This is a genomic window from Oceanobacillus polygoni, assembly GCF_008304605.1.
In the GTDB taxonomy this organism is placed as follows: domain Bacteria; phylum Bacillota; class Bacilli; order Bacillales; family Amphibacillaceae; genus Oceanobacillus; species Oceanobacillus polygoni.
Map to the genome: position 1 here is coordinate 1 of NZ_PIJY01000007.1, position 87,090 is coordinate 87,090.

At 37.8% G+C, this 87,090-nt stretch carries 75 protein-coding genes, 1 tRNA gene, 1 other RNA gene, 2 pseudogenes and 2 riboswitches; of the genes and pseudogenes, 19 read left to right on the top strand and 60 right to left on the bottom strand.

All coding sequences use genetic code 11. From position 1 onward, the window contains the following. Positions 1-424: 424 nt before the first annotated feature. Positions 425-1,039, top strand: a complete 615-nt coding sequence (locus F1560_RS02900) for a YesL family protein (protein WP_245347729.1) — start codon at positions 425-427, stop codon at positions 1,037-1,039. 111 nt (positions 1,040-1,150) lie between these two features. On the opposite strand, the gene F1560_RS02905 is transcribed toward F1560_RS02900, so the two are convergent. The 3 genes from F1560_RS02905 to F1560_RS02915 all read right to left on the bottom strand — a co-directional run bounded on the left by F1560_RS02905 (position 1,151) and on the right by F1560_RS02915 (position 4,267). Further along, complete coding sequence (locus F1560_RS02905) at positions 1,151-1,972, bottom strand: carbohydrate ABC transporter permease (protein WP_149473143.1); 822 nt, start codon at positions 1,970-1,972, stop codon at positions 1,151-1,153. Positions 1,973-1,987: 15 nt separating this feature from the next. Further along, complete coding sequence (locus F1560_RS02910) at positions 1,988-2,866, bottom strand: carbohydrate ABC transporter permease (RefSeq protein WP_149473144.1); 879 nt, start codon at positions 2,864-2,866, stop codon at positions 1,988-1,990. Between the two features lie 90 nt (positions 2,867-2,956). Next, positions 2,957-4,267: an extracellular solute-binding protein gene (locus F1560_RS02915; RefSeq protein WP_149473145.1), complete on the bottom strand. Its 1,311-nt coding sequence runs from the start codon at positions 4,265-4,267 to the stop codon at positions 2,957-2,959. A gap of 155 nt (positions 4,268-4,422) precedes the next feature. Here F1560_RS02915 and F1560_RS02920 point away from each other — a divergent pair, with 155 nt between their 5' ends. From F1560_RS02920 to F1560_RS02930, 3 genes are all read left to right on the top strand, one after another. After that, complete coding sequence (locus tag F1560_RS02920; protein WP_149473146.1) at positions 4,423-5,628, top strand: ROK family transcriptional regulator; 1,206 nt, start codon at positions 4,423-4,425, stop codon at positions 5,626-5,628. Between the two features lie 137 nt (positions 5,629-5,765). After that, on the top strand, positions 5,766-7,379 hold the full coding sequence (locus tag F1560_RS02925; protein ID WP_149473147.1) for a glycoside hydrolase family 43 protein: 1,614 nt from the start codon (positions 5,766-5,768) through the stop codon (positions 7,377-7,379). Between the two features lie 388 nt (positions 7,380-7,767). Next, positions 7,768-9,939, top strand: coding sequence for a YhgE/Pip domain-containing protein (locus F1560_RS02930; protein ID WP_149473148.1), 2,172 nt, complete (start codon positions 7,768-7,770; stop codon positions 9,937-9,939). A 181-nt stretch (positions 9,940-10,120) separates the two neighbouring features. Here the strand turns inward: F1560_RS02930 and F1560_RS02935 are convergent, their stop codons facing one another. From F1560_RS02935 to F1560_RS02950, 4 genes are all read right to left on the bottom strand, one after another. Beyond that, positions 10,121-10,573, bottom strand: a complete 453-nt coding sequence (locus F1560_RS02935; protein WP_149473149.1) for a GNAT family N-acetyltransferase — start codon at positions 10,571-10,573, stop codon at positions 10,121-10,123. Positions 10,574-10,599: 26 nt separating this feature from the next. Beyond that, positions 10,600-11,157 (bottom strand): GNAT family N-acetyltransferase, encoded by a 558-nt coding sequence (locus F1560_RS02940; RefSeq protein WP_149473150.1) that lies wholly within the window; start codon positions 11,155-11,157, stop codon positions 10,600-10,602. A gap of 77 nt (positions 11,158-11,234) precedes the next feature. After that, the gene (locus tag F1560_RS02945; protein ID WP_149473151.1) at positions 11,235-11,795 is read right to left on the bottom strand and encodes a GNAT family N-acetyltransferase; all 561 of its coding nucleotides are present in this window, start codon (positions 11,793-11,795) and stop codon (positions 11,235-11,237) included. A 184-nt stretch (positions 11,796-11,979) separates the two neighbouring features. Further along, positions 11,980-13,500 carry a BCCT family transporter gene (locus F1560_RS02950; RefSeq protein ID WP_149473152.1) on the bottom strand — a complete coding sequence of 507 codons (1,521 nt, stop codon included), beginning with the start codon at positions 13,498-13,500 and terminating at the stop codon, positions 11,980-11,982. 488 nt (positions 13,501-13,988) lie between these two features. Between F1560_RS02950 and F1560_RS02955 the strand changes: the two genes are divergently transcribed. Continuing rightward, complete coding sequence (locus tag F1560_RS02955; protein WP_149473153.1) at positions 13,989-15,032, top strand: enoyl-CoA hydratase/isomerase family protein; 1,044 nt, start codon at positions 13,989-13,991, stop codon at positions 15,030-15,032. Between the two features lie 73 nt (positions 15,033-15,105). Here the strand turns inward: F1560_RS02955 and F1560_RS02960 are convergent, their stop codons facing one another. The 3 genes from F1560_RS02960 to F1560_RS02970 are packed head-to-tail and all read right to left on the bottom strand — an operon-like array spanning position 15,106 to position 19,141. Beyond that, a complete protein-coding gene (locus tag F1560_RS02960) occupies positions 15,106-16,566 on the bottom strand; it encodes a CoA-acylating methylmalonate-semialdehyde dehydrogenase (protein ID WP_149473154.1) in 1,461 nt (486 codons plus the stop codon). After that, positions 16,563-17,459 carry an NAD(P)-dependent oxidoreductase gene (locus F1560_RS02965; RefSeq protein ID WP_149473155.1) on the bottom strand — a complete coding sequence of 299 codons (897 nt, stop codon included), beginning with the start codon at positions 17,457-17,459 and terminating at the stop codon, positions 16,563-16,565. The genes F1560_RS02960 and F1560_RS02965 overlap by 4 nt, the downstream gene beginning before the upstream one ends. A gap of 8 nt (positions 17,460-17,467) precedes the next feature. After that, a complete protein-coding gene (locus F1560_RS02970; protein ID WP_149473206.1) occupies positions 17,468-19,141 on the bottom strand; it encodes an acyl-CoA dehydrogenase family protein in 1,674 nt (557 codons plus the stop codon). Positions 19,142-19,358: 217 nt separating this feature from the next. Continuing rightward, positions 19,359-19,551: riboswitch (cobalamin riboswitch) on the bottom strand. A 129-nt stretch (positions 19,552-19,680) separates the two neighbouring features. Here F1560_RS02970 and F1560_RS02975 point away from each other — a divergent pair. Continuing rightward, positions 19,681-20,166, top strand: a complete 486-nt coding sequence (locus F1560_RS02975; RefSeq protein WP_149473156.1) for a hypothetical protein — start codon at positions 19,681-19,683, stop codon at positions 20,164-20,166. 50 nt (positions 20,167-20,216) lie between these two features. Here F1560_RS02975 and F1560_RS02980 read toward each other — a convergent pair whose 3' ends face one another. The 6 genes from F1560_RS02980 to namA form a co-directional block, all read right to left on the bottom strand. Next, positions 20,217-21,155, bottom strand: a complete 939-nt coding sequence (locus tag F1560_RS02980; RefSeq protein ID WP_149473157.1) for a hypothetical protein — start codon at positions 21,153-21,155, stop codon at positions 20,217-20,219. A gap of 128 nt (positions 21,156-21,283) precedes the next feature. Further along, the gene (locus F1560_RS22570) at positions 21,284-22,555 is read right to left on the bottom strand and encodes a 3D domain-containing protein (protein WP_149473158.1); all 1,272 of its coding nucleotides are present in this window, start codon (positions 22,553-22,555) and stop codon (positions 21,284-21,286) included. Between the two features lie 445 nt (positions 22,556-23,000). After that, on the bottom strand, positions 23,001-24,227 hold the full coding sequence (locus tag F1560_RS02990) for a dicarboxylate/amino acid:cation symporter (protein WP_149473159.1): 1,227 nt from the start codon (positions 24,225-24,227) through the stop codon (positions 23,001-23,003). A 487-nt stretch (positions 24,228-24,714) separates the two neighbouring features. Next, the gene (cypC, locus tag F1560_RS02995) at positions 24,715-25,977 is read right to left on the bottom strand and encodes a CYP152 family fatty-acid peroxygenase CypC (RefSeq protein WP_149473207.1); all 1,263 of its coding nucleotides are present in this window, start codon (positions 25,975-25,977) and stop codon (positions 24,715-24,717) included. Between the two features lie 153 nt (positions 25,978-26,130). Further along, entirely contained in the window at positions 26,131-26,760 is a 630-nt protein-coding gene (locus tag F1560_RS03000) for a DUF998 domain-containing protein (RefSeq protein WP_149473160.1), read from the bottom strand. Between the two features lie 290 nt (positions 26,761-27,050). Next, a complete protein-coding gene (namA, locus tag F1560_RS03005) occupies positions 27,051-28,067 on the bottom strand; it encodes an NADPH dehydrogenase NamA (protein WP_187773612.1) in 1,017 nt (338 codons plus the stop codon). 544 nt (positions 28,068-28,611) lie between these two features. Between namA and F1560_RS03010 the strand changes: the two genes are divergently transcribed. Beyond that, on the top strand, positions 28,612-29,523 hold the full coding sequence (locus tag F1560_RS03010; RefSeq protein ID WP_149473209.1) for a patatin-like phospholipase family protein: 912 nt from the start codon (positions 28,612-28,614) through the stop codon (positions 29,521-29,523). Positions 29,524-29,671: 148 nt separating this feature from the next. Here F1560_RS03010 and copZ read toward each other — a convergent pair whose 3' ends face one another. Genes copZ through F1560_RS03025 form a run of 3 tightly spaced genes read right to left on the bottom strand, consistent with a single transcriptional unit; the run spans position 29,672 to position 32,606 of the window. Then, positions 29,672-29,878 (bottom strand): copper chaperone CopZ, encoded by a 207-nt coding sequence (gene copZ, locus F1560_RS03015; protein ID WP_149473161.1) that lies wholly within the window; start codon positions 29,876-29,878, stop codon positions 29,672-29,674. A gap of 29 nt (positions 29,879-29,907) precedes the next feature. Next, positions 29,908-32,292 (bottom strand): heavy metal translocating P-type ATPase, encoded by a 2,385-nt coding sequence (locus F1560_RS03020; protein ID WP_149473162.1) that lies wholly within the window; start codon positions 32,290-32,292, stop codon positions 29,908-29,910. Between the two features lie 11 nt (positions 32,293-32,303). Further along, on the bottom strand, positions 32,304-32,606 hold the full coding sequence (locus F1560_RS03025; RefSeq protein WP_149473163.1) for a metal-sensing transcriptional repressor: 303 nt from the start codon (positions 32,604-32,606) through the stop codon (positions 32,304-32,306). A gap of 196 nt (positions 32,607-32,802) precedes the next feature. Here F1560_RS03025 and F1560_RS03030 point away from each other — a divergent pair, with 196 nt between their 5' ends. Both F1560_RS03030 and F1560_RS03035 read left to right on the top strand, forming a co-directional pair. After that, positions 32,803-33,129, top strand: coding sequence for a four-helix bundle copper-binding protein (locus tag F1560_RS03030; RefSeq protein ID WP_149473164.1), 327 nt, complete (start codon positions 32,803-32,805; stop codon positions 33,127-33,129). Positions 33,130-33,539: 410 nt separating this feature from the next. Further along, positions 33,540-33,641: riboswitch (purine riboswitch) on the top strand. 133 nt (positions 33,642-33,774) lie between these two features. Then, entirely contained in the window at positions 33,775-34,968 is a 1,194-nt protein-coding gene (locus tag F1560_RS03035) for a NupC/NupG family nucleoside CNT transporter (RefSeq protein WP_149473165.1), read from the top strand. 180 nt (positions 34,969-35,148) lie between these two features. Here F1560_RS03035 and F1560_RS22720 read toward each other — a convergent pair. Continuing rightward, positions 35,149-35,308, bottom strand: a pseudogene (locus F1560_RS22720) (SAM-dependent methyltransferase); the annotation flags it as partial. Between the two features lie 355 nt (positions 35,309-35,663). Here F1560_RS22720 and sda point away from each other — a divergent pair. Next, positions 35,664-35,846, top strand: a complete 183-nt coding sequence (sda, locus tag F1560_RS03045; protein ID WP_149473166.1) for a sporulation histidine kinase inhibitor Sda — start codon at positions 35,664-35,666, stop codon at positions 35,844-35,846. A gap of 362 nt (positions 35,847-36,208) precedes the next feature. Next, positions 36,209-36,820, top strand: coding sequence for a YdhK family protein (locus F1560_RS03050; RefSeq protein ID WP_149473167.1), 612 nt, complete (start codon positions 36,209-36,211; stop codon positions 36,818-36,820). 73 nt (positions 36,821-36,893) lie between these two features. Here F1560_RS03050 and F1560_RS03055 read toward each other — a convergent pair whose 3' ends face one another. The 11 genes from F1560_RS03055 to secG form a co-directional block, all read right to left on the bottom strand. Next, on the bottom strand, positions 36,894-39,062 hold the full coding sequence (locus tag F1560_RS03055; RefSeq protein ID WP_149473168.1) for a heavy metal translocating P-type ATPase: 2,169 nt from the start codon (positions 39,060-39,062) through the stop codon (positions 36,894-36,896). After that, the gene (locus F1560_RS03060) at positions 39,055-39,420 is read right to left on the bottom strand and encodes an ArsR/SmtB family transcription factor (RefSeq protein ID WP_149473169.1); all 366 of its coding nucleotides are present in this window, start codon (positions 39,418-39,420) and stop codon (positions 39,055-39,057) included. Before F1560_RS03060 ends, F1560_RS03055 begins: the two co-directional genes overlap by 8 nt. A 529-nt stretch (positions 39,421-39,949) precedes the next feature. Further along, the gene (locus tag F1560_RS22270; protein ID WP_245347731.1) at positions 39,950-40,141 is read right to left on the bottom strand and encodes an aldo/keto reductase; all 192 of its coding nucleotides are present in this window, start codon (positions 40,139-40,141) and stop codon (positions 39,950-39,952) included. 49 nt (positions 40,142-40,190) lie between these two features. Beyond that, positions 40,191-40,403, bottom strand: a complete 213-nt coding sequence (locus F1560_RS22725; protein ID WP_210095921.1) for an aldo/keto reductase — start codon at positions 40,401-40,403, stop codon at positions 40,191-40,193. A gap of 109 nt (positions 40,404-40,512) precedes the next feature. Next, entirely contained in the window at positions 40,513-40,890 is a 378-nt protein-coding gene (locus F1560_RS03070) for an iron chaperone (protein ID WP_149473170.1), read from the bottom strand. 1,150 nt (positions 40,891-42,040) lie between these two features. Then, positions 42,041-42,381: a transfer-messenger RNA gene (ssrA, locus tag F1560_RS03075) on the bottom strand. 121 nt (positions 42,382-42,502) lie between these two features. Next, positions 42,503-42,967 carry an SsrA-binding protein SmpB gene (gene smpB, locus F1560_RS03080; RefSeq protein ID WP_149473171.1) on the bottom strand — a complete coding sequence of 155 codons (465 nt, stop codon included), beginning with the start codon at positions 42,965-42,967 and terminating at the stop codon, positions 42,503-42,505. Between the two features lie 96 nt (positions 42,968-43,063). Continuing rightward, complete coding sequence (gene zupT, locus F1560_RS03085; RefSeq protein WP_149473172.1) at positions 43,064-43,870, bottom strand: zinc transporter ZupT; 807 nt, start codon at positions 43,868-43,870, stop codon at positions 43,064-43,066. 258 nt (positions 43,871-44,128) lie between these two features. Then, positions 44,129-46,336, bottom strand: a complete 2,208-nt coding sequence (gene rnr, locus F1560_RS03090; protein ID WP_149473173.1) for a ribonuclease R — start codon at positions 46,334-46,336, stop codon at positions 44,129-44,131. A 48-nt stretch (positions 46,337-46,384) separates the two neighbouring features. Next, entirely contained in the window at positions 46,385-47,131 is a 747-nt protein-coding gene (locus F1560_RS03095; protein WP_149473174.1) for an alpha/beta hydrolase, read from the bottom strand. A 114-nt stretch (positions 47,132-47,245) separates the two neighbouring features. After that, complete coding sequence (secG, locus tag F1560_RS03100; RefSeq protein ID WP_149473175.1) at positions 47,246-47,479, bottom strand: preprotein translocase subunit SecG; 234 nt, start codon at positions 47,477-47,479, stop codon at positions 47,246-47,248. A gap of 163 nt (positions 47,480-47,642) precedes the next feature. Here secG and F1560_RS03105 point away from each other — a divergent pair, with 163 nt between their 5' ends. Both F1560_RS03105 and ptsP read left to right on the top strand, forming a co-directional pair. Next, a complete protein-coding gene (locus F1560_RS03105) occupies positions 47,643-48,554 on the top strand; it encodes an alpha/beta hydrolase (protein ID WP_149473176.1) in 912 nt (303 codons plus the stop codon). Positions 48,555-48,736: 182 nt separating this feature from the next. Next, a complete protein-coding gene (gene ptsP, locus F1560_RS03110) occupies positions 48,737-50,449 on the top strand; it encodes a phosphoenolpyruvate--protein phosphotransferase (protein ID WP_149473210.1) in 1,713 nt (570 codons plus the stop codon). A 37-nt stretch (positions 50,450-50,486) separates the two neighbouring features. Here ptsP and F1560_RS03115 read toward each other — a convergent pair whose 3' ends face one another. The 10 genes from F1560_RS03115 to rpoN all read right to left on the bottom strand — a co-directional run bounded on the left by F1560_RS03115 (position 50,487) and on the right by rpoN (position 61,257). Further along, the gene (locus F1560_RS03115) at positions 50,487-51,074 is read right to left on the bottom strand and encodes a nitroreductase family protein (protein ID WP_246811902.1); all 588 of its coding nucleotides are present in this window, start codon (positions 51,072-51,074) and stop codon (positions 50,487-50,489) included. Positions 51,075-51,148: 74 nt separating this feature from the next. Further along, positions 51,149-52,120 carry a nucleoside hydrolase gene (locus tag F1560_RS03120; RefSeq protein ID WP_149473177.1) on the bottom strand — a complete coding sequence of 324 codons (972 nt, stop codon included), beginning with the start codon at positions 52,118-52,120 and terminating at the stop codon, positions 51,149-51,151. A gap of 166 nt (positions 52,121-52,286) precedes the next feature. Then, complete coding sequence (eno, locus tag F1560_RS03125; protein WP_149473178.1) at positions 52,287-53,573, bottom strand: phosphopyruvate hydratase; 1,287 nt, start codon at positions 53,571-53,573, stop codon at positions 52,287-52,289. Positions 53,574-53,625: 52 nt separating this feature from the next. Beyond that, complete coding sequence (gene gpmI, locus F1560_RS03130) at positions 53,626-55,164, bottom strand: 2,3-bisphosphoglycerate-independent phosphoglycerate mutase (RefSeq protein ID WP_149473179.1); 1,539 nt, start codon at positions 55,162-55,164, stop codon at positions 53,626-53,628. After that, positions 55,161-55,919, bottom strand: coding sequence for a triose-phosphate isomerase (tpiA, locus tag F1560_RS03135; RefSeq protein ID WP_149473180.1), 759 nt, complete (start codon positions 55,917-55,919; stop codon positions 55,161-55,163). Before tpiA ends, gpmI begins: the two co-directional genes overlap by 4 nt. Positions 55,920-55,960: 41 nt before the next feature. Further along, on the bottom strand, positions 55,961-57,142 hold the full coding sequence (locus F1560_RS03140; RefSeq protein ID WP_149473181.1) for a phosphoglycerate kinase: 1,182 nt from the start codon (positions 57,140-57,142) through the stop codon (positions 55,961-55,963). A gap of 245 nt (positions 57,143-57,387) precedes the next feature. After that, positions 57,388-58,395 carry a type I glyceraldehyde-3-phosphate dehydrogenase gene (gene gap, locus F1560_RS03145; protein ID WP_149473182.1) on the bottom strand — a complete coding sequence of 336 codons (1,008 nt, stop codon included), beginning with the start codon at positions 58,393-58,395 and terminating at the stop codon, positions 57,388-57,390. 38 nt (positions 58,396-58,433) lie between these two features. Then, on the bottom strand, positions 58,434-59,462 hold the full coding sequence (locus F1560_RS03150) for a sugar-binding transcriptional regulator (RefSeq protein WP_149473183.1): 1,029 nt from the start codon (positions 59,460-59,462) through the stop codon (positions 58,434-58,436). 261 nt (positions 59,463-59,723) lie between these two features. Further along, entirely contained in the window at positions 59,724-59,963 is a 240-nt protein-coding gene (locus F1560_RS03155) for a glutaredoxin family protein (RefSeq protein WP_149473184.1), read from the bottom strand. A 1-nt stretch (position 59,964) separates the two neighbouring features. Next, on the bottom strand, positions 59,965-61,257 hold the full coding sequence (gene rpoN / locus F1560_RS03160) for an RNA polymerase factor sigma-54 (RefSeq protein WP_149473185.1): 1,293 nt from the start codon (positions 61,255-61,257) through the stop codon (positions 59,965-59,967). A gap of 177 nt (positions 61,258-61,434) precedes the next feature. Here rpoN and F1560_RS03165 point away from each other — a divergent pair, with 177 nt between their 5' ends. Beyond that, complete coding sequence (locus F1560_RS03165) at positions 61,435-62,301, top strand: YitT family protein (RefSeq protein WP_149473186.1); 867 nt, start codon at positions 61,435-61,437, stop codon at positions 62,299-62,301. A gap of 194 nt (positions 62,302-62,495) precedes the next feature. Further along, positions 62,496-63,305 carry an alpha/beta fold hydrolase gene (locus F1560_RS03170; RefSeq protein WP_149473187.1) on the top strand — a complete coding sequence of 270 codons (810 nt, stop codon included), beginning with the start codon at positions 62,496-62,498 and terminating at the stop codon, positions 63,303-63,305. 82 nt (positions 63,306-63,387) lie between these two features. On the opposite strand, the gene F1560_RS03175 is transcribed toward F1560_RS03170, so the two are convergent. The 8 genes from F1560_RS03175 to F1560_RS03210 form a co-directional block, all read right to left on the bottom strand. Next, positions 63,388-64,257, bottom strand: coding sequence for a chemotaxis protein (locus F1560_RS03175; RefSeq protein WP_149473188.1), 870 nt, complete (start codon positions 64,255-64,257; stop codon positions 63,388-63,390). 220 nt (positions 64,258-64,477) lie between these two features. Beyond that, complete coding sequence (locus F1560_RS03180) at positions 64,478-65,410, bottom strand: fumarylacetoacetate hydrolase family protein (protein ID WP_149473189.1); 933 nt, start codon at positions 65,408-65,410, stop codon at positions 64,478-64,480. Between the two features lie 148 nt (positions 65,411-65,558). Beyond that, positions 65,559-67,433, bottom strand: a complete 1,875-nt coding sequence (locus F1560_RS03185; protein ID WP_149473190.1) for a DUF2207 domain-containing protein — start codon at positions 67,431-67,433, stop codon at positions 65,559-65,561. An 84-nt stretch (positions 67,434-67,517) separates the two neighbouring features. Beyond that, the gene (nikC, locus tag F1560_RS03190; protein ID WP_420874445.1) at positions 67,518-68,450 is read right to left on the bottom strand and encodes a nickel transporter permease; all 933 of its coding nucleotides are present in this window, start codon (positions 68,448-68,450) and stop codon (positions 67,518-67,520) included. 15 nt (positions 68,451-68,465) lie between these two features. Beyond that, positions 68,466-69,467 carry an ABC transporter permease gene (locus F1560_RS03195; RefSeq protein WP_149473191.1) on the bottom strand — a complete coding sequence of 334 codons (1,002 nt, stop codon included), beginning with the start codon at positions 69,465-69,467 and terminating at the stop codon, positions 68,466-68,468. Between the two features lie 79 nt (positions 69,468-69,546). Further along, positions 69,547-71,235 carry an ABC transporter substrate-binding protein gene (locus F1560_RS03200; RefSeq protein ID WP_149473192.1) on the bottom strand — a complete coding sequence of 563 codons (1,689 nt, stop codon included), beginning with the start codon at positions 71,233-71,235 and terminating at the stop codon, positions 69,547-69,549. Then, a complete protein-coding gene (locus F1560_RS03205; protein ID WP_149473193.1) occupies positions 71,232-72,260 on the bottom strand; it encodes an ABC transporter ATP-binding protein in 1,029 nt (342 codons plus the stop codon). The genes F1560_RS03200 and F1560_RS03205 overlap by 4 nt, the downstream gene beginning before the upstream one ends. Further along, positions 72,229-73,251: an ABC transporter ATP-binding protein gene (locus tag F1560_RS03210; RefSeq protein ID WP_149473194.1), complete on the bottom strand. Its 1,023-nt coding sequence runs from the start codon at positions 73,249-73,251 to the stop codon at positions 72,229-72,231. Before F1560_RS03210 ends, F1560_RS03205 begins: the two co-directional genes overlap by 32 nt. A gap of 203 nt (positions 73,252-73,454) precedes the next feature. On the opposite strand from F1560_RS03210, the gene F1560_RS03215 reads away from it, so the two are divergent. Continuing rightward, positions 73,455-73,853, top strand: coding sequence for a reverse transcriptase-like protein (locus F1560_RS03215; protein ID WP_149473195.1), 399 nt, complete (start codon positions 73,455-73,457; stop codon positions 73,851-73,853). Between the two features lie 120 nt (positions 73,854-73,973). Beyond that, positions 73,974-74,522 carry a shikimate kinase gene (locus F1560_RS03220; protein WP_149473196.1) on the top strand — a complete coding sequence of 183 codons (549 nt, stop codon included), beginning with the start codon at positions 73,974-73,976 and terminating at the stop codon, positions 74,520-74,522. Between the two features lie 314 nt (positions 74,523-74,836). Here the strand turns inward: F1560_RS03220 and F1560_RS03225 are convergent, their stop codons facing one another. From F1560_RS03225 to F1560_RS03255, 7 genes and pseudogenes are all read right to left on the bottom strand, one after another. Further along, positions 74,837-76,150, bottom strand: a complete 1,314-nt coding sequence (locus tag F1560_RS03225; RefSeq protein WP_149473213.1) for a GntP family permease — start codon at positions 76,148-76,150, stop codon at positions 74,837-74,839. Positions 76,151-76,408: 258 nt separating this feature from the next. Next, positions 76,409-76,637, bottom strand: a pseudogene (locus tag F1560_RS03230) (GntP family permease); the annotation flags it as partial. Between the two features lie 45 nt (positions 76,638-76,682). Further along, on the bottom strand, positions 76,683-77,861 hold the full coding sequence (locus tag F1560_RS03235) for a thiolase family protein (protein WP_149473197.1): 1,179 nt from the start codon (positions 77,859-77,861) through the stop codon (positions 76,683-76,685). Positions 77,862-77,885: 24 nt separating this feature from the next. Further along, the gene (locus F1560_RS03240; protein WP_149473198.1) at positions 77,886-78,662 is read right to left on the bottom strand and encodes a 3-hydroxybutyrate dehydrogenase; all 777 of its coding nucleotides are present in this window, start codon (positions 78,660-78,662) and stop codon (positions 77,886-77,888) included. A gap of 14 nt (positions 78,663-78,676) precedes the next feature. Continuing rightward, on the bottom strand, positions 78,677-79,351 hold the full coding sequence (locus F1560_RS03245) for a 3-oxoacid CoA-transferase subunit B (RefSeq protein WP_149473199.1): 675 nt from the start codon (positions 79,349-79,351) through the stop codon (positions 78,677-78,679). 24 nt (positions 79,352-79,375) lie between these two features. Next, the gene (locus F1560_RS03250; RefSeq protein ID WP_149473214.1) at positions 79,376-80,071 is read right to left on the bottom strand and encodes a CoA transferase subunit A; all 696 of its coding nucleotides are present in this window, start codon (positions 80,069-80,071) and stop codon (positions 79,376-79,378) included. A 192-nt stretch (positions 80,072-80,263) separates the two neighbouring features. Beyond that, a complete protein-coding gene (locus tag F1560_RS03255) occupies positions 80,264-81,658 on the bottom strand; it encodes a sigma-54 interaction domain-containing protein (protein ID WP_149473200.1) in 1,395 nt (464 codons plus the stop codon). Positions 81,659-81,940: 282 nt separating this feature from the next. Between F1560_RS03255 and F1560_RS03260 the strand changes: the two genes are divergently transcribed. Next, complete coding sequence (locus F1560_RS03260) at positions 81,941-82,198, top strand: hypothetical protein (protein WP_149473201.1); 258 nt, start codon at positions 81,941-81,943, stop codon at positions 82,196-82,198. A 746-nt stretch (positions 82,199-82,944) separates the two neighbouring features. On the opposite strand, the gene F1560_RS03265 is transcribed toward F1560_RS03260, so the two are convergent. The 4 genes from F1560_RS03265 to F1560_RS03280 all read right to left on the bottom strand — a co-directional run bounded on the left by F1560_RS03265 (position 82,945) and on the right by F1560_RS03280 (position 86,151). Continuing rightward, positions 82,945-83,020: transfer RNA gene (locus F1560_RS03265), tRNA-Arg, on the bottom strand. A 126-nt stretch (positions 83,021-83,146) separates the two neighbouring features. Further along, positions 83,147-84,034 (bottom strand): glycine betaine ABC transporter substrate-binding protein, encoded by an 888-nt coding sequence (locus F1560_RS03270; protein ID WP_149473202.1) that lies wholly within the window; start codon positions 84,032-84,034, stop codon positions 83,147-83,149. Positions 84,035-84,104: 70 nt separating this feature from the next. Further along, positions 84,105-84,962 carry an ABC transporter permease gene (locus F1560_RS03275; RefSeq protein ID WP_149473203.1) on the bottom strand — a complete coding sequence of 286 codons (858 nt, stop codon included), beginning with the start codon at positions 84,960-84,962 and terminating at the stop codon, positions 84,105-84,107. Beyond that, positions 84,952-86,151 carry a quaternary amine ABC transporter ATP-binding protein gene (locus tag F1560_RS03280; protein WP_149473204.1) on the bottom strand — a complete coding sequence of 400 codons (1,200 nt, stop codon included), beginning with the start codon at positions 86,149-86,151 and terminating at the stop codon, positions 84,952-84,954. Before F1560_RS03280 ends, F1560_RS03275 begins: the two co-directional genes overlap by 11 nt. Positions 86,152-86,586: 435 nt before the next feature. Between F1560_RS03280 and F1560_RS03285 the strand changes: the two genes are divergently transcribed. After that, positions 86,587-87,024 carry a GbsR/MarR family transcriptional regulator gene (locus tag F1560_RS03285; protein ID WP_149473205.1) on the top strand — a complete coding sequence of 146 codons (438 nt, stop codon included), beginning with the start codon at positions 86,587-86,589 and terminating at the stop codon, positions 87,022-87,024. The last annotated feature ends 66 nt before the right edge of the window (positions 87,025-87,090 follow it).

The window sequence follows — 87,090 nt, forward strand, 5'->3', positions numbered from 1 at the left end:
TTCTTCCATTGTTTTGCCACCGATTTTTTCTTCGGCATTATAAAATTTAAATGCTAGTGGGTTCGTAGATTGTGGACCTTCATATTGGATTTTATGAATATGGTTGAAAAAAGTCATTGTTTATAGCCTCCTAAGTTTATGTTAGAAATTATAAAAAGATACAACTGTAACTGCTTTCATGATATAATTATATCACCGCTTCATTAGTTCGTCCATCGAATAAACAAAGTTAAATTATCAAATCCTTTAAATCATAATTTTACTCACGATTGGGTTACAATTTAGTGGAGTTATTCTACATTACTAAACCATTGATTCTACGTTGGACAACTTATACGGTTTCTCGTTATGGTAATAATATACTTAATCTAAATAGGTTTATATGGGACTATTAGATTCATTTCCCCCTAAGGAGGTCTTTCATTTGAACAGTACAACGAGCACTATTTATAATATTTTAGAATGGATTACAAAATTCGCCTACGTCAACCTTTTATGGATTATTTTTACATTAGCTGGCGGTGTTATTTTTGGTTTTTACCCAGCTACCATTGCCATGTTCGCTATGGTTCGTGATTGGTTACGAGGCAAATCAGACCTCCCTGTTTTGAAAACATATTGGGTCTATTACAAACGTGATTTTCTAAAAAGCAACTTGATGGGATTGTTCCTTAATATTCTTTTCGCCTTCATTATAATTGATATCTATTACATACAAGTCAATATGAATGCCGCTTTAACTTGGACATATATTCCATTATTTGCATTTATGCTCTTTGTTGCTTTGTTTTTGTTTTACGTTTTTCCTAGCTTTGTACATTATGATTTAAAAATAGTTCCACTTTTGAAAAACACACTATTAATTATGATAATCAGCCCAATACATAGCTTTTTGATGATGATATGTATCGTCTCTGTTTTTTTCATAATGCGCGCAATCCCTGCTTTATTCTTTATTTTCGGAAGTGTTACCTATGCTTTCATTACTACTTGGCTAAGCTTACATGCTTTCGATAGGATACAAGATAAAAAAGGATAAGATGTATAAAGACCACCTCCCACTTCATACTATTGAAAAAATAGCAAGGTGGTCTTTCCTCTTAATCATTCTTATAGAATTAACCATTCAGTCCCTCCGGTCACATAACTACTATCCTTTAACAGCACTTGCTGTAATTCCCTCCATAATCTTGTTACTAAAGAATAAAAATGCAACAATAATAGGAAGAACACTGATAACCAATGTAGCTCCAATTGCTCCCCAGTCCGTCATGTACTGGCCAATAAAGTTCTGAATTCCAACTGTGAGTGTCTTATATTTTTCAGAGCTGATAAAAGTATTGACAAATACGAACTCATTCCAGTTGTAAATCATATTGATAATAACGGTCGTGGACATTATTGGTGCTGATATCGGCAGGATGATTCGGAAAAATAATCGATGAATCGAACTTCCATCAATGATTGCAGCTTCTTCAATTTCACGAGGTATTGTTGTATAGAAGCCAAGTAATATCATCACTGTAATTGGTAAGTTATACGTTACATATGTAATGACGATGGACAATGGATTATCGATTAAATTAACATTTAAAAACATGTTATATAAAGGAATTAATGCAGAATGAATCGGAATCATCAGACCAACCATAATTAATCCTAGTACGAGACTGCTTAACTTCCATTTCATTCTTGTAATCGCGAACGTTGCCATACTTGCAACTAGTATAGTAAGAACTGTTGCTAGCGCTGTAATCCATATGCTATTCCAAAAATAGGTTCCAATGCCACCATCAAATACTTTTAAATAATTTTCCCATCTTGGTTCTAAAGGAAGAGCAAAAGGATTACCGGCAAAAATCTCCTGATTCGACTTTAAAGAGAACATAAACAACCATAAAATCGGGAAGATTTGGAATACAGCAACAAGACCTAAGCATACATAGAGTAGTGTGTAACCAATTCGACGCATACGCTGAACCCCCTGTTAATATTGAATTTCATCTTTGCTGACGGTTAATTTACGAATAATTACCGTAACAATTAAGGTTATGATCAATAATAAGAATCCTATTGCACTACCATAACCAAAGTTATAACTAGAGAAGGCTAATTTATACATATAGGATGCCATTACTTCACTTGCACCGTTTGGTCCCCCACCTGTCATAACATAAATTAAATCAAAGTATTTTAGCGATCCAACAATAGATAAAACAATAGTCACTTTAAATACATTCATGATTAATGGTATTTTAATTTTTAATGCGATTTGCAGTGGTGTTGCCCCATCAATTTTAGCTGCTTCAATTAACGATTCAGGAATGTTCTTTAAGGCAGCATAATAAATTAAAATATAAAACCCAGCATATTGCCAAATAATCGGAACAAAAATTGCGTATAGTACAATATTTGGATCGGCTAACCATGCAGGTGGATTATCAATACCTAAACCTAGTAAAATACTATTTAACATCCCATTTGAAGGGTTATAGACTTTAATCCATAGTTGCGCAATAGCAACAGAAGAAAGAAGCATTGGTATTAAATAGATTTTTCTCAAAAGGCTAGCACCTTTGATTTTGGAAGCTAATATTAGAGCAACAGCTAAATATCCAATTAAACTACATGCAGAAAACAATGCTAGTAAAAAGGAATGTAAGGTACTATCCCAAAACTTCGTATCCTGTAATGCAGCTATATAATTATCCAAACCAATAAATTCCATTGCCCCGATACCATCCCAATCCATTAACCCAAAATACCCAGAAAGAATTAATGGAATAACAATAAGAACAGCAATTAACAGGAGTGCAGGAAACGTATATAAGATAATAATCCATTTATTGGACATGACTTTATTCATACCATTCAACTCCATAGTCTTATTAAGAGTGGAAAAGGACTATCCTAATGTTGATGGATACGCCCTTTTCTATTAAGTTATTGCTAGAATCTATTCCTCTGCTGATAGCGTATCTTCATGTGTTTTTGCAAATCCCTCTGGTGTTACATCACCACCGAATAACGCTTGAATCATATCCAAATGTACTTGTGCAGCACTTGCACTCATTTGAACATCTGCATACAACGTGATATTAGTAGCTTCGTTTAAGTCATTTAATACATCTACATACATTTGTGGAAGGTCTAAAGAATCGGCATCCACTTTAGTTGCTGGAATTATCCCAACCTCTGTCACAGCTTTTTCTCCCCATTGTTGTACAAAATAGGAAGCAAATGCTTTTGCCTCTTCTTTTACATCAGAGTTTTCCGATACGAATAAACCAACTCCTGGACCACCTACATAGCTGTTACTATCCCCACTACCATCAACTGTTGGGAATTTAAAATAACCTACCGAATCTCTAAATTCTTGTGGTACATCCTCATTGGTTGTAAAGTTCGGTAGATCCCAAGTTGCAATCAAGTACATTGCCGCTTGCTCTCCCATAAACATACTTTTTGCTTCTTCATCTGCAAGACCATTAAACCCTTGTACAAATGAACCCGATTCTACTAGTTTTTGAATCTCCTGTGCAGCTTGTACTAGAGCAGGATCTTCAAAAGAGACTTCACGATTAATGGCTTGTGTTAAAACATCCTCTTCCCCAGCAAATCGATCAGCTAAATACATATACCACATCGATCCTGTCCATGCATCCCTATTACCAAGTGCAATTGGATTAACACCATTTTCATTCAGTGTATCAACAATTTCATGTAGTTCTTCTATTGTTTGTGGCTCTTCTAAACTATACTCATCAAAAATTGCTTTGTTATAAAAGATAGTAGAAATATTTAACTCCAGCGGTAGACCATATGCAGTATCATCAATTGAAAATGCTTCTGCAGTACCAGGTACAAAACTATCCGATAAATCGCTTTCAATAATATCATCAACTGCTGCAAACATATTCCCATTCACATATGGTTCCATGTATCCTGCCGCCCAAGTCATACCAACATCAGGCAGTTCATTTGATGTAGATAACACTTTAATCTTATCTTTATATTGTTCATTGCTTAACACTTCAAGATCGATTGTAATTCCGTCATTTTCAGCTTCAAAATCTGTAATAATTTCATTTACAACTTTATGATGCTGTGCAGAGCTCCCTTCTGGCCATAAGTGCATAAACTTTATTGATTTTGTATTGCCAGAGCTTGTACCATTACCTCCTGAATCCTCGCCACCACAAGCAGCTAATAAAAAAATAGATGCAAAAAGTACTGTTAAAAATGTAACCGCTTTCTTCATTTTCATGAATACCCCCTCCAATATTATTTTTTGCTTATGAGCTATAAGCTAATCTTATAATACCAAAAACAACATCGTTCGTCTAGTCGATGAACAAAGTTTGTGTTAGTATTAAATTATGCTATACTATTGTAAAAAATGGGAGAAAGAGCTGAAATCAGATGAAAACGAATAAAACATGGAACCAACACGTAGTTAAAAAAGAAAACAAATTCTTAGTTTTAGAAACAATTATTCACAACTCCCCTATTTCAAGAGCAGATATTGCAACTTCTACTGGATTAAATAAAGGTACTGTTTCTTCACTAGTTAATGAGTTATTGGATGAAAAGTTAATCAATGAATCAGGACCAGGCAAGTCTAGTGGTGGCAGAAGACCCGTTATGCTACTTTTCAATCAGCTTGCTGGTTATTCCATTGGGATTGACCTGGGGGTAAATTATATTTTAGGGGTGTTAACAGATTTAAAGGGAAATATATGTGCTGAGAAACAAGTGAACTTCTCTAGTCTAACCTATGAAGAAATACTGGACAACGTATATATGATTACGGATTCCCTTATTGCTGCTGCACCAAGCAGTCCATTCGATATTATCGGTATTGGTGTTGGCGTACCAGGTGTCGTTAATAAAGATAAAAAGATTCTACTTGCTCCTAACCTGAACTGGAGAAACGTCGACCTTAAATCAACACTCGAACAAAGATACCGTGTTCCTGTTACCATCGAAAACGAAGCCAACGCTGGAGCATATGGCGAAAAAAACTTTGGAATTGGAAAAACGTTTAATAACATTATTTACGTTAGTGTTGGCATCGGTATTGGAGTTGGACTGATCCTAAACGGTCAGCTATATAGAGGAAATAATGGCTTCTCTGGAGAATTCGGACATATGACCATTGAGGTCAATGGATCAAAATGTAGTTGTGGAAGTGAAGGCTGCTGGGAATTATACGCATCAGAAAAATCGTTGTTACTAAATGCAGAACGTTTGGGATTAAAGCATGATGATTATAAAGACCTTTCGTTAGGAGCAGTTATTGATCTTGCCCATAATGGTCAAACAGATGCTATTCAATTATTTGAAGAGATTGGAAAGTATTTAGGAGTAGGAATTAATAACATTATTAACATCTTTAATCCAGAACAGGTGATTATAGGAAATAGAATGGCTGAAGCAGAGGAATTCTTAAAGAAACCGATGACAAACTGGATTCATAATCAATCATTATGGTTTAGTCAAAAGGATTTAAACATTAATTTTTCCAATTTACGTACCCACTCAACTGCTTTAGGTGTTGCTGCATTTTCTGCTGAGGAATTTTTATATCGTACCATTTATGAGGATAAGGTAATTTCAGCGCTTTAGTTCGAATGATTAATCAAAAAATAGTATAGCAAGTATTAAAATTGTATTCACGGATGCCGTCCATTTCAAGGTATCCTAGCACGAAAAAAGAAAGCGCATACTGTCAGATGAATTTAATAACTTTTGAGGTGAATAAGATGACAACTATACAAAATCCAATTTTAACAGGCTTTAATCCCGATCCTAGCATTTGTCGTTCCGGTGAAGATTACTACATTGCCGTTTCAACATTTGAATGGTTCCCAGGTGTTGGTATTTATCATTCTAAGGATTTGAAAAATTGGCGTCTAGTTTCTAGACCTTTAAATCGTTTAAGTCAATTAAACATGATGGGAAATCCAAATTCAGGTGGTATCTGGGCTCCTGCACTTTCCTATAGTGATGGTAAGTTCTGGCTGATTTATACAGATGTTAAAGTAACGGAGGGGCAATGGAAGGATAGCCATAACTACCTCGTTACTTGTGATACAGTTGATGGAGAATGGTCTGAACCAATTCATATAAATAGCTCTGGCTTTGACCCTTCCCTGTTCCACGATGATGGTGGCAAAAAATATTTCTTAAATATGCTTTGGGATCACCGTGTCGGCAACCATAACTTTTATGGCATTGTCCTTCAAGAATATGATGCAGAGCAACAAAAACTGATTGGTAAAAAAGAAGTGATCTTTAAAGGCACCGACGTTATGTTAACGGAAGCACCACATCTGTACAAATTAAATGGTTACTACTATTTGTTAACGGCAGAAGGTGGTACAAAATATGATCACCAAGCTACTATTGCACGTTCTAAAAACCTTTTGGGGCCATATGAAGTTCACCCGGATAATCCATTAATTACTTCTATGCCAAACCCTAGAAATCCACTGCAAAAAGCAGGACATGCATCGATTGTACAAACTCATACAGACGAGTGGTTCTTGGTGCATTTAACTGGTCGCCCATTGCCAAAAGAAGGACAGCCTTTATTAGACCCGCGAGGCTTCTGTCCGCTCGGCCGTGAGACGGCAATACAGCGTCTTGAATGGAAGAACGAGTGGCCATATGTGGTTGGTGGAAATGAACCTTCCCTTGAGATACAAGGTCCAGCAATTGAAGAAGTAAAATGGGAAAAAGAAAATGAAAAAGATGATTTTGACTCACAAACATTGGACTTAAACTTTCAAACATTACGTATCCCTTTAGGTAATGAAATCGTCTCATTACATGAGAACCCAGGGCATTTACGTATTTACGGAAGAGAATCCTTAACATCTAAATTTACACAGGGATTTGTTGCAAGACGTTGGCAACACTTTACTTTTACTGCAGAAACAAAACTAGCATTTAATCCAAATTCTTTCCAGCAAGCTGCAGGATTAGTAAACTACTACAATACTGAAAACTGGACTGCTTTACAAATTACTTGGGATGAAGAAAAAGGTAGAGTACTAGCTTTGACAACCTGTGATAACTTTACTTTTGATCAACCATTAAAGGATAAGCTAATTGAAATCCCTGCTCATGTAAAGGATGTTTATTTGCGGGTAGATGTTGACACGAACATTTATCACTATTCCTATTCATTTAACGGAGAGAACTGGGAGAGAATTCCTGTACCATTCTATTCCTACAAGTTATCAGATGACTACATTCGAGGCGGTGGATTCTTTACCGGAGCCTTTGTAGGTATGCAATGCCAGGATACATCTGGTGAAAGTATACCGGCTGACTTTGATTACTTTATTTATAAACCGAACACGAATAGATAGAAAGAAACAGACCAGTGCCGCTGGTCTGTTTTAATATGTTTAAAACCGGTACAATATAAGATCGATAGGCTAATATAAAACTATAAATTCATCGATGATCGATGATATGAAACTTCATTCAGTGGGCTTTCTTTCCCTTTCCACTTCTATAAGTCGCTTCCCCTGCTCTATCTTCTTTTACTTTTATCTTTCCTGCTTTTCAAACCATTAGAATTAAAGAATCCTTTAATGCTTTAAACAAGGTCTCTTCCCCTATTATTGCATGCTTTACAAATAGCTAACAAATTTCTAAATAATTCATTAACGCTACCAATATGGCATTAATTTTAACGCATTGTTATAATTTGTACTATTATCGAAACAAAATTTAAAGTAAGGAAGCGAAACAATGAAGAATAGTTGGAAGATATTTTCAACCGATATGAAAAAAACAGGAACAAACTGGATTGCATTAGTAATTATTGGAGGGCTTGTGTTACTCCCCTCTCTATATGCTTGGTTTAATATAATAGCCTCTTGGGATCCTTACGGTCAGCTCGACCGGATGCCAGTTGGTATTGTGAATGAAGATCAAGGTGCAACAGTTCACGACGAAGATATTCTTGTTGGGGACGAGTTAATTAATACATTGAAAGAAGACGACTCGATGGATTGGCACTTTACTGACCGTCAAACTGCAATGGAGCGTGTCGAATATGGCGATTACTTTGCCGTAATCATTATTCCAGAGGATTTTTCAGAAAAGCTCGCCACTGTAATAAGCGACCAGCCAGAGAAAGCAAACGTCGAGTATTATGTGAATGAAAAAATAAATGCTATCAGTCCAAAAATGACAGATAAAGGTGCAAGTGTCATTGTAGAAAATGTAAGCAGCCAATTCATTTCAACTGTTAATGGTGTTATTTTTGACTTATTTAATACGATTGGAATTGAATTAGAAAATGAATTACCGGATATGGAACGTTTTAAAAATTACATTTTTGAAATGGAAGAAAGACTGCCGGAAATTCATGATGTTTTAACAGGGTCGTTAGCAGATGCGAATCATGCTACGGATATCATTCATAATGCACAAGAATTAATACCGGATGCAAAGCGTATAACAGAAAATGGACTTCAAACGATTGATGATACAGTGGCATTTCTAAATGAGGCTGAAAACCGTCTCAATGAATTGGCTCCTGAAATCCAGAAGAACTTAGAGCATGCACAGGAAGTTACTGCGAACATCAATACATTCATTCAGGATATCCATACAGCTGACGTTGATTTTACAAACAGCGAACAATTGTCTGAACAAATCGATGCGCAAGCTGCCGAAGCTATCCAGCAAATCGAATCTATTGAGGCGATTTTACAGCAACTAGAGGAGCAATCAAGTCCTGAGGATGAAAATAGTCCAAACCAAGAGGAAATAGATGCTGCACTGGAACAGCTTGCAGCACTGAAAACTGAGCTAGAGAATATTCAAAGAGGAAGTTCCGATCTCCTTACATTTATGTATGAATCAAATGAAGAAATGACCCATTTACTTGATGGTCTGAAAGAACGTGCAGCAACTACGAACGAATCTGTTGATACGTTCGTAAAGGAATATAAAGAAACGATTGAGCCTACTGTATTAGAGAGTGTGAACAACGCTCAAACAACATTGAACGAAGCTCGAGGAATTTTGCTGGAAATACAAGAAACCATTCCAGAGATTGAAAATATGTTAGCTCGAACAAATACCAATCTCGGTGAGGGGAAGGAATTATTAGAAAGCATACTTAGTGAGTATCCATATGTGAACAGTAAAATCACAGAATTAGCGGATCGAATTCGACAGATTCAAGGAGAAACAGACATCGAAGAAATCATTAAGCTGCTGCAAAATGACCCAGAAGCCGAGAAAAGCTTTTTCTCAGAGCCAATTGTATTGGATGCGAATAAGATTTTTCCGATTGCCAACTATGGTACTGGAATGACACCATTTTATACGGTATTAGCCATTTGGGTTGGTGGGTTACTACTTATTTCACTATTATCAACCGAAGTTCACAAACCCGAAGGCTTTACAATACGAGAACAGTATTTCGGTAAACTATTCACATTTATGACAATCGGTATCTTACAGACATTGATTATCACTTCAGGTGATCTCTTGCTATTACAGGTTGGAGCGGCCCACCCTATCTGGTTAATTGTGTTTGGCCTGTTTATCAGTTTGGTATTCATGGTTATCATCTATACACTTGTTTCCGTGTTTGGTGATATAGGAAAAGCAACGGTTATCGTTCTATTAGTTTTGCAAATCGCAGGATCTGGTGGAACCTATCCAGTTGTATTACTACCAGATTTCTTCCAAATGATTAATCCATTCCTCCCATTCACATATGCAATTGACCTGATGCGTGAAGCGGTTGGTGGAATTGTCTGGAGCCGTGCTTTACGGGATATGACTTTCTTACTCCTATTTGGCCTTGCAGCCTTCATACTTGGTGTCTTTTTGAAACAACCGATTAATAAACATACACGTAAATTAATCAAAAAATCAAGGGAATCAGGAATGTTCCATTAATGGAGGCTATCTTTAATTACGTATAAATAATAAATCCGCCTAAAAGTATACATGGTCGTACGTTTAGGCGGACTTTTATAAGATTAAATAAAGCGATTTATCATCAAATGCTTTTAGCCTTCCAGGAATAACCATAAAATTTGCCCCTTACACGATTTACTTCAAAAGTTTAACAGAGACGCTACAAATCTTGCGACAGACGTATCATATCTCGACACCATATCCCATTTTCAAAAATATCCGCTTCGTAATGCCGAATAAAAAAGTCTGTATCGATATGCGTTATTCGAAATCCACATTTTTGATAAAAAGCCAATTGCCCAATACTGGAATTTCCAGTTCCTACCTCAATTGTTTGATAACCAATCAATTTAGTACGCTCAATCGCATCCATGACTAGTACTTTTCCTATCCCTTTTCCTTGTACATTCTCTGCCACAGCAATATTTACCAATTCTATTGTTTCTGGCCTTGTCGGCAAAAGAACATAAACACCGATTATTTGGTTATCATCCTCCATGACAAAACATTCCCCACGTTTCATATACCCTTCAACAAGCTTTTGAGAAGGATCAGCCATGAGCAATAAGTCCATTGGCGGGCTTTCATAATGATGAAGCTTTCTAATTTTCATTCCATTTTGTACTCCTTCTAAAAAAATCATTTTCTGCTTGTATACCACCATGTCATGAACCGCTCTCTTTCAATTACATTCAACATGCACGGAGCTTCAACCTGCGCTTCAAGCTTTTTATGCTCCTCGGGAAATTCATGCTCAACACCTATCCTTATGTATGGAAGCTTTTCCTGTGCCTTTTGCGAACGGATATTTACCCTTTTTGCACCAGCAAATACATAGTTTAACTGGAGCTTTGTAAAAGCAATATGTAGAATTTCAGCTTTGGCTAATGCATTATAGCCTTTTCCCCAAAAGGGATACCCTATCCAAGTACCAATGTGACAGGTATTATGAATTCGATCAATATCCTTCAATGTAATCACACCTATTGGTTCTCTATCACTGTTCAATATAACTCTGGAGAAGAGTTTCCCCAGCATTTCCTGTTCAAAAATATAGGTAATAAAATTTCTAGTCCCCTCAACAGAAGTTTGTTCATCGTCAAATCCTAAAGCATCTTTTACTTGGGGTGCTGAGGATAGACGAGATATTTCTTCCGCGTACTTTTTTTGATGTGGGACTAAAAATAAAGCCGTCATCGGTAATGCTCCCTTCTATAAAATCAATTTTTTCATATTTTTAACCTACTTCCCTTCTTATTATATCCAAAATTAGCTTAAGCAAGCTTCGCATAAACACATGTATCTCGAAGTTCATTTGTATCTGGAGAAAGATCGTCGTTTCTTAAAACACCTTCTAACACAAAACCTATCCTCTCTGGAATTGCTCGACTTTTTTGATTCCTTGTATCACAGCGTATTTCTAATCGATTGGCATGTAATTCTGTGAACGCGAAATTAACAATGCCTTGAACCGCTTCTGTCATATATCCCTTCCCGCTAAAGCGCGTATCAATCCAATAACCTATCTCAAATTTAGGGATAGCCCAGTTAATCCGATGCAAACCAGAAGAAGCTATAAATTCTCCAGTCTCTTTTAGGAAAACTAACAACCTAAGATCTTCCCTTTTCAGAAATGAAATATGTGCTGATCGAATATTCAACTCGACATCCTTCTCGGTCTGCTCGTACCCGGCAAATGGCATCCACGGCTTCAATTCATTTATTGAGGCTTTTATTGCTTCATACACAACTTTTCCGTCGCCCGGCCTTGGCATGCGAATAATCAATCGCTCTGTCGTAAATTCCTCTGGAAACTCTTTTAAAACTGGATTCATCTTTGCCACCATCCAATTAATTTAATTTTTATAATAATACGCTTTTTCGACTTCTAATGCAATAAAATTTCACCCAAAAATACGATAAAAAAATACCAACAGGATAAAGTCCGTTGGTATTTTTTGTAAATTGAAGTAGGATTGTAATCCCGAGGATTACAATCCGATTCGTTATTCACTCCATTTAATCCTTACTTCTTAATTTAGTTTTTTGTTGTTTTGCATTGAGTTTTTCCAATTTCAATGACTTGAGAAGTGCAAATACCATAAGCAGTAAGATAATAGAGAATGGGAAAGCTGCAATAATCATTACATTTTGTACTCCTTGCAGCCCTCCACTGTATAATAGTGTGATTGCTGTTAATGAGAGTACAATTCCCCAAACGAATTTAATTCGATTTTTTGGATTTAACGATCCATTAGTGGAATGCATACTTAAAACAAATGTCGCTGAATCAGCAGAAGTTATAAAGAAAACCCCAATTAAAATGATCGTTAATATCGATGCAATTGTGCTAAACGGCATTGTACCTAAGATACTAAATAACATTTCTTCCTCTGCAAGAGTAGAAATATTAATAATTTCGTTCGCTTCAAGAAAGATTCCTGTTCCTCCAAGCAACGAGAACCAGATAAAACCAACTAAAGAAGGGACAATTAAAACCGCAATCGTAAATTCTCTAATTGTACGCCCCCTTGACACTCTTGCAATAAAAGTACCTACAAATGGAGACCAAGCTATCCACCACGCCCAATAAAACAATGTCCAATTCGTAATCCATTCACGGTCATCTGGACTACCCGGTGCGCTACGTAAACTGAGTTCAGGAAGGGTCTGTATATATGTTCCAATTGTGTTTGTGAAAAGGTCCAACGAATATAAGGTAGCTCCGCCAAATATCGCGATGAATAAAAACAAAATTAAAGCTAACACCATATTAAAATTACTAAGGATACGAATCCCTTTATCTAATCCCGTCATAGCCGAAGTTAAGAATAACATACTTACAATGATGATAATAATGACCTGAATAAAAAATGATATTGGCAAGTTTGTTAAGTACGAGAGTCCACCATTCATCTGCACTGCACCAAGACCAAGACTAGTTACAATACCTGTAACCGTTGCAACCAAGGCAAACGTATCGATTACCTTACCTGCGATTCCATCTGTATTCATAATTGGAGAAAGTGTAGCACTGATTAAACCGGATTTTCCTTTTCTAAAGTTAAAGTATGCAATACAAAGTGCAATAACGGCATAAATTCCCCAAGCATGTACACCATAATGAAAAAAAACAAATCGCATAGATTCTCTTGCTGCTTCACTTGTTCCTTCATCAACCGTAGGTGACTGAATCGCAAAGTGTGATAGTGGTTCTGCCGCACCAAAAAAGACAAGACCAATTCCCATACCAGCACTAAATAGCATTGCAAACCATGTCAAATAGCCATATTCGGGCTTTTCATCTGGCTTTCCAAGCTTAATATTCCCATAAGAACTTAAAATTAAATACAAGGATACAATTACAAAAAATGTAACGACAATTAAATAATACCAACCAAAAGTAGACGAAATAAAACCTTTTATAATTCCGGTTATACTCTCTAGGGTGTTTGGAAATAGGACACCAGAAAAAATAATCACAGCCAATATCCCAATTGCCCAGTAAAATACAGGTTGTACTTTGTTTGTTGACTTCATTCATAAAAACTCCTTTTTTAACGCTTTACATCATCTAAGTATCGATACAAAATCTGAAGTTATGTATAATTCGATAGTTGATGCTTTTATGGATAAAGTTACAGTATACCTAGAAAAATCATTGATTACAATAGATAGTTTCTATGTAAATCTTAAAGAAGCTATAATTGTATGTAACCGTCTGTGGATATGTTGACTATGGACGATTTTTTGAATGTCGGATGACACTATCATTCGTAATATAGAATCATTTTATACGCCAGATGGTTCAACGTTTTTTAGACACGATATACTTGACTTTATTATTTCTAAAAAGCTCTATAACATACTGTTTTTATAAAAAGTCCCATGAAACCTTATCTATTGGGATGACATATTGATAGCAATCATACGAGAGAACTTGGTATGATATAATTAGCTGAACTTTCTTAATAGATTTAATTAATCACATAAGAGGCTAAAATAGTTATGGATAAGGGGAGATATGCATGAGCGAGGTTTTATTTTCTACTAATGAAAATGGTGTTGCAACAATTACTTTAAATCGCCCGAAAGCAATCAATTCATTAAATTATTCGATGATCACCTTAATAAAGGACAAACTTCTAGAGTGGGAAAAGGACCCTGTTATACATCTTGTTATCCTTCAAGGCGCAGGTGAGAAAGGTTTTTGTGCTGGTGGAGATATCAAAACCCTCTACCAATCGAAGGAGAATGAAGCAGCATACGAGCAGTCGGTCCAGTTTTTTAAAGAAGAGTATGAAACCGACCGGCTAGTTGCCAATTTCCCAAAGCCGATCATTGCTTGCCTCGATGGCATTGTAATGGGTGGTGGTATTGGACTATCTCAAGGAGCTAGCCACCGGCTTGTAACAGAGCGGACAAAGTGGGCCATGCCTGAAATGAATATTGGCTTCTTTCCAGATGTCGGCGCAGCTTACTTTTTAAATAAGGCTCCTGGCCATCTCGGACGTTACTTAGCACTTACTGCAAACGTAATTAAAGCAGCTGATGTTCTTTATACAAATGGTGCTGATGCTTATATTCCTAGTGAAAGTTTAAGTCCATTACTTGACCAAATAAATAACACTGATTGGCATAAAGAAGAGAACCTGGCTGCTGCGCTAGAGAAGCTTCTTGGTAACTTTACAACAGAGCCTGAACAAGTAGGAACGCTCGCTTCCCTGCAGACGGAGATTGATAAACATTTTGCTCATTCTGCGATAGAAGAAATTGTGGATTCCTTAGCAGCGGATAAGCGTGATTTTTCCGTGCAGACAAAAGAAATACTACAATCCAAATCGCCGGTATCTTTAAAGGTTACCTTGAGGCAATTAATTGAGGGAGAAACGAAGTCACTAAAGGAATGTTTAGACATGGATTTAATCCTCGCTGCGAACTTCCTTCAATCGGAAGATTTTTACGAAGGTGTGCGGTCAGTAGTCATTGATAAAGACCAGAATCCGCAATACAACTATAAGCAGTTATCTGACGTATCTCCGTCAATGATTGATTCTTTCTTTCAGAACTAATTCAGATTAAAATATTCATTTAAAAACCCGATTCCTTATCTTGAAGGAATCGGGTTTTTACTTTCTGTTTTTTCTAAAACCAGCGCTCGGTCACTACTTTTTTACGCGTATAAAATTGTACACCATCTTTTCCGTTTGTGCCTAAATCTCCATAAAAGGAAGCCTTATTCCCAGCAAATGCGAAAAAAGCCATTGGTGCTGGAACATTGACATTGACACCAATCATGCCGGCATCAATTTTATCGCGAAATTGCTGTGCACTCTTTCCGCTATCCGTATAAATAACTGCTCCGTTAGCAAATTTCGATTGGTTGGTTACCTGAATCCCTTCCTCTAAACTTTTCACGCGCACCACACTCAATACCGGAGCAAAAATCTCATCTTGCCAAATTTTCATATCGGTTGTGACTTGGTCAAAAATCGTTGCGCCAACATAGTACCCATCTGCAGTTTCCTCTGTAATATGTCTACCATCAACAAGTAGATCGGCACCTTCCTCAACACCAGAATCAATATAGCCTACTACCTTGTCTTTATGTGATTCACGAATAAGTGGACCAACAAAGGTATCCTCATTCATGCCATCCCCTACTTTAAGTTGTTTCGTCTCTGAAACAAGCTTCTCCAGGAAATCATCAGCAATATCATCTACAACCGCGACAACGGAACACGCCATACAGCGCTCACCACTACTACCAAATGCAGCACCGATTACACCTTGAACGGTTTTTTCGAGATTACAATCCGGCATTACCACCGCATGATTCTTCGCACCTGCAAGCGCCTGTACTCGCTTTCCATTGGCTGTTCCCGTTTGATAGACATGCCTTGCAACCGGCTCCGATCCGACAAAGGAGATTGCTTCAATATCCGGATGGTCTAGAAAACGATTGACCACATCTTTGCCACCATTTACTAGATTCAAGACACCTTTTGGAAAACCGGATTCATAAAACAAGTCTACTAACCGTTCTGCAAGTACTGGCGTTCGCTCTGATGTTTTTAATACAAACGTATTACCACAAGCAATTGCTAATGGGAACATCCAGAGAGGAACCATCATTGGAAAATTAAATGGGGTTACCCCTGCAACGACACCGATCGGATAACGCCAAATGGAACCATCGATTCCTTGTGCAATACTTGGTAGGGCATCTCCCATCATCAAGTTTGGCGTTGATGTTGCTAGTTCAACAACTTCAATTCCACGTTGCACTTCACCTTGTGCATCCTTAAAGGACTTTCCATTTTCCAATGTAATAATTTCCGCTAACGCTTCTTTTTGTTCTTTTAGCAGATGTAGATAGTTAAATAATAAACGCGTCCGGTTAGGAACAGGCACCGCAGCCCAATCGCCATATGCCTCTTTTGCAGCTGCTACCGCCTCGTCAACATCTTCTTTTCCTGAGATTGTTACCTGTGCAATCGTCTCTCCCGTAGCCGGATTTGGTACTGTAATCGTTTCTCCACTTCTTGCCTCGATCCAGCGATCCCCTATAAAATTTTTCATCACCTTTACATCTGACGAAATCATTGTGCTGCCCCCTTTTTATTGGATTGCTTTTTTACTTGTTCATAAAGAACTGCCATGTCTTGTTCACCATAACCTTCTTGTTCAACCGCTTGATATAAAGCTAATAATGATTTACTAATTGGCAAATCAAGCTGATTATCATCAGCAAGCTCCATCGCAAATTCGAGATCCTTTCGTAGTAGTTTCAGAGAAAATCCCGGTTTGTAGTCGTCTTTCGCAATAAAGCTCTTATAATTTCTCTCGTAAATCCGGCTTTGTCCGTAGCTCACATTCAGCATGGCAAACAATTCATCTAAGTCAAGATTCTTTTTGTTTGCTAATTGCAATGCTTCACTTACTCCAGCTGTGTAAAAGCCAATTAGTAGATTATTAATCAACTTCACCGTTGTTCCACTATCAATTTGTTCGTCGACATGGAAAATATTTTCCCCAACAACTTGAAGGACTGGAAGGACTTGTTCATAGGTCTGCTTCGGTCCACCTGCCATCACAGTAAGCGTTTGGTTTACTGCACCAATAACTCCACCACTTACTGGTGCTGCTAAGAAGTCAAGATTACGTTTTTTACAAACCTCGGATATTTCCACATTCAACTCAGGAGAAACCGTACTTGTATCTACTAATGGCTTCCCTGGATTCGCATTGTTGATTAACCCCCCTTCCCCTAGGTAGACTTCTTCCACTGCTTTTACCGATGGAAGGCTTGTAAGGATTAGTTCACTTTTTTTTACAACTTGTGCAACAGATGAAACAATTTCTCCTCCTGCTTTTTTCAATGAAAGTGTTGCTTCTTCATTTAAGTCGTACCCGATAATGTGATAGCCTGCTTTGATTAACCCGGTTGACATTGGAAGCCCCATATTCCCTAAACCAATAAAACCAATTTTCTTCATAATCTCCCTCATTTCTTATATCCATTATTTGAAATTACTTCCATTGCTATCTTACGCTTCTTAGCAATCAAATTAGAATACACCGGTAAAGCAAAACCTTTTATTTCATCAAGTACAGCTTGCTTTTCAGCTTCATCTGAAACAACCGAGGATATGATCGCTAATGCATTTCTTTCAACTCTTAGGTAGCCCTCTTCACAAAGTACCCCTGCCATCGTTTCTTTTATTCCTTGATTTGATTTTGTTGCTTGAGCAGTTAACTGCACGCATTTCATTACATAAATTTCCTTGATAACGTCTGCTAACATTCGTTGGATTTCTTGGTCTTGTTGGCGTACATCACACTCATTAGAAAACGCTTTCAAAATCATGTTTAATAGATTCCTAGAATTGTGAACGAATAGATTTCCAGATTGCTTTTGTTGTTCATCCAGTTGGATTATTGATTTATCTTTACGATACAATTTTAGAAAGGACTTTGCAATTGTTAGGCGATTAATTTCACTCGTTCCTTCAAATAACCGATTGATTCTTGCATCTCGGTATAAACGCTCTACCTCATATTCCTGCATGTATCCATAACCACCATGAATTTGTACAGCTTCATCTACAACAAAGTCTAAAGCTTCCGATGCATAGACTTTATTAATCGAACAATCTATTGCATAATTAGAAAGATGACCTAGTAAATCCTCTTGTTTTGAGAAATTAGTATGCAGATTATCCAATCTATTTGCTGTCGCATAGGCTGCACATTCACTTGCAAAAATCGCTAAAGTCATATTCGCCAGCTTCTCTTGAATCATTGTAAACTGAACAAGTTCCTGATTAAATTGTTTTCGTTCTTTTCCATAATTCACTGTAAGGGACAACGCTTGTTTCGCCGTGCCAACATTAGCGAAGGCAAGTTTTAAACGAGCAAGGTTTAATATATTAAGCGCAACGGAATGTCCCTTCCCAACCTGACCGAGCACTTGGTCAGTTGTCAGCATGACATTATCTAAAATTAAGGTTGCTGTTGATGACCCTTTAATGCCCATCTTTTTCTCTTCTAAGCCGATTGAAACGCCAGGCATTGATCGTTCCACAATAAATGCCGTAATACCACTATCCGTTTTTGCGAAAACAACGAAGACACTGGCAATATGAGCATTCGTAATCCATTGTTTTTCTCCATTTAATACCCATTCCCCACTTTGTTCATCTAATACTGCACTTGTCTCGGATGCCAATGCATCTGATCCAGCATTTGGTTCTGTTAATGCGTATGCACCAACCCATTCTCCCGATACAAGCTTCGGTAAATATTGTTCTTTCTGCTCTGGAGTTCCAAAATATACATATGGAAGTGTTCCTACACCCGTATGAATATTGAAAGATACACTAAAAGATGCTCCATAACCTATTCGTTCAGCAATTAAACCTGCAGCTTTTTTGCCTAGTTCCATACCCCCATATTCCTCGGGAACTTCTGCACCTAATAATCCAAGATCTCCTGCATCGCGAAATAGTTTTTTTGCAAGTTCGTAATCATACGACTCGAGCTTCGTTATAGTTGGTGCTACTTGTTCTTGGATAAATTTATCAATTGTTTTAGCGATAAGTTTTTCCTCATCATGGAGATCTACAGACATGACTGATTGCTCGTTCGGAAATAGCGTATGCTTCTTAGTTGTTTCCATCTTCTCCACATGCTTTCCTCCTTTTTTAATAGAACATGGACGTGCTCTGTAAAAAGTCACATCACCCCTTTTGAAAACCCTTACAATTAAAACATCAAAAAATGCACATTAACATTTCCAGAAGGAAGTTGTTAGTGTGCATGATAAAATACATACAAAGCTAGCTTGTTTAGAAGTAAACAAGCATACACGTAACACCTCCTATCCTCGTAGGAATAAATGCCGCTTGGTATAGGCAGGTCTCCTGGCTTTGATCATCACAATTCGAACCTTCCCGTCTAAAACATCTAAACAGTGGTACCCACCGAATTGCTCCCAATTACAGTTGCGGGACAGCGTCGGATTTTCACCGAACTTCCCTTTTAAGCAATAAAGGTAAATTTTATTGCACCTACACCTTTGAAACTATTCAGTTATTTTTAAATTATAGCACTCTTCTTTCGAATTAACAAGATTATTCATTCCTATATTTTTTATACGTGCATAGGATCTTCTAATTGTTCCCACACTATAATGGACACAACTAAAGGAGGGCGCACATGAAGAAGATCGGATTTCTGCTTGTATTATGTTTCGTATTTAGTCTCCTAACGGCTTTTGAACATCAAGATAAGCTTGAAATTACGGACACAGAAATAACCGTTATTCAATCAGAAGGTATATTACGTTATGATTTCAAAATTAAAAACACAGGTGAAGCGACCATCGAAAGTGATTTTGATTATCCTGGACAGCATCCATTTGGCATTGAATTCATTGTACAACCAAATGAGAAGTTATCTGAAGTTATGATAATGGAAGAGCATACAAACTATAAAAAGATGCTGCCTTTAGGTAGTGGACATGCCGGATTTTTTGAGCCAAATGTTGAAATGCCAGTTTACTTAGAATATAAAATAAAAGACGATGTTAATCCCGAAGAAGTAAAAGAACTTGCATATGATGCCTCGCTACTAATTTTAGATGGTGTCGACATTACCGTAAAGTTTCCATTGCAAGAACTACAGGAGCAGCTTTCCAACTAACAAATGATTCCTTCTTCACCTATATCGTGTAGTTGAAGAAGGAATCAGCTTTACCGCTCTTCTATTAACTGCATTTTCGCTGCTTGTATGGTAGAAAGTTCTATTTCTTTTTCTTTCAAGGTCTTATTTAACTTTCGGATTATCGAAACGACAATAGCATGTTGATCTCTTGCCTGCTGTAAGGAATCCTGAATTCTCCCTTGAACCATCCAATCTACAATTAAACCATCAAAGAAAAAGTCTGCAAATTTCAGCATGCCTGAAATATCGATTTGGAAGTCTGTAACCTCATCGACATCCAGTAATTCCTTTTGGAAGCTTCGCATGCTCGTTTGTGCGTGATGGATATGATTCGTCGCTTTATCAATATGATCATGCTTTACCATAGTCGAAATCATCCCACCACCAAACATATCAAATGTACCCCAGCCCTCTGCACTTTCTAGTGAATCCATTGCGTTATTAAGTGCAAGCTTAACTTTATTACCTGCTTCAATCGCTTCATCCAGTTCCATCATGTATGCTGCAAGGTCGCCTTCTGTTTCATTTAATTCAAATAAGCGATTTCCAAATGCAGCATCCTTTTCCTTCATCATTTGCTCCTTGGCAGACAAAAGAACCTGGTAGTCTTGATCAGCCTCCATGACTCCTTGCAATTTATCATGCAATTCATTAATAGAGTCACTAATTTCATGCTTCGTCTTTTCAGCCTCTTCAAGCTGCAGCTGTATCGCAATAACTTCTTGCTTTTCCTGTCTCAGCTTTTCATGCTTCGATCCAAAAAGTGTTTGTATTAAATTTGTTATGCCAATTCGCTCTAGCTTCTGGACATCTTTTTTTTCAGCAATAACTTGCTTTTCTAACCTACTAATCTCCATTTCAATCTCTATTAATTCACGCTCATAATCAGCAAGCTGTATCTCCCACTTTTTCTTTTTGCTCATAGCACTTCTAACTCGAATGAGCTGCTCATTTATCGCTTCATACATGTAATGGCCCCCTAGAAATGATTGATATGCACTACTTTTATTTACGTTAAAGTATGGTGATGGGTTTCACTTTTACACACTAAAAAGGAAAGCATCCAGCTAACAGATACTTTCCTTCTATTTATCGTTTATTTTACAATTGTAACTTTTACTGTTCGAACTCCCCAATTATAGGCATCTGCTTGAGTTGGTACGAAAACATCAATTTTCTTACCTTTAATCGCACTACCGATATCGCCAGCAATAGCATGACCATAGCCTTCTACATCAACGATACTGCCTAATGGGATAACACTTGGATCTACGGCAATTACTTTTGCATTTGGATTTTTATTAAGATTAATTCCAGTTGACGTAATACCAGATCCTCCAGCACTTTTGACCGTATATGCAGTAGAAGTCACCGTAAAGGTTTTACCATCGGAAGCTTGTTCCTTCTTTTCCGATTCTTTTTTCGGCTCTTTCTTCTCTACCACTTTCTTTTCTTCTTTCTTGTCTTCCTTAGCCAGCTGCACTATTTTACCTTTATCAGCTGACTTCTCTTGAGCAGAAGCAACTTCTGTTTTAGCTGGCTTTGCGACTTCCTGTTCCTTCGCTTTTGCCTCTTCCTTTGCTTGCGCTAATTCAATTTCACGCTGCTCTTTTTCTTTTGCAATTTGCTGCTTTACATCACCTTCAAGTGAAGCAAGTGTACTATCTTCTATCTGTAATTCATCTGCCAATGCGGCTAATTGGTTTTGTTTTTGTTCCAATGATGATTTTTGTTCTTTATTTTGCTCTAGTTGTTGAGCAATTAGCGTTTGTGTTTCTTCTTGTTTTAGTTTAAGTGCATTTAATTGATCCAGTTTATCAAACACAGTTGCTTGTTTTTTTGCTACTAATTGGATATCAGCCTCTTGCTGCTCGATTAACGCTGCATCCGAGTTTGCAATTGTGTTAACTGCTGATACACGAGAAATAAAATCACCAAAGCTTTGTGAACCGAAGATTACTTCTAAGTAGCTGATCTTACCGCCCGACTGTTGTGTAGAGACGATTCTACCTTTTAAAATTTCATATCTTTCTTCAATCTTCTTTTCTAATTCTTTCATTTCTTCTTCTAAGATTGAAATTTCTTCTAATGTACCGTCAACCTTATTTTCTGTTTCACTCAACAATTTCTGATTTTCTTGCAAAGCTGTATCTACTCGTTCTATTTCTTTCGATAATGTTTCTAGCTCTATGATAACATCTGCAATTTCACTTTCAGCTTCTGTTAAATTTTCTTTAATTGTTGCGCGCTGCTCACGAATCTTATCTAATTCGTTCGTACTATCTGCAAAGGTCGGGATACTAAAAAACGAACAACTTAAACCAACAATCATCATGACTGCGATTAGTTTCGCTAAGGTTCTTTTCAAATTGACTCCCCCGTTTTTTAATTCACGTCTACGTCTCTATTTATAGACAAGATGATAGAACTTGCTTGCCTGCAGTTATGTGAATTATGTATTTTATACTATTATTTACCTATTCTAGGTTTGTTGTAGTATAACATTATCAAATGTCATAGATATTATGATAATGTTACAATTGTATTTCAAAACAGAACGTATGATCTTTTTATGTATTATGGAAAATCTTTGATTAACGAAAATCGCAGGGGCAATCAGAGGTTAATAGAATCGGATATCAGAGGACGAAATTGTTTAGAGAATCAGCATATTTCACTCAATTATCAGCTTTTTCCGTGTGAACATCAGCATTTCTTGAGAAAGAACCCATATGGACGACAAAATAAAGCAACCTCCAAGACGATTACATGGAGATTGCTTTATTTATCTATTAGAACGAACATTTTTCCAACTATTCCTTTGCTTTTGTATTTGCTCGCCTTTCATTTTCGGAAATAATATAGGCACATGCCGCATCACCAGTTATATTAAGTGACGTACGGAGCATATCCAATGAGCGGTCGATACCAATAATAAGAGCAATTCCTTCAACAGGAAGCCCAACCTGCTGTAATACCATGGCAAGCATGATCAATCCAACCCCTGGCACTCCTGCAGTTCCAACACTAGCCAATGTTGCAGTTAAAATAATCATGATAATAGCGGTAAAATCCAAGTGTATCGCATATACTTGGGCAATAAAGACCGCAGCTACCGCCTGCATAATCGCAGTTCCATCCATATTGATAGTAGCTCCTAATGGCTGCACGAAGCTACTGATTTCTTTACTTACTCCAAGGCTTTCTTGTGCCGATTTCATTGAGACTGGTAACGTTGCATTTGAACTGGAAGTACTAAAAGCAACAGACATTGCCGGGAAAAATCCTTTATAAAACGTGATCGGATTTCCTTTTCCAAGGAGCCAAATGGCTAAGCTATAAATAACCAGTCCGTGAATAAACAGGCCTAAAATAACAGTTCCCATATATGCTCCCATCGAACCAATTGCATCCAGCCCAGCATTCCCAATGGCTGAGGCAATTAAAGCAAAGGCACCATATGGAGCAGCTTTCATAATCAGGGTTACAAGAAACATGAGAATTTCATTTGTTTGATCAAATAAACGATAGACACCTTGCGTTTTTTCGCCTAAGAAAGCAAGAGCGAGTCCAATAAAAATCGCAAATGCGATGATTTGTAACATATCTCCAGTAGCCATTGAAGTAATTGGATTATTAGGAATGATATTGATAATCGTCTCCATGACAGGTGGAGCCTCGTTCGCTTCATAACTAGCATTTCCTACATCAAATACTCCTTCAGCTCCTGGTTTGATTAGAAATGCTAATGCGAGACCGATACAAATGGCAATTGCAGTAGTAACGAGGAAAAAGGAAATGGTTTGAAAACCGATTTTCCCTAGTTTAGCAGGCTCACCCAGACCAGCGGTTCCAAGGACAATTGATACGAACACTATCGGTACAACAATCATCATAATTAAATTAATAAAGATTTGTCCAACTGGCGTTAACACATAGGTATCTATATTTGAAAACATACTTTCCGGAACGAATGTTAACCCCATCCCTACAATGACACCCAGTACAAGAGCTATTAATATCTTTTTCGTTAAGCTCATAGCTACCACCCTTCTTAAAAAGAAACTAAGAAACAAATGGTTCCTTTCTAAATCCACTGTATGGCTAACGAATACCTGATTAACTGGCTATTTGCAGTCCAGCTAAGTTTTATCTCCTCCTTTCACTTGTTCTTTATAAAAATATTAATTACTTAAGGCTAATCGCAAGTGATTACAATGTATTTTACAAATTTACTGTCTCATTATGAATAATCAAAAGACATCATCATAATGTTAAAATTCAATAAGCAATTTACCATAAATAAAACTTTAGACAGCCATACAGTTTTTTAATTCCTATGACTCTTTTTAGATTTTAAGAACTAAATTTGGAGAAAAAGTCTTCAGGTTGTCAGGTACATCTATTTTGCAATTATAGGAATGATTATCATCAACAGCTTCCTCACAAACGTATTTAATGCCTGAGCATTCACTATAAAAAGCCCGATCTCTCTTTATTAGAGAAATACGGGCTTTGTTTTATGTTTTACTTCTTAATTTGTTTTACATGTGTTAATACTACTTTGCTATGCGGAATACTTGGCACGCTCACCATGCTAAAACTTAAATCCTGATCCGGAATTTCGTATTCCATCTGATTAACGAAATGATCTAAACTTACTTTCATCACTTCAACTGTGACCCACTCTCCTGCACAGCGATGCCCCATAAAGTAGTCACCACCGCCTTGCGGAATAAAGCTAAACAGACTTCCCTCCCAGTCAGTAAACCGTTCAGGATTGAAAATATCAGGATTCTCCCAGATTTCAGGGTCATGATTTGTACCATAGAGATCAAGCAATGTTAATGTGCCTTCTTCAAATTTATAGTTATTCCAGGTAAAATCTTTTTTTACCAATGCTGCTACAAATGGAAAAAACGGATAAAAACGCCGGACTTCCTGTACAAACATCTGAGCATATTTTTCATCGGGCGTTTTTAGCTTCTTTCTTTCTTCTGGATAATGATGTAATGCCAGTGCAGTGAAATTGATGAATATAGCAATTGCCACAATTGGTCTCAGGATATTAATTACTTCCACAGAAGCCGTTTCGGTATCCAGAAGATTTCCTTCTAAGTCTCGATACCAGCTAAATCTATGTAAAGCTGTATCCTCGGGAGGGTTTATTTCTCCATTACGCACCTTATCAACCAACTCACCCATCCATTTTTCGACGCTGTTCCTTGCATGTCTTCCTGACCAGTGGTTTGGACCAACAGCAGCTGGAGACTCAAACATCGCCGCCAAGTCTTTTGTCACTTTCTTCACATCATCTTCTTCCAAAGGAACACCTGCCCATTGGCAAGCTGTTCTGCAAAGAATCTCTTTTACTTCATCATAAAGAACAACCTCATCCATCTGTTGCCATTTACTTAGCGCTAACTTCCACTGCTTATTCGTAATGTCTTTTAAACTTTGAAGTCCTTCTGGAGACATGATGGACATAAACATTTCTTTTCGATGCTTGTGCTCTTGTCCATCCAAAGCCTGAACACCATTCTTCCCAAACAACGTTTGAACCACACGGTTTGGTGCAGCATCTTTTCTTTTGAATTTTTCCGTATCATAGAAGGCTTCAGCAGCTGCTCTTCCTCCCATGCAGATCGCTTTCTTTCCGAGTAATCGGGTTTCGAAAATTTCAGAACTAAAACTGTGCCGCCTGTTCAAAATGTACATATATCCTTCTCTCATAAGGCTCAAGGTGTGATCTATACCTTCTTCATGGGGCATTTGATTTGTATCCGACATTGTACCCATCTCCATTCTGTGAAATTCTCCTTTTTATAATATTCCCTATTCACTTTTTAAAAAACTTGAATTGCTAAAAGGGTTCACATGGAGGTATTGGGGCATTATTAGGAAATCCCCCTTAATTTAATAAGGGGGATTGTTCGTTCGCAGTTACCTTGATTCAAAGCTTGAATCCGTTAGAATGAAAGTCAGTACTGTCCCCCATACGAAAACGATACCGTAAAATAGTCTTTGCAGTAATCCTGCTGGGAGTGGTATAAAGAACAGAAGAATAATTAGGATAAAAATTACGATGAGGGCAAATAAGCATAAATAAGTCCAACGTTTACCATGATTTAACACCTTGGCATAAATCCACATTCCAGGCAAAACGGTGATCATACCAATTTGCGCTACGATTAAATGCCAAAACAAATCAACATTAGCTGGTATAAAGCCAGAGACAATGTTTCCCAAAGCAAGGATAATTATAAAGATGGTTGCCAATTTAGTTATGCCTTTTGTCTCTAGGTATTGTGCCAGATACAAAACACCAACTGTCATTGTGATTCCATTTATGATAAATAACACATTCATCCATAAATGATGCGGGGAACAAATTTCATGTGGTGCAATCGCATACGTATAATTCCCACAAGATGTAACGCCAAGATCGCTCATCGCGTGCTGCATTAGACTATATGGAGCCGTTGAAGTCATCATAATAAATGGCTCAATTCCAAAATAAAAGCACGTAGCAATCCAACTGATTATTCCGACTCTTTTAGGTATCGTTAGCAATAGATCTCCCCTCTCTTTTCATCTATCCAAGATAATAGTAATCTTATTCCCTAATTAATAGGTGGTGCACAAGAACGTTATATACTATATTTATGATAATACTACATACCCCTATTTGAAAGTTCAATTACATTTTGTAAAAAATTCAGATCTGCCATAAGAAGATTAAAAACCCCTTGCTTTCATACAAGAGATTTTTTAATCCTTTCTTAATTCTACGATGCGTATTCTGCCGGTAATCCACTCAAATTATTGAACGTTTTATCATTCATTTGCTGCCCATCGCCAATTTACTTCCAGCCTCGTTCATATTGTTTTGGAGCTTCCAAATCATATCCAAGCTCATCGGCTGCTTCTTTAGCCCAATATGGATTTCTGAGTAAGGCCCTGCCAATAAACACAAGATCTGCACGCTCATTTTGTACAATTTCTTCAGCCTGAATGCCTGTGGTAATTAAACCAACTGCCCCAGTAGCTATTTCTGATTTACTTCGAATTACTTCACTATGTTTCACTTGGTATCCAGGGTATGGTTTGATACGTGCTGGCACTACACCACCGGTACTGCAATCAATTAAGTCAACATCCTGCGCTCTCATCTGTGTTGTAAAATAGATGAAATCTTCCTCTGCATTTCCTTGTTCATTATATTCATTTGCAGAGATACGTACAAAAAGCGGGCCATCCCATTCTGTTTTTACTGCCTCAATAATCTCACTTAGAAAACGATAGCGATTTTCCCTACTTCCACCATAGTCATCCTGACGCTTATTCGTTAGTGGGGATAAAAATTGATTGATTAAATAACCATGTGCCGCGTGAATTTCGATAATATCAAAACCTGCTTCTTTTGCACGTCTAGATCCATTTTTAAATGCCTCAATCGTCGCTTTGATATTCTCGACTGCCATTTCAACTGGTGTTATTGACGTATCATTAAATGGCAAGGCAGTAGGTGCATATATAGGGTGCTCCAATTCAGCTTTTCTTCCGGCATGTGCCAATTGAATCGCCGATTTCGCACCATAGCTATGAATTTCTTTGTTCAAATTTTTTAACCCAAGAATATGCTTATCATCCCATATTCCTAAATCCTGATCAGAAATTCGTCCTTCAGGTTGAACAGCTGTTGCTTCCACCATAATTAACCCAACTTGGCCAACAGCACGAGAAATATAGTGCGATAAATGAAAAGGTGTAATCATTCCGTCCTTATCCACTGCTGAATACATGCACATCGGAGACATAACAATACGATTCTTCAATGTAATCCCCTTAATATCAATCGGTGAAAATAGTTTTGCCATGTATATCCTTCCTCTCTCTTTCAAAATACTTCTATACCTTTAATATATTAAAAAAACACCATTTAAGCTAAACATGTGCATTTATGCTTTTTCGCTTACTATGAATACATGGTCTACTGCAAACTAGTTAGATTGTCTCCCCAGCCATATCGTTACACTGTTACAGTGCAAAAACAACAGTTAAGAAAGTACCTTTGAAAAGCAATCATATATAAGTATGTTACAGTATACATATGTACAAAAGAAATAAATCACAGTGTAACAGTTTCGATGGTTTAATCCATACTACAGGGAATTTCAGTTCCAACTTTCAAATAACGATAAGACATACAGACAATAAAACAAACATGTGCACAAGCAAATTTTTATGCTAAAATCTCAATAAAGAAAATCTGTTTCTGACTTTCTATCAATAGAGACAAAATCTTAATTTTAGTTTTTAGGCATCACAATTTTAATGAGCTTCCTTTCTCACTGTTTCTTTCTACTATCAAATTATATCTCTAGTTAAAAATTAATTAACATTTCTTGCGGGGTGATGGAAATAAAAGCAGATGCTGTTTTTGAGGGTGGCGGGTCAAGAGGAGTTGCTTTTATTGGCGCAATTAAAGCAATGGAAGAGGCAAATGTAGAATGGGAACGACTAGCTGGAACATCTGCAGGAGCTATTGTAGCAACCCTTCTTGCTAGCGGTTATAAAAGTGATGAAATTAAAGAACAAATGGATGTATTAGACTTTTCAAAACTTCGAGGTAGGACAATTCTGAATAGAATTCCTCTTTTTGGTAACATTTTAGAATTACTCGTGCATCAAGGAATTTATAAAAATGATTATTTGGAGAAATGGATGGATTCCCTTCTTTCCAAACAAGGTATAAGGACTTTTGCGGATCTTCCAGATGGAAAGTTAAAAATTATTGCCTCCGATGTCTCGAATGGTCAAATTCTTATTTTACCAGATGACTTAGAACGCTATATGTTGACACATGCAGATTTAAAAATATCGACTGCCGTAATGATGAGTACCTGCCTGCCATTTTTCTTTCGCCCGGTTATCTGGAAAACAAATGGACGAAAAAAGTCCTATATTTTAGATGGCGGACTTCTAAGTAATTTTCCGATATGGATATTCGACACAGAAAACCCCCGTTTTCCGACTTTTGGTTTTCATTTTGTAAAAGATGAAATTAACGTAGACCCAATCATACCAACACCAATTCATCTTTTCAGAAATATATTCACAACAATGCTTCAAGCCCATGATTTACGTCATTTGAATGATATGACGATTGATCGTACAATTCAAATTCCAACTGGAAATATTAGCACAACCAACTTTGAATTGACTGACCAGCAAACCAGCTTACTCTTTCAATCAGGTTATGATTCTGCAAAGGCATTTTTGTCAACTTGGAATTTTAAGCAACATAAGGATAAACGGAGGAAAAAAGGCTAAGGAACGCTATAATACTTGTACTTAACGTGACGATTGACTTTAAATCAATAATTGGCTAAAGGTAATGCGTAATGATTTCGTGTTTAATAATGATAATTGCTTCAAAAAAGCTGGTCTCCCATTCAGGAAACCAGCTTTTTCATGTATTTTATGCTACATCATAACCTTGATCTTCTACAGTTTCTTTCATATTTTCCAATGAAACTTTAGTTTCATCATAAGTAACTTCAACTTTACCAGAGCCTAAATCCACTTCTGAGGCAGTTACGCCGTCTAATTTATTTAGTGCTCCTTCCACTGACATTTTGCAGTGACCGCACGTCATTCCTTTAACAGCTAATGTTTTTGTTTGCATAAAATTTCACCTCCTTTAAAGGACTCTTTTTATAATTTCACTCGTTTTAAACGAAGCGCATTCGAAACAACACTCACTGAACTTAATGCCATTGCTGCACCAGCAACCCATGGTGCAAGTAACCCGACTGCTGCAACCGGGATTCCTGCTGTATTGTAGCCGAAAGCCCAGAAAAGGTTTTGACGAATATTTTTTATCGTCGCATGACTGATTTTGATCGCTTTTGGAATAAGTAGTAATTCCCCACCGAGAATCGTTACGTCGGCAGCTTCAATTGCTACTTCTGTTCCTGTTCCAATTGCAATTCCAATATCAGCAATTGCGAGTGCTGGAGCATCATTTACTCCATCTCCAACCATTGCAACCTTTTTACCCTTATTTTGAATTTCTTTTATTTTATCCGCTTTTTCTTCAGGTAAAACTTGAGCAATTACTTGGTCAATGCCAGCCTGTTTCGCAATGGCTTGAGCTGTCCGTTCGTTATCTCCTGTCAGCATAATAACTTCTAAGCCTTGCGCTTTTAATTCTTGAATTGCTTGAGATGCTGTTTCTTTAATGGTATCTGCAACGGCAACAATACCACGATACTCTCCATCAATAGCAATGAGCATTGCTGTTTTTCCATCAACTTCGTAATCAATCATTTCTTGTTCCACGCCACTGACATCGACCTGATGGTCTTGCATTAGTTTTCGGTTCCCAACAAGTATGTGACGATTCGAAATTCTAACTTCGATACCATGCCCAGGTATTGCAGAAAAATCATCAACTTCCATAAAGTCAATATTTTTTTCTGTTGCATAGGCGACAATCGCTTCTGCAAGTGGATGCTCTGAGCCTTTTTCCGCACTTGCTAGCAACTGTAAAGTTTCGTCATCACCTGTAAAGTTGGTAACTTCAGGTTTCCCTTTTGTGATGGTACCTGTTTTATCTAGAACAATCGCCTCTAACTGATGTGTTCTTTCTAAATGCTCTCCACCTTTAAATAGAATTCCACTCTCTGCAGCTTTACCCGTTCCAACCATAATCGATGTTGGAGTTGCAAGCCCTAAGGCACACGGACACGCAATAACAAGGACAGCAATTGCTGCAACTAAAGCTGGCTCAAACTGACCAGGATCGACTAGTACAATCCAAGCAATAAATGTTAAAATCGCAATCACGACAACAATTGGTACGAAATAACCTGAAATGACATCGGCTAATCGTTGGATTGGTGCTTTTGATCCTTGTGCATTCTCGACTATTTTTACAATCGATGCAAGGGCAGTATCCTTTCCTACCTTTGTCGCTTCCATTTCAATGGAACCATTCTTATTTATTGTCGATCCAATGACAGTTGCATCAACTTCTTTTTCAATTGGAATGGACTCCCCAGTAATCATCGATTCATCTACTGAAGTTCTCCCTTTTACTACGATACCATCAACAGGTATTTTCTCACCTGGTTTTACAATTAACCGATCACCAACGACAACTTCACTGGCGGGAACCATCATTTCTTCATTATCCCTGATTACCCGAGCTTCTTTTGCCTGTAAATTGAGTAAAGAAGATAAGGCGTTTGTTGTCTGGCTTTTTGCTCGTGCTTCCAAATACTTACCAAATAAAATCAATGTGATTAATACAGCACTTGTCTCAAAGTACAGATGTGGCATATATGCTGGATTGCCAATCGTTTTAATTGCTTCATATAAACTATAGAAATAAGCAGCACTTGTACCTAATGCGACTAACACATCCATATTTGCTCCACCGTTTTTCAGGTTCTTATAAGCCCCAACATAAAATTGCCAGCCTATGATAAATTGTACAGGTGTTGCTAGAACAAATTGGAACCACGGATTCATGAATATATGCGGTATTGTCATATGAAATAAATGAACCAGCATGGTTACTAATAGTGGTGCAGATAATACGGTCGAAATAATTAATTTCGTCTTCATATTTTTTATTTCTTTTTCCTTATGTGTTTGCTTTTCAGCTGCTTCAATTTTCGGCTTCGCATCATAGCCTAAATTTTGGATTTTACCAATTAATTCCTTAGGATCTACTAATCCAGGATTATATTCTACAGATGCAGTTTCTGTAGTTAGGTTCACTGTTGCAGCGTTAACCCCTTCTTGCTTATTCAATACCTTTTCAATACGGTTCGAACAAGCCGCACAGGTCATGCCAAAAACATCTAACTCTGCTTTTTCCATTAAAACACCATAGCCGACATCCTCAATTTTCTTTGTAATAGCTTCTAGGTTCGTTTTTTCGGCATCGTAGTCTACGGTTGCCTTCTCCGTTGTTAAATTGACTTGGGCTTCGACACCATCCATTTTATTTAATACCTTTTCAACTCGGGTCGAACAGGCTGCGCAAGTCATTCCTGTTATCCCGAGCGTTGCATGATTTGTTTCGCTCATTCTAGTCCCTCCTATTTAGAGAACTGCTTCATCACACTCATTAGTTCTTCAATCGTTTCATTACCTTCCCCTGATTGAATAGCATCACTAACACAATGTTTGATATGGCGTTCTGTTATAGTAAATCCGACATTTTTCAATGCCGCTTGGATGGCACTGATTTGAATTAATATATCGACACAATAGCGATCCTCATCAACCATCTTTTGAATGCCACGAACTTGGCCTTCTACTCGTTTCAAACGATTCATGAGTGCTTGTTTCTCATCCTTTGTTCGAGGCGTACTTGGGTGATCATGTAAAGATTTATCCATATGATTCACTTCCTTATCGTTTATGCTTATACTATACCCCCCTACTGTATAATTGTCAAGAGATGTGATTGTTTTAATTCTCACTTAAAAATTCAACGATACCCATGGTCAGTATCTAGCATCTTATACATCGGTTTGTTTAATGGAATGAATATCGGGAAACTTAAACTATGTAAGTACAACAGGAGGGATTATTATGTCACATGAAAAAAATCAAGAACTAATCAAGAAGCTACACGAGTGTGCAGCAGCATGTAACCACTGTTTTGATGCATGCTTGAAAGAGGAAGATGTCAAGATGATGGCTGAATGTATACGATTGGACAGGGAGTGTGCTGATATCTGTTCTTATCTTGAACATGCTCTTGCAAGAAATACACCATTTGCTTCAGAATTAGCTTCAGTTTGTGCTAAAATTTGTGAAGCATGTGGAAATGAATGCAAAAAGCATGATCACGAGCACTGCCAGAAATGTGCAGATGCTTGCTTTAAATGTGCCGAAGCATGTAAAAGTGTTGCTTAAAAAAAGTCTACTGATGATCCTACGCAATATTCGGTTACAACTCCTATAGTTTTTGTAGACATCAGATTACTTTCTTTTATTTATTAACAAAAAGTCGTTTGACAGATTTATGGTCAACGACTCTTTTATTGAGGAAAAATATACAAATTCTCATATTTTCGTTCCCGCGATGGTGAATTTTACACATTCTATATCAAACTAAAATAATTAACCTATATTGAATTTTGACTAGGTCCCTTCATTATATTTACAATAATCAAATTCCATTTATTAACAATGTTACTTTCATATCCATCAATTAGTTGATCTGATTGATATTTTCTATAAAACAAATACAGATTTAAAAATTTAGTATTTTATTATTTTTTATTCGTCTATTGTATAGTTGGAGAACCTCTGTTAAAATTCTAAAATCAACTTCATACGATCCTTATATATCTATGGAAATATGGTCCATACGTTTCTACCTGGCAGCCGTAAAATGCCAGACTATGAGGAAAGTTAGAACGCCACATGTGACCCTTGGTGCATTCTCTTCTTTCTTTAATAGATGGAGAGGATGCACTTTTTTATTTCCTTTTATAAAGTCAGACTTCTGACAACTATTAGGATGTATGGAACTGAAACGATTATCAGGAGGTTATCATGGATTTTCTATTTGGTTTATTTTCCCTTGTGGGATTACTATTTATAGCTTGGCTTTTAAGCAAAAATAAAAAGGCAATAAAATGGCGTACGATTTTAGTCGGGGTAGTATTAGAGGGTATTTTTGTCTACTTTATGCTTAATGTTCCTCTTGGCCGCTTTCTTCTTACAAGTGCTGCAGGGGGCGTCCAACACGTCCTAAACTATAGCCAGGAAGGTATTGAATTCTTGTTTGGTGGTTTTTTTGCAGAAGGAACGAATGTAGGATTCGTTTTCGCGATTCAGGTCTTATCCGTTATCATCTTTATCTCTGCATTGGTCTCTGCCCTGTATTATTTACGAATCATCCCTTTCGTTGTACGTATACTCGGTTGGGTTGTTGGTAAAATATTTGGTACCACCCGTGTTGAATCTTTTAATACAGTTGCCAATACGATGTTAGGTGTTGTAGAATCCCCATTACTCATTAAACCTTATCTCGCAAAACTTACACGGTCAGAACTGTTTACCGTTATGGTCGGGGGGACAGCTTCAGCAAGTGGTGCAATTTTATTGTCTTATGCGCAAATGGGTATTGATATTAAGTATTTACTTATTTCTGTTTTCTCTGTACCTTTTGTTGCAATTGTAATGTCTAAGATCATGGAACCGGAGACGGAAGAATCTGTTACGAATGAACATATCGAAATGGAAGAAACAGGACATACGAACATTTTTGAAGCCATTTCTGAAGGAGCTGTGGGAGGAGTAAAACTTGCCGCTAATATTGGTGGTTTGCTTATTGCGTTTATCAGTTTATTAGCTCTCGTAAACGGGATGCTAGGCATTATCGGAATGGATCTGGCTACCATATTTGGTTATGCTTTCTTTCCTTTTGCTTTACTTGTTGGGATTCCAATGGAAGATGCTTTCCGTGCTGCATCTATTATTGGAACAAAGCTTGCAGCCAATGAACTGATTGCATTCCAAGAAGTTCTCAGACTCCAAGAGATACTAAAGCCAGAAACAGTTGCAATTTTAACCGTTGCATTATGTAACTTCGCGAACCTTTCTTCTATTGGCCAATTAATTGTAGGTCTTGGTTCTTTAGCACCATCCAAGAAAAAACAAATTGCATCGATGAGCTTTAAAGCCATTATTGCTGGTACGATGGCAAGCTTTATTACAGCTATTTTTGTAAGTATGTTTGTTTAATGAATGCAAATTATAGTCTCATTAAAGTGTGTGAACAGAATGGCTAATGAAATAAGACATGCCCATTTAAAAACTATCCTTCTTCCTCTTTGTCAGGTAATGAAGGATAGTTTTTTAATATAAATCATGATGTTTTGTTAATTTTGATTATTTCTTCATAATTTTATTGGATTGTATATGTTATTTTCTCGGTTTTTGAACCGCAAATTGGATAACATGTGCTAACCCATTATGGAGTTCTCCTTCATAGCGTACTACCTCTCCCATAAAAAAGATGAATAATCCGCCAATCACTAAAGGTATTTAAAAAATCTTGCTCTTTCGACCTGCCACTTTTATACGTCCTTCTCCTTCAGCAACTGCCAAAGTATCACCGGTAATATTTAATTCCTTCTGAAGATTTTTCAGGAAGACATTTGGTTCCTTTCCATATACATAATTATTTGTCTCTCTTAATCATCCTTTCTTATGTTATAAAAAGTGTTATCTCGCAGTTATATTCCCCCCTTGCACATAAGCTTGCATAGTAATTTTGCTTGCCATCAAAACCCCTGAGAAAATCCTATTAATCCCAGCTGTTATTATCAATTTTTTGTCTTTATTTGTCCTACTTTGTATTATTTTGGATAGATTCTACTTCCGATTATTCAGAATTAAAAGGTTTATAAAAATACAAACGTGGGAGGAAAATATCATTGAACAGTCTAAAACATTTGTCAGATGAACTATTAGAGGAATCTTTGAGAAAGGCAATCAAACTAAAGTTGGATCAAGATTTTTGTGCAACATTACAAAATGAAATAGAAGAACGGGCAGAGAGGGGAAGAAAATCTACGAATACTAACACGATGGATGTGATAAATTTTCATAAAAAGTAATGGGGACAGGACACTTATAGCTTCATCGATCTGTAATCAATAATATGCTGAAATCGGAAGTAGAATCCTATTAGTCTTAAGTTTAGGCTGAAAAAAGGTAGCGTTCGTACTTGATTGTGCGCAACGCTACCACATATACTAAGCTGCATAATGTACATAACCTGTTCCAATTCGTTTACAGATTTAAGTTAAAACGCTGTTTTATATAGAAAATTAGTCAAGATCGTTTGCAGAATGATATTATCATCTTATTTTATATGAGGCTTTTAGTTTATTCTTCTAACTGATTTTAAATCTGTAAATAAAATGTAAATTTAAAGGGTAGATTAAATAATAACTAGAATAATGGAGGGATATTTGAAATGAAAAGAAATACACTTATAATCGGAATTGTTTCTATAATTGCGGTACTTTTATTATCAGCTTGTGCAAATGAAACAGAAGAAAACACGGACACAGAAACAGAATCAAATACGGAAGAAGAAATGGATATGGAATCAGAGTCTGATTCACATGAAGGTATGGACCATTCCGAAATGAATATGTCTGGTTCTGGAGAAGTTCCTAAGGATTTGAAAGAAGCTGAAAATCCAACATATGAAGTTGGAAGTCAAGCAATCATAGAAGCAGAACATATGGATGGTATGAAAGGTGCTGAAGCGAAGATTGTAGGTGCATATGATACAACAGTCTATACCGTTTCCTATACTCCAACAACTGGCGGTGAGGAAGTAACTAACCATAAATGGGTCATTCACGAAGAGTTTGAAAATCCAGGTGAAGCACCGTTAGAAGCTGGTACTGAAGTAACGATGAACACAGATCATATGAAAGGTATGGATGGGGCTGTAGCTAAAATTGACTCTGCTGAAGAAACAACGGTATATATGGTTGATTTCGTTCCGGCTACAGGCGGAGAAGAAGTAACGAACCACAAATGGGTAACGGAAAGTGAATTATCACCTATAGAATAGAATTCATATTAGTACTTTAAAAAATGGAACATAAAAATGATTCCAATGATTGATTGGAATCATTTTTTCGTTATTATTCCTTCACCCTCATAAGCCGCAAGCTATTTAACGCTACAAGCAGTGTTGCACCCATATCGGAAAGGATGGCAATCCAAAGCGTTAACCAGCCTGGGATAACTAATAATAAGGCAAAAAATTTAATGGCAATTGCAAAAGTAATATTAGCTTTGATGATATTTAGCGCTTTTCGGCTAAGCTTTATAGTGAATGGAAGCTTCCTTAAATCGTCTGCCATTAAAGCAACGTCTGCCGTTTCCAGAGCTGTGTCTGTACCTGCTCCGCCCATTGCGATACCAACTGTTGAGGCTGCTAATGCAGGTGCGTCATTGACACCATCACCTACCATCGCCACATTACCAAACTCTGATCTCAGTTGTTTCATATAATCTAATTTATCCTGGGGCATCAATTCTGACTGAATATCAGATACACCTAAGTGTGCTCCGATTGCTTCTGCAGTACCTTTATTATCACCGGTCAACATAATTGTCTTTTTGATTCCTAACTGATTTAATTTTTGAATTACATCTTTACTTGTTTCACGTACTTCATCAGCAACTGCAATAATGCCAAGAATGTGATGTTTCGTTCCAATAATCATGACTGTTTTCCCTTGATTCTGAAGGTACTTAACCTTGTCTTTGAATTTTTGAGTGAAATCAGGAACAAATAATTCGCTGAAGAGTTGTGGACTTCCTATATAGTAAGTTGTTCCATTTACAGTACCTTCAATACCTCGACCGGTAATTGATGAAAAGTCTTCCACCCTTATATGTGCGTAAGCGATATTTTCTTCCTCTGCTTTTTTCATAATTGCTGAAGCAAGCGGATGTTGTGAACGGTATTCTAGAGCTGTAATAACAGAAAGTAATTCCTTTTCTTCAATTTGTTGGTTCAGCAATTCAAAATCAGTTACAATTGGAACTCCTTTTGTTAACGTACCCGTCTTATCAAATGCAATCGCCTTTATGGAACCCATTTCTTCTAAATAGACTCCGCCTTTGATGAGGACACCTTTTTTGGCAGCATTCCCAATCGCTGAGACAATAGAAATCGGAGTTGATATGACTAGAGCACAAGGACAACCAACAACAAGAACGGCTAACCCTTGATATACCCAGGTTTCCCAACTACCATCAAAGAGTATAGGTGGAATGATAGCAACGAGTGCTGCGACGATCATGATGATCGGCGTGTAATATTTCGCAAATTTATCGATAAAAGCTTGTGCGGGAGCTCGTTCCCCTTGCGCTTCTTCTACAAGATGAATAATTTTAGAAATCGTTGTATCTTCTACAAGCTTTGTAATTTCAACTTCGAGTATTCCTTCTTCATTTAACGTACCTGCATATACATTATCATCAATTGATTTTTCAACAGGTACTGATTCACCTGTAATAGCTGCTTGATTGACAGCAGAATAGCCATTTACGACTATCCCGTCCATTGCAATTTTTTGACCAGGCTTTACAAGCATGATATCCCCAATAACTATATCATTTACATGAACTTTTAATTCTTGCCCATTCCGTCTTACGAGAGCCTCTTTAGGAGCGATATCCATTAAGGAACGAATCGACTGCCTTGCTCTATCCATTGAAAACCTTTCAAGTGCTTCACTGATTGCAAAGAGAATAACAACAACAGCAACCTCTGCCCATTCTCCAATAATGGCACCACCTATCACAGCCACTGTCATAAGCGTCTTCATGTCGAATTCCAAGCGAATTAAGTTTTGTAACCCGACTCTAAAAAGGGATAAACCTCCGATCAGCATCGATGCTAAAAATAATAATGTTGTAACAATGTTTCCTTCACCGTTAACAAATAAAGAAAGGTAACCAAAAAATAGAAACAGTACCGAAGTAAGTAGAGTACTATGTTTTTTATAAAAGGGGATTTTTTCTTCTATATTATCCTTTTGAACTGCTTGTGAAGTATGTTGTCTAAGTTTTTCAGGAACTACTTTAAGATTTTCAAAAGCACCTGCTTTTTCCAGATCTTCGATAGTTGTATTTCCAAAAACATTAATTTTGGAAGCTCCAAAATTGACTTTCGCATCCTCTACGCCTGGAAGCTGTTTTACATTCTTTTCGAACTTTCCTGCACAATTTGCACAGGAGAACCCTTCAACGCGATAGACATGTTTATGTTCTGTTACGGATTTTACTGCATCATTCAACTTTAATCGCCTCCATCTGATGCTGAAAGGCTATTTCGACAAGCTGTTTAACATGCTCGTCATCTAATGAATAAAAGACTAACTTTCCTTTTTTTTGATATGTTGCTAAGCCTAAGTTTTTTAATAATCTCAAATGATGGGATGCTGTGGCCGTTGAAGATCCTATAATATTCGCCACATCACAAACACATAATTCACCTTCTAACGATAAAGCATAGGCAATCTTAATCCTTGTATCATCAGACAAAGCCTTGAATATTTTAGCTACTTCCATAGGATTTTGTTCAGTAAGATTCTGTTTAGCTCTTGTCACTTTCTCTTCATTAACACAAGTAACTTCACAAATATCTTTCGCCATCGTATCTCCCCCTCATTCAAATATATATTTGAATATTGATTTACTTTTAATGTATGCGAGTTTACTCAAATAGTCAAATGATTATTTGAATAATAAGTATAAATTTTTAGTTCTTTAATTAATCGTAGGAACCTATACAATAAAGTGAAACTTCATTGCGTAGCATCCACACTGAATGATATATAAAGCACATGAATCGGATTTCTGCACTTATTATTCGGGGAATGGCTGTTTATTTGGGAGCAAAGTTATTATAGCTGGAAAATAATTAGGTAGATACTAGTAATTTTAAAATTAAAATTAAATTCCCGATAGCAGCCTTGCCAATTGAGGTAATTTCATTAATTAGGTAGAGTTTTAAGTAGATTTTTTTCAACCATCTAAAGGTATTAACGTATTTTAAGCCTTTTTAAAGAGAAACAATTCGTTCGAAATATGAATCTCAACAAAGGATACAATTATAATTTGCTCTTCATTATGTGTTTTATATTTAAAGGAAGCAGAATCACTGCTTCCTTGTTACTATACCCTAAAGATCTTTCAACTTGGCAATATCTTCATCTGTACGATTTCCGTGAATCACAAAATTTGCAAGTTCTTCCTCTATTTGACGATACTCATCGTCTGTTAGCTCTAATTTTGCCGCCCCTAAATTTTCTTTAATCCGATTTAATTTTCTCATTCCCGGGATAGGGACAATAAAGTCTTTTTTATGCAGCATCTAGGCCAGAGATATCTGCGCAGGTGTAGCTACCTTTGTTTACGCGATGTTAATAATAAAGATCAACATAATCTGTGCCTAGCCCTTCTAATGAAGCTTCTAAATGCTTACGAATACTTTGCTCTAAGTGATCGATAGAATTAGCTTCTGTTTCACGATCAATAAACAATTTTGTTGCTAAGACAACGTTATCTCTTATAGGAGATAACTCTTTCCCGACTAATTTTTCGTTTTTGACCGTTGCCGTATTAGTTAAATAGATTCATGTGCACCTGTCCAACTGCCATACCCATGACTGAAACAGCTGCCGTTTCAGCAAAACTTTTAGGTGTAGAATTTATATTTTGTAGCTGTTATTTATTCATTCCATGTTAACAAGCCGTATCTTCGCCAGCGCGCCACATATCAACTGTTTTATGGATAAATTGTTCCAATCCCGTATCTTCAATCTTTATTGATTTTTTGACGCGAATGCAGCCTTTTCCATAGTTATAGTCCGCTAATAGGGTTTCTCCATTTTCTATCTTATCTATTGTACCCACATAGAGACTTACATAATGTTTTTGCGCGTTTAACGCAAATACATAGTTATCATCTCTACCATAATTTAACATCTTATAGCGAATCACCTCTTCCAATTCGGGGGCATAAGCAAAAATCATTTGTCGAATCGCGAGCAGTTTCTCTTTTCGCCAATCATCTTCAAGCAATTTTAAATATTCCTCAGAATTCTTTGCATCATATTGCATGTTAAAGTTTCACTCCTACATATTTCAATTTTACTGTTAGTTTACTGGAAATTTGCTATCTATGCATCTTAAAGGTTTTCTATTAAATTTCAAATCACTAAAAAATACGCCAGCGCCTTCACTTTATTCCGAATCCTAACCTTCTTTTCTAAAATCAAAAATGTATTAGATACACATAAAAGAGGTTGTTCAAAAAGTCTGGTAAAAATGACACATCGAGAAAAGTGGAAGCTCGTTGGCTTGCTTTTCCGTTCCTTGCAAAAGAAAAACACTTTTCCTGCGTGCAAGAACGTCTGCTCACGTATTAAACCCATACGTTCCGCTACTCAAAGCTATGCCGCCTCGAACTTCTCGGTCCTTTTTATCCTCCTTTTTGAACACACACTAAAAGAATATTTCATCAATACTTTTAGAAATAATCTGTTTCATTATAAGCTTTCTAAGGTGGTGCTTAACCCTTCATTGGTCAAAACTATTTTGAATTTATGATAGAAACACGAACATCTGCATCATTTGAAAAGTTAATTAAAGAAATTATCTACCAACGATCGATTACTTTGCATATACCCAAACATAGCAGAAGAAATAAAATGTCTTTTTACAAAGTATGAAACAAATGTTGACCATAAGCTTTTTAAACCATATCCTGCCCAAAGTGGACAATTTACGATTCAAATCACAACACAAAAAAACCACCAACATTATGTATTGGTGGAGACGGTGGGACATGCTCTTCCATGCTTTCGTCATGGCACTGACTATATCTTAGACCTTAAATTTCAAGGTCTCTCGGCGTATTATACGAAATGTAAATTTACCTTGCTAGGTAGAATTTCGTATCCTAGTACTACCAAATTGGCAGCCTATAAGTCGATAGATGGCTGTTGGATTGCTCCACATACCACTCGGTATTGCCTTATTGCTATAAAGGAAGTTCAAAATATCATCAAATGATAAGCTGCGCATTTCTTCGTTGGTTTGTTTTTCCGGTCCTCATGTACTATTTGTACACTCCGGTCCTCGAAACTTCACCGCCTCGAACTGCTTGCTTCTAATTCGCCTATTTTGAACACCTATTTAATGCAACTTAGGTTTCACCGATAAAGCCGAGTTATCACTTTTGTGTTACCACAAAAGGCGACTAAATTACTAATCGAACCCACGTCCAGAGATATCGGCACTCAGGCTTCTACACGCGTAGTTGATATATTATCATTCGCAAATCCTTTAGCCTATCAACAGGCTTTCGGATAGCTAGTCTGATTCAGTTCACCTGGAGATCCTCAGACGGAGGATACCAGCATAGCCCGCTTAAGTTGAGACCCTTCAATCTGCACCACGGGCGAGTGACAGGAAGGATCCTTTAGTGCTACTTACGCAGCTGCTAAAGAGTAATTGTTTTCTTTGCCAGTTATATTTAGGCGAGTAACGGTTTACGAGTCGTAACCTCGACGTGCGACCTGAGCTCAAACTACCCCTGTCGAATCCGTAACGTCCCCGTAAAAGAGAAACGCTCTAGGATAAATGAGCATTATTCAATTGTGTTACATCCTCTATTATAGCAGATTCTCAGCTAATTTCAAGGGCTGGAAGAATTTACAGAATCCATTACTTACCTCACGTGATCCTTCAGTGCTCGATCCACATCACGTTTCATTTGCTTCTGCTTCAAATCTTCACGCTTGTCATATTTCTTTTTCCCTTTTCCTAACCCGATTAAAACCTTGGCATAGCCATTTTTAATATAGATTTTTAAAGGAACAAGCGCATAGCCTTGTTGCTGTGTTAGGCCGATTAATTTATCGATTTCTTTCCGATGCAAAAGTAATTTACGTGTGCGAGTTGGATCATGATTGAATCGATTTCCTTGCTCATATTCTGCAATATGCAAATTAATCAATTTGACCTCGCCACGATCAATTCTTGCGTGGGAATCTTTTATATTCACTCGCCCATTGCGAAGTGATTTAATCTCTGTTCCTTGTAATACAATTCCTGCTTCATACGTATCTTCAATAAAATAGTCATGGGACGCTTTTCGATTTTGCGCAATCGTCTTCCCTTGTCCTTTTGGCATATGTGTTCCTCCTACTACTTACATAGAACTTCATTTTATCAGAAATCTTCCATGATTCCAATCAGAACACCTAACTATAACTAAACTAACCCAACATTAAGCCATCAAAACTAAACTCACAGCCATAATCGCCATTCCAGTCATCACACCATATATGGAAAGATGTGCCTCATCATATCGTTTCGCTGCTGGTAACAACTCGTCTAGCGAAATAAATACCATAATACCAGCTACCATAGAAAAAATAATTCCAAACAAGACATCACTTAAGAAAGGCATTAATATCAAAAATGCGACAGCCGCTCCAACTGGCTCTGCAAGTCCCGATAAGAATGAAAGCTTAAAAGCTTTTTTTCGGTCCCCAGTTGCGTAATAAATTGGGACAGATACAGCAATTCCCTCTGGGATATTATGAATAGCCACAGCTATTGCAATAGCAATCCCAATCGATGGATCCTGGAGCGTAGAGACGAAAGTCGCAATTCCCTCTGGGAAGTTATGAATAGCTAATGCCAACGCTGTAAACATCCCCATTTTCATTAACGCGGGGTCATTTAGAGCTGTTCCCGGCTTTTCCATATCTTCTACTTTTTTCACTTCATGGGGATTGCTATGCTTCGGGATAAATTTATCAATAAGACCGATGAACAGCATCCCAGCGAAAAATCCGATGATCGTAAACCAATAACCTTCTGTTTCGCCCATGGATGCGGTTAAGGCATCCTTTGCTTTAAAAAATATCTCTACCATTGATACATAAATCATAACCCCAGCTGATAATCCTAAAGCAAAAGATAGAAATTTTGTATTTGTTGTTTTAGCGAAGAAAGCAAGTACACTTCCTACTCCAGTTGCGAGTCCTGCAAATAAAGTTAACAGGAAAGCAAGAAGTACATCATTCATTCAAAATCCTCCAAACTTCATTTCGAAAACGTATCGTTTGCCCAAGTTCTTGGGCAAACGTCTTAGTTACATGTATGCAGATAGGAAAAGTTATATTCTTTCCCATCTACTAAGTCAAAACAATGTTATATACGTACAAATTGCGACAGTTTTATAAGTAGTTTATAAGAGCACTCCTTAGGTGTCAATAAAATAATTGCGGATTGCTAGTCTTGTGGTTTTAATTCACAGAAAAAATGAGCCAACCCGTGGTCTGGCTCATTTTTTCTTCTTTTTCTTCTTCGCTTTTGTTTTATTTGCTTGGAGAACCTTTTGTGGCGGTCTTGTTTTTCTGTTTTTCTTTTTAGGAGCTCCTACCAGTTCAAAATCAACAGTATGCTCATCCGTATTGACGCTAACCACTTTTACTTCAACTTCGTCACCAATCCGGTAGATGTTTGCAGTACGTTCCCCAATTAATGCATGGCTGCGCTCATCAAAGTGATAATAATCATCCGTTAAATAACTAACATGAACTAGGCCTTCAATCGTGTTCTCAAGCTCGACGAACATTCCAAAGTTCATAACCGAACTAATGACACCAGTGAACTCTTCACCAATTTTGTCCTTCATAAACTCCGCTTTTTTCAAATCATCCGTATCACGCTCTGCATCAACCGCTCTTCGTTCTCGTTCAGATGTATGACGAGCAATTTCCGGAAGGTTTTCTTTCCAATGCTTCTGGGTATCCCTATCCATCTGCTGATTGATTAAATAGGTACGAATTAAACGATGCACAATCAAATCTGGGTACCTGCGAATCGGAGATGTGAAATGCGTATAGAATTCAGTCGCCAGGCCAAAGTGACCAATCCCCTGTGGATCATACTTTGCTTGTTTCATCGAACGTAGCATTAATTTAGAAACAATCATTTCCTCTGGCTTACCTTCCAGTGATTCAAGCACTTTTTGTAATGCCTGGGGATGCACTTCATTTGCAGTACCCTTAACGGAAACACCAAGCCCTGCAAGAAAGTCAAAGAACTTCTCCAATTTCCCTTCGTCTGGGTCCTCATGGATTCGGTGAATAAATGGAACATCCAACCAATGGAAATGTTCCGCGACCGTTTCATTCGCCGCTAGCATAAATTCTTCAATAAGACGTTCTCCTACAGAACGTTCACGAATAACGACATCGGTCGGTTTTCCACTTTCATCAACAAGTACCTTTGCTTCTTTAAAATCGAAGTCAATTGCACCACGCCCCATACGTTTCGAACGTAAGATTTTAGCAAGCTTCTCCATATCTTCGAACATCGGAACAAGTTCCTCGTATTTAGCACGAAGCTCTGGATCTTTATCTACTAAAATTTGATTCACATCATGATAGGTCATGCGCTCCGTTGTATTAATCACACTTTGGAAAATTTCATGATTAACTACTTGGCCACTGGACGTAATTTCCATCTCACATCCTAGGGTCAACCTGTCAACTTGCGGATTCAATGAACAAATTCCATTCGATAACCGATGTGGAATCATTGGAATAACACGGTCAACTAAATAGACGCTTGTCCCACGTTCATAGGCTTCGACATCCATGGGTGTACCCTCTTTTATATAATAACTCACGTCAGCAATGTATACGCCAAGCTTATAGTTACCATTCTCCAATTGCTTGACAGTTACCGCATCATCCAAGTCCTTCGCATCGGCACCATCAATGGTAACAATCATTTCATCTCGTAGATCACGTCTGCCTTCCAATTCCTCAGGAGCAATTGTTTCCGGTATATTTGTCGCTTGCTCTAACACTTCATTTGGAAAATCAATCGCAATCCCATGCTTATATATAATAGAAATAATATCAATTCCTGGATCATTTTTATGCCCAAGAATATGAATAATCTCTCCTTCTGCACTCATTCTTCCTTCTGGATATTTCGTGATCCGCGCAATAACCTTGTGTCCGCTTACCGCTCCATGTGAACCACCCTTTGGGATAAAAATATCATTTGGAACCCGTTTATCATCAGCTATGACAAAGCCAAAGGCACGATTATCTTCAAATGTTCCAACAACCTGAATAACCGAACGCTCCAAAATACGGATAACTTTCCCTTCTGGACGATTTCCCTCGACACCTGTTTTTTCCAAGCGGACGAGCACTTTATCATTATTCATCGCTGAGCCAAGGTCATTCGCATGAATATAGACATCCTTTGCATCCTCATCCTCTGGGATTAAAAAGGCAAACCCCTTTGCATGCATTTGTATTTTCCCTTTAACAAGATTCATTTTATCTGGTAGCCCAAAACGATTTTTACGTGTTCTTACGAGGTCTCCGTTATCTTCTAGTGCATTTAATGCTTTTACAAGCTCCTTAAACTCAACAGCATCCTCAATCCCAAGCTCTCTCTCAATTTCATCTACAGCCAAAGGCTTTTTGTCGTTTTCCTTAAAAAATTCAAGTATTCTTTCCTTCATCTGCTCACCTTCTTTCATCCTATTCTTTTCCATTTTTTCAAAATATAATCATTGCTTCCAATCCAAGCTCTCTAGGAATTGATAGATATCCTCATGGAGTTGTTCTTTCTCTTTATCCAACGTAATCACATGAGCCGATTCTTCATACCACGCCAACTCTTTCACATCGGATTCCACATTTTCATAAATGTAGGTTGCACTATCTGTATTAATCATCTTGTCCTGTCTAGCTTGTACAACAAATGTTGGCGTATAAATCGTGTCAATATTGTTTTTCACTTCCGTAATGGTTTTGGCCAAACCTTCAAAAACCTCTTTTGAATTTTCAACAAGTGATGCCACTTCACGTTCTATTGTTGCTTCATCCTTACCTTCCAGTTGCTTAAATTCCTTAGAGAAAGCTTTAAATCCTTGTGAAAGCTGTGTTTCATTATCGAAAAACATCGGCGCACACATTGGGATCATTGCTTTAATGCTCGTTGAATAAGCAAGCTTCAACCCTAAAACCCCTCCAAGTGAAAGGCCAGCTACAGCAATCTCTTCATAACCAAGATCCTTTAAGTGTTGCAATGCTTGATTAACATCTTCCCACCACTCGTCCGGATTGGACTTAATCAGTTCTTCGGGCGGTAGTCCGTGCCCCCTATAAATCGGCGCATGACTTGTATAACCTTTCTTTTCTAAGAACCTACCGAGCATTCTTACATCTGCGGTATGTCCTGTAAACCCGTGCAATAATAAGACAGCACGTGGTCCTGCTTCAAACGTAAATGGTTGTGGTAGTTTGATTTTCATTATTCTGCGACATCTCCTTACACGATCTTCTTTTTACTTTACCCTTTATGTACAACTATACAACATTTAAAACTAAAAAACCCTTATCACAGACTTGTGACAAGGGATTACTTCCTATTGTAATACATATGCACTTAGAAAAGCTAATAGAAAGAACAATACTCCAGTAACAATCGTTCCACGATGGAGAATTAAATCAATCCCACGTGCCTTTTGCTTACCAAATAATTGCTCTGCACCACCAGAGATAGCTCCAGAAAGTCCTGCGCTTTTTCCTGTTTGTAATAGCACTAACGCTATCATCACAATTGCATCAATTACTAATAATATGTTAACCAAACCTGCCATGTTTCACGACACCTCCTGCACCGACAATACCTATATGTTACTTTATCATATATCTTATAAAACTAGCAAGATAAATCATGTTTAATTTGCGTTAAATTTAGACGAAATAATAAATTCCCCCTAATATAAATATAGATAGTAAGAAATATTGGAGGGATTAGGAATGGAACACGCTTTCTGGCTAACAATGGAGGACGATACAGAGATTTATATAAAGAAATGGTTTAATGCAGAATCAACACCAAAAGCAGTGATTCAGCTGGCACATGGAATGGTGGAGCATATTGAACGATATAATGAATTTGCCAATTATTTAGTAGAGCAAGGCTTTTTCGTGTATGGTAATGACCACAGAGGGCATGGTAAAACAGGAGAAAGACAAGGTTTACAAGGGTATTTAGCTGATCAGGACGGTTTTGCGAAGACAACGAACGATCTCTATGAAATAACAGAGCAGATTATACGGGATCATCCAAATACTCCTATTTTTCTTTTTGGTCATAGTATGGGATCTTTTCTAACAAGAAACTATCTTCAAGCCCATAGTCAATTAATTGATGGTGTCATTCTTTCTGGTACCGGTTATTACTCGACAGCAGTTTCAGTTGTAGGTAAAGCACTGGCAAGCGTCTTACCGGCAAAAGAACAATCCAAGCTCATGAATCACCTTTCCTTTAGCAGCAATAATAAGAAAATAAAAGATAAAAAGAATGGATTTGAATGGTTATCAAGAGATGAGGCGATGGTTAAGCAATATGTGGATGATCCGTTTTCTGGGTTTATTCCAACTGGGAGATTTTTCTATGATTTATTGACAGGGATTCTTGCTATGCAACGCAGAAAGCAAAATCTATCCATACGTCAAGACCTTCCAATGCTGATTGTCAGTGGCGATGCAGACCCAGTAGGAGATTATACGAAAGGGATTTGGAAAACAGCTAATATATATGAAAAGGCTGGTTTAAAAGACATTACTGTTATGCTCTATAACGATGGAAGACATGAGTTATTAAATGAAATCAATCGGATGGAAATATTTGCTGATATAAATAAATGGATTGTGCTTCATTTGTAACAATCAATTGCTTGCAAGTACATTTACATGACGTTAAAATGAGTATGGAGCGTTTTTGGGCAAATAAGAAGGTATAAAACTTTCCTTTTGCATAAGTGCAACTAAGGCATTCGCTCAGGAGATCCTGGTAAATGCCAAGTTTTCTAATACTCTTTTATATTGAAAGGATTGACTCTAACAGCATGAAGAAAGTAAATGGAATAGCCGCATCTTCCGGTATTGCAATTGCAAAAGCTTATGAATTGAAAGCACCGGATTTATCGTTTGAAAAGGTTACAATTGAAGATACAGATAAAGAGATCGAACGACTTGATCAAGCTTTAGCAATATCCAAGCAAGAGTTAGAAAGAATTAAAGAGCATACAAGAAAAGAAATTGATGAAGAACATGCAGAAATTTTCTCTGCACATCTATTAGTTCTTAGTGACCCTGAGCTTGTTAACCCAATGAAGGACAAGATTACTACTGAGAAAGTTAATGCTGAAGCTGCTTTAGATGAAGTTGCAACGATGTTCATTGATATGTTTAAAGCAATGGATAATGAGTATATGCGCGAACGTGCTGCTGATATTCAAGATGTCACAAAGCGTGTGCTTGCACATTTACTAGGTGCCAATATCCCTGCTCCTGCTCTAATCAACGAGCAAGTAATTGTCATTGCGAATGATCTTACACCTTCAGATACAGCACAATTAAATCGTGAATTTGTAAAAGGGTTTGCAACAGATATTGGTGGACGTACTTCCCACTCTGCGATTATGGCGAGATCACTTGAAATACCTGCAGTAGTTGGAACTAAAGACATCACTTCTACAGTAGTAAAAGACGACATTATTATTGTTGATGGACTTGAAGGTACTGTAATCATCAACCCTACAGAAGAAGAAATAGAAGCGTATCGTAATAAACAAGAAGCTTTTGCTAAACAACAAGAGGAATGGGCAAAGCTTAAAGACGAACCTACTTTCTCTAGTGATGGCGAACAAGTTGAGCTTGCAGCTAATATCGGCACGCCTGACGATGTACAAGGTGTATTAAATAATGGCGGAGAAGGTGTCGGACTTTACCGTACAGAATTCCTATACATGGGTAAATCAGAGCTTCCTTCTGAAGATGAACAGTATGAGGCATATAAATCGGTACTCGAACAAATGGGTGATAAACCAGTTGTTGTAAGAACCTTGGATGTTGGTGGCGATAAAGAACTTGATTATTTAGATCTTCCAAAGGAAATGAATCCGTTTTTAGGCTTCCGGGCTATCCGATTCTGTTTGGAGAATGAGCATGTTTTCCGTCCTCAATTACGTGCATTATTACGTGCGAGTGCGCATGGAAACTTAAAAATTATGTTCCCTATGATTGCTACATTAGAAGAATTCCGTCAGGCGAAAGCAATTTTACTTGATGAGAAAGAATCCTTAGTAGCAGATGGCGTTAAGGTGTCTGATGATATTGAAGTTGGAATCATGGTAGAAATTCCTTCAACTGCTGTAATCGCTAAACAATTTGCGAAGGAAGTAGATTTCTTCAGTATTGGAACGAACGATTTAATCCAATATACAATGGCTGCAGACAGAATGAATGAACAGGTTTCTTACCTGTATCAACCATACCATCCTGCTATCCTTAACCTGGTTAACACAGTGATCGAAGCTGCACACCAGGAAGGTAAATGGGTCGGTATGTGTGGAGAAATGGCTGGAGATTCCATCGCAATTCCAATTTTACTTGGTCTTGGATTGGACGAGTTCAGCATGAGTGCAACCTCCATTTTACCAGCACGTACGCAAATCCTTAGCCTTTCGAAAGAAAAAATGGTTTCCTATAAAGAAGAGATACTAGCTATGGGAACTGCTGAAGAAGTTGTAGAATTCATTAAAGAAAAAACAGAATAAGCTTTTTTGATATAGCGCTTGGACTTTTGTCCGAGCGCTATTTTAGAATAAATTCCAACTTTTCTTCAATCGGACTTCTTCCTTTATCGCGTGGGATTTTTTCTGGATAGCCAATTTGCATGACGGCTGCAATTTTTACTTTCGTTTCATCTAAACCGATGCCTTTTATAAACTCCTTATCATGCATATAAGGTGTAATCGTCCACAACATACCCACCCCGAATTCCCATGCTGCAAGTTGTGCATTCTGGATAAACGCGCATACTGCTGCGTATTCTTCTTCATAACGAACGGGATCATCTTCTAATTCAAAGTAAATGAGTGCATGATGTGGAATATCCAGAAGAAACGTTGTCATCGAAGCAATCATTTTCTCTGTTTTCGGGTCATTATTCTGTTTGATCATGCCCATTCGTTGGTAACTTTGTATAATTGCCTCAACAAAATCCCGTTTTCCTTTTCCCTGATATATTTTAATTCTCCATGGCTCTTTCATATAATGCGTAGGAGCATAAGATCCATATGTAAATATTTTTTTCAATAGTGTTTGGTCTACTTCTTGCTGTTTAAAGGAATGAATAGTTCTGCGTTCTTTAATTGTTTTTAAAATATCGATTTTAATCACCTCTTATTCTTTTAGGTTAGCATAAAAAAACATAAAAGCGATAGCTAAACCCTTATCACTTTTATGTATTAATGTCACTCGAAACGCTGACCTGACATGACGGTCATAAAACGCGTATAGAACTTTGGATAATCGAGTCCAAAGGCGATACGATGGGTTCGTACCTCCTCCTCTGCTTCCGCCCCCATATTACCGTATGGACGAATATCAGCTATGCTTTGCCCTCTCTCTGTCCCTTCTCGAGCCTGAACAATCTGCACAGGTAGATTTTGAAAAGTGAACATATCTTCTTGGTTAATCGCCATTAATGTGAGCACATCGTGAAGGGGACTACCTTGGATATACGGATCCCTATCCTTATAGTAATCGTAATAGTAATCCAATAAGGTTTTTACAATTGGAAGGTCGCCTACCTGATCAATATAATCTACCATTTCTGGTGTAGCGATTGCTTGCTGAGTTACATTCAAGGGAATAATTGTAACGTTATCAGCGTTTGATAATACTAAATGAGCAGCAACTGGATCTCCATGAAAATTCGCTTCTGAGACGGCCGTTACATTCCCTGGAACCCAAAATGCCCCTCCCATTATATAATAGCTTTTTACCTTTCTCATTAAATCCTGATACAATAAAAACATTGTAGCAAGTGATGTTAAACGGCCGATGTTAACGATGACTAATTCATCCTGATATCGCTCAATTATTTCCACAATATCGTGGAAATTTTCACTGATTCCATCTTGTCCATCCGGATCAGGTATAATTGGTCCGAGTCCGTATTCTCCATGAATTTCTGGAACATAGACAGGTGGTTCTCCTGTCATTGGTATTTCAGCCCCAGCAATGATTTGGACATCTTCAATTTCCTTGGAATCAAATAGGCTTCTTACATACTGAATGTTTGCTAGTGCATTTTCCCTTGAAATATTTCCATAATCTGCAACCAGCCCAACAATATCAATATCATCATTCATATATGCATAGAGAATTGCAATTGTATCATCAATGCCAATATCACCAAAAAGCAATACTTTTTTAGCCATGTAAGCCCCTCTCTCTGTAAGATAATTACATTTAGTTAACTGTATTACCAATGATACCTATCTATGCCTTGATTTTTATAAAACCACCTTTTGACGAATATTTTAGTTGCACTTTTTACCCATAAAAAATAAGAGGCAGATTTCTCCGCCTCTTATTGATAATTTATTATTTTTTCAAGTTATAAAATGCAGTCAATCCTGCATATTCACCCATACCAGCCAATTCATCTTCAATGCGAAGTAATTGGTTGTATTTCGCTACACGATCAGTACGTGAAGGTGCACCTGTTTTAATTTGTCCTGCATTTGTTGCAACAGCAATGTCAGCGATTGTAGCATCTTCTGTTTCACCAGAGCGGTGAGAGATTACTGCTGTATATCCTGCGCGTTTTGCCATTTCAATTGCTTCGAATGTTTCAGTTAGCGTTCCAATTTGGTTCACTTTAATAAGGATTGAGTTTCCGATACCTTTTTCAATTCCTTGAGAAAGCTTCTCCGTGTTTGTAACAAATAGGTCATCTCCTACTAATTGTACACGGTCACCAATACGCTCTGTCAATAATTTGAAGCCTTCCCAGTCATTTTCATCAAGACCATCTTCAATGGAAACGATTGGGTATTTATTAATCATTTCTTCATACCAGTCAACCATTTCTGCAGATGTACGTACGACACCTTCACCTTTTAGGTTATATTTTCCATCTTCATAGATTTCAGATGCCGCAACATCCATTGCAAGCTTGATTTCTTCACCTGGTTTATAGCCAGCCGCTTCAATTGCTTCCATAATTGTTTGCAATGCTTCCTCGTTGGAACCAAGGTTTGGTGCGAAACCACCTTCATCACCAACTGCAGTGTTCAATCCTTTTTCACTTAGTACTTTTTTCAATGCGTGGAAAATTTCTGCACCAGTACGTAATGCTTCTTTAAACGTAGGAGCTCCTACAGGCATAATCATGAACTCTTGGATATCAACGTTATTATCCGCATGCTCCCCACCATTTACAATGTTCATCATTGGTGTTGGTAGCACCTTGGCATTAAATCCACCTAGGTAGTTGTATAAAGGAACTTCAAGGTAGCTTGCTGCTGCATGAGCTGCTGCCATAGAAACACCTAAGATAGCGTTAGCACCTAATTTTCCTTTATTTTCTGTTCCATCAAGGTCAATTAGCAAAGCATCGATAATGTTTTGACGTGTAACATCCAGGCCAATTAGTTCTGGTGCGATAATGTCATTTACATTTTCAACTGCTTTTAAGACACCTTTCCCTAAGTAACGGTCTTTGTCACCATCACGTAATTCAACAGCTTCATACTCACCAGTTGAAGCACCACTTGGAACTAATGCAGAACCGAATGCACCGGATTCTGTAAAAATTTCTACTTCAACCGTTGGGTTCCCACGTGAATCTAATACTTCTCTAGCGTAAACGTCTGTAATGTATGGCATTAAAATCTCTCCTTTTTTACCTATTGATTGTAATTTTTCTTGGTTATTATTTTTATTTAATAATTAGTGATTCTCCAGTCATTTCTTCTGGTTTGGCAACATCTAATAAATCCAATAAAGTTGGTGATAGGTCTGCTAAAATACCACCATCGCGTAATTGAATATTATCTTTTGTAACAATCACTGGTACCGGATTGGTAGTGTGCGCAGTCATTGGATTGCCATCCAATGTAACAACTTCATCCGAGTTACCATGGTCTGCGGTAATAATGGCATTTCCACCAAGTTCTACAATTTTGTCAACAATTTTTCCTAAGCATTGATCAACTGCTTGAATGGCATCAATTGTTGGTTGTAGCTTACCTGAATGACCAACCATATCTGGGTTGGCAAAGTTTAAAATAATGGCATTCTGTTCGCCTTTATCAAGCTCTTCAAGAAGCGCATCCGTTACTTCATAGGCACTCATTTCAGGTTTTAAATCGTATGTTGCAACTTTTGGCGAATCAATCAGAATCCGTTTTTCACCAGGGAATTCCTGTTCACGTCCACCACTCATGAAAAAGGTTACGTGTGGATATTTTTCGGTCTCAGCGATGCGCAGCTGCTTCAAATTATTCTGAGCAAGCACTTCGCCTACCGTATTATCCAGGTTGATTGGTTCATAAGCAACAAAACCATTCACCGTCTCACTGAAATTCGTCAGCATAACAAAGTCCAAGTCTTTTGGAACATTTTCACCTCGATCAAAATCACGGAAATCTGCATTTGCAAATGTACGTGAAATCTGGATCGCTCTGTCAGGACGGAAGTTATAGAAAATAATCGAATCGTTATCTTGGATTTGCCCAACAGGATCATCGTTCTCATCTACAATAACCGAAGGAATAACGAATTCATCGTAAATTCCATTTTCATAATTATCTTGAACAACATCCATCGCGTGTTTATATCTTGGTCCTTTTCCTTGAACCATCGCTTCATAGGACTTTTGAACACGATCCCAGCGCTTATCACGGTCCATGGAATAATACCTTCCAGAAACAGTGGCAATTTCACCAATTCCTAGCTCGCGGATCTTTTCCTCGGTTTCTGCAATATAGTTACCTGCAGTTTGTGGGCCGACGTCTCGACCATCTAGAAATGCATGTATATATACTTTTTCTAAACCATTATCCTTTGCTAGCTTTAATAACGCGAATAAATGATTGATATGACTATGCACACCACCATCAGATAACAATCCAAATAAGTGAAGTGCCTTATCATTCGTTTTCGCATGGTGAATCGATCTGAGAAAAGCTTCGACCTTGAAAAAGTCTCCTTCTTCAATGGACATATTCACACGTGTTAAACTTTGATAAACAACGCGACCAGCACCAATATTCAAATGGCCTACTTCAGAATTCCCCATTTGGCCTTCAGGTAATCCTACGGCGTTTCCACTTGCGATCAATTGATTATGGGCATATTTCTCCCAATATCGATCAAAGTTAGGTGTACTTGCTTGTTTGACTGCATTTCCCATCACTTCATCACGAATCGCATATCCATCCAAAATGATTAATGCAGCTAATTTATTTTGAGTCATTTCGTACCTGCCTCCACAAGCTGTAGAAAGGAATCAGCTTCTAGACTTGCCCCACCGACTAAGGCACCATCAATATCGGACTGTGCAAGTAATTCCTCTATATTTGAAGGTTTTACACTACCACCATATTGAATGACAACTTTTTCAGATGTATCTTCTGTTGTCACTTCTTTAATTACCTGGCGGATATGTGCACAAACTTCATTCGCATCTTCACTAGATGCAGTTTTTCCTGTTCCAATTGCCCAGATTGGCTCATAAGCAATAATTGTGTTAGCTACTTGTTCATTTGAAAGGCCTTCTAGCGCTTTTTTCACTTGTGATGCAACATGATCCATTGTTTGATTTGCTTCACGTTGCTCTAACGTTTCACCAACACATACGATTGGAGTAAGCTCATGCTTGAATGCCGCATGTGTCTTCTTATTTACGGTTTCATCTGTCTCCGCAAATAATTCACGTCGCTCGGAATGACCTAGTACAACGTGAGTCACACCAAGGTCTTGTAGCATGACAGGACTTACTTCTCCTGTAAATGCACCATTTTCTTCAAAATGCATATTTTGCGCTGCTACATGTACTTTCGTTCCATTTGTTTTTTCAACTAAGGAAGAAAGATATGGAAACGGCGCACATACAATCGCTTCTACTTGGTCGCTATCAGGAACACTACCAACAACTTCATCAACAAATCCGTTTGCTTCTGATAGAACCTTATTCATTTTCCAATTTCCAGCAATTACTTTTTTACGCATTGTTTCACCCCTCAAGTTAATTCGTATCGATACAGGATAGCCTACTTATCATTTAAAGCAGCTACACCTGGTAAAGTTTTTCCTTCCATGAATTCCAAGGAAGCTCCTCCACCAGTGGACACATGATCCATATCATCTGCAAGATCAAATTTCTCAACAGCTGCTGCCGAATCTCCTCCACCAATAATGGAGTAACCCTCTGTTTCAGCTAAAGCCTCTGCTACTGCTTTCGTTCCACCAGCAAATGGATTCAATTCAAATACACCCATTGGTCCGTTCCAAAGAATTAGTTTCGATTCAGCTACAAGCCCGCTGTAGATTTCTCTTGACTTCGGTCCAATATCCAATGCTTCCCAATCAGCAGGAATTTCGTTGATGTCAACAATTTTTGTGTTTGCTGATTCAGAGAAATCATCTGCAACAACTACATCAACTGGAAGAACAAAGTTAACTCCTTTTTCTTCGGCTTTCTTGATGAATTCTAGAGCAAGTTCCATTTTATCTTCCTCTAATAAGGATTTTCCAATTTCATGCCCTTGTGCTTTGATAAATGTATAGGCAAGTCCTCCACCAATGATCAGATTATCTACTTTTTCTAATAGATTATCGATTACATTAATTTTATCCTTTACCTTCGCTCCACCAATTATTGCAGTAAATGGTCGCTCTGGAGTTTCAAGTGCATTTCCAAGAACCTGTATTTCTTTTTCCAATAAGTAGCCAGCTGCTGCTGGAAGCTTTTCTGCAACACCAGTTGTAGATGCATGCGCACGGTGTGCTGCACCAAATGCATCGTTTACGTAAAGGTCTGCCATATCAGCAAATGCTTGTACTAACCCGGCATCATTTTTTTCCTCTCCAGCTTCAAATCGAACATTTTCGATTAATAGTACATCGCCAGCTTGCAAGGAGGCAATCGCTTCGTTTACTTCTTCACCGTAAACAGAATCTGTTTTCACTACTTGTTTTCCAATTAAATTGCTTAAATGCTTGGCAACAGGGTCCAAACGTAAATCTTCCACTACTTTGCCTTTTGGTCGTCCAAGATGACTTGCCAAAATGACAATAGCACCTTGCTCGGTCAAATAATTGATTGTCGGCAATGCCGCTCTAATTCTCGTATCATCCGTAATCTCTCCATCTTTCAATGGAACATTAAAATCGACACGGCAAAATACTTTTTTTCCTTTTACGTCAAGGTCTTGAAGTGTTTTTTTATTCATGATTAAACCCTCCTCATTTCTGCCTATGTAACCTATTCATTAACATAGGTTGTTCGATTACGTGTTTCGTAATCATTATATACTAACAAGCACTTTAGCGCTTGTTAAAGTATTTTTAGAAAACGTGGCATTTGCAAGCTCTTAAGCAAATGCCTTAGTTGCACTTATGCAGATAATAAAGTTTAAACTTTATTATCTGCGAAAAAACGGAGAAGGAATGGGTATCCTCCTCCGCTTCAATTGTCTTATAGTCCTTGTTTTTTCATGTATGCAGCTAAGTCTATACAACGTGCAGAGTATGCCATTTCATTATCATACCAAGACACAACTTTAACGAAGTTATCTTCCATAACCATTGTAGAAAGTCCATCAACAATAGAAGAGTGTGCATTTCCAACAATATCCGTAGATACTAATGGAGCTTCACTGTACTCTAGTACACCTTTCAATGGTCCTTCAGCAGCTTCTCTGAATGCATTATTAATGTCTTCAGCAGTTACTGTTTTGTCTAACTCTGCTACTAAGTCAACTAATGAACCGTCTGGAGTTGGAACACGAACAGCCATACCATTTAGTTTACCTTTTAATTCAGGTAATACTAAGCTAACAGCTTTTGCAGCACCAGTTGTTGTAGGAATGATGTTTTCAGCAGCTGCACGTGCACGACGGTAATCTTTATGTGGTAAATCAAGAATTTGCTGATCATTTGTATACGAGTGAATTGTAGTCATTAATCCACGCTTAATTCCGAATGTATCGTTCAATACTTTCGCGAAAGGAGCTAAGCAGTTTGTTGTACAAGATGCATTCGAAACGATGTTGTGCTTGCTTGGGTCGTATTGATCATCGTTAACACCCATAACAATTGTTAAATCTTCGTTGTTTGCAGGTGCAGAGATAATTACTTTTTTCGCTCCAGCATCAATGTGTTTTTGTGCATCTTCTGCATTTGTGAAACGTCCTGTAGATTCAATAACAACTTCTACACCTAAGTCTCCCCAGCCTAATTGTGCAGGATCACGTTCAGATAGAACTTTGATTTCTTTCCCGTCTACAACGATATTCGAACCATTTACTGTAATTTCTTCTTTTAGACGTCCGTGTACTGAATCATATTTTAATAGATGTGCAAGCATATTTGCATCTGTTAAATCGTTTACTGCAACTACCTCTACTTCATCATTTAATAATGATTGACGAAATACGTTACGTCCTATTCTTCCAAATCCATTAATACCAACTTTAACTGCCATGTATTATTCCTCCTAGAAATTCATTTTAATTGATATATTTAAAGAGGGAACCCTCTCAATATCTGTTCTGCTGCTCCTTGGTCCGTTATTAGCAAATCACTTCTACCTCGTTTGAAATATGATGCAATTGCTACTCCCTTGGATTTACCTCCAGCAACGGTAATAACATTATCTACGTTGTCCAAATCTTCCAGCTGTATTCCTACTGTTTTCACTTTATGGACGACATTACCTGCCTGGTCAAAATAATAACCGAATGCTTCACTCGCAGCATCCTTTTCCTTCAATAAGGTGATGACGTGTTCTCGTGTCCTTCTACGCTCTGCCATTTTCAACGCATCTCCAACCCCATGAATAACAATATCAGCACCTTTAATGCGCTGTATCACCTCCATAATAGACGGTTCATTGATGAGCGTTTCGTACGTATTGTCACTGATTGGATCTGGAACATATAATTGTCGATATTCTCCACCGACCTTTTTTGCCATCTCTTCCACAATCCTGCTAGCCTGGTTTTCAGCCTTTTCACCAATCCCGCCACGGGCAGGAACAAATAGAAATTCACTTTCCTTATTTAAGGAGGTCATCGCTTCAGCTACAGCAGCCATTGTAGTACCACCTGTTACAGCAATCGTATTTTGTTTACCAACGATTTTTTTCAGTGAGGCGATACAAGCCTTTCCCATTTCCTTTTGGACCCAAGTATCATCATCACTATCACCTGGGACAACAACTACGTGATCTACCTGTAATATTTCCTTAATTTGTTCTTCTAAAACATGTAACCCTGTTAGATCGCCAATAAACTTTGCAAGCTGCTCTAATATTACTTTTCCCTCATTTGTAATATACATTCCTCTTGCTGTTACCTCAATTAAACCTTGTTCATGTAGAAAATCGACCTCCCCACGGACATGTCTTTCTGTGAGATTCGTGTTTTCTGCTAAACCTCTTCTGCCAATCGGCTGGAATAAATCTACACTATGTAACAATGCATATCGTTGCTGCATGATTTCCAAGAGGTCAGGAACAAGCTTTTGCTGCAGACCAATTAAAGCTTTCATTTAAAGGCTCTCCTTCTTTGGGTCATAAATAGTCCCGGTAGGATATATTATGTCCCGGTTACATTTTCATTATAACATAATCAGAAAGTTATACAAATAAAAACACCCAAAACTTTTACATGTATTTTTGAAACAATCCATACTTTACAATTCCCAAAGGGTAAAATCATAAACAAGAAAGAACTTGTTTCTTTGTTAAAGAATCTTTACTTTTAGACGCAAAAAAACCGTCTCATTGTAACGTTAATGAGACGGTGCTTTCTACTGTTTTAAAAATAACTTTTCAATCGATTCATAACTTATTCCTTCACCATATAACTGCTTGCCATTCATCTCAATCACCGGGATTTCCAATTGAAATTTTGCAAGCCATTCATCGTTTGTATAAATATCTCTTTTTTCCAACTCAAATGGATGCGTTTCCATAAATAAAGATAATAATAACTCCGCTTCATCACATAAGGTACAAGTTTCCTTCGTGTATAAAATAACATGCTGCATGTTAGTTCCTCCTGTTTTCTTTTCTCTTAATTGACGAAGGAATCCGTAGTTGATCACGGTATTTCATTACGGTTCGTCTTGCTACATCAATATGAAATTCGTTCTTCAGCTTTCTTTTTATCGCTTCGTCTGACAATGGCTTCTGTTTATCCTCATGGATGATCATTTCTTTCATTAACTGTTTAATGGCGAATGAAGCAGTCGTGCCGTTCTCGTTCTTAAGTCCACGTTGCAGAAAAAACTTTAGTGGAAGAACACCATGTGTTGTTTGAACGTATTTCTGACTGATTGCTCTACTTATCGTTGAGATGTGAAGTCCTAGCTCTTCTGCAATCTCTCTTAATGTAAGTGGTTGGATCATATATGTCCCATGTTCAAAAAATAGATACTGCTTTTCCATAATCTTTCGGATTACTTCTTCAATCGTGTTCCCTCTATAACCAATAGCCTGCTGTAATTGTTCAATTTCCTTGTACTTTTCCTTTAAATAAGCAGCCGCTTCATTAGCAGGATCATTTAAATGGTTATAGGTAGGATTGAGTGTTATTTTCGGTGTGGACCAACGATAAAAAGACAGTTTCCATTCACCATCTTCTTTATAAATTGATGCTTCTGGAATAATATAGTCTGGTTCAGGTGGTTCTAATAATTTTCCCGGTTTTGGATGGCATAGCTTGATACTTTCAATGATAGAATCGGCTTCTTGCGTAACTATTCCATATAATTCACTTATTGCTTCCACATCTGCATTCGCAACTAGTTCTAAATGATTTTCTAATAAATCTGCTATAAATGGCTCGATGCTATTTGCTTGCTTTAACTGTAGTAAAATACACTCCTGAAGATTTCTTGCACCAATTCCAGATGGTTCTAGTGATTGGATTTTCTCCAAAGCATATTCCACATTTTCGATTGTCGTCTCACATTTACTTGCCCACTCTTCCAATGCAATTTCAAGGTAACCATCTTCATTAAGTGAATCAATCCCAAATTCAATAATTGGTTTTAAACTATCCGGGTATGAAATGGTAAATAATTGCGACTTTAACTGATCGTACAAAGACATTTCCGCGGTATTCATTTCTCCAATGGAAAATGTATTTGATGAAGCTGGTCGATATTGCACCCAATCCATATCAGCGTCCACTTCCTCGATTAGTGGATTTTCTTTAGCTACTTCTTTTATATACTCCATCAGCTCTCCACTTGAGAATTGCAAGATATTGATCGACTGTACAAGTGACTGATTCATTTTCCACTGTAAAGACTGATTTAAGCTAAGCTTTTGTTTCATGCATAACACCCCTTTGTTGATGCACTCTCCTTCTATTTTGCCATTAAATGTTGTGAAAGTCATCTAGCTATACATTAAAGCATGCAAAATTGGTAAAAATAGCTATATTGGCTAAGATATTTATGGGAAATCTAAAAAATGTTAATTCGATTCGATGTCAAAAGGATGTTTTATATAATGACTGGAACGAAAAAAAAGGAAAGCTTAGTACATCTTATTCGCCGTTATTTTATGTTGGTTGTTGGTGCGACCATTGCAGCAGTAGCTCTGGACCTCTTTCTTATACCTAATGCCATCATTGATGGAGGGGTCATTGGTATTTCATTGTTAATAAATTACCTAACTGGTATGGGCTTTGGGATACTGGTCTTAATTATCAATATTCCATTTCTTCTTTCTGGCTATAGAAGACTCGGAAAAGGTTTTTTAATCGCTTCCCTTTTTAGTATTGTCACATTAGCTATCGCTGAACGATTCTTACACCATATCGAGCCAATTACAGATGAACCGTTATTAGCAACCGTATTTGGTGGGTTAATTTTGGGAGCTGGTGTCGGTATTGTCATCCGAAATGCTGGTGCATTAGATGGAACAGAAATACTCGGTATTATAATTAGCAAAACTTTTCCCTTCTCTGTAGGCGAGTTTGTCATGTTTATTAACATTTTTATTTTTGCATGGGCTGGGTTTATTCTTGGCTGGGAGCAAGCAATGCTATCCATCCTTACCTATTACATAGCCTCTAAGACCATTGATATTGTCGGCCAGGGAATTCTCAACGAAACAAAAGCTGCCCTGATTGTATCCGATGTATCGGCCGATATTGCCGATCAAATTGAAGAGTCGCTAAAGCGCGATGTTACCAAATTATACGGTCAACATAATCATCGTGAAGCAGATACACAGGTCCTCTATGTTATTATTACTAGACTTGAAGTTGCTAAACTAAAACAGATTGTATTTGACTCCGATCCAAGAGCCTTCACGACCATTATGGATACACAGGAGGTTCATGGTGGACGCTTTAAGACAACGGCACATTAAGTCCAATAATAATCGAAGGTTGACCACAGTTAGATCGGTCAACCTTTTTCAAGTTCTATTCCATCCCAATAACCCTTTCCCTCTTCGGACCATTTTATATTTGCAACATAGTCATCTCCAAAAACAAATGAACATACGATTTATATGAAGGAGCGAATATGTTTGGACAAAAATGATACGTAGGAGGGGTTATTATTCCGTATGTAGAAGTTGATTCCAAGACGAAGTTATTTTATGAGGATCAAGGAGAAGGACAGACCATTATCTTTATCCATGGCGTGATGATGAGTAGTAAATTCTTTCATAAACAACTCGATCATTTCAGTAAGAAACATCGCACCATCGCTTTAGACCTTCGTGGTCATGGACAATCACCAAAGGTAGATCATGGTCATACGGTTGCACAATATGCAAGGGATCTAAAAGCTTTCATTGAGAAATTAGCTTTAACAGATGTCATTCTTATCGGCTGGTCAATGGGAGCTTTTGTTGTTTGGGATTACATCAATCAATTTGGAACAGACAATGTTAAAGGAATAACGGTTGTGGATCAATCAGCTTCTGATTACATCTGGCCCGACTGGGAATTCGGTGCCTTTGATTTCCAGACAATTGCCAGTGTCGTGCAAGCGATTCAAGAAGATCAAGAGACCTTTAACAGCAATTTCATCTATGGAATGTATAAAGAAAAACCAGATCCAAAGGAGTTTACTTGGATATTACAGGAAATGAATAAGTTACCCGCATCTATTGCGAGTACCATTGTATTTAATCAAACTGCGGTCGATTATCGGGAGACACTTTCCAATGTAACAGTTCCTGCATTAATTTGCTTTGGCACCGTTGGCTTCTTTCCGATTGAAGCTGGTGACTTTATTAAGGTAAGAACGCCACACGCCAAACTTATTCCGTTTGAAAATAGCAGCCATCTGTTATTCCTTGAAGAAACGGAAAAGTTTAACCGTGAATTAGAAGTATTTATTAGCAGTTTACCAGTGAAATGAGTGAGAAGGGGAGTAGCTTTTATCAAGACCTCCCCTTCTATATATTAGAACTATTTCCCTCGGAAGTCGGATGAAAGATTTATTAACTATAACTTTCAACTCGATTAATAGCTTTCCACGTTCTCACTAAACCATCAACAATCGGCGTAATCACTTCAGCGTCACTATCATAATTTTGATGGGACAACGGATTCCAGCTCGTTAATAAACCCCCAGCATTCACGGAAACATCTTTCGTAACCGCTTGTTCGTATGCTTCATTTATTCCTTTTAACGGAAAAGCTAGTACATCATCTTTATCATAGAAGTTCAGCCACTCGCCTTGGATAGCTGGATAAAATTTAGATATCATTGGTGATGGAACCGTAATTGGAGATCCAAAGTTAATGTAACGCAATGTCCATAAAGCCATCGGGCTTCCCATTGTATAGAACAGGGTTAATGTTTCACATTGCTCTATTGGTGAATTACTTGTACACTTCACTGTTTCGAGTCCCATGTTTTCTCGCTTAAATTGCAGATCATAAAAGTAATTACTTGCAATAATAGAACCTAGACTTTGACTGATAACACATAAGGGAGCTTGTGCCCCAGCCTTTTCTTTTAGTTTATTTATCGACGTAGCAACAAGCGAATGAACTTTATCGTAATTTTGATTCCCTAAAGCTGTTGGTTGATAGGCTATTGCATCTGCTAAAAATTCAATGACAAACCGTCTCAATCTAGAATAATTTAAGTCGCTGTTTTCTTGTAACCTTTTCCACAATTCCGTTTGTTCCGGTTCGAAAACGGATGACCAGAATACCGGTTCAAACACTAATTCCCGCTCCGCATTTTTCATAGATAGTTTTTTTGCAAAAGCTTTCGTAATATGTGTAATAATTTCATCTGCAAAATTTTCCTTAGGAGTACCTGCACCGTGAATAACTGCAATCGCAATTTTTTGCGTCATCGGAAACCCTCCTCTGAAATCGTTATATTTATCGTACTTGAAATAAATCATATCGTTAAGATGAAAATTACCTATTTATACATATTATCTCTCATGGACAAGCATGCGCATACTTGACTTAAAACAAAGGAGAAAAGACCTTTCGTAAGTTCAGCGAACGAACTAAAGGTCTTTTCTAAATTTACGATAACTTTACTAACACATAGTCATTTTATAAAAATCAATCAGCCGCAACCACTTTATTTTCCATACGACCAATCTTTTCAATTTCAAGCGTTACGACATCACCATCTCTTAAAAATTGAGGTGGATCCATCGCAAAACCAACCCCATCAGGTGTTCCAGTCATAATAATATCTCCCGGTTTTAATGTAATCAAATTAGAAATAAATTCAATAAGAAATGGGATGGTAAAAATCAAGTTACTTGTATGAGAAGCCTGTCTCTCTTCTCCATTTACATAGGACTTAATGGTTAAATTCGATGGATCACCGATTTCATCTGCAGGAACTACCCACGGACCAATTGGAGTTGTACGATCTAACGACTTCCCTTGCAGCCATTGAGGTGTTCTTTTCTGAAGATCTCGAGCGCTGGTATCGTTTCCAATTGTATAGCCAGCAATATAATCTAGCGCATCCTCCTGACTTACTTTGGAAGCCTCTTTTCCGATAACAATAGTGAGCTCTACTTCATAATCAAGCTTTTCCGTTGCAGCTGACTTCTCAATCGTATCTTCCGGCCCAATTAAAGCATTCGTAAATTTAGCGAATAGGACAGGATTTTCCGGCAAATCGCCTTTCATTTCAGCAACATGTTCCGCATAGTTTCTACCTACACAAATAATCTTTGATGGATTCGGTACAGGAGGTCCAAGAATAACCGCTTCTCGTTGAAGGACTGTTTTACCATTTGTATGTGACAGTGCGTAATCCAAAGCTTCCTTCGCTTTATTTATAATGCCGTTGCCAATCGAATAAAATTGATTTGGATCTGCTGGAAAAACAGATTCCATTGCCACGTTTTCCTTTTCACCTTTAGAAATAAGTAAATTACGATATGCATCTTGTAAATCGATTACAGTATTCTCATCCAAGGAGCTAATTCTCCACCCAATATCTGAGCCTTTTCGTTTATAACTAATTAATTTCATTGTAGCACCTCTTTCAATTGCGTCATTATTTAGATAATATCATTTCTATTCGAAACACTCAAAAATTTGTTATAGGAAATGTTGAAAATTTATTCAACACAACTAAAAAACTAGAAAGAGATCTCCCTCTTTCTAGTTTCGATATCCTTTAAAAGGCACCTGCTCCTCCTCCACCAGTTGAAGATGATGGTGATGAAGTGCTCGTGCTTGTCGTACTATGCAGGACAACTGTATACAAGATGAGGTTGCTCGGGCTAAATGAAGTTGTTGCATAAACAGGATTATGCAGCAATGGGTAAATCGCATTCCATTCTACAGCCAGCTCCGCTTTACCACATTGTTTACCATACTTTTCGCCTGCACCTAAAACAATTGCATATTCTAATCTTCTTTCTAGTTTACTCGGCTCAGACCCAGTCGGATAACGATTTCGAATAAACAACCAATACCCTTTAAAAGTCGCATAGTTTATTTCTTTAATTTCCTTTTCCCAATAATAATTTGGGATGATTAGTAAGGATACAAAGGTAATGAAATAGAATACGCTAGCTAAAATCACAGCTGGTGTTAAACTAAATCCAATTAACGTCATCAGCAAAACGATAAAATAATAAGCAATATTTACCCACTTATTCCGATTAAATAACAACGTAACAACCGTTAATAATCCTACAATTACAGGCAACACCCATTGCGCTGTCTGACTAATTGTATCAATCGTAACGAAATAGTTATATAGAACAAACGAAATAATCAGCAGTGGTATTGATAGGAAGGAATACCCTTTCCATTTATGGCGCAATCCTTGGTAACCCTCTCTTCCAATTACCAAACCAGCCCACTTATAAAAATCCATCTCAAACTGTTCTGCCTTTTTCTTTTTGACTTCATCTGTTTCGCCTTTATTATCAAGCAAATCCTCTAGTAAAAAGTAATCTCCTAACTTATCACTTTTTGTAAAGAGCCAGGACCGCAAAAATGTATCAGCCATATCAACCGTTTCATTTTCGCTTACCCACGTAAAACGGAAAGTCCGATCGCCTTCCTTTATAAGAGAAGGTACCTCTTTTAAACTGACAATCCCGCGTTGCTTTAATGAAAATAATCCAGCAATAAAGCTGTCATATGACAAATGCGAACTGTTTCGCAAATATTTTACAAACAATGGATCTGTTTGTTCAAGGACTTGTATCAACGCATCTTCACTTTTATTTCCCCGATATCGGTTTGGATGAAGAAAAAACACAAGAATCGTTGTTAAAACAACAGCTCCGATTAATCCCCAAATGATTGGTACAGCTTTCCCCATATTCGCATCAAGATTTCCCAATCGCTCAGCAAAGTCTTTTTCTTCCGCTAAAATGTTTGCTAACATCGGGGAATCTTTTGTAAACTCCATACCAGTTAACTGATCAGCCGGAAAGAGAAATCGAAGCATGGACGTTTCACCAGCTTCTAATAATGAATTTGTATATACCAAACCGTTGTCGGAACGATTCAAATTTCCTGATGGATCTTCATGTAAAAAGAAATGCGTATCTTGCATCGTCTGATTTGGTGGATGAACGATAATTTGTACATTGTTTAAATCCGTTTCATTGGAATCATCAAAAAATGCATATTCCAACTCAGCAACATCCGTATACTTGTTTACAGACCCTTCTATCGTATAGGTATACAGCACTGTCTTTGTTTCATCCGCTGATCCTGTAAAAATCCGGTACGTATCATCCTCTTCTTCTACTTTCAATGGCTCTAAATCATTTGTCTCCTGAGCAGAAACGTCATCTTCTAGTAAGAATGCTAGAAAGTGCTGACTATCTGAATGAATGGACCGCGTGACCCCTTCAAAGGAACCGTTAAACGTGTACGTAAATTGTTCACGCACCTCAATTGTTCCATCTTCATTGATTTGGGCATCTATGTTTACTTCATCAATGGAAAAAGAACGTTCTCCATCCGAATATCCTGCTAAAAGGAAAATAGAGAGTACCAGCATTCCAGTGTAGATAAACTGCTTCATTCTTTATCCCCTCCTCGTTCTTATCTTACTAATACGAACGAGAACAAGCAAAAGTTTCAAAAAAATGATGCACGAATGCATGATTCAATTCTTCATCTTTGGATCTAGCGCATCTCGTAACCCATCGCCAATTAAGTTAAACCCGAGCACAACTAGCATAATGGAAATACCAGGAGCAAGCAGCGTCCATGGAGCAAGCTGGATAAAGTCACGCGCATCTGCCAACATCTGGCCCCATTCTGGTATCGGTGGTTGAACTCCAAGACCGAGAAATCCAAGTGCAGCAGCCTCCAGGATTGCTGTTCCGAAACCCAAGGTAGCTTGTACAATAATCGGCGCAATACTATTAGGCAAAATATGATGAAGTATAATTCTTCCGTTTTTCATCCCCTGTGCTTTAGCAGCCATAATATATTCTTCTTCCCGCAAGCTAATAACGCGTGAACGAACGAGTCTGCCAAATATGGGGATATTAATAATTGCAATCGCTATTAATGCATTTTGTAAGGAAGCCCCAAGAATGGCAACAATGGCAATTGCTAATAAGATACTTGGAAAAGCCAATAGAATATCAAATATTCTCGAAATAATCATATCGACCCAACGACCAAAATAGCCTGCAATAATTCCAAGTAGCGTTCCAAAAAATAGGGCTCCAGTTACTGCGAAAAAACCAACTTGAAGGGAAACCCTAGCACCATACGCAATTCGAGTAAAAATATCTCTCCCTAGATGATCCGTACCAAGCCAATGTTCCTCTGATGGCGGCTGTAATCGGTTGACTAGTTGTTGTTCTGCCACCGTATAGGAGGTTAGTAACGGTGCGATCAAACCAAGTAGAATAAAAAATACGATTATCACGAACCCGATGATTGCGAAACGATTTTTCCGTAATCGTCTAATGGTATCCTTCCATGGGGAAATTGCTGCTATTTCCTCTGGATCAAGATGCTGTCCTCCTTTAGCTGGGTTTGGGATTTGCTGCTCTGCATACTCCTTTTTTTCTTCCATGCTCATCATCTGCAGCCCCCTCTAGTATTTAATCCGTGGATCGATTTTTTTATATAAGATATCTACTGCTAAATTGATTAATACAAATATAAATGCCACAACAAGAATCCCGGACTGGATAACTGGATAATCACGGTAACTAATCGCCTCATATACATACCTTCCAATTCCTGGCCAGCTAAAAATGGTCTCCGTCAAAATTGCTCCCCCGAGTAATACACCAGTTTGTAAACCGATCACTGTTAATACAGGAATAATTGCATTTTTTAATGCATGCTTATAAATTACTAAAAACTGACCGGACCCTTTCGCACGAACTGTTCGAATATAATCGGACTTCATCACCTCTAGCATGCTTGAGCGTGTCATCCTTGCAATAATCGCCATTGGTATCGTACCAAGTGCGATGCTAGGTAAAATTAAATGCTTCAGTATCGTTAACGTTCGACTAAAATCCAAATGAATTAGGGAATCCAACACATAAAAATGTGTAATAGCCGCAATAGGATCTCTACTATTCTGCCTCCCATATGCAGGGAGCCAACCTAGTTCTTGGGCAAATATCCATTGTTCCATTAAAGCCAGCCAAAAAATTGGCATAGATACACCAATTAATGCAACCATCATTGCCAAAAAGTCAAACCAGGAGTTTTGTTTCCATGCACTAATGATTCCTGCATTGACACCAACAACAACAGCAAAAATCATCGCAAATATGGTCAACTCGAAGGTAGCTGCTATGTATGGCCAAATTTCCTTAGAGATTTCTGCTTTTGACCGCAGGGAAGTTCCTAAATCTCCTTGAACTAGATCCATTAAATAATGACCATATTGAACAAAATAAGGCTCATTTAACCCCATACTTTCCTCTAATTCTGTGATTGCATTTGCAGTAGCTGTTTCCCCTAAAATTACTTGTGCAGGATTCCCCGGAATTAGATGAACGATCGAAAAAGTAATCAATGTCATACCGATTAATACGGGTATCAGCATTAATAAACGGCGTAGAATATAGGAAAACATTTTTTCACCCCTATTCTAAACTTTAAATACGTAATGATATTAAAAATAGGCAGCAGCATTATACTGCTACCTATTTTCATTAATTACTTAATTCAACCTCTTTTAGTGACTCACTTGTTGATGGGTGTGGAACATAGTTCACAACATTCGTTGTTGTCGCCATGACCGGTGTGGAATGCACTAACGTTACCATCGGTGAATCTTCAGAAATCAATGCTTGGGCCTGCGCATATAAATCCGCACGCTCATCTTGATCAATAGCACGTTTTGCGCTGTCTAGCAGCTCATCTACTTCATCGTTTTGATAGAAGTTACGGTTGCTGCTCCCAACATTGGATCCGTGTAATAAACTACTCAAGAAGTAATCCGGATCCCCGTTTGTACCAGACCAACCAAGAATAAACAATTGATGTTCACCCTGTAATGTCTTCTCTAAATATGGCGCCCATTCTTCTCGAACAATATTTGCATTGATACCAACTTCAGCTAAATTATTTTGCACGATTTGTGATACTGTTTCTGGATCTGGCATATATGGTCTTGCTACCGGCATCGTCCAGAGTTCAATATCCAACCCATCTTCAAATCCTGCTTCTGCTAGTAACTCTCTTGCCTTATCTGGATCATATGCATATGCTTCAACCTCATCGTTATACCCTAGATATCCAGGTGGTAATGGATTTTTCGCAGTTGTTGCATAGCCTGCATATAAAGCATCTGCTATTGCCTGCTTGTCAATCGCATAATTGACTGCCTGACGCACTTCCACTTGATCAAAAGGCTCTTTTTGTGTATTGAAGCCAACGTATCCGAAGTTATTTTCCGAACGAGTTAATAGCTCCAATCCTTCATCAGTCTCTACACCAGCTGCATCATCCGGGTTTAAACCATCCATAATGTCAATCTCACCAGACTTTAATGCAATTAATCGTGCAGCATTATCAGGAATCACTTCGAAAATAACGCGATCCAGCTTTGGTAATCCATCAATCCGATAGTCTTCAAATTTATCTAGAACGATGGAATCATCCTTGCTCCAGCTAACAAATTTAAACGGCCCTGTCCCTACCGGATTTTCATTAATTGCTGCTCCATGCTCTTCCAAAGCAGCTGGAGAAGTAATCGCAAAATAACTCATCCCAAGATTTTGCAAGAAAAACCCTAATGGTTGATTTAAAATAAATTCAATCTCATGATCGTTTACAACATTTATCTCATCAATAACATGACCGTCATCACCAGCAAATCCGCCAAACATTGTTCCATACATGGAATAAACGTAGCCGTCATCTGTAAAAGCAAATTCATGCTCTGAATCGGCCCAACGCTCAAAGTTTATTTTTACAGCTTCTGCATTAAAGTCTGTACCATCATGGAAGGTGACTCCTTCTTCCAGGTAAAATGTGTAGGTTAAGCCATCTTCAGAAACTTCCCAATCATGCGCTAAACCAGGCGTAAGCTCAAACGAATCTTTATCAAACTCAATTAATCCCTCTAATACTTGCTGTGTCACACGAGAAGATTCGCCATCCGTCGTACTTCCTGGATCAAGGCTTTCCGAATCTCCACCACGAGCAAAAACTAACACTTGATCTCCTGCCGCTTCAGCATCAGCAACTGGATCACCATCATCACTTGCTTCTTCATTTCCCGCATCACCATCAGCATCTGATGTATCGGTATTTGCACCACCATCACCACTACATGCTGCAATCACCAAAAGAAATGCTAACAGTAGAAATAAAAGTACCCTGCCTTTCAACTTCATACATGTTCCCCCTCTTTGTTTAGTTGATAATGTGATATATTTTGCTGCTGTCCATCATAAAGATGACAAGCAACAAAATGATTATCCTCTACAGGCAAAAATGCTGGGCGTACAGTCTTACAAATATCCATCGCCATTGGGCATCTTGTATGGAATGCACATCCTGTTGGTGGATCAGCTGGACTTGGCACGTCCCCTTTAAGAATAACTCTCTCTTTTTCAATATCAGGATCTGGGTCAGGAACCGCAGATAGCAATGCTTGTGTATATGGATGCTTCGCTTCATCATACAATTTGTCTTTACTTGTCAGCTCTACCATTCTTCCCAAATACATCACACCGACCCGATCACTGATATGCTTGACAACACTTAAATCGTGGGCGATAAAAATATACGTGAGATTAAATTCATCACGTAAAGCTTCCATTAGGTTAAGGATCTGTGCTTGAACGGAAACATCCAACGCTGATACGGGCTCATCACAAATAATTAATTTCGGATTATTCGCAAGGGCCCTTGCTATTCCAATCCGTTGTCGTTGCCCCCCACTGAATTGATGTGGATATCGTGATGCATGATAAGCACTTAATCCTACAACTTCCAGGAGCTCCTTTACACGGCTTTTGCGTTCCTTAGCATGATTCATCCCATGGATTAATAAGGGTTCACCAATTATTTTTTCTACGGTATGCCTTGGATTTAGCGAAGCATACGGATCTTGAAATATAATCTGCATATCTCGACGTAACTTGCGCATCTCCTCAGCATTGATATGTGTAATATCCTGGTCTTCAAACTTTACCTCTCCTGCAGTTGGTTCGATTAAACGAAGAATCGCTTTACCAGTTGTTGACTTCCCACAGCCTGATTCTCCTACAATGCCTAATATCTCCCCTTCAAAAACGGTGAAGCTTACGTCGTCAACTGCTTTCACCTCTCCAACTGTTCGACCAAGCACACCTCCTTTGATCGGGAAATACTTCTTCAATCCATTAATCTCCAATAACGGCTTCTGTAGTCGCATCGTTTATCGCCTCCCCTTCCTGTTTGTCATAAAGGAAGCAACGACTCCGCCTACCTTCACCTGTAACGTACAGTTCAGGATTTCCCTCAAAACAGCGATTAAATGCTAACTCGCATCTAGGAGCAAAGCGGCAGCCCACACGCCCTAGTTTTGGTTTTGGTACTGTTCCGGGAATGGAGTAAAGCTTCTGCTCACGCTCATGAATTCTTGGTAAGGAACGGATTAGTCCTTGCGAATATGGATGCTTGGGATCTTTTAGGATCTCACGTTTTGAGCCTTCTTCAACAACTTGTCCAGCATACATCACAACGACACGGTCACAAATATCTGCTACCACACCCAAATCATGTGTGATCAACAGTATGGCAGTATCTTTTTCTTCATTTAACTTTCGCATTAAATCTAATATTTGCGCTTGGATAGTTACATCGAGGGCTGTCGTTGGCTCATCTGCAATAAGAAGCTCTGGATCACAAGACATCGCCATCGCAATCATGACGCGTTGTCTCATTCCACCTGAAAGCTGATGCGGATAATCATCAATAATTGATTCGGCTCTTGGAATGCCGACCAGCTTTAACATCGAAATGGATTTTTCCCTTGCTTCTTTTTTACTTATTTTTTGATGAAATCGAAAGGCTTCTCTCATTTGATTTCCAATTGTAAACAGTGGATTTAATGAAGTCATCGGTTCTTGAAATATCATGGATATTTCATTGCCACGCAATTTCTTCATTCGTTTTTCGGAGGCAAATGCAAGGTTTTCTCCTTTATAATTAATTTCCCCACCTACTATTTTCCCAGGCGGGTTGGGAACGAGCTGCATAATGGATAATGATGTAACACTTTTTCCACATCCTGATTCTCCTACAATACCGACTACTTCCCCTTTATGTACATGTAAACTTACTTGATCAACTGCTGGTATTTCCCCACTATCTGTAAAAAAGTGGGTGCTTAAGTTCTTTATCTCCAGTACAATACGGGACAATTGATCTCCCCCCTCAGCATATTGCTTTCACGTATTCTATTATGCTTCTATAATATACTGAAAATTATTTAATATTGCAAGAGATAAACAATATTTACTATTTATACTTTTTTAAACAAAACAAAAAAAGAAAAACAATTCACATAAATTAAGAGATGTTTTATACTTAATGAAATAAGTTCTTATACGGGAGTGTTACATCAGTGATAGAAGTATATACAGATGGAGCAGCAAGTGGAAATCCTGGGTTAAGTGGTGCTGGGATCTATATAAAAGTTGGAAGCAACACTTATGAATATACAATTCCACTTGGAAATTTATCCAATCATGAGGCTGAATTTCATGCGATTATAAAAGCGCTTGAGATCTGCCAAAAGTCATTCCCAAATGAGATTGTATCCTTTCGATCTGATTCGAAAGTTGTCGTTGATGTAATCGAAAAGGATTTTACCAAAAACAAAACCTTTCTTCCTCTGCTTGAAAGAATTAGAGAATTATCGAAAGGGTTTCCTCACTTTTTTATCAAGTGGATTCCCGAAAAAAAGAATGGTCATGCAGATCGATTAGCTAGAAAAGCGATTCGTATGAATGAACAAGATTAATAGAACGATCATGTTCTAGTTAACTTACATACATTTTAGAACCACTGGTTCGTTTCGTAAAAAGTCATACTTTGCTTAACATTAAAGTAGTCTTATATTTAGCATATTAGGGGGATACATATGAAGGACATGTCACTACGGGAACAGAGTATTGTGCTGATTGGTTTTATGGGAGTAGGAAAAACAACGATTGGCAAAGCTGTTGCAAAGAAATTATATCGTGATTTTATCGATATTGATGAAGAAATTGAAAAGAAATTTAATATGCCACCTTCTGAGATTTTTAAAGAATATGGAGAGAGCGTTTTTCGACAAACAGAAAAAGAATTAATTATTGATGCCTGTAAACAAAAGTTAAAAATCATCTCAGTCGGGGGCGGAGCTTTTTTACAAGATGAAGTTCGAGAGGCGTGTTTATCTGATTGTATTATCTTTTTCCTCGATTTATCTTGGGAGTCTTGGAAAGAACGCATTAGCCTACTGATTGATAGTCGACCCGTTCTACAAGGGAAAAACATCGATCAAATCAAGGAATTATTTGAAAACAGACAACCAATTTATAAAGAGCATCATTCAAGAGTAGTGACAGACGATTTACCGGTAGAGGAAGTTGCAGACTATATTACTGCGTCATTGAAAACTGCTTGGGATATTTATGAACCGAATTAATAGACTGAGGTTATTACGATACAGGGTTCCATTTTTTAGAGCCAAAATGATTAAATGATGCACAAATCGGTATACAAATGACGTATGCCGTTTTTTGTTTCTGGTTGATCTTTCGTTGAGTTGTATAAACTAAAATTTCTCATGCAAAAAGCACTGATCCCTTTTATTATTTGATAAATGGAATCAGTGCTTTTTCTTTTGCTTACTCAGTGATCAGTTTATACAAATATTGAATTTCCTGCATAATTGGTTCCTCGCCACAGTAACAGGTGAACAGAAAGAGTAGCACTCATTATCTAGTGGAATCAGAGCACTTACAGACCTAATGAAAATAGAGCAATGGCTAAAATCACACCTAATATTGGAACTACAACTGTTACTGCTGCAAAAGGTGCGTAGGCATCTTTATGCGTTTCTCCACAGATCGCTCGGATTGTTGTAACAACATAACCGCCATGTGGTAATGTATCTAATGCTCCTGATGAGATTGCTGCTACACGGTGAAGTGCTTCAGGGTCTACACCCATATCTATATAATGTGGTGACACGAGTGGCAGGGCTATTTGCTGACCACCCGATGATGATCCTGTTAATCCGGCAATAACACCAACTGCAATCGCTCCACCAATTAAAGGACTACCTGGCATATCCGTTACAGCAGACACAGCCGCATTAAAGGCTTCTGTTTCTCTGGCAACACCACCAAAACCTACAACGGCCGCAGTATTCGTAATCGCCAGCAAAGCACCCATCGTACCATTAGAGGCAGACTCCCATACATTTGGTAAATATTTACGGTTCAATGCCCACGTTGCAATGATCCCTCCTGTTAAGGCAATGATTAACGCAGACGTACCTAACGTATCGTGGAATATAAATGAAACACCTAATACGACTAATAGTGGTACCGCTGATAATAATGGATTTGGTAATTCTTTTTCCTCTACAACCGGGTCACCTTCTCTTGCATCAAAATGCTCCCCTTTAGCAACAGCTTTATTAATTAAGCGCTTTAATAACCAATATCCAAATATAATCATAAAGATTGCAACAATTAAACTTACTTCCCACGCTGCATAAGCGGTTGTTCCAAGAAATTCAATCGGAATCCAGTTTTGGATTTCTGGTGAACCTGCTGAAGTCATTGTGAACGTAACCGACCCAAATGCCAAAGTCGCAGGAATGAAACGTCTCGGTAGGTTCGCTTGTTTAAATAAACTTAATGCTAACGGAAATACTGAAAAACCAACAATAAATAAACTTACACCTCCATAAGTTAAAATCGCACATGCCGCCACTACAGCTGCAACGGCATATTTTACCCCTAATTTATCAACAACCCATTTTGATACACTATCAGCTGCTCTAGCATCGGCCATCACTTTACCAAATATGGAACCGAGCAAAAACATGATAAACCAGCTAGCAACGAAGCCAGAAAAACTGGTCATATAACTACCCAGCATATTAGCTTGACCTTCTTCAACTAATTGTGGAAACAATGGGACCCCACTAAAAACGGCTAACCATAATGTTGATAAAGGTGCCGCAATGAGTAGATTCATTCCTCTCATTGTTAGAACAATTAATAAGGCTAAACCGCCAATAAGTCCAATTGCACTTAAAATCATTTACTTCACTCCCCTATCTAAATGTAAAGCACTTACAAAACAATCCCCTATTATGAAGCTACATATCCTCCATTAATAACGTTTGCTTGCCCTGCCACACCTTTTGTCTGGTCGCTCAAAAAGAACATCTTTCATTCAATTATTCCTCATACGTAGATTCTAGGTGTATGCACATAATTTTGATCGAACGTGCCGCTTTCCACTAGTTGTTCTATTTCTGAAAATGTTACTTTACCCGCAGCTGCCATCATCAGGTGTTAATGCAATCGCGATAGACTTTGCCATCCCTGTACTTTCCATCAGCTTTTCAAAAACTGCCCCAAGCATGAATACAGGAAACCATTGCTTTGCAAAGTTGACAAATATATGTTTTCGTGTATGCATCCAACAAGTCTAGCCCACCTGTTAGCACAACAACACCTGCAGCGATGGGTACAATCCAAATGATTGACCATCCTAAATAAGCAATCGTTATTAAGACAATAAGTCAAAAATAATTCCAAATCTCATCATACTCTTCCTTCACTATTTATATAGCTTCGACAACCATTGCAATCCCTTGGCCCCCACCAATACAAAGTGAAGCAATTCCATATTTTTTATTTCTTCTTTTTAATTCTTTTACAAGTGTGTAAAGAACTCTCGTGCCGCTCGCCCCAATTGGATGCCCTAATGCAATCGCTCCCCCATTTACATTCACTTTTTCACGATCTAATTCCAATGCCTTTTCCACTGCTAAATATTGTGATGCAAAAGCTTCATTCACTTCGATTAGATCCATATCATCCAATGCTAAATCAGCTTTCTTTAACGCTTGCTGTATCGCCGGAACCGGACCGATTCCCATATATTCAGGTTCAACACCTGCAATCCCATACGACACAATTCGCGCTAATGGCTGTAAACGATGCTCGTTCACATAACGCTCCCCGGCAATTATTACTGCGCCAGCCCCATCATTTATCCCGCTCGAATTCCCGCCAGTTACTGTTCCATCCTGTTTAAACGAAGCTCGCAATCGACCAAGCTTTTCAATTGTCGTGTCTTCGCGAATATGTTCATCCGTATCTACGGTTACTGTTCCTTTTCTTGTTTTTACTTCAACTGGAACAATTTCCTCTTGAAACGTTCCAGCCATTCTTGCTGCCGCCGCTCGCTTTTGACTTAAATTTGCATATTCATCCTGTTCTTTCCGTGTTATGGCATACTTCTCTGCTAAATTTTCTGCTGTTATCCCCATTCCTGAACCAATATATTCATCTGTTAAGGCCGCCCAAAGCATGTCATCAACCTGGGGCGTTTTTAATTTCGTACCAAATCTACTTCCCCTTAGTGCATAAGGAGATAGACTCATATTTTCTACGCCACCAGCTAATGCCACATCTGCATCCCCAAGCAAAATAGATTGTGTTGCTGAAATAACAGACTCGAGCCCCGATCCACATAAACGATTTACGGTTAGTGCAGGGCTGGATAATGGAATACCCGTTTCGAGTGCAATATGCCTTGATAAATATGGTGCGTTTTTCGCGGAATGGATAACATTTCCGAACACGCTCAAATCAATATCCTCTGCATGAATGCCGCTGCGACGTATTGCTTCCTTACTAACGGTTACTCCTAATTCCGTTGGATCAACATCCTTCAAGCTTCCTCCGAATGTGCCAAATGGCGTTCGCGCCCCTTCAACTATATAAACATTCGTCATGTTCTCACTCCCCCATTTTTATGATTACTGTGCGGTGTACCCTCCATCTAGTACAACTGCTTGCCCTGTAACTCCTTTGGCTTTATCACTAGCAAGAAAGATTGCATAATCCGCAATTTCCTGAACAGCTAAAAGACGCTTTTGTGGTACCAATGGGTATAAAACCTCTTCCAATACTTTTTCAACTGGGATATTACGATTTTTTGCTAGGTCCTCAAATTGCCCTCGGACAAGCGGAGTATCCACATAGCCTGGGCACAATGCGTTTACGGTAATGCCACTTGCAGCTCCTTCTAATGCTGATACTTTTGTTAAACCAATAAGCCCGTGCTTTGCACTGTTATATGCTGCCTTACCTGCAAAACCAATTACCCCATTGATTGAAGCCATATTAATGATCCGTCCAAACCTTTGCTTTTTCATTAACGGAAAAATATGTTTTGTTGCCATAAATGGAGCAACAAGCATCACCTTTGTCATAAACTCAAACTTCTCAGTAGGGAAATCTTCAATGGACGCTACATGCTGTAAACCAGCATTATTAATGAGCACATCGAGTCTGCCGTATTTTTCAACTGTTTGATCCAACGCTTGCTTCAATTCTTCTTCATTGGTAACATCACATTTCAGTCCAATACAATCATAGCCATCCTTGTTTAAGCTTTCTGATACCTCCTGTACTTTTTCAGCGTTTATATCCGATAATGCAACTTTTGCACCATTCTTTGCAAACTCCACACCAATTTCATATCCAATTCCACTCGCTGCCCCAGTTATAAAAACCACTTTGTTTTCTACCATGAAAATATCCCCCTTTAATACGTATCTAACTGTAAATGCTCACTAATTCTAAGCTCTGCCTCTGTAGATGCTACGACTTCTTCAACTGTCCATCCTTCTGCAACTTCTAACAGTACAAGACCAGTTTCTTCAACATCGATAACCGCCCGATCTGTAATAATACGATTCACAACTTGTTCCCCGGTTAGAGGCAGGCTGCATTCTTTCAAAATTTTTGATTCACCATGTTTATTTACATGATCCATAATAATAACGATTTTCTTGGCCCCGTGCACGATATCCATCGCACCACCCATACCTTTAATCATCTTCCCTGGAATCATCCAATTTGCTAAATCACCAGTTTCTGATACTTCCATTCCACCAAGAATAGCTAGATCCAAATGTGCTCCACGAATCATTGCAAAAGATTCCGCATTACTGAAATACGATGCACCTTCTTGAGCAGTTACAGTTTCTTTACCTGCATTAATTAAATCAGGGTCAACTTCTTCTTTTAGTGGTGATTTTCCAATTCCGAGCAATCCATTTTCTGACTGAAGCACAACCTGCTTTCCGTCTTGAATATAATTAGCGACCATTGTTGGCATCCCAATTCCTAAATTAACATAGGAACCGCTTACAATTTCTTTCTCAGCTCTTTTTGCTATTCGTTCCCGTACTAATGCCTTATCTAATTGTTTTAACATCCATCATTACCTCCTACTATTCCGTTAAGCTTCTTGCCGTGTAGTTAAGCGCTCAATTCGTTTCTCTTGCGCTCCTTCAATTAGACCTTGTACATAGATTCCCGGAGTGTGAACATGATCTGGTTCAATTGCTCCTATGTCTTGTAATTGCTCCACCTCTGCAACGGTCACATTGCCAGCAGCGGCCATCATTGGATTAAAGTTACGTGCTGTTTTATTGTAAATCAGATTGCCATAACGATCCCCAACAGCTGCACGAACTAAACTGAAATCTGCTTTTAGTGCCGTTTGCAGCAAATACTCTTTATTATCAAAAGCACGAACTTCTCCACCGTCAGCAATTGGAGTTCCAACTCCAGCTGGTGTATAAAATGCTGGAATTCCTGCACCACCTGCACGAATTCTTTCTGCTAGCGTACCTTGTGGTGTTAATTCCAACTCCAATGTGCCCTCTAGAACCTGTTTTTCAAATTCCTTATTTTCACCAACATAGGAAGCTATCATCTTATCAATTTGCCTATTTTTTAATAATAGTCCTAGCCCCCAGTCATCAACACCACAATTATTCGATATTACAGTTAAATGCTTCACCTCAGAATCTACCAATGCTAGAATCAAGTTCTCTGGTATACCCACTAACCCAAAACCGCCAACCATAATTGTTGATCCGTCTTTAATTCCTGCTACTGCCTCTGCAAAAGATGTGTAAATGGTTTTCATCATACGTAGTCCCCTTTCCACATATATACCTGCAAACTTCATGCCAACTAATAAAAAACATAAAAATACAGACGTACCAGCAATCCATACAACCATCAAAAAACCTTGTTTCCAAACTCTCGGAAACAAGGTTAAATGAGTAAATCAATTTAATGTAAGCCCTCTCTACAGACTGAGGTCGCGACCTTTCCATCATTTCGGATTATATTCCACATTTCCGGAATAATCGGGTTTGTATTTTTTCAGCTTTTCATAAAAACTTGATTTACCGATACCTAACAACTCAGCCGCCTTCACTTTATCACCATTTGCTTTATCCAACGCTTGCTCAATTGCTTGTTTTTCTGCTCTAGCCAAAATCTCCTTTAATCCGGTGCCTTTTCCAGTTATCAACATATCGGATTTTAATTGATCTGGTAAATCATCTAGTTTGATTATATCTGTATTTGTCAGATATACAGCAGATTCAATAACATTTTCTAACTGCCTGACATTCCCTGGCCAATCATAGCCTTGGAAAAAGTCCATCACTTCTGCTTGAAATCCGTGTATTCTTTTACCAGTGCGCTTGGTAATTTTATCAAGTATAAATTTAGCCAGCACGCGGATATCCTCGGACCGTTCTCGCAATGGAGGAATTTCAATTGGAACAACATTGATTCGGTAAAATAAATCCTCTCGAAAGCGATTCGCTTCAATTAACTGTTCTAAATTTTGGTTTGTAGCTGCGATAATTCGCACGTCCACTTTTTGTGTCGTTTCTGAACCAAGTACCTCCACTTCCCCTTCCTGCAGAACACGAAGAATTTTTACTTGTGCATTCAATGACATATCCCCTATTTCATCCAAAAATAATGTCCCACCATCAGCCAATTGGAACTTACCTAGTTTTCCAGCTTTTTTTGCTCCTGTAAATGCACCACCAGCATAGCCAAATAACTCGGATTCGAGCAATTCCTCGGGAATTGCTGCACAGTTTATTTTTATAAATGGCTTTGTACTGCGTTCACTTAGATGATGGATACTATGCGCAAACAGTTCCTTGCCCGTGCCGCTCTCTCCCTTTATTAGAACAGAAACATCCCCTGTAGAGACCTTTTTAATTTTCTCTTTCATTTTATCCATTTTTACCGAACTGGCAACAATATCATGTAATGCATACGTAGCACCATTTTGCTTGCTTAATTTTTTCCGATAGTTTTCAATTTGTAGCAGCAAATCCTTAATATGCGCGTTCATTTTCATCCATTCTTTCGTATCCCGATAAAGGACTGTTCCAACTGCCCCAACAAGATGTCCACCAGAATAGAGCGGAATACGATTGGCAATCATATGATTTCCTTTAATATACTGCAGGTCAGCAATTTCTTCCTTCCCAGTTTGTGCAACAATATGCATTCTTGTGTTTTCAATTACGTCTGTTACATGCTTGCCAAGTACATCCTCTAATTGAACTTCGATAAATTTACAATAGTTTTCATTGAGATAAGTAACTAATCCTTGTTCATCAACAACAACAAAGCAGAAATTCGTCTTCTCAAAAACAGCTTCAATGATTTCCTCTCTGTATGCATTATGTAACAGCATCTTCTCTCTCCTATCCTATAACTCTTGCTAAACCTATTTTTGTGAAACGCTTTCACAAAAATAGTCTATCCCTTTCAGCTTAACAATTAAGACACAAATTTTGTTACTTTTATCATACCAAATTTCACGCTCGATGTATCCGCAGTGTGTAAAATCTTTAGATTGCATGGGGGTAAGCTTTTCTAGGCGTGCCACGTTAACGTTTACTTTTTTACCACATTAAATGTAAAGAAATAACATATAGTTTATTGTAATCGGTTGATTATAATTAGGAGGGGTTAGATGAAAAATGATTCTAATACCGATAACCAGGATACATCCATAGACTCTAGTCTTCAACTTGCATTAATTGCAGCAGCACTAACAACATTAGCCGATTTAATTGCAACTTTTTCAGCTTTAGAAGCTATTGATGAAGCACGTATTCAAAATGAAGCTGATAAACAAGCTCAAGAAGCATTAGATGCAAGATTCAAAACCATAGAGGATCAGCTTAAAAATCTGGAAGATGTGATACAAGACTTGAAATCAGGCAGTTAACTATACTTTATGACCTAAGGAAATAATCGTGTTTCTATTTCTAATCCATACTCCTAGTAATCAGAAGAGATACGAGAAAACGAAGGTACTTTGTAACAATATACATAAACAAGCCCTCACTAGGTAGTGACCCCTAATGTTAGATTTTCACTCTAACATTTGGGGTGCAGTACCCACTATTTCCTGTTAATAAAATTTCTTACAACAATGACAGAATTTTTTCTTACAACAGTGACAGAAGTTCTTCTTACATTTATGAAAATCTTTCTGTGGATGGAAATTATAGTGATTTCCTGGACAACCATAATGATAATGCTCTTCCTTCTTGTTGAAGCAGTGGTGCTGACACCAATCTTCATACTTCAGTCTACAAGGATCGTAATAATACATAGCTTATCCCTCCTTTCTCTCTCAATATATTCGAGTAAGAAAGAAAGAGATTAGACAAAGCTAATAGTAGATAACACATTTTTAGCTCAACAGCATGTTCTTATCGATAAATCTATTTAGTTAATAGCACAGGTTACGAAGATTCTCTTAAAATGTGGGCCTGGAGCGCTTTTGTTGGTTGATAAAAAGGAGTAGCAGATGCTGGACGATGTTATTTCCATCAATAAATAATAGTAAGAATTTTTTCTACTTCTGAAGGTTTGCAAACGGTTTGCAAAATGGTTTTTTAGATTTTTAGAAGAAAAAAGACAAGGGGAGAAAAGCTCTCTAACCCTTGCCATCATTGTTTATTATAGCGCGCCCAGAGGGATTCGAACCCCCGACAAACCTGGTACCGGAAACCAGTGCTCTATCCAACTGAGCTATGGGCGCATATGTTTTATAAATTTGACACATATTCTATTATAACGCTGTTTTACTACAGAAACAAGACCTTTTTTAAAAAATATAATAAAGAAACAGGTTATCGAAAATCGATAACCTGCTATAAGCTTAATCTTATTCTAATCCTTCTGTCCATTCAGCTACTCGATCTGGATTCGCTTCAACCCAATCAGCTGCTGCATCTGCTGGACTCGTACCTTCTTGGATAGCTACCATTACTTCTTCCATCTCATCTAATTCCCAGTAGAAATTATCAAGTACTTGGTATGCTTCTGGAAGATCTTCTTCTAACCCTTCACGGACCATTGTTTTAATCACTTCTGCTTCTCCAAATGTACCTTCAGGGTCTTCTAAATATTTCAAATCATACGTTTGGAATTTCCAATGTGGTGACCATCCAGTAACAATGATTTCTTCCTCATTGTTGTATGCTTCAGCTAAAGCAGTTGTCATTGCTCCACTTGAAGATGTTTGGACTTCCCAACCATCCAAGTTATCATATTCTTCTACTGCTCGTTCTGAAGCAGCTACAACTCCTGCTCCAGGCTCAATACCAGTAATTGTTTGATTTGCTTCATCTGTTAAATCTGCAATCGAATCAACATCCATATAAGTTGGTACTACTAAGCCAATTGCAGCACCTTCAAGGTTCTCACCAAGGTCAACCACTCGATCACCATATGTCTCAAATTGTGCAGAATGCGTTCCTGGCATCCATGCAGCAACCATCCCATCTGCTTCACCACTTGCGACAGCTTCCCACATTACTGCATTATCAAGTGGGGTTAAGCTAACGTCATAACCTAAATCCTCTAACACTTTACCAACAACATGCGTAGATGCTATTTCTGTATCCCATTCTACGTATGCTAACTCAATTGCATCACCATCTACAATAGCATCCTCTGAACCACTGCCTGATTCTGAATTACCGCAAGCAGCAAGTAATGCTAATAAAAGTACAGCAACTAGACTTAATAATTTCTTGTTAAGTTTTAACATCGCTATTGATCTCCCCTTTTTTAAAATTTATATATGGAAACTTTTCATAATGAAAAGATGCCAACATGTTTTAATCTTTTTTCTTATTCATATTTTGTGTAATACGATCAATAATAATCGCCAAAATTACAATACCGATACCAGCAACAAATCCTGGACCTACTTGTGCACGTTGTAGGGAGGAAAGAACCTCTCTTCCTAATCCTGGAGCACCAATCATCGATGCAATAACAACCATGGATAAAGCAAGCATGACGGTCTGGTTAATTCCAGCCATAATGGTCGCTTTTGCCATTGGCAGCTCCACTTTAAACAACTTTTGCGCTCCTGTACTTCCGAATGCATCCGCAGCTTCCACTAAATCTCTAGAAACCTGACGAATACCTAGGTTTGTAAATCTCACTGTAGGAGGAGTTGCAAATATTAAGGATGCAAACACTCCTGGTACCATACCAATACCGAAAAATGCAACAGCCGGAATTAAATAAACAAATGCTGGCATTGTCTGCATAAAATCGAGTACTGGTGTAAGAATTGCATTCGCAGCTTTACTCTTCGACATAAGTATACCGATTGGCACACCGATAATAACGGATAAAATACTCGCCAGTAACACGAGTGTTACAGTGTTCATCAGGTTATCCCAATGCCCTTGATTATAAATCAACCAAAGACCAACAATGGAGAAGACAGCTAAACCAAATTTCTTACCTGAAATAAAGAATGCTAGAATAGCAACTGCGATAATAAAGATTACCGGTGGAATATTCATTAATACGTCTTCTGACATGAACTCCATGAAATTTCCAAAATGTTCCTTAATTGGATTAAACAAAAATGAAAATTTATCTGTTATAAAATCGGTAACGCCTTTTGCTGCATCTGATAACGGTATTTCTGGTATAAAATCTAATGCATTATTCAGCATTTAAGTTCACCTCGCTATCACTTGCTAGTGCGGCAATTACAGCTCCACGCACAATGATTCCCTCCAACTTCTCATCTTTCATAACAGCTACTGGTGTTGTAGAGTCATAAATGATATTGAAGATGTCCTGCATCGCTGTATCACGATTTACTTTAGGGATATCCGTTCGAACAATCTCTGTTAAGTCTTTAATTTCATTCTTACGGGCTTCTGAAGCATCTTCAGCTGTAACATACCCCTTTAAATTGCGTTTGCTATCGATGACTAAAATGCTCGATATTCCTTCTTCTCGCATCCGCTCTAGTGCAACTCTTGGTCCATGCTTTTCAATATTTACTGTTTCAGGACGCTTCATAATATGCTGTGCTGTTAAGATTTTAGAAATATCTACGTCTTCAACGAATTTTTCAACATAATCGTTAGCTGGATTAACCAGTATTTCTTCTGGTGTACCTATCTGAACGATGACACCATCTTTCATTAAAGCAATTCGATCCCCAAGGCGAAGCGCCTCATCTAAATCATGGGTAATAAATATAATTGTCTTTTTCATCGTAGACTGTAAATCTATCAATTCATCCTGCATTTCTTTACGAATGAGTGGATCCAATGCAGAGAATGCTTCATCCATTAACAGCACCTTCGGATCGTTCGCAAGTGCTCGAGCAAGACCAACCCGCTGCTGCATTCCTCCAGATAACTGGCTAGGCTTTTGGTGGATATAGTCACCCAATCCAACCAATTCCAAAGCTTTCTTTGCTCTTTCTTCTCTTTCTTCTTTTGGTGCATTTTGAATTTCAAGTCCATATTCAGCATTTTTCAATATGGTTCGATGCGGAAATAGAGCAAATTGCTGAAAAACCATACTTAGTTTTTCTCTGCGAATCTGACGTAGTGAATTCTTATCCATTTTCGATAAATCTTCACCATCGATGAAAATATTTCCTTCTGTTGGTTCAATTAATCGATTTAGCAAGCGGACTAATGTCGATTTACCACTACCGGATAACCCCATAATGACAAATATTTCGCCGGCCTCAACAGAGAATGATGCCCGGTTTACCCCAACCGTACTTCCTGTCTCTTTTAATATCTCTTCTTTTGTTAAACCTTTATCTAGTAATTTTAATGCTTGTTTTTTATTTTTACCAAACACCTTCGATAAATTTTTCGCCTCAATTATTGGCATACCTCTCACCTCTTTTTTAGTCTTACTATGTGTATTTACGACGCATGTTAATAGTCTTGCTACTTTTCTACCAGACAATAGCCATTAGAAAATTGGCTTAGCGCCAAAGCTTCCACTTCGTAAAGTGTGCAATATTTTACTGATTTTCTAGAACAGTATCTGTAATCAGAAGAAAAGTTCCTAAATTAAAGCAAAGTCACTTATACCCGAACAGCAATTAGTCACTTTACAACTATAAACCTTTCCAATTTTAACTACAAACTTTAAATTCGGTTGTTTTTGTATATTTTATACGTACAATATAAATTGCATGAACTACACCTGGTTTATTCGTTTATTTTCGTTCATTTGCTTCCAATTACTACTTAAAAGGAAATTTTTAATACCTGCAAATTTCATGTATGCTTTTAAATAGGGATGTTATAGGAGGATGTTATGGGGAATCTGAACACGAACGATAAAACAATAGTTAAAATCATGATCGAATTCTCAAAGACAATTGAATTGTTCGGATTAACAACATTAGAAGCGCGATTATTTGCGTATCTATATTTATCTGAAGATGCTATGACATTGGATGAGATGAGTGAAGCATTAGGAAAAAGTAAAGCATCTATTAGTACGAATATCCGAAGTCTAGCCGAATTAAACCTTGTAACACGCGTTTGGAAAAAAGGAGTACGGAAAGATTTATACGAAGCTAATTCCCAATTATTTAAAACATTTATGACTTCTTACCTTAGGAAATGGGTCGATGTAGCTCGGCGTCAGAAAAGTTCCCTAGAGGAGATAAACAACCACTATATAAATCAAAACAATCATGGAATAACACAGACAGAGGAACAAGTATGCATAACTGTAACCGTCAAGTAGAAAGTTACAGTTTTCGATAATTAATTTGAAACACTTTCTTCTCCAAAAATAGATAATCTATGTTTC

Excerpts from the sequence above, each read along its gene's own strand:
- F1560_RS02905 (WP_149473143.1), bottom strand. The coding sequence starts at position 1,972 with ATGCGTCGAATTGGTTACACACTACTCTATGTATGCTTAGGTCTTGTT.
- F1560_RS02910 (WP_149473144.1), bottom strand. The coding sequence starts at position 2,866 with ATGAATAAAGTCATGTCCAATAAATGGATTATTATCTTATATACGTTT.
- F1560_RS02915 (WP_149473145.1), bottom strand. The coding sequence starts at position 4,267 with ATGAAAATGAAGAAAGCGGTTACATTTTTAACAGTACTTTTTGCATCT.
- F1560_RS02920 (WP_149473146.1), top strand. The coding sequence starts at position 4,423 with ATGAAAACGAATAAAACATGGAACCAACACGTAGTTAAAAAAGAAAAC.
- F1560_RS02925 (WP_149473147.1), top strand. The coding sequence starts at position 5,766 with ATGACAACTATACAAAATCCAATTTTAACAGGCTTTAATCCCGATCCT.
- F1560_RS02930 (WP_149473148.1), top strand. The coding sequence starts at position 7,768 with ATGAAGAATAGTTGGAAGATATTTTCAACCGATATGAAAAAAACAGGA.
- F1560_RS02935 (WP_149473149.1), bottom strand. The coding sequence starts at position 10,573 with ATGAAAATTAGAAAGCTTCATCATTATGAAAGCCCGCCAATGGACTTA.
- F1560_RS02940 (WP_149473150.1), bottom strand. The coding sequence starts at position 11,157 with ATGACGGCTTTATTTTTAGTCCCACATCAAAAAAAGTACGCGGAAGAA.
- F1560_RS02945 (WP_149473151.1), bottom strand. The coding sequence starts at position 11,795 with ATGAATCCAGTTTTAAAAGAGTTTCCAGAGGAATTTACGACAGAGCGA.
- F1560_RS02950 (WP_149473152.1), bottom strand. The coding sequence starts at position 13,500 with ATGAAGTCAACAAACAAAGTACAACCTGTATTTTACTGGGCAATTGGG.
- F1560_RS02955 (WP_149473153.1), top strand. The coding sequence starts at position 13,989 with ATGAGCGAGGTTTTATTTTCTACTAATGAAAATGGTGTTGCAACAATT.
- F1560_RS02960 (WP_149473154.1), bottom strand. The coding sequence starts at position 16,566 with ATGATTTCGTCAGATGTAAAGGTGATGAAAAATTTTATAGGGGATCGC.
- F1560_RS02965 (WP_149473155.1), bottom strand. The coding sequence starts at position 17,459 with ATGAAGAAAATTGGTTTTATTGGTTTAGGGAATATGGGGCTTCCAATG.
- F1560_RS02970 (WP_149473206.1), bottom strand. The coding sequence starts at position 19,141 with ATGGAAACAACTAAGAAGCATACGCTATTTCCGAACGAGCAATCAGTC.
- F1560_RS02975 (WP_149473156.1), top strand. The coding sequence starts at position 19,681 with ATGAAGAAGATCGGATTTCTGCTTGTATTATGTTTCGTATTTAGTCTC.
- F1560_RS02980 (WP_149473157.1), bottom strand. The coding sequence starts at position 21,155 with ATGTATGAAGCGATAAATGAGCAGCTCATTCGAGTTAGAAGTGCTATG.
- F1560_RS02990 (WP_149473159.1), bottom strand. The coding sequence starts at position 24,227 with ATGAGCTTAACGAAAAAGATATTAATAGCTCTTGTACTGGGTGTCATT.
- cypC (WP_149473207.1), bottom strand. The coding sequence starts at position 25,977 with ATGTCGGATACAAATCAAATGCCCCATGAAGAAGGTATAGATCACACC.
- namA (WP_187773612.1), bottom strand. The coding sequence starts at position 28,067 with ATGGCAAAACTATTTTCACCGATTGATATTAAGGGGATTACATTGAAG.
- copZ (WP_149473161.1), bottom strand. The coding sequence starts at position 29,878 with ATGCAAACAAAAACATTAGCTGTTAAAGGAATGACGTGCGGTCACTGC.
- F1560_RS03020 (WP_149473162.1), bottom strand. The coding sequence starts at position 32,292 with ATGAGCGAAACAAATCATGCAACGCTCGGGATAACAGGAATGACTTGC.
- F1560_RS03025 (WP_149473163.1), bottom strand. The coding sequence starts at position 32,606 with ATGGATAAATCTTTACATGATCACCCAAGTACGCCTCGAACAAAGGAT.
- F1560_RS03030 (WP_149473164.1), top strand. The coding sequence starts at position 32,803 with ATGTCACATGAAAAAAATCAAGAACTAATCAAGAAGCTACACGAGTGT.
- F1560_RS03035 (WP_149473165.1), top strand. The coding sequence starts at position 33,775 with ATGGATTTTCTATTTGGTTTATTTTCCCTTGTGGGATTACTATTTATA.
- F1560_RS03050 (WP_149473167.1), top strand. The coding sequence starts at position 36,209 with ATGAAAAGAAATACACTTATAATCGGAATTGTTTCTATAATTGCGGTA.
- F1560_RS03060 (WP_149473169.1), bottom strand. The coding sequence starts at position 39,420 with ATGGCGAAAGATATTTGTGAAGTTACTTGTGTTAATGAAGAGAAAGTG.
- F1560_RS22270 (WP_245347731.1), bottom strand. The coding sequence starts at position 40,141 with ATGCTGCATAAAAAAGACTTTATTGTCCCTATCCCGGGAATGAGAAAA.
- F1560_RS03070 (WP_149473170.1), bottom strand. The coding sequence starts at position 40,890 with ATGCAATATGATGCAAAGAATTCTGAGGAATATTTAAAATTGCTTGAA.
- smpB (WP_149473171.1), bottom strand. The coding sequence starts at position 42,967 with ATGCCAAAAGGACAAGGGAAGACGATTGCGCAAAATCGAAAAGCGTCC.
- zupT (WP_149473172.1), bottom strand. The coding sequence starts at position 43,870 with ATGAATGATGTACTTCTTGCTTTCCTGTTAACTTTATTTGCAGGACTC.
- rnr (WP_149473173.1), bottom strand. The coding sequence starts at position 46,336 with ATGAAGGAAAGAATACTTGAATTTTTTAAGGAAAACGACAAAAAGCCT.
- F1560_RS03095 (WP_149473174.1), bottom strand. The coding sequence starts at position 47,131 with ATGAAAATCAAACTACCACAACCATTTACGTTTGAAGCAGGACCACGT.
- secG (WP_149473175.1), bottom strand. The coding sequence starts at position 47,479 with ATGGCAGGTTTGGTTAACATATTATTAGTAATTGATGCAATTGTGATG.
- F1560_RS03105 (WP_149473176.1), top strand. The coding sequence starts at position 47,643 with ATGGAACACGCTTTCTGGCTAACAATGGAGGACGATACAGAGATTTAT.
- ptsP (WP_149473210.1), top strand. The coding sequence starts at position 48,737 with ATGAAGAAAGTAAATGGAATAGCCGCATCTTCCGGTATTGCAATTGCA.
- F1560_RS03120 (WP_149473177.1), bottom strand. The coding sequence starts at position 52,120 with ATGGCTAAAAAAGTATTGCTTTTTGGTGATATTGGCATTGATGATACA.
- eno (WP_149473178.1), bottom strand. The coding sequence starts at position 53,573 with ATGCCATACATTACAGACGTTTACGCTAGAGAAGTATTAGATTCACGT.
- gpmI (WP_149473179.1), bottom strand. The coding sequence starts at position 55,164 with ATGACTCAAAATAAATTAGCTGCATTAATCATTTTGGATGGATATGCG.
- tpiA (WP_149473180.1), bottom strand. The coding sequence starts at position 55,919 with ATGCGTAAAAAAGTAATTGCTGGAAATTGGAAAATGAATAAGGTTCTA.
- F1560_RS03140 (WP_149473181.1), bottom strand. The coding sequence starts at position 57,142 with ATGAATAAAAAAACACTTCAAGACCTTGACGTAAAAGGAAAAAAAGTA.
- gap (WP_149473182.1), bottom strand. The coding sequence starts at position 58,395 with ATGGCAGTTAAAGTTGGTATTAATGGATTTGGAAGAATAGGACGTAAC.
- F1560_RS03150 (WP_149473183.1), bottom strand. The coding sequence starts at position 59,462 with ATGAAAGCTTTAATTGGTCTGCAGCAAAAGCTTGTTCCTGACCTCTTG.
- F1560_RS03155 (WP_149473184.1), bottom strand. The coding sequence starts at position 59,963 with ATGCAGCATGTTATTTTATACACGAAGGAAACTTGTACCTTATGTGAT.
- rpoN (WP_149473185.1), bottom strand. The coding sequence starts at position 61,257 with ATGAAACAAAAGCTTAGCTTAAATCAGTCTTTACAGTGGAAAATGAAT.
- F1560_RS03165 (WP_149473186.1), top strand. The coding sequence starts at position 61,435 with ATGACTGGAACGAAAAAAAAGGAAAGCTTAGTACATCTTATTCGCCGT.
- F1560_RS03175 (WP_149473188.1), bottom strand. The coding sequence starts at position 64,257 with ATGACGCAAAAAATTGCGATTGCAGTTATTCACGGTGCAGGTACTCCT.
- F1560_RS03180 (WP_149473189.1), bottom strand. The coding sequence starts at position 65,410 with ATGAAATTAATTAGTTATAAACGAAAAGGCTCAGATATTGGGTGGAGA.
- F1560_RS03185 (WP_149473190.1), bottom strand. The coding sequence starts at position 67,433 with ATGAAGCAGTTTATCTACACTGGAATGCTGGTACTCTCTATTTTCCTT.
- nikC (WP_420874445.1), bottom strand. The coding sequence starts at position 68,450 with ATGAGCATGGAAGAAAAAAAGGAGTATGCAGAGCAGCAAATCCCAAAC.
- F1560_RS03195 (WP_149473191.1), bottom strand. The coding sequence starts at position 69,467 with ATGTTTTCCTATATTCTACGCCGTTTATTAATGCTGATACCCGTATTA.
- F1560_RS03200 (WP_149473192.1), bottom strand. The coding sequence starts at position 71,235 with ATGAAGTTGAAAGGCAGGGTACTTTTATTTCTACTGTTAGCATTTCTT.
- F1560_RS03205 (WP_149473193.1), bottom strand. The coding sequence starts at position 72,260 with ATGCGACTACAGAAGCCGTTATTGGAGATTAATGGATTGAAGAAGTAT.
- F1560_RS03220 (WP_149473196.1), top strand. The coding sequence starts at position 73,974 with ATGAAGGACATGTCACTACGGGAACAGAGTATTGTGCTGATTGGTTTT.
- F1560_RS03235 (WP_149473197.1), bottom strand. The coding sequence starts at position 77,861 with ATGACGAATGTTTATATAGTTGAAGGGGCGCGAACGCCATTTGGCACA.
- F1560_RS03240 (WP_149473198.1), bottom strand. The coding sequence starts at position 78,662 with ATGGTAGAAAACAAAGTGGTTTTTATAACTGGGGCAGCGAGTGGAATT.
- F1560_RS03245 (WP_149473199.1), bottom strand. The coding sequence starts at position 79,351 with ATGTTAAAACAATTAGATAAGGCATTAGTACGGGAACGAATAGCAAAA.
- F1560_RS03250 (WP_149473214.1), bottom strand. The coding sequence starts at position 80,071 with ATGAAAACCATTTACACATCTTTTGCAGAGGCAGTAGCAGGAATTAAA.
- F1560_RS03255 (WP_149473200.1), bottom strand. The coding sequence starts at position 81,658 with ATGCTGTTACATAATGCATACAGAGAGGAAATCATTGAAGCTGTTTTT.
- F1560_RS03260 (WP_149473201.1), top strand. The coding sequence starts at position 81,941 with ATGAAAAATGATTCTAATACCGATAACCAGGATACATCCATAGACTCT.
- F1560_RS03270 (WP_149473202.1), bottom strand. The coding sequence starts at position 84,034 with ATGTTAAAACTTAACAAGAAATTATTAAGTCTAGTTGCTGTACTTTTA.
- F1560_RS03275 (WP_149473203.1), bottom strand. The coding sequence starts at position 84,962 with ATGCTGAATAATGCATTAGATTTTATACCAGAAATACCGTTATCAGAT.
- F1560_RS03280 (WP_149473204.1), bottom strand. The coding sequence starts at position 86,151 with ATGCCAATAATTGAGGCGAAAAATTTATCGAAGGTGTTTGGTAAAAAT.
- F1560_RS03285 (WP_149473205.1), top strand. The coding sequence starts at position 86,587 with ATGGGGAATCTGAACACGAACGATAAAACAATAGTTAAAATCATGATC.